We start from the raw sequence: 115,343 nt of genomic DNA on the forward strand, positions 1-115,343 counted from the left end.
GCCGCCCACCTTGGGAAGGTGGGCGGCCGCCGTCGTTATTCTGTAGGAGCCGGTGGCGTCAGCGGACCGGGTAATCGCGCTCGGGCTCGCCGATGTACAGCTGGCGAGGGCGGCCGATCTTGGTGTTGGGGTCGCTGATCATTTCACGCCACTGCGCGATCCAGCCCGGCAGGCGGCCGATCGCGAAGAGCACCGTGAACATCTTCTCGGGGAAGCCCATGGCCTTGTAGATGAGGCCGGTGTAGAAGTCCACGTTCGGGTAGAGCTTGCGCTGGATGAAGTAATCATCATTGAGCGCCTTCTCTTCCAGGCGCATGGCGATGTCCAGCAGTTCGTCGTTGCCGCCAAGCTTGCTGAGGATCTCGTGGGCTGTTGCCTTGACGATCTTGGCTCGCGGATCGTAGTTCTTGTAGACGCGGTGTCCGAAGCCCATCAGGCGGACGCCGTCTTCCTTGTTCTTGACCTTCTCCATGTAGTCCTCGGGCTTGGTGCCGTCGGCCTGGATCTGGCGGAGCATCTTCAGCACTGCTTCGTTCGCGCCACCGTGGGCCGGGCCGAAGAGGGCATTGATGCCTGCCGATACCGATGCAAAGAGGTTGGCGTTGGAGGAACCAACCAAGCGCACCGTGGAGGTGGAACAGTTCTGTTCGTGGTCAGCGTGCAGGATCAGGAGGAGATCCAGCGCCTTGGCGATGACCGGGTCCACTTCATACTGCTCGGCGGGGAGGCCGAAGCTCAGGCGCATGAAGTTCTCGACGAGGTTGTGGGAGTTGTCCGGGTACAGCATGGGCTGGCCGATGGACTTCTTGTGCGCGTAGGCAGCGATGACCGGCATCTTGGCCATGAGGCGGATGGTGGAGACTTCCACCTGCTCGGCGTTGAACGGGTCCAGGGAGTCCTGGTAAAACGTGGACAGCGCTGACACGGCCGACGACAGTACAGGCATCGGGTGGGCATCCCGCGGGAACCCGCTGAAGAAGCCCTTCAGCTCTTCGTGCAGCAGGGTGTGGCGGCGGATCTTCTGGTCGAACTCTTCCAGCTCCGTGGCGCTGGGCAGGTTTCCGTAGATCAGCAGGTAGGAGACCTCGAGGAAGCTGGAGTGCTGCGCCAACTGCTCGATGGGGTATCCGCGGTAACGCAGGATGCCCGCATCGCCATCGATGTAGGTGATCGCCGAGGTGGTAGCCGCGGTGTTCATGAAGCCGGGGTCAAAGGTGACTGCGCCCGTCTGCTTCAGCAGTTTGGAAACGTCGTAACCTTCGTTTCCTTCAATAACCTGGATGCGCGGGAGCTTTAGCTCGCCTCCTGCGTGGAGCAGGGTTGCGCTGTTGGTCTCAGTCATGGAGTCCCCTTCATGAGGCGTCTGGGCCTCTGTCGAAAGCTTGATCCAACATCCGGTGAGCCGCGCACTGTCCCTGTACATCCAGGATTCCAACACCCGGGCTGCCTTCTTGTAGAAAGCCACCATTGATAGTCACTTAAAAAGTACAGCCCCTTGGCGGGTGTCACTAATCGGCGTCGTTCGAAAATGCCCTAAAATGCCTATCTTGTGGCGCGAGTCACATCATTGTTACGGAGCTGCCGCAAGCCTCGACACGGCCGCGTCGATGCGTTCATCGCTTCCCGTCAAGGCAACGCGTACAAACCCGTTGCCCGCATCGCCATAGAAGACGCCAGGCCCCACTACGATGCCGCGGTCCGCAAGACGGCCCACAGTCTCCCACGTGCTCTCGCCGGCGGTGGACCATAGGTACAGCCCCGCCTCGGATTCTTTGATCTCCAGGCCAAACTGCAGCAGCGCAGGCACCAGCCGTTCCCGGCGTCCGCGGTAAAGGTCCTTCTGGGCCAGGACGTGGGCGTCGTCACCCAATGCCACGCGCATGGCTTCCTGCACGGGGTAGGGCACGATCATGCCCGCGTGCTTTCGGCTGTTAACCAGGTTGGCCATGATGTCCGTATCGCCTGCTACGAAAGCAGCACGGTAGCCAGCAATATTGGACTGCTTACTCAGGGAGTACACGGCCAGCAGGCCTTCATGGGACCCACCTGCGACGCGTGGATCCAGGACGCTGGGTACCGGCTCACCCCCGCGCTGGACATCCCAGGCACCCCAGCCAAGTTCCGCATAGCATTCATCAGACGCGACAACGGCACCGAGGGCCCTGGCCTGCGCGACGAGAGCCTTGAGCGAATCAACATTCCTGACGCTTCCGGTGGGGTTGCCCGGGGAATTCACCCAGATCAGCCGCACGCGTGAGCGCGTCACTTCATCAAGTTCGTCCAGGTTGTCCGTGGCCACCGACGTGACGCCAGCGAGCGTGGCCCCGATGTCATAAGTAGGGTAGGCCACCTTGGGACGGACGACGACGTCGCCCGGCTGGAGCCCCAGCAGGAGCGGCAGCCACGCCACCAGTTCCTTGGACCCGACGGTGGGCATGACATTCCGCGGGTCCAGGCCCGGAACGCCGCGGCGGCGTTCGAACCACCCGGCAATGGCTTCCCGCAGCGGGATGGTGCCATGGACGGTCGGGTAGCCCGGTGCGTCAGCGGCGGCCTTGAGTGCCTCCTGGATCAACGCCGGAGTAGGGTCAACCGGAGTTCCAATGGAGAGGTTTACGGCCCCGCCATGATGCTCCGAAGCCCTGGCCAGATAGGGCGCCATGGCCTCCCACGGGTAATCGGGCAGGCTCAGGCCAAAATTGTTCACCGCTGCGGTCACCGGGGTACCCGGCTCAGTGGTCTTGGTTCTGCGGGGGCAGCGCGGCAATCATCGGGTGGTCCTTGCCCGTGTTGCCAATCTTGGCGGCACCGCCGGGCGACCCAAGGTCATCGAAGAACTCCACGTTGGCCTTGTAGTAGTCAGCCCACTCATCGGGGGTGTCATCCTCGTAATAGATGGCCTCCACCGGGCACACCGGCTCGCAGGCACCACAGTCGACGCACTCATCCGGATGGATGTACAGCGAACGCTCACCCTCATAGATGCAGTCGACCGGGCATTCCTCAATACATGCCTTGTCCTTGACATCTACACACGGCTGCGCGATTACGTACGTCACGTCCCTTGCCTCTCCACGTTGTTTCCGGCGACGGCCGGCAGTTGCATCCGGCGCTCGGTCCGGACTGTTGACTTCAGAGCCTATTATCTCCCAGCCCGTTCCTGCGAACCTAGCCGGCCGCCTAGTATGAACTGGTGAGTCCCACCCAGCCTACGCCCCGAGAGTTTCTGGCCCGTGCAGCACCCGGGACCAGGGTGGTGGTCCGCTACCGGATCGCAGGCGGCGGCCTCACTGACGCGCTGGGCCATCTGGTAGACACCGACGACGACGGCTGCACCGTGCGCACGCGGCAGACCGACGTCGTGATCCCCTTGGAACTCGTTGTGGCTGCCAAGGAAGTGCCACCCGCTCCCCCACGCCGCCCGGCGCGCGACCGGGACTGAATCCCGGCCAAACATTTGGCGAAGTCCAAGCACAAAAACAAACTGCCGGTACGACGGCGGGAATTCCGCCTGCCGTACCGGCAGTTTCAGTTATGTGCTCTAGGTGATTAGACCTTCGCGCGGGCGCGGTTAGCCTTGGCGCGCTCGTTGGTGTCCAGGATGACCTTGCGGATGCGGATGGACTCCGGAGTTACCTCAACGCACTCGTCCTCGCGGGCGAATTCGAGCGACTCTTCGAGGGTCAGGTCGCGCGGCGGCGTCAGGTTCTCGAAGGTGTCCGAGGAGGCCGCACGCATGTTGGTGAGCTTCTTTTCCTTGGTGATGTTGACGTCCATGTCGTCTGCGCGGGAGTTCTCGCCGACGATCATGCCCTCGTAAACCTCGGAGGTGGGCTTCACGAAGAAGGAGCCGCGTTCCTGCAGGTTGATCATGGCGAACGGCGTTACAACGCCGGCGCGGTCCGCGATCATGGAACCGTTGGTGCGGTACTCAATCGGGCCGGCCCAGGGCTCGTAGCCCTCGGAGATGGAGGCCGCGATGCCGGCGCCACGGGTGTCCGTGAGGAACTTCGTGCGGAAGCCGATCAGGCCACGGGCGGGAACGATGAACTCCATGCGGCACCAGCCGGTGCCGTGGTTGGCCATGTTGGTCATGCGGCCCTTGCGGGCGGCCATCAGCTGCGTAACAGCACCGAGGTACTCTTCCGGCACGTCGATGGTCATGTGTTCCATCGGCTCGTGGATCTTGCCATCGATGGTCCTGGTGACAACCTGCGGCTTGCCCACGGTCAGCTCGAAGCCTTCACGGCGCATCTGCTCAACGAGGATGGCCAGCGCGAGCTCGCCACGGCCCTGGACTTCCCAGGCGTCGGGACGCTCAGTGGGCAGAACCTTGATGGAGACGTTACCGATCAGTTCCTTGTCCAGGCGGTCCTTCACCTGGCGTGCCGTGACCTTGGCGCCCTTGACCTTGCCGGCCAGCGGCGAGGTGTTGATACCGATGGTCATGGAGATCGCGGGATCGTCCACGGTGATCAGCGGCAGCGGCTGCGGGTTTTCGGCGTCGGTCAGGGTCTCACCGATGGTGATTTCCTCGATGCCTGCCACAGCGACAATCTCACCCGGTCCGGCAGACTCCGTGGGAACGCGGTCCAGGGCCTTCGTGGCCAGGAGTTCGGTGATCTTGACGTTCTTGAGTTCGCCGTTGGCCCGCGCCCAGGCAACGGTCTGGCCCTTGCGCAGGGTGCCGTTGTAAATACGCAGCAGTGCGAGGCGGCCCAGGAACGGGGAGGCATCCAGGTTAGTGACGTGGGCCTGGAGTACACCATTCGGGTTGTACGTGGGAGCAGGAATGTGCTCGATGATGGTCTGGAACAGCGGCTCCAGGTCTTCGTTTTCCGGAGCGGTGCCGTCGGCCGGCTGCTCGAGGGAGGCACGGCCTACCTTGGCTGCGGCGTAGACAACGGGAACATTGAGGATCTTGTCCAGATCAAGGTCCGGAACTTCGTCGGCGAGGTCAGAGGCGAGGCCCAGGAGCAGGTCCATGGACTCGTGGACGACTTCCTCGATGCGCGCATCGGGACGGTCGGTCTTGTTGACCAGCAGGATGACGGGCAGGTGCGCGGCCAGGGCCTTGCGCAGCACGAACCGGGTCTGGGGCAGCGGGCCCTCGGACGCGTCAACAAGCAGGACAACGCCGTCAACCATGGACAGGCCGCGCTCCACCTCGCCACCGAAGTCGGCGTGGCCGGGCGTGTCGATCACGTTAATGGTGATCGTCTCGCCCTTGGAGGACGGCCCGTTGTAGGCCACTGTGGTGTTCTTGGCCAGGATGGTGATGCCTTTTTCGCGCTCCAGGTCACCGGAGTCCATCACGCGGTCTTCGAGGTGGTTGTGCTCGGCAAAGGAGTTGGTCTGCTTGAGCATGGCATCGACCAGCGTGGTCTTGCCGTGGTCAACGTGGGCCACAATCGCGACGTTGCGCAGGTCACTGCGCGATGCAGTGGCTACCGCGGTGTTGGTGGTGGTTTCAGACATGCGTAATGGCTCGATTCAGTGGGTCAGCTGTAAGTATCGCCGCATTTCCAACTGGAACGCACGACGGATTGGCCCATTAGCACAGGGCACCTTCCCCCATTCTAGCCGCTGAGCCATTTATTGGCCTAAAAACTTGAGATTGGCTGTGGCTGAGGACCCAGCAGTAGCGCCAGTGACACGGATGTTCTGTGAGAAAAGTCACTGGCTTTATTTGACTTGATGGCCCATCATGGCTGTGATACTTCAAGCTCGTCCGGAGAACCACTGATGCGAAAAGCCTCGGCTCTGTCCCGCTTCGTCGCATCCGGAATCGCTGTAGGCGTACTCCTGTGCGGCTGCGGACAGCCACCTGCACCTCCCGTTGCGTCCACAGTGCACGCTCCCGGGTCCGGACGGCATGTGGCCCGCGGCGTTGACCCGGCAAATCTTCCCGCCGGCACCATCTACCGGAACCCGGCCAGCGGCAGGGACGAAATGGTGATCCCCGACGTCAGCCGTACAGCCCTCCTGATTGGGGACTCCCAGTCTGAACCCGCAGACGGCTGGCCGCGATTGGGCCTGGCCGCCATTGGTTACAAGGTCCACTTCTGCGGGCTGGGGGGCACGGGCTTCGTGGCCACCAACGGTAAGACCGGGAACTACATCGATGCCCTGCAGCGCGGAGATTGGCTGCTTCCTTATGGAACTCCCCCGCTCATCGTCATCCAGGGCGGCGGCAACGACGCCGGCCAGGGTGCCACTGACGCGCAGATCGTGGCCAACGCGGACCGCCTGGTCGCAGCCCTCAATGAGCGGTACCCGGGTGTCCGGAAGGTCCTGATCGGCACGCTCGGGCGCGGCGCCAACTATGGCGGGGGCCGCCGCAGCCAAGTCGACGCCCTCCTGGGTAGCGTTGCGGCAAGGCACGGCATGCCGTTTGTGGGCGTTGGCGACTGGCTGACCAAGTACAACCTCACCAAGGACCTGGCCGACGCCGTCCACATGAATGCCTCGGGCCGCCGATCGCTGGGTGCCCTTCTGGAAAACAGGCTTCGTGACCTGGGCATCACAGCCCCTCCCGTCGATGGGACCGGCTCGCTGGCAGTCGCCGAACATGACCTGCTTGCTCCCCAATAGCCTTAACCGGATGAAACCGGCACCGAGGCAGGTACCGGTTCCATCTGCAGCCTGGGTGGGGCTGCCTTTGTGAGGGCTGCGCTCAGGCCACCTCGGGCGGGAGCATCAGCTTCGCTCCGGGGATGGCGTTAAGCAGGGCCTTCGTGTAGTCCTCCTGCGGGGATTCGAAGACGTCGTCCGTGGAACCGGTCTCCACCAGCTTGCCCTTTTCCATGACGCAGACGTGGTCGGCGATCTGTCGCACCACAGCCAGGTCATGGGTAATGAAGAGGTAGGTAAGGCCCAGGTTCGACTGCAGGTCCGCCAAGAGATTGAGTACTTGCGCCTGCACCAGCACATCCAGCGCTGACACAGCCTCGTCGCAAATAATCACTTCGGGGTCCAGGGCGAGTGCCCTGGCGATGGCCACACGCTGGCGCTGGCCGCCGGAAAGTTCGTTCGGGAACCGTTGCATGCTTGATTGCGGCAGCGACACCTGATCGAGCAACTGGCGGACCTTCTTCTCCCTGCTCGCCTTGTCGCCGATCTTGTGGACGCGCAGCGGCTCCTCGATGGTCCGGTAGATGTTGTACATCGGATCCAGCGAACCGTAGGGATCCTGGAAGATCGGCTGTACCCGCCGCCGAAATTTGAACAGCTCCGCCGGCTTCAGCAAAGAGGTATCGACGCCGTCAAAAAGGATGCGCCCATCCGTGGGCTTCTCAAGTTGCAGGACCATCTTGGCAACAGTGGACTTGCCCGAGCCGGACTCGCCCACGATCGCTGTTGTGGTGCCCCTGGTGACATCGAAGCTGACTCCATCCACAGCTGCAAAATCCGTCGATTTACCCAGTCCTTGCCGCAGCTTGTAGACCTTCCGCAGATCCTGGATCTGCAGGACATGGTCAGCGGCGGCGGACTCTACAGGTGCAAGCAAATCGGATGCTTCCACGCCGAGTTCCTTCGCCACTTGAATCCTTCGGCTCGCCAAGGAAGGGGCAGACTCGACCAGCCGTTGGGTGTACGGGTGCTGCGGATTCCGAAGGAGCTCCAGCGACGGTCCGGATTCCACGACGTTGCCCTGGTACATGACCACTACCTTGTCCGCCCGCTCGGCAGCCAGCCCCAGATCATGGGTAATGAGCAGGACGGCCGTCCCCAGTTCACTGGTCATGGTGTCCAGATGATCCAGGATTTGGCGCTGGACAGTGACGTCCAGGGCCGACGTCGGCTCGTCAGCGATCAGGAGGCGCGGCTGGCACGACAGCCCGATAGCGATAAGTGCCCGTTGGCGCATGCCGCCTGAAAACTCGTGCGGGTACTGTTTAGCCCTCCGATGGGCGTCGGGGAGCCCGGCCTCTGCCAGTACCTTGGCGATATCATCCGGACCACTCGGCCGGCCATTGGCACGTAGGGTTTCTTTGACCTGGTAGCCGATCTTCCACACCGGGTTCAGGTTGGACATCGGGTCCTGCGGGACCATACCGATCGTGTTGCCGCGGAGTTCAATCATCCGTTTCTCGGAGGCGTGGGCTATATCCTCGCCGTCAAGAAGGATCTGCCCACCGGACACCGCGCCGTTGTTAGGCAGCAGTCCGATCGCGGCCAAAGCCGTGGTGGATTTGCCCGAACCGGACTCCCCCACGATGGCCACTGTTTCGCCGGGCATGATGGTCAGGTGGGCGTTACGGACCGCCTGTACATCGCCGCTGCCGGTCTTGAATGTGATGGCGAGGTCGCGGATTTCCAGGAGCGGCTTGTTTCCTGGCTCCTCTGCCTCGTCGATGTGAACGTCGGGAATTGTCATCTTGTCGTCTCTCATCGCTGACGGCTCTTTGGATCAAGGGCATCACGGACTGCATCGCCGAGCATGATAAAACTCAGGACCGTGATGGAAAGCGCGGCGGCGGGGTAGAGCATGATTTCCGGCTTCGTTCGAATGGACGACTGTGCGCCGGCGATGTCATTACCCCAGGACATGATGCTGGGTGGCAACCCAATGCCAATGAACGACAGCGTGGCCTCGGCCACGATGAAGATGCCCAGGTTCAAGGTTGCGAGCACGATGATGGGGGCTAAGGCATTAGGCAGGACGTGCCGCACCAAGGCACCCACTTTCGATACACCCAAGGCACGGGCTGCCGTAACGAAGTCGGCATTGCGGACTTCGAGCACGGCGCCACGGGTAATACGGGCCATTTGCGGCCATGCCAACACTGCAATGACCGCAACCACTGTCCACACACTCTTGTTTTCCCGGAACACCGGCAGCTGAGTGATCACCAGCGCGCCAAGGACCAGGGGCAAAGCGAAGAAAATGTCACCAAGCCGTGCAAGGACAGCATCCACCCAGCCGCCGTAGTAGCCTGCAACTGCACCGAGGGTCACTCCGATGACGAGGACACAAAGCACTGACAGCACGCCCACCGAGAGCGAGGCCTGCGTCCCGTGGACAACCCTCGAATAAATGTCGCAGCCCTGGAAGGTAAAACCGAAAGGATGCCCGGCGGTAGGGCCGGCTTCCGAATTGGCCAGTTGGCAGTCGTCGTTAGGCGGCACTGTCGAAAGCAGGCCTGGGAAGATCGCGATGACAATCAACGCCAGAATCAGCAGCGTGGAGATAATGAACAGTGGACGGCGGCGAAGCTTTCGCCAGGCGTCTGCCCAGAGGCTCAACGGTGCCTGATCAGACTTCAGGGCATCTGTTGCAAGCAACGGGGTCTCTTCGATGGGTGCTACAAAATGGTTGTTTCTACTGGTCATAACGAATCCTCGGGTCCAGCCAGGCATACAGGAGATCAACAAGCAGGTTGGCCACCACAAAGACCAGCACCAGGATGCTGACAATGGAAACGATGGTTGGGCCTTCGCTCCGCAACGTTGCCTGAAACAGCTTGTTGCCGACTCCCGGAATATTGAAGATGAATTCGGTGACAATCGCGCCGCCCATGAGGCCGCCAAGGTCAGCACCCAGGAACGTCACCACCGGGATCAGCGAGTTACGCAGAATATGGGTCATGACGACGCGGGGCCTGGAAAGGCCCTTGGCGGTGGCAGTCCGCACATAATCGGCATTCATGCTTTCACTCACGGATGCACGCGTCAGGCGCAGCACGTAGGCAAAAGACACCAAGCCCAAGACGGTGGCAGGCAGCAGCAGGTTGCCCCAGTCAGCCGTGGCGCCGACCGTTGGTTTCGCCCATCCCAGCCTGACTCCGAAGATGAGCTGAAAGACGAAGCCGAGAACGAACGTGGGGACGGCGATGACCACCAGGGAGGCGACAAGAACAGTGGAGTCAAACCACTTGCCACGGCGAAGGCCGGCGAAAACGCCGAAAGCGATCCCGAAAACCGCCTCGATGATGAGCGCCTCGACGGCGAGCATAGCTGTCACGGGAAAGATGCGGGCCAGGGACGCCGCAATGGGCTGACCGGTGAAGTCGTTCCCAAGGTTGAACGTAAAGAGGTTTTGCAGGAAAAGACCGTACTGGACCCAGAAGGGTTCATCCAGGTGGTACTGGCTGCGCAGGGTGTCGATGACAGCCTGCGGGGGCTGGCGGTCACCAAAGAGCGCCGCAATGGGGTCCCCGGGAAGGGCGAACACCATGTAATAGACCAAAAGAGTGGTGCCAAGGAAGACGGGGATCACTTGAAGGAGCCGACGAAGAATAAAACGGGCCACAGGATCACCGGCCTTCCGGGAGGGAAGAAAAATGGTTCATGCTTGCCTTCCTGCCGTGCAGGCAAAATGGGGGCCCGGCCATGAAACCGGACCCCCATGCGCCTGTCGGCAAGTTAGATCCTGGGGACTACTTTGCCGTGATGTCGAAGTAGCGGATGCCGCCGTTCCAGCCGGTTTCGGCCTTCACAACGTTGTTGCTCCACACAATCGGCTTAGCCTGATCCCAGAGAGCCAGGCCGGGAAGGTCCTCGAAAAGGATCTCCTGTGCCGAGTTGAACTTTGCGTTCGCCTCTTCGGTGGTCTTGGCTGCCAGGCCCTCCTTGAGGAGCTTGTCGAACTCAGGGTTCGAGTACTTCTCGTAGTTGGAGGACGCTCCCGTTGCCCAGACAGGCCCAAGGAAGTTGTACAGCGACGGGTAGTCGCCCTGCCAGCCGGCTCGGGTCAGGCCCGGAAGTGACTGGGACTTACGCAGGTCCAGCACTTCGGCGAACTTGGCGAAGGGCTGGATTTCAGCCTGGATGCCGAGGTTGTTCTTGAAGCCGTTGGCCACAGCGTCGATCCATTCCTTGTTGCCGCCATCAGTGTTGGAGGCAATCAGGAGCGGCTTGGAAGCGTCGTACGGCTGGATCTTTTCGGCCTGGGCCCACAGATCCTTCGCCTTGGCGGGGTCGAACTTCAAGGTTTCGCTGCCCTTGAGTCCTTCCTTGTAGCCGTCAATCACCGGCGGGGCGTAAGCCTTAGCCGGGGTGCGGGTTCCGCTGAAGATCACCTTGCAGATTTCCTCGCGGTTGATCGCGTAGGAAAGAGCCTGGCGACGCAGCTTGCCGGCCTCACCCTGGAAGTTCGGGTTGTAACCCGGGATGTTCAGGGTGGAGTTGGTGGCGACGGGCTTCGTGGCGTTACGGTCCGGGAAATCCGTGACATAGGTCTTCAGGGCGTTCGACGGCAGGACATCCGTGATGTCGAGGTTGTCCGACTGCAGGTCAGTGTACGCGGGGCCCGGATCAGTGTAGAACTTGAAGGTCACGCCACCGTTCTTCGCCTCACGGGGTCCGCTGTAGTCTGCGTTCTTCACCAGTGAGATGGACTGGTCGTGTACCCACGCGCCGTCCTTTTCGAACTTGTACGGGCCGTTCCCGACAGGGTTTTCGCCGAAGGTCTTCGGATCCGTCAGGGCTGCGGAGGGCAGAGGGAAGAATGCCGAATATCCAAGTCGCAGCGACCAGTCAGCCTCGGGCTGAGCGAGCTTGACCGTGATGGTGGAGTCATCCTTGGCTTCAAGACCTGACATGGTTTCGGCTGTGGGTGCGGGCGTCGTGGTGGTCTTGCCGTCGGCAGACTTCTCAGTGGTGACGGCCGAGACTTCCTCGTAGCCGGCAATGGATTCGAAGAAGAATCCGTTGTTCTGGAGGTTCTTGGAGTTCGCGGCGAAGTTCCACGAATCCACGAACGTCTTAGCCGTGATTTCTTCGCCATTCGTGAACTTCTGGCCCTGCTTGACCTTGATGGTCCAGTTTTGGGCGTCAGGCGATTCAATGGACTCGGCAAGGGCGTTGACGGGTTTGCCGTCGGCGTCGTACGTGCGTAGGCCTTCGAACAGCAGTTCAACAACACGGCCGCCATAAACTTCATTGGTGTTGGCGGGCAGCAACGGATGCTGTGGTTCGTTGCTATACGCGGTAATAACCTTGTTGGGGTCGCCGGCAGACTGGGTGCCGCCGTCGTCAGTACCGCCTCCGGCACCGCAGCCGGTCAGGGCAAGCGCGGCGATTGCCACCATGCCCAGTGCTTTGGAAGTGCGCGTGAAACGCATTCCGCCTCCTATGAGTTGTGGGAGATATTCAAGGGAATCTTTTGCTTCCCCGCAGCCTGGACCACAGTCTTCCACTGTGACGCAGGCTACATATACGAGTAGCCTAACCGCACAGAGTCCAAATACTGGTACTCCGTTGCCAAACCGTAACCGGTTAATCGCCATTAGCTCGCCGGGGCACGGAAGTTGTGCAAGTCACATGTTACTCGCAGGTAGGACCAACGCCGAATTGACCCTGCCAACTCCGCCACAGCAGCCTGGACAGGCGGCAACGCGCCTTAGTTCAGGCGCCACTCCCACACGTTCCACCACACGCCCAAGGGGCCACCACTGGCCTTCACGCCCGTGATCCGTCCCGCAACGGCAGTGGTACCCGTGGTCTGGTAGAGGGGCAGGCCGTAGTCGCTTTCCCAAACCCGTTTGTCTATCTCAGCCATCAGTTCGTCCTGCTTGGCCAGATCAGTGGTGGTGGACAGTTGTTCCATCACCTTGTCCGCGTCGGCGTCGGAATAGCCATTGAAATTACTGCCCGCTCCGGTCCGGAAAATCTGCGGTACCCGGCCGACGCCTACCCCTGTACTGATCCAGCCGAGGATGGCGGCATCGTAGGAGCCGCCGCCGAGGGCCTTGGCCCAATCGGCGTTGCCCTGCCCGGCATCGATCACACGGAAGCCGGCCAGGGCTGCCGAGTCACGGATCAACTCAAAGGCCCGCACGCGGTTGGGGTTGTCGCGGTTGTAAAGGATCCGGACCGTGGGAGTCGCACCGTCCAGGAGCGACGCAGCCCCGCCGATGTCTACTTCCGCGTAGTCCGTCGAGCCGTTGTCCTTCACCGTTTCGGTGTACTTGGGGTGGGACGGCAGGAAGACGTGGGAGTCGAGCGGTTTGGCGTCCGGCATCTGGTCTCCGACGATTTCTTCGACGATGTCCTGCCGCGGGACGGTCTTGAGGAATGCCTCACGGATCTTGTCTTCGGCGAACACGCCGGAAAAGTTCAGGTCGAGGTGGTCGTACCCCGACTGGCTGTAGCGTTGAACAGCTATTCCCTGGCCCTCCAGCCCGTTGAACAGGTCCTCGGATCCTGCGGAGGGCTGGGGAGAAATGATGTCAGCCCGGCCGCTTTTGAGCGCGTCCACAGCCGCCGTCACTGCACCTGTGAATTGGATAGTGACCTCATCCAGGTAGGGCTCCGGACCCCAGACGTAGTCCTTGTTCCGAACAAGTGTCACTGAAGCCTCAGGAATGATGTCCCGGACAATGTAGGGCCCATTCGAGAGGTAAATTGCCGGATCACCGGGCAGCGTTTTCGCATCAAAGCCGGAGTTCCAGAAGCTGCTGACCACCTGGAGGTCCGCATTCAGCACCGGCTGCTCCGCGTCACCGCGGGGCGAATCCCGCAAGAGTTCAATCAGGTCATCTTCATCATTGAGTCCGCCTTTGGCGGCCACAACATGGGCCGGAAGACCGACGTCGAACGCCACTTCCCAGTCAGCGTAGGGCGATCCGTATTCCAAAGTGATGGAGCGTCCGTCTCCCCCTATTTCGGGAAAAACCGTAGTGGCCAGGCCGCTGGTGTCCGACGCTGCGGAAAAGTACTTTCTTCCGGTGCCGGCCGCGGGGTCAGCGTCGTCAAAGTAGCCGGACCCCGCCGCCCACGCCAGCACCAGGTCGCCCGCATCGACGGCTTCGCCATCGGACCATTTCACGCCTTCGTTGACCGTGTACCGCACTTTCAGCGGCTGGTCAGAGATCTTTTCGTACCGGCCGAACTTCTCGTTCCGGACCACTTTTGCGGAGTCGTCAACGTAGTAAAAGCCGGAGTGGGTGGCGTACCAGACTTTGGAATTGATGTCGGTGTTGCCGTCCGTGCTGAACGGATTAAAGGAGGAGAGGGCATTGACTTCAGCCACTGTGGCACTGCCGCCGCGTTTTGCCTCGCCGACCACGACGGGCAGCGCTCCCCCGCCGCCGCCGGAACAACCGGCAAGAACCAGGGCCGCCGCCGCTGCACTGCTGATGAGCTTTACCAGACGCCTGAGAGGCATGCCGTCTCTCCTTATGTGTACCCTCTGCCTGAGGGGCCCCTGGACACGCCAGGATCACGTCCAATGTCCTTCAGCAAGAATACTTCGTATGGTCCGGGGCCGGCACCAAAAAGCCCGGTTCCCTGAACCGGGCAGCTTTCGATCCACCCGGCACGTGAAATGAAGGTGCCCTATATGCGCCTTTTCAGCCCGACGTGGGCAGTCCGATATCCGAGTCGGGTGTAGAAGGCTCGGGCCCGTTCCCGTGCTTCGTCCGTGGTCACCTGTGCCAGTTGCGCCCCACGCGCCCGCCCGAAATTGTGTGCCCATTCAAGCATCGCGGTGCCCAAGCCGAGTGAACGCTCCGCGGCCGCAACTCGCAGTCCCTCGATCTGAAGTCGGGAAGAACCACCCCGGGAAAGACCTGGAATAACGGTCAACTGCATCGTGCCAACGATGCGATCGGCACCATTGCGGACAACCCCCAGATAGTTTGAACTGTCACGTTCAACCACGTTGAAGGCCGCCTCGTATCGTTCGAGTTCGGCGCACTCACGATCGGGTCCGAACTGATCATCAGACAGCAGCGCGGCGATGGCCTGAACATCTTCGCGACTTGCCCGTTCCAGCCTGAAGGTCCGGCCCGCCACCCGCAACAGTCCTCGAACCGAGGATCGCGCGTCTGCCTGCAAACGGGCGACCAGCAGATCAAGCCATCCACCGACGTTGGCTCGAGCCTCGATGGTGTCGGGGTAGCGGCATCGCAAGTGCAGCCCGGACTCGTCCAGAATGAACCAGAGCATGACGCTGTCGGTGTCGATTGTCGCGCTGACATAATGGGCTTCGAGTCCGACCGAGTCGATTCGCACCGGCAGTCTGCGCAGGTCCAGCCAGGAGATCGCAAACATACCAGGAGCTACGGGCATGCCGCCCCATGGAGCCAGAACGTCTGCGAGCGGCCACGAGCCAAGCTGTACGGCCTCTTTTACCGCGGCCGCCGCAGCGTGCGGCTCGGCGACCGCCGACTCAAGTACCGAATTGGTAATGAACCAGCCGACTGAGTCATGCCAGTTCTCATCGAAGCGGCTGTGAACGGGAAAAACAGCTCGCAGCGGCGTTCCGGCCAACTCGCGGGTTACCGCAGTCATCGCAACAACAGCGAGTGCGAGCGTCGACACACCGTCACTGCGGGCCTGCGCGGCAAAGGCGGCACCGTCGTCGAGATCGAACACATCGCGCACTTCCACACGCTCGTGCTGCGGATCGGCCGCGCCCAGGGGCAGTGGGAATTGCGGCATAACGCCGCCGCTGTCCCGGATGATGTTTTCCCATCGGTGACGCACGGAGCCCGGCGCTGCATTCCGCTCCAGCAGTGCTTGCGTGTGTTCAACAAATGCGGGCGCTGGCCCGCGGAACGGTTCGCGGTCCGCCCTCCCAGCATCGAGCGCCGACAGCAGGTCGCGCGCGATCACCAGCATCGACCACATATCGACGTGGGCGTGGTCTGCCGCAATCACGACGGTCAGTCCAGCAGCAGTCTCCAATACGCAGAGCCGGTGCGAGGGCTGCTGATATGGCGAACATGCGGCATCGAGAATGTCCCGCACCGTGTCGTTGACGGCCTGGCCAGGAGATATCTGATGCTCGACCCAGGTTCCCGGACCAACGTCAATTTCGTGAAGCTCCGGATCACCATCCGCACCGGGCACGAATGCCGTTCGCAGTGTGCCATGACGGGCTACGACAGCCAGCCACGCATCGGCAATTGACTCACGACGGGTTGGAGTCGGCAGCCGAAAAGACAATGCCATCCAGGAGCCGGGGCGGTCGCCTGCCCCCACATGGAGTTGCTGGTCAAAGGACACTGGAAGGCGTCGGTCCAGCACATTCACACTGACGTCGTAGCCCCAAAGTCGTCCAAACGGTAGGCGCAGGTGCTTGACGTTGGTCAGCCGCATGGCAGAAGCCTATCGCCCCGGATAACCTGAATGCTCAACGCGGCCGCCCGAGGTCACGCGGTCAGTCACGAAACGAGGAGCCAGATGCCCACTTTCGAGGTTCCCGGAGCGGAGCTTGCGGTTGCTTTGAGCGACGAAGGTGGACACCCGGTTGTCCAACTGCATGGCCTTACCTCAAGCCGCGCGCGCGATCGCGTGCTCAACCTCGACCTCGGTCGAGGCCTTAGTGGCACTCGGCTGCTGCGGTACGACGCACGCGGCCATGGCCGGTCGACGGGGCGGAAGGTCCCCGAGGACTATCAGTGGCAAAGCCTCGCCGACGACCTCCTGCGACTGCTCGATAAATGGTTCCCGGGCGAACGTGTCCACGGAGTTGGTCCCTCCATGGGTACCGGCACACTCTTGCACGCCGCTTCCCGCGAGCCGGACCGCTTTACCGGGCTCACGCTTATGGTGCCACCCACGGCGTGGGAAACCCGACCTGCACAGGCTGCAAACTACCGGGTTGCCGCAGCGCTAATACAATCTGACGGTGTCAAGGCATTCCTCGCCACCACGCGCGGAGCGCCACCTCCGCCGGCCACAATTGGTGCGCCGGAGACGGTTCCCGACGTCGCCGACACCCTATTGCCGTCGTTGTTTCGAGGCGCGGCACTCAGCGATCTGCCTGCTCCCGAGGCCATCGCGCGAATCGATGTACGGACGACAATCCTGGCGTGGATCGATGATCCGGGCCACCCGCTGTCAACCGCCGAATCCCTTGCCGCGCTGCTCTCCCAAGCAACGCTGACGGTCGCCCGCACCCCGGGAGATGTCGAAACCTGGCCTAATATTCTGAGCCAGGATGTCGCCCATTGGGGCTAAACGACAATTGGCTCGACTACTTGGTCAGACGGAAGCGGCACTCGACTAAACGTTGAAGCGGAACTCCACCACGTCGCCGTCGGCCATTACATATTCCTTGCCTTCAATCCGGACCTTGCCGCGCGACTTGGCCTCGGCCATGGATCCGGCCTCGATCAGGTCGTTGAAGGAAACCACTTCGGCCTTGATGAAGCCACGCTGGAAGTCCGTGTGAATGACGCCGGCCGCCTGCGGAGCGGTGTCACCCTGATGGATGGTCCACGCCCGCGTTTCCTTGGGTCCGGCTGTGAGGTAGGTCTGCAGCCCCAGCGTGTGGAAGCCCACGCGGGCCAACTGGTCGAGGCCGGACTCGTCCTGGCCGTTCATTTCCAGCATTTCCCGGGCTTCTTCCTCGTCCAGCTCCACGAGGTCGGACTCCAGCTTGGCATCGAGGAAGACGGCGTCCGCGGGGGCCACCATGGCCCGCAGCTCTTCCTGCTTCTCCGGGTTCCCCAAAATGCCTTCGTCGGCGTTGAAGACATAAATGAACGGCTTGGCCGTCAGCAGGCTGAGCTCCTTGAGGTGCTCCATCTCCAGCTTGTCGCTTTTGATGGAGGCGAAGATCGTGTCGCCGCGCTCAAGGACTGCCTGCGCAGCCTTGATGGCTGCCAGTTCGGCGGCTTCCCGCTTCTTGATCTTGACTTCTTTTTCGATCCGCGGAATGGCATTCTCAATGGTCTGCAGATCGGCCAGGATCAGCTCGGTGTTGATGGTTTCCATGTCCGAGCGTGGGTCCACCTTGCCGTCCACGTGGATGACGTCGGGATCATCGAACACCCGGACCACCTGGGCGATGGCCTCAGCTTCACGGATGTTGGCAAGGAACTTGTTGCCCAGGCCTTCGCCCTCCGACGCGCCCTTGACGATTCCGGCGATGTCCACGAAGGACACCGGGGCCGGCAGCAGGCGCTGCGAGCCAAAGATCTCCGCGAGCTGCTTCAGCCGCGGATCCGGCAGGTTCACGACGCCGACATTCGGCTCGATCGTGGCGAACGGATAGTTCGCTGCGAGCACCTGGTTGCGGGTCAGTGCGTTGAAGAGAGTTGATTTGCCGACGTTGGGCAGTCCGACGATGCCAATAGTAAGAGCCACGAGCATTGATTCTACCCGCAGCAGGCCCAGAACCTTTCAGCGGCGGTCTTTGGAAGTCCGCGCAACCCTGCGGACATCCCGCGCGCAGGACTGCCGCTGCCCTGAAATGTCACAGGGGCGTGCCACAGTGAGGATATGGATGCTTTCGCCCTGATTCTTGCCCTGTTGATGCTGCTGATCGGCGCCTTTGCCGGTGCCGCCGCCACCTATTTTTCGTTCCGCCGCCGCGCCCACGCGCTGGAGGAGGATTTCGACGCCGTCTCATCCCGCCTTTCCGAGGTCAGCGCCCAGTTCGCCGCAGCCGACGCCGAACGCCGCCTCCTCAGCATCCAGAACCGGGAGCTCGGCGAGTCCCGCAGCCAGGACGGGAACGTGCTGCGGGCGCTCGCACCGGTGGCCGAAAAACTGACGGCCGTGCAGCAGCAGGTGGCGCTGCTCGAGCGTGACCGACTCGAACAGTATGGCCAGCTTGCGCAGCAGCTACAGGAGGCCCGTCTCTCGGACGCCCAGCTGATCCGCTCCACCCACGCCCTCGAATCTGCCCTTCGCTCAAATAGCGCGCGCGGCCAATGGGGCGAGGTACAGCTGCGCCGGGTGGTTGAAGCGTCCGGGATGCTCAAGCACGTGGACTTCCTGGAGCAGGTCCACAGCTCCGGCACGGACTCAACCGTCCGCCCCGACCTCGTGGTCCAGCTGCCCGGGGAAAAGCAGCTCGTGGTGGACGCCAAGGTGCCGCTGTCCTCATACCTCGCCGCGCAGGAACTGGGTTCCGTGCCCGCGGGTGAGCAGGGAAATCGCCCCCTGGACGGCGGCGGCTCGCAGCAGGCCTTGCTGGCCGCCCACGCAAAGGCCCTGCGAGCCCACGTTGACGCCCTCAGCAACAAGAAATATTGGGACATTCCCGGAAACACTCCCGAGCTGGTGATCTGTTTCCTGCCCGCCGAATCGATCCTGGCAGCGGCCCTCATGGCGGATGCCACTCTGCTGGACCATGCCTTGTCCAAGAATGTGGTCCTGGCTTCACCCAGTACCCTGCTGGCCGTGCTGAAGTCCGTGGCCTTCACGTGGCGCCAGGATGTGCTGACGGACAGCGCACGCGAACTTTTCGAGCTCGCTCATCAGCTGTACGAACGCATGGGAACCCTGGGCGAGAACGTGGGCAAGCTGGGCTTGTCGCTTAAATCCTCAGTGGACCGCTACAACTCCATGGTCGGCACCCTTGAGGCCCGGATCCTGCCCACTGCCCGGAAACTCAACGCCATGGACGAATCCGGATTGCTCACTCCGCCTGCGCTGGAAGTAACGCCGCGTTCGCTGGCAGCCCCGGAGCTGCAGCAGGACGACGCCGCGGCCTGACGTTGCCGGGGAACTGTCAGCTGCGGGACCGGCGTCCGCCGAGCGCGCGGCTGACATCCCCGGCTTCCTTGAGAGTTGCGCGAAGTTCTTTGGGCAGCGAGAAGAGCAGGTCTTCCTCGGCCGTGACAACTTCCTCCACGGAAGAGTAGCCGTAGTCTGCGAGCAGCCGCAGGACATCCTTGACCAGGACTTCGGGCACGGAAGCGCCGGAGGTGACCCCTACAGTCGCCACGCCTTCAAACCATGCCTCGTCCACTTCGTTGGCAAAGTCCACGCGGTAGGACGCTTTGGCACCGTATTCCAGGGCAACTTCCACAAGCCGTACCGAGTTCGAAGAGTTGGCCGAACCCACCACAATTACCAGGTCCGCCTGCGGAGAGATCTTCTTGATGGCCACCTGCCGGTTGGTCGTCGCGTAGCAGATGTCGTCGCTCGGCGGATCCTGGAGGGTGGGGAACCGCTCTTTGAGGAGCCGGACGGTCTCCATGGTCTCATCGACACTCAGGGTGGTCTGGGACAACCAGATGACTTTTTCCGGATCCCGGACCGTGACCTGGTCCACTTCATGCGGGCCGTTGATGATCTGGATGTGCTCCGGTGCCTCGCCCGCGGTTCCTTCAACTTCCTCATGGCCGTCGTGGCCGATGAGGAGGATGTCGAAATCGTCCTTGGCGAACCGGACGGCCTCCTTGTGGACCTTTGTCACCAGCGGGCAGGTGGCATCAATGGTACGGAGTCCGCGGTCCTCCGCGGACTGGACAACGGCGGGCGATACGCCGTGGGCAGAGAAGATGACCAGGGCACCTTCGGGCACCTCGTCGGTTTCGTCCACAAAGATGGCGCCCTGTTCCTCCAGCGAGCTCACCACGTGGACGTTGTGCACGATCTGTTTCCGCACATACACCGGAGGGCCGTAGTGCTCCAAGGCCTTTTCCACCGCGATGACGGCCCGGTCAACACCGGCGCAATAGCCGCGGGGAGCCGCCAGCAGAACCTTCTTCGGGCCCGCTACCGGGGCCGCCGCAGCAACGTCCTCAGGCGAGCGCCGCCTTCGCGGGACAGTTGGCATCGAGAGGGAAACGGCGGTTGAAGTCATTCCTCCATGCTACCGGGTGAGGGCCCGCCGCCCCCGCGAAGCGATGCCAATCACAAGGCCGGACGCCAGGAGCACTCCGCCTGCAACCGCGGTTCCCGATATCCAGGACTGGAAGCTGCTGGACGCCGCCGCCACGAACGCATCCTTGAACCTGTCGGCCACCTCATTTCCGCTGGCCGTCCCCACGACGGCGCCGCGGGCCCATTGTGAGCCGAAAGTCCACAAGGCCGCCAGGACCAGTGCCCCCACGCCAGCACTGAAAAATACGGTCCAGCGCCGCCGTGCCAACACCAAGGCGAGTGCCAGGGCGATTCCCGCGCCGATCGCCAGCGAATAAGCCAGCGGGGCGTAGGCAGACAGGCGCTCGATCCACTGGCGCTGATCCGGCTGTCCAACGTTGATCAGGGTCTGTTCGGGGGCTTCCAGCTTCAGTCCCGTCGTGCGGGAAAGCTCCTCAACCGCCAGCGCAACCAAGGGTGCCACATCCAGCGTGAGCGACGTGGCGGTGTCCGCTTCGGCCGGCAGGGAGGCGGGGTCGGCAAAGTTCAAACGATGGCTCTTCCGGAGGGACTCTTCCCAGGCTGCCGGGTAACCGGGCAGCCCGGTCAGGGAGCCGGCCGCCGCTTCTGCCACCGGCTGGACGAGGCCTGCCAACGCGTCCGGGATGGAGCTTGTGTCGATGGTTCCCACTGCGGCGGCAGCGAGCCGCTGCTGGAAGTCTGCGTCCTGCCCCAGCGGAGCCGACATTGCCACAAAGCCGTCCTCATCCACCACGTTGCGGTCCACCCAGATGGCAGGGACTGCCACGGCGGACAGCAGGACGCCGAGGATGACGGCTACGGCTGAAACGAAGGTGCGCAAAAGCTGGTCCTAACTGGTTGGCGGCTGAGGGGCCATCCTATGCATGAAGCCTGGATAAAGAATGTCCGCCTTCGGTGGTAGAGCTTATGGATAAGGTTGAATGACAGCCGCCATTCAAACATGAACTGCCCACTGCCGAACAAAGGACCGCCATGCCGCCAGCCACAGCTTCCCGGGGCAGCGCGCATGTCTGAACAGGCTGCCCTTCCGGGCACCGCTGCCAGCACGTTGCCCGCCACTGCCGCTGAAACCAGCCCGGACAATCCTTGGCCTTTGCAGTTGTTGTCCCAGAAACTCAAGGCGCACATCGACCGCACGCCTTCGGCATGGGTCGAGGGCCAGGTCATCGAAATGAACCGCCGCGGCGGCAATGCCTATTTGACGCTGCGCGACGTCGACGCGGAGGTTTCGCTGCCGGCGTCGGTCTGGACCAAGGTGTTGGACCGCCAGAACATGCCGTTGGAGCGGGGATCCCGGGTGGTGGCCCTCCTGAAGCCTGAGTTCTGGCTAAAGACCGGCCGCCTCAACATGCTCGTCAGGGATATCCGGCCGGTAGGACTGGGCGATCTGCTGGCGCGGATCGAACGCCTGCGCCAGGCACTTTCGGCCGAGGGCCTTTTTGCGGACTCCCGGAAAAAGACCCTGCCGCTGTTGCCCCACCGCATCGGCCTCATCACGGGTCGGGATTCCGACGCCAAGAAGGACGTCCTGCAGAACGCAGCGCTTCGTTGGCCGGCCGTTGAGTTTGAAATCCGTGAGGTGGCTGTCCAGGGCAACACCGCGGTGTCGCAGATCGTCCGGGCACTGCGCGAGCTTGACTCCCGTCCCGACGTCGACGTCATCGTCATCGCCAGGGGCGGCGGAGCCTTGGAGGACCTCCTTCCGTTCAACAGCGAAGAACTGATCCGCGCCGTCGCCGCCGCGGTCACCCCGGTGGTCAGCGCCATCGGCCACGAGGCGGACAGGCCATTGCTCGACGACGTCGCCGACTTGAGGGCTTCAACGCCCACCGATGCCGCCAAACGGATCGTCCCGGATGTCGCGGAGGAACTGGCCGGCGTCGGCCAGGCCAGGGAACAGCTCCGCCGCTGCATCAGCCGGCTGGTGGACCGGGAGACAGACCGCCTCCGTGCTCTGCAGTCCCGCCCGGTGCTGGCCGCGCCGGAGACCATGGTGACGGGCCGCTCGGAAGAGATTGAGCGCCTCCTGCGGCGGTCCTCCGCGGCCGTCAGCTCGCTGGTGGTGCGGGCGGCTGACCAACTCGCCCACCTGCAGGCCCAGGTGCGGTCCCTTTCCCCACAAAAAACCCTCGACCGCGGCTACGCCGTAGTGGAACTGGCCAACGGCCGGCCCGCGCGGGCAACGGAAGCTTCCGGCCACGCCGTGGTCCGAGATCCGTCGGAGGCACCGTCCGGAACAGCATTATCGGTGCGGGTCGCCCACGGCCTGTTCGGAGCCACCTCCACCGGGAAACTTCAACAAGGAGAAGCACATGCCTGACACAAAACCCGATCCGGAAATCGAAGCGCTGAGCTACGAAGAGGCGCGCGAGCAGCTCATCGGCGTCGTGGGAAAGCTGGAGGCCGGAGGTGCAAGCCTTGAGGAATCACTGGCCCTCTGGGAACGGGGCGAAGCCTTGGCGAAACGCTGCGAGGAATGGCTCGAAGGCGCCAGGAAGCGTCTGGCTGCTTCCCGGGACCAGCCGCTCTGACCGGATCCGGGAAGAGTCAGGACCTTTCGACCAGTTCGCGTTCAATCGGGACGTCAAGCTCGGCCTTTGGCCACTCCAGCCTGAGGTCAGAGAGTGCTCCCAGCACCAGCTGCTGCACAGCGATCCTGGCATACCATTTCTTGTTGGCCGGCACCACGTGCCAAGGGGCAACCTCAGTGCTGGTGGCGTCGAAGGCAGCCTGGTAGGCGTCCATGTAGTCGTCCCAGAAGGCCCGCTCCTTGAGGTCTCCGCTGCTGTATTTCCAGTGTTTGGCGGGGTTGTCCAGTCTGGCCAGGAGCCGTGACTTCTGCTCATCCCTGCTGATGTTCAGCATCACCTTGACGATTTTCGTGCCCGCATCCGTCTGCCGCGCCTCAAATTCGTTGATAGCACGGTACCTGCGCTTGATTTCCTCAGGCGTTGCCCAGTTGTGGACCCGGTGGATCAGGACGTCCTCATAATGTGACCGGTCAAAGATGCCCACCATGCCTGCTGCCGGCACGGCCTTCTCGATCCTCCACAGGAAATCGTAGGACTTCTCCTCCTCGGTGGGAGCCTTGAACGCCTTGAACTGGACGCCTTGCGGGTCCATCGCGGCCATGACGTGGTTGACGATGCCGCCCTTCCCCGCCGTGTCCATGGCCTGCAGGATCAGGAGCATCCGCTTCTTCCCGCCAAAGCGCGACTCCGCGAACAGCTTCTCCTGCAGTTCGGCCAGCGCGCTGTCCAGCTCGGCCAGGATGGTCTGACCGTCAGCCTTGTTCCCTGGGTATCCGGGCGTGGCGTCCGCGTCTGCGTCGGCAAGGGAAAAGCCCTCACCAATCCTCAGCGTTTCAGAAGGGTGCTCCTCGAACTCAACGACGCCGTCCATGACGGTCCTTTCCCACGGTTCCGCGTGCCAAGGATGCACGTCACCACAGGCTAGTTCCCCTGATACCTGCTTAGGAAGTCCCCCATGCGCCCCACAGCCTCCTCGATGTCCTTGACGTTGGGCAGCGTGACCATCCGGAAGTGGTCCGGACGCACCCAGTTGAAGGCACGGCCGTGCGAAACCAGGATCTTCTGCTCTTTCAGGAGGTCCAGGACAAATTTTTCGTCGTCCCGGATGTGGTAGACCTCCGGGTCCAGGCGCGGGAACAGATAAAGCGCACCCCTGGCCTGTTGTGTGCTGACTCCTGGAATGGCGTTCAGCATGTCGTACGCCTTGTTGCGTTGCTCCAGGAGCCTCCCGCCGGGAAGGATGAGGTCATTGATGCTCTGGTAGCCGCCGAGCGCCGTCTGGATGGCATGTTGGGCGGGCACGTTGGCGCACAGGCGCATGTTGGCGAGCAGGTTGATGCCCTCCAAGTAATCCGAGGCATCCTTCTTGGGCCCGGATATGGCCATCCAGCCAGCCCGGTAACCACAGACCCGGTAGGCCTTCGAGAGTCCGCTGAAGGTGAGGCAAAGGACGTCGTCTCCGGTCAGCCCGGCGAGGTTTATGTGGACCGCGTCCTCATACAGGATTTTTTCGTAAATTTCATCTGCGAAAAGGACCAGCCCGTGCTTCTCGGCCAGGGCCACAATCTTCTTCAGCGTCTCTTCGGGATAGACGGCCCCGGTGGGATTGTTCGGGTTGATCACCACGATGCCCTTGGTGCGCGGTGTGATCTTGGCTTCCATGTCTTCGAGGTCCGGCTGCCAGCCGGACTCCTCGTCGCACAGGTAATGCACCGGCTTGCCGCTGGCCAGGGCCACCGAAGCGGTCCACAGCGGGTAGTCCGGGGTGGGAATCAGGACTTCGTCGCCATCGTCCAGCAACGCCATCAGGGACATCGTGATGAGTTCGCTGACACCGTTGCCCAGGTAGATGTCATCCACATGGATGTTCTGGATGCCACGGGTCTGGTAATACTGCGAGACGGCGGTCCGGGCCGAAAAAATGCCGCGGGAGTCGCTATACCCCTGGGCATGCGGCAGGTGGCGGATCATGTCCACCAAAATCGCGTCCGGGGCTTCAAATCCAAACGGCGCGGGGTTTCCGATGTTCAGTTTGAGGATCCGGTGACCCTCCGCCTCCATCTGCTGGGCGGCCTGAAGAATCGGTCCACGGATGTCGTAAAGGACGTTGTGAAGCTTGGTGGACTGCCTGAATTCTGCCATCCATCAAATATGCCACAGGAAGGATGTACTTCCGTTGAGACCTCGGACACGTTCGACGGCGGCTGCCGGACACTGAAAGTCCGGCAGCCGCCGTCGTGGTTGAACAGAAAGCAAGGGCTACTTGACGATGCCCTTGTCCTTGAGCCAGGCGGCGGCAGCGTCCTTAGCGTTCTGCTTCTGGCTGCCGCTGACTGCACGGTTGAGGTTGACCAGGTCATCGGTTGTCAGGATCCGCGAAACGGCGTTGAGGGCTTCCTTGGCCTTGTCGGTCATTTTTGCCTCGTTGTACAGGGGCAGGACCTGCTGGGCCTTGAAGTTGTTCTTGGGATCTTCGAGCACCACGAGGTCGTTGTCCGCGATGGACGGCGTGGTGGTGTAGATATCAGCCACCTGGACCTCATCGGTCAGCAGTGCCTGCAGCGTCAGGTTGCCGCCGCCGTCACTGAACGGCTTCAGCGCCTTGAGCTCACAGCCGTAGTTCGCCTTGAGCCCCGGGAAGCCGTAGGCCCGGGTTTCGAAGGTCGCCGGCGCGGCCATGGTCAGGTCCTTGCAGACCTTGGCGAGGTCCTCGATGGACTTCAACTGGTACTTCTCCGCCGTTGCCTTGGTGACTACCATGGCGTCCTTCGACTCAGCCTTTGATGCCTCCAGGACTGCCAGGCCCTCGGGGAGTTTCTCCGGCAGGGCCTTGTAGATATCGTCAGCAGAGACCTCGGCGGCCTCGGGGTCCACGTGCGAGAGCAGGTTGCCGGAGTAGTCCGGGACGAGGTCGACCGAGCCGTCCTGCACAGCCTTGAAGTAGATCTCGCGTGATCCGATGTTGGGCTTGGTGCTGGCCGTGACACCGGCAGCCGTCAGGGCGCCGGCGTAGATTTCGGCCACGATCTGGCTCTCCGGGAAGTCTGCCGATCCAACCACGAGCGGTCCGCCGGTTGACCCGCCGGTTCCACCAGTGGTGGGGGTGGACAGGGGATCGCCGCCGCCACAGGCGGAGAGCGCGACGGCGAGGCCAACGCCCGCCGCGAGGCCGGCAAGGCTCCGGCGGGTGATGGTTGTCCGTACTGGGTTCTTCATGGGGTGCCTCCTTGAACAGCAGCTGCCGCAGGCGCGGCAACCGTAAGATCGGCGGGAGCCTTGTGGCCGCCGTCGGGATCGGTGGACAGGCCGGGCGAGAGCACCATTCTCTGCACCGCGGCAAGAATAAGGTCGACGGCGATGGCCAGCCCCGCGATGAGCAGCGAACCGCCGAGCATCCGGGGAAAGTCTTGCAGGACCAGGCCGTCGAAGAGATACCGGCCGAGGCCGCCGAGCGGCAGGTAGGCAACAACCGATACGGTGGCAATGACCTGGAGCACGGCTGTGCGGATGCCGCCGAACATGACCTGCAGGCCGTTGGGTACTTCCACGCGGAAGAGGATCTGCAACTCGGTCATTCCCATGGCCCGGGCGGCATCAACCACTGTCCGTTCAACGCTGGAGATGCCCGCATACGTTCCGGCTAGCAGCGGCGGAACGGTGAGAATCACCAGTGCCCAAACCGGCGGCATAAGGCTGCTGCCTGCGAGCAGTGCGAAAAGGACGAGCAGCCCCAAGGTGGGGAGGGCACGCAGCGCGCCGGCCACGGCGACGGCAACCACGCGCCCCCGGCCGGTATGCCCGATGTACAACCCCACCGGGACCGCGATGCCGGCTGCTATCACCAGCACCAGGCCGCTGTACTGCAGATGCTCCAGCAGGCGGACGGCGATGCCCGAGCTTCCGGACCAGTGCGCGGGGTCGGTCAGCCAGGCGATGGTCTCCAGGAAGATGCTCATCGTGCCGTCTCCACAGCCAAGGGCAGGCCTGCGGCGTCTTTCATGCCTGAATCGGCAGGGGCTTTCGCAGCCCGCGTCCATGGCGTCAGCAACCGTTCCAGCAGCACCAGCACCATGTCCATCAGCAGGGCCAGCACCAGGATGGCCACGATGCCCACCACCACTTCAGTGACGAAGCTCCGCTGCAGGCCGTCAGTGAACAGCATGCCCAGGTTACCCACCCCCAGGAGGGCGGCAACACTGACGAGGGAGATGTTGCTGACGGATACCACCCTGAGCCCCGCGAACATCACCGGGAGGGACAGCGGCAGGTCAATCTGGAGGAACCGCAGCCAGGGCTTGTAGCCCATGGCCACCGCGGCTTGGCGCAGGTCTTCGTCCACGGAGTCGAAGGCATCCAAGGCGGCTCGCACCAGGAGCGCGACCGCGTACAAGGTGAGGGCAACAATAACGTTCAGAGGATCGAGGATCCGGGTTCCCAGGAGGGGCGGCAAGATGATGAACAGGGCCAGCGACGGGATAGTGTACAGCAGTGAACTTGCCGTCAGCACAACAGACCGGAGCGTGGCGTTCATCCGTGCGAGCTGGGCCAGCGGAATCGAGAGAACCAGTCCGAGCACCATAGGGATCAGGGCAAGGATCAAGTGCTGGCCCGCCCTTTCCATGACCATGCCGCTGTTCGACAGGAACCAGTCCATCAGAGCGCAGCCTGCCGGACCTGGCGGGCTTCTTCAATGACGGCCAGGACCTCCTGTGCCCTGATGGTGCCCAGGACGCGGCCCTCCCGGTCCACGGCCACACCCAGGCCCGAGGGCGAGGAGAGCGCAGCGTCCAGAGCCCGGCGAAGGGTCTCGCCAGGCCGGAACAGGGAGCCGCCGGGAATGAGTTCGCTGTCCGTTCCCGGACCCGCCCAGCCGAGCGGGCGCATGTCGCTGTCCACTACCAATTGCCAGCCTGACACAGCTCCGGCGTCCCCGGCGAAGCCCGAATCTCCCCGGACGAGCGTGGGCACCGGGTGGATCCCCACGCCGTCGGACGCCGTAAAGCCCAGATGGCGGAACCCCCGGTCCCGGCCGACGAAAGCTGCGACAAAGTCGTTGGCGGGGGCGCGCAGGATTTCCTCGGGGGTGGCGTACTGGGCCAGCTTGCCGCCCACGGCAAAGACTGCCACCTTGTCTCCCAGGACAGTGGCCTCGTCAATATCGTGGGTCACAAAGACGATGGTTTTGGCCAGGTCTTTTTGCAGCCGCAGGAGTTCCTGCTGCAGCTCGTCCCGCACCACGGGATCCACCGCGCTGAACGGCTCATCCATCAGGAGCACGGGCGGGTCGGCGGCGAGCGCACGGGCTACGCCAACGCGCTGCTGCTGCCCTCCGGACAGCTGGGAGGGGTACCGCTTTCCCAGGACGGACGCCAGTCCGACGACGTCGAGCAGCTCTTCGGCGCGTTTGCGCGCTTCAGCCTTGGGGACTCCGTTGAGCCGGGGAACGGTGGCGATGTTATCCAGCACCGTTCGGTGCGGCATCAGCCCTGAAGACTGCATGACGTAACCCATGGAACGCCGGAGTTCGGCTGCGGGAACGGAGGTGACGTCCTTGCCATCCACAGTGATGACGCCTGACGTTGGCTCGACCATGCGGTTGATCATCCGCAGCGACGTGGTTTTGCCGCAGCCGGACGGGCCCACGAAAACGGTGATCGCACCCCTGTCGATTGACATGGTCAGCTGGTCCACGGCAGGGTGCCCGCCCTGATACTGCTTGGTGACGCTTTGGAACTCAATCATGGCCTGGTCCATTGCGGGACTTACCTGTTCTGTTGGACGGCATCGGACTGCGGATCGACTCGGTAAACAAGCACACTGATAATCACGGTAACCCTCATCCCGACCTCAGCTTAACCAGTGGCGCACGGAAAGTGGGCGAAGGAATCCCTACTGTAATCATTCGGAGACCTCGCATGTGCGGATGGGAGGAGGTTGCGGAGGGACGCCAACGGCCCCGGCGGCCGCAGGGCTTTGGGCACTGACCGGGGCGCGCGGGGGGCCTAGAGTTGGACTGTGACCAATCTCGAAGTGACTCCCGAGCAGGAAGTTTGTCCACCGGCGGCCCCCGAAGACAGTTCGGGCCCTTGCCTGCAGCTCTGGCCGGAACGGGAAGTTCCGCTGGGTGGGGTGCGGGCCATGAATGTTCGTCGCACGCTACCCCAGCGGGGCCTGCCCACTATCGGTGCGTGGTGCTTCCTGGATAGCTTCGGACCGGACAGGACCGCAATGTCCGTGCTCCCCCACCCGCATATCGGGCTGCAGACCGTGACATGGCCGCTGGCAGGGCATATCCGCCACCGGGACAGCGTGGGCAGCGACGTCGTGGTCCGACCGGGCGAACTGAACATCATGACGGCCGGGCGCGGCGTCTCCCACTCGGAATTTGCTGTTTTGCCGTCGTCGCTCCCCACCTCCGACGGCGGCGGGCAGCTGCCGCTGCAGCGCGGGCTCCAGCTCTGGGTTGCGCTCCCGGACAGCCACCGGCACACGGAGCCTGCCTTCGAGCAGCACCGCGAACTTCCGTCCGTGACCGGTGAAGGATTCACCGCGACGGTGATGGTAGGGGAATTCGCCGGTGCGGCGTCACCGGCCACCATGTACTCCCCGATCGTCGGCGTCGACATCTCGTGCGCGGGCCCGGCCGTGCTCCCCCTCAACAAACACTTCGAACATGCCGTCCTGGTGCTCGACGGCGGGCTGGTGGTGGACGGGCAGGAGATTCCGCCGGGGCCGCTGGGCTACCTGGGCGTGGGACGGACGCAGCTGGCCGTTGAGGCGCTCCCGGACACCAGGTTCGTGCTCCTCGGCGGCGAACCGTTCCAGGAGGAACTCCTGATGTGGTGGAACTTCGTGGCACGCACCCATGAGGAAGTGGAGGAGGCTCGTGAGGCTTGGGAGGCTCAGGCCGGTATGCCTGGTTCCGAGGCCCGGGAAGCGCGCTACGGACTGGTGGAAGGGCACGGGCCCGACGCCGGTGCTGAAGCAGGCCGGATCCCCGCGCCCGTCCTGCCAACCGTGCGGCTGACGCCACGGAAGCGCGGTACCCTCCCGTGACGGGCCGTTGCCGGTAGGTCAGTCAGAACTGGCCGTCCGGCAGGCCCCCTTGGGCTACTCCTGCTCGGAGACCAGCTGCAGGACACCGAACACAGGTTCCTGGTCCAGTACGCGCACGTCGGTGATGCCCGCAGCGGCCAGATGCTTGCGGAAAGCGTCCTGGAGCGGGACAACATTCATTCCCAGGCCGCCGCCCAGAATGACGGGCCCGTCAATTCCCAGCTTCCCGAGCGCCTGCGCGGCCAGGGCTGCGAGGTCGCTGCCGGCCTGGTCGAGGAGCTCCTGGCTTGCGGCGTGGCCTGCCGCAGCCGCCTCCACCACCAGGCGCGCCTGCTGCGCCCAGAACCGGCGGCCGGTGTCCGGGGAATGGAACAGCGAGATCAGCCGGTTGGGATCATCCACCCCGCAGGAGGCCAGGAGCGCCGCCGTCAGCTGGTCGACCGGAAGGCCCTGGTTCATCCTGCGCAAGCTGTAGCGGACAGCTTCGCGCCCCAGCCAGTAGCCGCTGCCTTCATCGCCGAGGAGATAGCCCCAGCCACCGGCCCGGGCCTCTTCGCCTTTGGCATTCCGGCCCCAGGCCGCTGAGCCCGTTCCCGCGATCACTGCAACGCCTGTGCTGGCCCGGCCGGCCGCCAGCAGCAGGCGGGAGTCATGGACCACCGTAATCCTGGCTCCGGGAACGTGGGGTTCAATCAGTGCCGCGAGCGCTGCGGCGTCGTCATCCGTGTCGATCCCGCCTGCGCCGGCGTACACCTGGGAGACGCTGCCGCCGCCGATCCGGGCGAACAGGTCAGCGAGGTTGAAGGCCGCTTCCTCGCGGCTGACGTTTTGGACGTTGGAACTGCCGGCGGACTCGTCTGCGACCACCCTTCCGTCAACAAAACGGACCCCGCGGGTCTTGGTTCCCCCAATGTCCAACCCGATGACGGCTCCTGATAAGGGGCTGCGTCCGGCGGGGCTGTGTTCTGCGGAGGACGGGGTCAGGGGATTTTCGATGTCAGTCACATCACCAGCCTACTGATGCCCGTTCGGGAAGCCTGCGCCGCCGTCACCATTTCATACGCTGCGGGATTGGACGAGGCCTGCCAGCAGCTGTGGTCCCTCCTTAAGGACCATCTCCCGGAAAAGACGGACAGCGTCAGGTTCGGCATCGGGGCCGGGTTTACGCAATCGCCACGCCAGTCCGATTTCCCGGAAGGCCAGGCCTGACTCAATTGCCACTTCGACCCAGCCCAGGTTGCCGGTCTCCGGGCTGACCTCACGGCCCGGGCCGCTGCCGCCGGGCGGGAGGATGCTCACGCCAAGCCCGGCCGATACCAGCCCCCGCACCGTGTGGGAGTCCTGGCTTTCAAAGGCGATGCGCGGCCGGAAGCCTGCTTCGCGAAAGAGTGCGTCCGTCAGGGAACGCAGGCCATAGCCGGACCCCAGTGCCACAAACGGATCGGTCCGGATGTCCTGGATCCGGGCGCTGCGGCGGGACGCCAGCGGGTGGGAGTGATGGACTACCAGCCGCAGCGGTTCGCGGTAGAGCGCTGCCGACGAAACGGAGCGGCCTGCCTGCGCAACGGGAGCAGTGAGGGCCAGGTCCGCCTGTCCGGATGCCAACTCCGCGAGGCAGCTGTCCCTTGCACCCTGGCTGAAAGTGAAACCTGCTTCGGGGTGGCGGCTGCGGAAGGCGCTGACCAGCAGCGGCAGGGTGGCCTCGCCGAAGGTGTGCTGGAACGAGATGGATATCCTTCCCCGTACGACGTCCGATTCGTGCCGGACCAGGTCCAGCCCGGTCTGGAATTCGTCCAGCGCAGCTTCGATGAATGGAAGCAGTGTCCGGGCGGCGGCCGTCAGGCGCACTCCCCTGCCGTCGCGGATCAGGAGTTCGGTTCCGACGGCGGCGCTGGCGCGGCTCAGTGCGCGGCTCACCGTGGACTGCGGCACGCCCAGGAGCTCGGCCGTTTCGGTGATGTGCTGCGTCCGTCCCAGTTCGGCAAGGAGAGGCAACAGCGGCAGCAGTTGGGCCATTTGTTTCTGGTCAGCGTCCATGGAGCCACCTTTCCAGCCGGTCATTCCGTTCCATCTTTGATATGAAATTCAAGGCAAACATGCATTGGAAGCATATATTGCCCGGCGTCTATCGTGGAGAAATGGGCACAGATCAGCGTTCGGCCGGCAACGGGAGACCAGTTCCGACGTCGTGGGAAGGCCACCCGAAAGGCTCCGCTGCGTACGGGAAGGTCCTGGCTGGCCTGGCCTTTGCCGGCGTCGCCACATTTGCCCAGCTCTACTCCACGCAGGCCGTGCTGCCGATGATGGCAACCGACCTGCGGATTACAGCTGCCGAGGCGGGGCTCACCATTTCACTGGCCACTGTTGGGCTGGCGGTCACAGTCATCCCCTGGTCCTTCCTCGCGGACAGGATCGGACGTGTAAAAGCTATGGCCCTGGGTATCAGTGCCGCCACGGTCCTCGGCCTGCTCGTGCCACTCGCCGAAAACTTCGGGATACTTCTGGGGCTGCGGTTGCTGGAGGGAATGGCCTTGGGAGGGATACCTGCCATCGCCATCGCCTACCTCAACGAGGAAGTCAACAAGGCACATGCTGCCTTGGCGGCCGGAAGCTATGTCGCGGGAACCACCCTCGGCGGCCTCGCCGGAAGGCTCGTTGCCGGGCCCGTCGGTGAACTCTGGGGATGGCGGGCAGCCGCGTTAGCGGTGTCACTGCTGGCCACCGTGGCAGCGGTACTGTTCCTGCTGCTGGTCCCCAAAGCCCGGGGGTTCACGCCGGCGAAGGCGGCAGGCCTGCGGGGCGCGTTCAGGACGCTTGCCGGCCATGTCCGTAACCGGAGGCTGCTGGCCCTGTATGTCCAGGCGTTCCTGCTGATGGGCGGCTTTGTTGCCGTCTACAACTACCTCGGCTTCCGGCTGGCCGCCGCTCCCTTTGGCTTGCCGGCCACGTTGATCAGCCTGATCTTCCTGGCATACCTGTCCGGAACGGTCTCCTCACGCTGGGCAGCGGGATTGACTCTTCGCTTCGGGCGCCGGAATGTCCTGTTGGGAGGCGTATTCCTGATGGTGGCTGGGCTTGCCCTGACCCTCACACAAGTGCTGGCAATCATTTTGCTTGGCCTGGTGATATTTACTGGCGGCTTCTTTGCAGCCCACAGCATCGGCGCCGGCTGGACGGGCACCATCGCCTCGACGGGCCGGGCGCAGGCCGCGTCGCTGTACAACCTCTCCTATTACCTCGGATCCAGTGTCATCGGCTGGGCTGGCGGGCTGGTCTTCCAGTCCTGGGGCTGGCCAGCCCTGGCAGCAACCGTGATGGCGCTGGCTTGCCTCACCGCGGTAACTGTCGCCGTCGCCCATCCCTGGCGTGAGACCCGAACGGCCCCGGAACCGTCCGCCGGCTCACAGGAAGCTGCTGCTGCTTAGTTGCGAACTATCGGCTGGCCGAGCCTAAAAGTGCTGGCGATTATTCGGACACCCGGACTGCCCGCGGGGTGAATGGGCGGAATGGGACGTCTAGGATGAACTCAGCACACTTTGAGGAGATCCCATGAGCAGCAACGCCAAGAACGTCCGGACCGGGGCCCATTCCGAACCCCTGGATGCCATCGACGAGCGGCTGCTCGCGGCCTTGGTTGATGATGCCCGGATCTCCAACAAGCAGCTTGCCGAACTCGTGGGCATCGCGCCCTCGACCGCGCTCATGCGCACTCGGGCGCTCTCCGAACGCGGCATCGTGCAAGGCTTCGAAGCCAAGCTCAGCCTGTCCGCCATCGGACGGTCCGTGCAGGCACTCGTGGCCGTCAGGCTCAGGGCCCACGACCGGGACCAGATCGACCGCTTTACTGCCCGCGTCCCGCATCTTCCGGCGGTCCTGTCCACCTTCCACACCTCAGGATCCGTTGATTACCTGCTGCACATCGCCGTGGCCAGCACCGAGGACCTGCGGGACTGGGTGCTGGACAACCTGGCGACAGACCCTGTGGTTGGCCACACGGAGACAACCCTTGTATTCGACCACATCCAGGGAAACCACGGGCCGCTGCCCGAGTAGCCACTGCCCACGCTCCCGCACTGAGCGTGTGCTAGCGGCGGGCGCCCCGAACGGCCGTCCGCAATGCGAGTGCAGCGATCGCAAAGGACGCGGCGCCGCACAGCACCACAAAGCCGGTGACAGACGCTGCCAGCCCGAACACCGCCGTCGCCCATCCCAGTCCCAGTACCGGGACGGCGCTTCCCAGGTACGTGATGACATATACCGTGCTGATGACCTGCGCATGATGCGCCGATTCCACTTTGGCGGCGACGTCGTTGAAGACCACGCAGAAGGCCACCCCCTGCCCCAACCCGGCACAGATGCTGGCGGCAACCAGCAACAACGGACTGTCCCAAGCCGCGGAGGCAGCCAGCAGCAGCACCGAAACGCCCAGGACTGCCAAGCCCGCCGGGACCACATACCGGCCGCGGGCACGGAGGAGCTGGCTCAGGGCGGAGGCGCCCAGCGTCAGCCCCGCCAGGGCACCGATGACCGGGCGGGACTCGGCATCCACGATCTGGGCAAAATAGCCCGGCGCCAAGGACAGGCAGAATCCAAAGACTGAGAAGCTGAGGAACCCGACGGCGGCCGCGAGCCAGAAAGCCCCCCTCGCCTCCGTGGACACGGACGGCCGTCGCGGCGCCAGCGCCTTGAACGGGCTGGCGCCGTCCCCGGGCATGATTGCCGGCCGGGCCTGGAGCAGGTACAGAGGTACGAGCAGGGCGGCAAGCAGGGCGGAATGCACGTAGTAAGGTGCCGTCGTGTGCCCGGGCAGCGTGGACAGGAGTCCACCAATGGCCGGACCTGCCGCCACACCTCCCGCGGAGGCCAGGAGGGTAAAACGCGAGGCCCATTCCGGGCGGGTGGGCAGCAGCTCCCGCAGCGCGGCGGCACTTGCCCCAGTGGCCAGCGCCACCCCCACCCCCTGCAGGGCGCGCCCGGCGGAGAGAGCTGCCAGGTCATCCGCATGCGCGAAAATCCAGCCACCGGCAAGCCCCACAACAACAGCAAGGATCAATGCCGCCCGCCGGCCGATGTGATCCGACCAGTGCCCCGCCAGCATCAGGGTGGATACGAGGGCGAGCACGTAACTGGCGAAGGCAACGGTGATCCCGAAAGACGAAAGCCCCAATCTGGCCTGCAGCAGCGGATACAGGGGTGTAGCCAGGTTCGCGCCTACCAGCAGGGTAAAAATGACGGTACCGGCGATAACCAGCCGTGCAGTTGTGGAGGCATCCCAGCCCGCGCGGCCAGCGGTGGCTGGACGCATGCGGAGTTCACTGAAAACTGTCAATCTTGTGCCTTTGCTTCGACCGGCGCCGGGTGTCCTTGTGGGATCCGGCGGCAGGGTAAGAACGGATATCCTCAGATTGCGGCACAACTGCCCGATTGATCCTTTGTTCATGCAAGAATTGGTCAAAATCATCAATTCCTAGCCACATTCATGCCGGAAAGTGAGAGTTTTGAACAACACCCTTGACCCCACCGACCTGAAGATCCTGCTGGAGCTGATCCGCGATCCCCGCGTGCAGATCGGCGAACTCAGCGACTCTCTGGGTATCGCGCGCAACACTGCGCAGTCGCGTGTACGGCGGCTGCTTCGTGCCGGCGTCCTCCACGACGGCGGCCGCGAGATCGACCTCGAGGCGGTGGGGTACGACGTCGTCGCCTTCGTAACGATTGAAGTCACGCACCGGGAGCTCGACGGCGTCGTGTCGGCATTGCGGCTCCTCCCCCAAGTCCTGGAAGTCCACGAAATTTCAGGGCGGGGCGATGTCTGGTGCCGTGTGGTGGCCACGGACACCCACAACCTGCAGGCCGCGCTCCGCCAAATCCTCAGAATCAAGGGCGTTATCCGGACTGAAACCGTCCTGGCGCTCCATACGCACATCCCGTACCGGACCGAACCGCTGATCAGCAGGCTGGCACAGGGCGGGCAAACCCAGGCAACACGGCCGGCCCGGCCCCCCAGGGCCGCCCACGGGCAGCCAAGCGACTAGGCTTTCGAGCATGGATTGGCTCTCATATATCTCGCAGATCAATTGGCTGGCCGTGCTGGTCGCCTTCATTGCAAGCATGGTCATCGGCTTCGTCTGGTACCTGCCGGCCGTGCTGGGCAACAGATGGATGGCCGCGATCGGCAAGACGGAGGAGGACCTCAAGAACATCAGCGGCGGCGCCCGGATCTGGATCCCGATGATCGTCGCAGCAGCCCTGACAGCCATTCTGCTTGCGGTCCTGATCAGCAAACTTGACCTGGACAACGCCATGGCCGGAGGGTTCTTCGCCCTGGTCCTGGCCTTGGTTTTCCGAGCGGGTGGACATGTCATCCATAACGGCTTCGCCGGCCGGCCAGCCGCGGTCACCCTCATCGACTCCGGCCACGACCTCCTGGCGATGACCGTTGCTGGTGCGATCATCGGAGCCATGTCCTGAACCGCCGTCGCGCCGCCTCACCGAAAGGACCCTTCCACCGTTGACGATTATCGACAACGCCGTCTATGTGGACGGTGTCCGCAGCGCTGAACCAGAGTCCATGGAACAGACATTCGAAACGCTCGCCCACCACGGGGGCATGGCCTGGATCGGGCTGTACCGGCCGACCCAAGCGGAGATGGCCGCCGTGGCCAGCGAGTTCGGCCTCCATGCCCTGGCGGTCGAGGATGCGATTTCCGCGCACCAGCGCCCCAAGCTTGAGCGGTACGAGGACAACCTCTTCACCGTGCTCCGGCCGGCCCGCTACCTCGATGCCACCGAAACCGTGGAATTCGGCGAGCTCCACATCTTTACCGGCCGTAACTTTGTAGTCACGGTCCGCCATGCCGAGATGGCAGGGGTGGCCACGGTGAGGCGCCGGCTGGAGTCGCGGCCCGACCTCCTCCGGCACGGCCCGGAAGCTGTCCTGTACGCCCTGCTGGACAAGGTAGTGGATGACTATGCCCCCGTGGTGGCCGGGCTCGAGAACGACATCGACGAAATCGAAGACCAGCTGTTCAGCGGTGACAGCACGGTCTCACGCCGGATTTACGAACTCGCCCGGGAGGTCATCCAGTTCCAGCGCGCGATCCACCCACTCCCAGACATGATGCAGCAGCTCAAGCGCGGGTTCGAGAAGTATGGGGTGGAAACGGAACTGCAGCACAGCCTCCGTGACGTGGAGGACCACGTAGAGCGGGTCATTTCCCGTGCCGACTCTTTCCGCGACCTCCTCCAGAACGCGCTGACGCTGGACGGGACACTGACCGCCAACCGCCAGAACGAGGCCAGCGCCGAGCAGAACGAACAGGTCAAGAAGATCTCGTCATGGGCGGCGATCTTCTTTGCGCCTTCGTTCGTGGCCGGCATCTACGGCATGAACTTTGACCACATGCCCGAACTCCACTGGGCTCTGGGCTACCCCATGGCCATTGCCTTGATGGCCGGGACGGCAGGCCTGATGTACGGCATCTTCAAGAAGAAGGGCTGGCTCTGATGCCGGGCCCAGGGAACGACGGCGCCGCTGCGGCGGCGCTGGTCCATGGCCGGATCATCACTCCCGGCACAGATCACCAACTGGGCACCTATGGGCTCTTCCCGCCGTCGGCCGCCCAGCAGTGTATCCTGACGCCAGCCACCGTGCCGCTCACGGCCAAAAACGCTGAGCCGGACCTGCTGTGGGTGGGATTTGCCGAGCTCTGCGGGGGCGCTGCGGCCCTGGCCGACTACCGGGCGTTGGCGGACCAGCACAGCACGTGGGTCATCGACGGCGTTCCGGACCCCGAGGCGGTCTCGGCAGAAATGGCCCTGGGCTGGATCCGCTTCGCCGAAGCCGTGGAGGCCCTCCGGGAGCGGGGCCGGACGCTGTTCCTGATCGGGCGCAGCCCCCTCGACTGGGACCGCGCGACCGTCGCTTGGCGCGGCGCCCACGTTCCTGGCACTTCAGACGTGCCGGAAGCGATGGCCAGGATTGCCCGACACCTGGCGGTCCTAATGCGGGTGGAATCGGCCGCCGAGCCGGTTCCGGAAGGTATCTCCGGAAGCTAGGCGGCGTGAACGCCGATTTCCGCACCGTCGCCGAATACAAGACGGCGATTGGCTACCTTTTCAGTGAAGAACCGGTCGTGGCTGACTACCACCACGGCGCCGGGGAAATGCAGCAGGGCGCGTTCCATGACTTGGGTGCTGGAGAGATCCAGGTGGTTGGTAGGCTCATCCAGAAGCAGGACTGAGGCCCCGGAGAGCAGGCACTGGGCCATTGCCACGCGGGCACGCTGGCCACCAGAGAGGTTGCCGATCCGTTGCTTGAGGTCGGCATCGGAAAACTGGAACATCGCCAGAAACCGGTGGACGGATTTTTTCGTCGCAGTCAGCGCCAGGCTGTCGGGCATCGCGTTGACCGCGTGGGTGACCGTGTCGTCGTCGTTAAGCTCCTCAAGCACCTGGTTGTACGAGACCATGCCCGCTCCCTTGGCCCACGAGACCGAACCGGAATCGGCAGGCTCCTCGCCCGTGAGTGCCCGCAGGAGGGTGGACTTTCCGCTGCCGTTGGCGCCGATGACCGCGATCCGGTGCCCGCGGCCAATCTCGAAGCTCAGGTCTTGGAAAAGTGTCCGGCCGTCATAGGATTTGCCGAGCGAATCCACCCTGCACAGCACGTCCTTGACGTAGAGGCCGCCGTAGATCTCCGTGATGATCTGATCCACGGGCCGGGGCGTCCGCGACTTCTTGATCTTGGCCAGCTGGTTGGCCAGCCCCTTACTGGCCGCTTTGGCAGCCTCCCTGCGGTCCGAGATGCCCTCGGCTTCGAACGCCAGCAATTCGGACTCGTGCAGGAACTGGCTTTCCAGGCTCTTGAGCCGGAACTGCTTGGCTACGACGTACTCAGCGAAGTTGCCCGGGTACTCATGCAGGTGGAAGTTTTCCACCTCGACGATGCGGGTGACAACGGAGTCCAGGAATGTCCGGTCGTGGGAGACGATGATCGCCGCACCCTTGAAGGTCCGGAACCAGCCCTCCAGCCATTCGACGCCGGCCACATCCAGGTAGTTGGTGGGCTCGTCCAGCAGAAGCACATCAGGGGCCTCAAGCAGGATCTTGGCCAACGCGGCGCGGTTCCGCCAGCCACCGGACAGTTCATCGATGGAGCAGACACGATGGGCGTCGTTGAATCCCAGGGTGGTGAGCACTTTGTCGATGCTCCGCTGGTAGTCCCAGCCGTCCAGCCGGTCCATGTCCTCGAAGAGCTCCGATTGGCGGTGGATAAGGATGTCCAGTTGAGCATCCCCCGGCCCTGCGGCGATCTCGGCGTCGATGGCCGCCAGTTCAGTTTCAATGTCCTTGATGTGGTTGAACAGGCCGTCCAGGACCTCAAGGATGCTCGCCTCGCCGTCCAGTTCGGAGAACTGTGAAAAATAGGCGGTGCTGACACCCGGATCCAGGCTGATGGTGCCGGCATCCGGTGCCACTTGCCCGAGGATGAGCCTGAGGATGGTGGACTTGCCTGACCCGTTCCGGCCGATGAGGCCCACCCGGTCTCCCGGTTCAAGCCGGAAGAATGCTTCACGGAGCACCGGTGTTTTTTCGAAGCCGACGCTGACGTCGTTCAGCCGGATCAAACTCATTGACTCTGTCCAATCCAGGGAAGGTTCGTGCGCAGGAAACCGTCCGTATCAGACAGCCAAGTTTGTGGAGCTAAGGGGATTCGAACCCCTGACCTCTTCGATGCGAACGAAGCGCTCTACCAACTGAGCTATAGCCCCGGAACCGCCCGCTCTCCGGTGGGAGCCGCGGGGCCGGTGACCCTAGGCTACAAATTTTCCGGTCACTTTACCAACCGGGAGCCGAAAAGACTCCTTGGCCTGTGAGTCCGGCGGGCAGCAGGATGTCAGGCGCGCCGGCGCTGCAGGACGTCGTCGAGGTTGCTCAGTGCGCTCTGTGCTTTTGTCAGCGGCTTCGCGGCAGGCGCGACCGCCGGCGCGGCCGGAGTGCCCTGCTTCAGGGAGGGCTTGCCTACGGCCTTGGGCGACTCGGGCAGGTCCAGGGGCTCGGGTGCGGGCCGTTCGGCTTTTGCCGCGTCGACGTAAACCGGTTTGGGGACATCAACCGGTTCCCACGTTTCTCCGGCAGGTACTGAATCCTTGGCCGTGCTGGCGCTGGTGTCGCCTGCTTCGAGGGCAACGGCGAGGGCAGCCTGGCGCAGTTCAGCGGCCGTCAGGGGCTTGGGTTTTGGCCGGTGGGCTTCGGCGTCGAACAGCTGGCTTTCCGGCTGGGGCCCGGGCTGAGGTGCCGGGGTCTGCTCCGGTTGACCTTCACGGCGGGCCGGTGCACTCATCGCGGACCTGAACGCGGCACTGACCTTTTTCCTGCGGTCACGGACAGCAAGTCCACGCAGCAAAGCCAACGATCCAAAGACGGCCAGGAAGGCAAGAACCGGCAACAGGGGCGTGCCCAGCCCGAACGGCAGAAGCACACCGGCAATGACTGCGGTCAGGAGGGCAATGAGTGCCAGCAGCGCAATGGCCGTACGGCCGTAGCGGATGCGGAATCCACCGGTCCCTGCCCTGGCCCCGGGCTCCGCGGCGGCGTCCAATGCGGCTACGGGGCTCTTCCTGATGTCCATGGCTTTCTCCTGCTGGGCGGTGATGTTCATGACCGTCCCGGCTCTCGGGTCCGATGATTCAGTAGCTGGTGCGTCCGCCGTCATCTCGCCTGCGGCTTGAAACTGGTGCCGGCGGTTCCGGAGAACATACGGGGCAACCCAGACAATCCAGAGCACAACGGCAACCACAAGGATCACTGAGCTGCTAAGGGGGAAGTCCACAATCAAAACCGTATGAGCATTACGCCAAGCCCTGCGGCATTAGCCACGGTGTGTCGCCGGCAACGTGGCAAATCAATGGATTTATGACGGCGCGGGACCTAGGAGGGGCGGGACGCCAGCCAGCGGGGAAGCAGCCCATCCGGGACTTCTTCCGAGGTCAGGGCGAAGGTCCGGTGGTCTGCCCACTCCCCATTAATATGCAGGAAGCGCGGCCGGTAGCCTTCGTCGCGGAAGCCGAGCTTTTCAACGACGCGCAGGCTGGGGCCGTTTTCCGGACGGATGTTGATCTCCATGCGGTGCAGCCCCAGAACCTGGAAGCAATGATCCGTAGCCATAGCTACGGCCGTTGGAGCAATGCCGTGTCCGGCCCGCGCCTGGTCCACCCAATACCCCAGCGTTGCCATCATGGCCGAACCCCACACAATGGATGACACTGTCAACTGGCCAACGATGGCGGGAGCAGCTTGCTGGGGACGCCGCTCTGTGATGAGGAACGGCAGCGCGGTGGACTGCGCTGCCTGGATCTTGAGGGACCGCACCATCTGCCGGTAGTCGGGCAGGCCGCCGCCAGGAGCCGGGTTGGACGCCTCCCAGGGAGCAAGCCATTCGCTGTTCCGCCCCCGGACCTCCGTCCACTCCTTTTTGTCCCGGTACCGGATAGGGCGCAGTACCAGGTCCCCGCACTCCAGTGTGACGGGCCAGATGGGGCCGGCGCGCACGGTGCGTTACTTGGAAAGACCGGCGGTGAAGCCGGGCAGCCATTCGCGTAGACCGGGCCCGAGGTCGTCGCTGTCGATTGCCAGCTGGACGCAGGCCTTGAGGTAACTAAGTTTGTCGCCGGTGTCGTAACGGCGGCCACGGAAGATCACGCCGTAGACCCCATGGCCTTCATTGTCGCCGGCGGCCAGTTCCTGCAGGGCGTCCGTGAGCTGAATCTCGCCGCCACGCCCCGGTCCGGTGCGTTCCAGTACGTCAAAAACAGCGGGGTGCAGGACGTAGCGCCCGATGACGGCGAGGTTGGACGGCGCTTCCTCCATGCTCGGCTTCTCCACGAGCTCGTTAATCCGCACGTAGCTCTCACCGTCGATGTCCTGGATGTCAGCGCAGCCATAGGCGCTGATCTGTGACGGTTCCACCTCGATCAGGGCGACGACTGACCCGCCGGTTTTCGCCTGGACTTCGATCATGGTGCTCAGCAGTTCGTCCCGGGCGTCGATCAGGTCATCGCCCAGCAGGACGGCGAACGGTTCGTTGCCCACGTGCTGCTTTGCACGTAGCACCGCGTGGCCAAGCCCATTGGGGTCGCCCTGGCGGACGTAATGGATGTCGCCGAGGTTGCTGGCGGCCTGGATCGAGGAGAGTTTGGCGGTGTCGCCCTTGTCCGCCAAAGTAGCTTCCAGCGCCGGAACCCGGTCAAAGTGGTCTTCGAGGGCCCGTTTGTTGCGTCCGGTGATCATGAGGATGTCGTGAAGCCCCACTTTGACGGCTTCCTCGACGACATATTGGATGGCAGGTTTGTCGACTACCGGGAGCATTTCCTTCGGCATGGCCTTCGTGGCAGGCAAGAACCTGGTGCCGAGTCCCGCTGCAGGAATTACGGCCTTACGTACTGTCTGGTTGGTGGTAGTCACTGGACTAATCTAGCGGAGGGAACATTCAGACAGTAATCATTGGCCCGGTGAAGCCCGGCCCCGGACAACGGGAAGTTGAGCCATTCATGACCGCCGGCAACAGCTCGTACAAGGAACAGATCCGCGCGCGGCACAGGGCTGCACGTGCCGCCATGGACCTCGCCACCCGCGAGGCAGCTGGTGCCGGAATTGCGCACCACGGCCTCCACTGGGCTGAACAGTGCTCAGACGGAATGCCATCCACGTTTTGTGTCTACCTGGGGGTCCACTTCGAGCCGCCCACCGTCCCGCTCATCGACGCACTTCACGGCCGAGGGCATAAGGTTCTGTTGCCAATCTGCGAACCGGGGCGCAGGCTCAGCTGGGTTTTCTGGGCACCGGGCGGTGAACTGGTCCGAAGCAGGTATGCCCCCATACTCGAGCCGGCAGGGACACGCCACGGACTCGAGGTGATTGCAGGGGTGTCGGCGCTGTTCATGCCCGCCACCGCCGTGGACCGCGACGGCAACCGGATCGGACAAGGCGGCGGCTACTACGACGTTTTCCTCAACTCCCTGGACAGCCTGCGGCCTGGCCTGCCTTCAGCGGCAATCGTCTATGACCAGGAAGTACTGCCACAGGGCAGCATCCCCGCGGAGGACTTTGACAGGAAGGTCCCGGCGGCCCTCACTCCCTCCGGTGTCGTTCCGCTCCGCGCGGCTTGAGCAACACCGGCTCCGCGGCTGGATTTCGCAGTTGGCATTCGCGGTTGGCCTTCGCGGTTGGCCTTCGCGGCAGGGATGATAGAATTGGCACTCAGGCCCTGCGACTGCTAATGGACGGCAAAGATCGTCCTGGCAGCACGGGACCTCTCGTTTGCCCAAGAGGAGGAGCACCAGTGCCAACGTATGCGTACGCCTGCAAGGATTGCAGCCATGCCTTCGACATTGTCCAGTCGTTCACGGACAGCACACTGACGTCCTGCCCCGAATGCCAGGGGACCTTGCGCAAGAAGTTCAACAGCGTAGGCGTGGTCTTCAAAGGCTCCGGTTTCTACCGCACGGACTCACGGGACAGCAAGGGAAGCGCTGTATCGCCCGCCCCTGCTACGCCAGCTGCTCCGGCACCTGCCCCGGCCACCGCTGCTGCTGCAAGCTAACGACCAACCCCGCTCATTAGCCCCTGCAGTAATGGTTCCGTGCTGGGCGGGTTTCCAGGCTAATTTAGCCTCCCCTGTTTCCAACGCCTTTCCTGGGCCCCTCAGCAATCCCGGCTTCAGGTTGTCCACATAGCCCTCAACCGGCCTGCCCTGGACCAGTCGCCCGGAACTAGCGTGGGCCTATGCCTGTCCCACTGTTACACCCCTATCAAAGAACCCGCCGCAGCAGGGAATCCAATGCGCCCGGGCGCCAACCCCGCAGGACCCGTCCCCGGCCGGCCGGCCGTCCGCCCGGCCGACGGCTTGGCCCTTTGCTGGCCAGGAACCGTCGCCTGGCCATAGCGTTCCTGCTGTGCTTTGCGGCCGCCGTTGCCGTCCATCAGCTGACTCCGGCCCCTGCCGATTCGACGACAGCACTCGCAGCAGCCAGGGATCTTCCGGCCGGTTCCTCGCTGGCGCCCTCGGACGTGGCCGAGGTAAAAGTGCCGCCGGGGATGTTGGCTGCGGGATTCATCCGGGGCAGTGCCGAGGCAGAGGGAAAGCAGTTGGCTGCCCCGCTCCGCAAAGGGCAGCTCCTCACTGACGCCCAACTGCTGGGACCCGGCCTGCTCACGGGAACTCCCCCAGGGTCCGCTGCCGTTCCGCTGCGGATGGCGGACCCGTCATCCATCCAGCTCGTGTCACCGGGCCAGCTGGTCAACGTGGTGCTCACGGGCACCAACGGCTACGACCAGCAGGCTCCTCCGGAGGTTCTGGCGACGGCAGTCCCGGTGCTCTGGACCTCGGGCCAGGGCGGCAAGACCGGGGAATGGCTCGGTACCGCCGAGACAGACGGCCTGATCGTGGTGGCGGCCCGCCCTGAGCAGGCAGCCCGCCTGGCGGGTGCCTCCACGCAGGGCAAGCTGTTTTTCGTCCTGGTGACGCAACCACCAGGTTGAGCCAGCCCGCCTGTTCTCCCGGGGCCTGTTGTCCCGCGGCTGCCAAGCTGTCTCGGTCGGGCGGCGCCCGTCAGGCAAAGGTCCCGCGGTGACCTAATGGACGCGTGGCCGTCAGCCCCAGTGCGGCGGCTTCTGCTCCTTCAGCCAGGCGTCGTGGTCGTCCTCCGAACCGTCGCCCCAGCGGCGGGGATCGTCTTCAGCGGCTTTGTTGGGAAGGATGCCCTCGGTGCCTGCGGCAGCCTGCGCCGAGGCCGGAGTGGATGCTTTGCCCTCGTGCGCCGTGTTGTCCTGGCCTGCGTTTTCCTGCGCGGTGCCCTCGCCGGCCCGTTTGCCGCCAGCGGCATCTTCGCCGGCCGGACCGGCGGTGCCGTGTGTTGGGGTCATAATGACCGCCTCCTCCTTATCCGAGCGTGCGGCCCGGTGCTGTTGGTTCTCCGGCGCGCCAGGCTGCACCTGCTGCCGGTGGTCGGCCCGGACGGGACGGGCAGGCTCGAGGCCAACATTCCCGTAGGCCTCAAGTGAAAGCGGGTCGACGTCGTCATCGAAGAAATTGGCTGAGGCAGTGACCCGGCCAGGCAGGACCACTTTCTCCAGGCCCAAATATCCGGCAATGCGGTCAGCACAGGCCGACGGGTCTGTGAAGACCTCAATGGTCCACAGCGGCATGTACCGCCACCCGAGGCGCTCCAGCAGTTGGGGCCGGAGCCTGCTCCGCTCGCGGACGCTCATGGTCCGGTACTGCTCGGTGCCGTCAGATTCGATGGCCACCGGCCAGGGGGTCTCGGGGTCGTCCTGGCCCATAGTGCTAAGCGGGTCCGCCGCGGCTACGACGTCAATGACGCCGTCGTACTGGTGCCAGACACGGGCGCCGCGGGCACGCAGGCGGTCTCCGAGGTCCGCTACCAGCGGGTCAGCGCCGAGCGCCTGCTCGCTGGCCGCTGCCCGGGACGCAGGCGTGCCAAGGTTGGTGTTGCCGGCGATCTCGCGGTCCAGCAGCTCGTAGAGGTCGACCGCGCCGTGGGTCAGCCTGGTGTGGTCCAGGTCCTCGGGCCGGAAGCAGGTCAGTACGTGCAGGGACCTGCGGGCGCGCGTCATGGCGAGGGCGAACTTTTCGCGGCCGCCCTCTGCGGACAAAGGACCGAAGTTGTGCAGGGCCCGGCCGTGTGGCGTGCGTCCGAAGCCAGGCGAAAAGATCACGTGGTCCCGGACCAGGCCCTGCGCGCGCTCAAGATCAACAACGCGGAAGGACTCGGGGCCTGCTCCGAAGAACCCGGCGAGGCCGGGATGGTTGGGCAACTGCAGCCTGATGGACTCGCCAATCCTGGCCGCATGCCGGAGGCTGGCCGTCACCACGGCCAGTGACGTGCGCGGGCGGAGCCGTGCGTGTTCAAACACCAGGTGTACAACGCGGTTGACCTCTGCCACGACGGATTCAACACCCTCGTGGTCGGCGCTGGGCAGCCCGGTGCCGTCCGGCAGGTACTCGACCAGCAGCGCCCTGTCCAGACCCGTGGCGGACTGGCCTTCGGGGAGTCGGCGGAGGCCGCCGTCGTAGAAGTTCTTGCTGAGCTGGAGGACCAGGTCTTCGTCGACGGCCCGGTACACAAAGTTCAGCCGCCAGACGGGCAGGACGGCCGATAGCGCGGAGAAGGCGCTCTCCACCCGTTGGTGTGCCGTTTCGCCGGCTGCGAGTCTTTCCACTCCCACAGTGAATGTACGCGGGCTGGCAATCCGGGAATCACCGAAGGCAATGACCTGCTTGGCCCGTGCGATGGAAGGCAGAACTGCCTGGAGGGATGTGGCTTCAGCGTCCAGGACAACCACGGCGTCAAAGCGTTGCTCGGCCGGTAGGAGCCCGGTCATCAGGTACGGGCTCACGGACCAGACAGGCACCAGCATGGGCACCAGCGCGGGCGCTTGGGCGGTCAGCGCGGACAGTGTGACCCGGCCGTCTTTCAGCAGGCTCCGAAGCAGGGCAGCCTGGCGCGGATGTTCGGCGATGGCGGCACGCCACCGCTCGGACAGGTCCCAGCGAAGGCGGGCGGCACCGCTGGCGACATGCGCGTTGTCGGCGAGCCTGTATTCGGCCTCCAGCTGCCGGAGGGCGTCGCCGTCGGACATGGCGAGGTAGTCGTCGCCGCTGATCATGGCTTCCAGGGCGGACTGCCACCAAGCGAGTTCAAGCTCCGCTGCCACGGACCCGGCCGGGACCTCCCGCTCGGCGAGGTCGTTAAGGAGTTCCCCCAAGCCGTGTTCGCGCATGTTCTCTACCAGCAGCGTGCGCTCGGGCAGGGTTTTCAGCGTCTCGGTGTCGGCGACCAGACGCTCAAGGCGTTCCATGAGTTCCGGATATGGCGTGGTTGCCAGGGAGCCGCCCGCCTCCGTATGGCGCAGGGCCTCCCCCAGCTCAGTGAGCTCACGGTCCAGCGACCGGTACATCATGTTCATTTCGGCAAGGCCGGACGGCACGGCGGGGTGGCGCTGGGTTGTGGCATAACCGGACCACAGTGCCCGCTGTTCCTGCACCAGGATCAGGGAGCTGTGAAGGTCCGCGATGTGCACGCCGGGACGGACGTACTCCTTCGCCACGCGGCGCAAGCGGGAACGCTGCATGGACGCCATGTCGATGTTCCGCTCACGCCGCCACGCCGAGGACGCGGTCGCCGAAATCAGGTCATGGACAGGGCGGTCGAAAATGTCCGGCGTGAACTTGTCCAGGCTTTCGCGCACCGCCATGAGGAGCTCAAGCTGCTCACCCCATTCGGCAAATGAAAGGCCAAGGCGGATTTCGGCGTGCTCTGCAACAGCGTTCATCCTCTCGCGCAGGACCGGCAGGTTTTCCTCCACGGAGCGGGCCAACTGCTGGGCCTCTTCCGTTTCCTTGCGGGTGAGCAGCCTTGCCCCGTGCCAGGGGCTGGTGGTGGACGCGCGGCTGAAACTGCCCAGCTCAGCGGCACGGCGGAGCCGGCCGGCGAGTTCGTCACGGTCCCGGATGTTGTCCAGGACGCTCCGCTTGAGCCGGACCGTGGTGGCCGGGGCCGGCTGGATGGAGGTTAACTCAGCCAGTGACTGCATGGCCTGGTAGGGCGAGCACCCCCAGCGCTGCCGCACGTTGTGCAGGGACGCCACATGGTCCGTCAGGGCGTGGCGGTGTTCGGTGAGGGTTTTATGCAGGTTGCCAAGCTGGGGCTCGAGGGACTTCTCATTCCGGACAATGGCCCGGACGAGCTGCGCCTTGAGCTGCTGCGGAGTAGCGGTCCCTGAAAGCTGGAACATGATGGACTCAAGCCCGAGGGTCTCCAACTGGGCGGACACTTCGTTGAGGCTGGCACGGCGGTCCCCGACCACCAGCACGGTCTTGCCAGCATCCACCAGAGTGCCGATGGTGTTAATGGCGGTCTGCGTCTGGCCCGTCCCGGGCGGGCTGCTGACCACCAAGGAGTCCCCCGCACGGGCGGCGTCCAGCACGTACTGCTGCTGCGCGTCAGCGTCCAGCAGAAGCAGTTCATCGGCTGGGTGGCGCTGGTCGACGCCGGGGAAACGGGAGACGTCCGGCTCGTCCACGTCCACCACGGCACCGCTGGCAGCCGTAGCCAGGGCGGCAACCAGTGGGTTCCCTTCGTTGATCCATGGGTCGTCGAGGTTTCCGGACAAATCGGCGAAAGTCGAGACCAGCAGGTTGTGCTGCGCCTCCGCACCATGAATCGGCCTGATGAGCGTCGCCAGCCGGTCCAGCACCGGTTGTGGATCGAAGCGGGCAGTACTGTACGCAAGGCGGGTGACGGCGTTGACGTCGAACACAATCCCGTGGATGTTCTTCAAGTGACGGACCAGCGCCGGATTGATGTGCGCCTGTTCGGTGAGCTGCAGTTCGTAGTCATCTTCCCCGGGGCGCACCGTCAGGGAGATCGCTGTGAGCATCACCGGCGCGGAAATGCGCTGCGGTTTACCCCCGACGGCGGAGGTCCACACCACCGTACCGGCGGACAGGTAGCCGGCGTCGATACCGCGGTCATTGCCGAGTTCGAAGATTTTGGAGCGGATGTTCCGGGATGCCCGAGCCGCGACCACGTACTGCTGGTGATCCCGGATCAGGGTTGAGAGCCGCGTGCGGCGGCCCGCCATCAGCTGGGCAAGACCGGATGGGTGGGCGTGGGTGAGGTCGATGGAACCCTCAGGTGTCTTGGTGAAACGCAGCATGGTGTCTGCCCCGGTGACGGGCTTGAGACCGGACAGCCATTTCCTGAACTCCTCGGAGCCCTCCGGGTGGCCTTGACCAACTGACACTACTGCCTTCTTTTCTGCGTTTTCACGTGACGCCCTGGACCATACCGGCATACTTTCGAGCGTAGCCGCAAAGATGCCGTAGTGAGAGACCGCAACACTGATCATGCCAAATTGCGGAGTAATTCCCCGCATAGCGACCAGTGGCCGGCCTCCGCTTCGGAGACCGGCCACTGTCAGGACGCTATTCCCATTCGATGGTTCCCGGCGGCTTGCTGGTCACATCCAGCACCACGCGGTTAACGCCTTCCACCTCGTTGGTGATCCGGTTGGAAATCCGGGCCAGGAGGTCATACGGAAGCCGTGACCAGTCCGCGGTCATGGCGTCTTCTGAGGAAACCGGGCGAAGGACGATCGGGTGGCCGTAGGTTCGGCCGTCACCCATGACGCCAACGCTGCGGACATCTGCCAGCAGGACAACCGGCATCTGCCAAACGTCGTTGTCCAACCCTGCGGCTGTGAGCTCTGCCCGGGCGATGGCGTCCGCCTTGCGCAGCAGGTCCAGGCGCTCCTTGGTGACTTCGCCGACGATGCGGATGCCGAGGCCAGGCCCCGGGAAAGGCTGGCGGCCAACGATTTCCTGCGGCAGCCCCAGCTGGGCGCCGACGGCTCGGACTTCGTCCTTGAAGAGGGCCCGCAGCGGCTCGACGAGTTCAAACTGCAGGTCCTCGGGCAGGCCGCCCACGTTGTGGTGACTCTTGATATTGGCCGCACCTTCACCGCCGCCGGATTCGACGACATCGGGGTACAGCGTTCCCTGGACCAGGAACTTGATCTTTTCGCCGTGCGCCGCAGCCTCGGCGATGATGGCCAGTTCAGCCTCTTCAAAGGCGCGGATGAACTCACGCCCGATGATTTTGCGCTTCGTTTCGGGATCGCTGACGCCGGCCAGTGCGGCCTGGAAGCGCTCCTGCTCGTTGGCGACGTAGAGCTTGACGCCGGTAGCCGCCACAAAGTCCCGTTCCACCTGTTCGGCTTCGCCTTCGCGGAGCAGGCCGTGGTCCACGAACACACAGGTCAGCTGGTCGCCGACGGCTCGCTGGACAAGTGCTGCCGCGACCGCAGAGTCGACGCCGCCGGAGAGGCCGCAGATGACGCGGGCATCGCCGATCTGCTTGCGGATGCGCTCCACCTGCTCGTCCAGGATGTTGCCGGTGGTCCAGTTGGGTTCCAGTTTGGCGCCCTTGAACAGGAAGTTTTCCAGCACCTGCTGGCCGTAGGCCGAGTGCTTCACTTCCGGGTGCCACTGCACGCCGTACAGGCACTTCTCTTCATTGGCGAACGCTGCGACTTCGGCGCCGGCGGTCGTGGCCAGCACTTCGAAGCCTTCTGGCGCCTCGTGAACGGAGTCGCCGTGGCTCATCCAGGTGTTCTGGTGCTGCGGCATTCCTTCCAGCACGGAGCGGCCCTCGCCGAGGATGGTGGTTTGGGTGGAGCCGTACTCGCGCAGGCCGGTCTTGTCGACTTTTCCGCCCAGGGCATTGGCCATGGCCTGGAAGCCATAGCAGATGCCGAAGACGGGAATCCCGGCTTCAAAGAGGTCAGCGCCGACGGACGGTGCGCCGTCCGCGTAGACACTGGACGGGCCACCCGAGAGGATGATGGCGGCCGGGTTTTTGGCCAGGAGCTGCTCGGTGCTGTAGGTATGCGGAACCACTTCCGAATACACATTTGCTTCCCGGACGCGGCGGGCAATCAGCTGCGCGTACTGGGCACCGTAGTCAACAACCAGCACCGGCTTCTGGGAAGTCTGGGATGCAGTGGGAGTAGTCACCGTACTAGCCTACTTTGCGCGGTTGCCCGGCCGCACATCCAGGGCCGCCGGTGTGACGGACAAAACGTCCGACGGCGGTACGGCCGCAGTGCCGCCGCCCTAGTAGCGCTGGGGTGCCTGCGGGTTGGCAGCCAGCTCCGCCTCGACCTCCGCGTGGAATCGCTTCTCCACAATGAACGACAGGAACGGGACAACGCCGCCCAGGGCCAGCACGATCAGTTTGGCGAACGGCCAGCGCATCAGCGACCAGAGGCGGAAGTTGGACATCAGGTACACGACGTACATCCAGCCGTGGACGATCAGCACGGTGACAGAGATGTTGACGCCGCCCACCACGCCCTTGGGCTCGGCGTCGGCGAACCCCAGGCCGAACGGCGCTCCGGTGACAGCGTTGGTGCCGCCGGCGAACAAGTACTGGCCGAACGCATAACGGGCGATGAGTTCGGCGCAAAGCAGCAGCAGCATGGCGCCGGTGAGGTACGCCAGTACCTTGTAGAACTTCAGGGCCGAGCGGATCTGCTGCTCGGTGCCGCCGAAGCGGCGCTTCTTGCCCTTGCCGGCGGTTCCGCCACCCTGGCTGCTGTCACCGGTGGGCTGTGCCTGCATGGCGGGTTTGGGTTCGATCATGGCTGTACCTTTTGTTGGGTCTGTGCAGGAGGTGTCTGGGCTGGAACGTGATGGTGGTCGCTGTCGGCGCCCTCGCCGCCGTCGAACTGGTCTTCAAGGTCCCGGCGGTAATCGTCCTTGACGAGGCGCCACCAGATAAACAGGGCAAAGCCGGCGAAGACCACCCACTCCAGGGAGTAGAAGAGGTTGAGCCAGTTGATCTGCTGGGCAGGTGGCTGGGGTCCGATGCGCAGCGGCTTGAGGTCACCGTCCATGGAGGCAGCGCTGACGTCCTTGCCGGCGGACACTTCGGACGTGGCCGCGATGAAACCGGGATAGCTGCTGACGTCCCAGTAGTTGATGAGTTCGGCCACGGAGACCGCCGTGGCGCGTCCGGGTCCGGGCGCCGTTTCGGGCACGGGCGCCTCAGACGGCAGGAGCCGTCCCGTCAGTTCAAGAAGGCCCGACGGCGGTTCAGCGGCATCGGCGGGGTCGGCCACCCAGCCGCGGGCCACAGGGATCCAGGTTTCGGGTGAGGCTCCGACGCCGCTGAGGACGGGCGCTCCCTTGACGGCAAACGCGGTCACGACCCAGTAGCCTGTCTTACCGTTATGCAGCCTGCCTGGTATCAGGACCTGTTTCGTGGGGTCGTACGTCCCCTCGGCGGTGACCATCTGGTCAGCCACGGAGCCGTGGAAGAAGTCTCCGGGCTGCAGCGTGCTGGTCAGCGCCTGTGCGGTCTCGGTCGCCGGGTTGGCCGGAATTTCGGCTTGCGTGGACCTGCCGAACTGCCATTGGCTGAGCAGGACGAAGACCCCGGATACTGCAATCGCAAACACCAGGCCTGCGATCCATCGGGGTTTGACGGCTGTTTTCCACACCCCTTAACCGTACTTCGTTCCGCCGTAGAACAACTAAACGGAGAGTGGGGCAGCCGGGTCCCTGCGTGGCGACGGAGTCGACACGAAAGGGCCTGCCCCCAGAGTGGGGCAGCCGGGTCCCTGCGTGGCGACGGAGTCGACACGAAAGGGCCTGCCCCAATCCTTAGTGGTCGAAAAAGACCAGGCTTGAGTTGATGAGTTCTGCTATCACTTCGGGGTCGTAGGCACGGCGAAGTGACTCCCGGAACGATTCCTTGGACAGGGAGCGGGCCAGGGTTGCGAGGACTTCCAGGTGGTCCGAAAAGGAACTCGCAGGGGTGGCGATCAGCAGGACGACCGTGGCCGGCCCGTCGGTGGCGCCAAAGTCCAGCGCATGGCCGTACTTGGTGATACCGACGGCGATGGAGGTTCGGGAAACGAATTCGCTGCGGGCGTGCGGCAGGCCGATGCCGCCCGGCAGGCCAGTGGCGAGCTGGTGCTCGCGGGCATGGACGTGCTCGAGGAAGCCCGGCAGGTCGGTGACCCTGCCGGCGGCGTAAAGACGCTCCGCGAGCTGTGAGGCCGCGTCCACCTTGTCCGATGCCTCAAGCTCCAGGATCACCATTTCGGGAGTGGTGAGTTCGGCATCGTACCGGTCAAGTGGTTCCGCCAAGGCGTGTCCCTTCAGTGAGGCGAGAATGCTGGTGCGTGGAGCCCCTCAGCGCAAGGGAACGATGTCGTCGACGCCCATTCGTGCGGCATCGGCGGACTCATCATCAGGTTGCTGCTGGCTCAGCCGCTCGGCTTCTACGCGTGCAATGTAGTGCTTGATTTCGCTTTCACGCTGCACATCGCTCCAGCCAAGGACTTCACCCATAAGTTTAGCGACTACCGGAACCGCGGAGACACCACGATCCCACGCCTCGATCGAAATCCGGGTCCGGCGAGTCAGGACATCGTGGACGTGCCGGGCGCCTTCGTGGGTCGCGGCATATACGGCCTCGGCCTGGAGGTAGTCGTCGGCGCCGGGCAGGGGCTCGGCCAGCTCAGGCCTCTCGGCGATGAGGGCCAGCACTTCCGGTATCAGCGATCCATAGCGGTTCAGCAGGTGTTCCACCCGCGCCACATGGACCCCTGATTCCTCCGCCGTCCGGTTCCTCCGGTTCCAGGCAGCTTTGAAGCCGCTGGCGCCGAGCAGCGGAATGGTCTCCGTGCAGCTGGGCGGCACGCGCTCGTCCATGGTGCGGGTGGCCTCGTCAACGGCGTCCTTGGCCATGATCCGGTAGGTGGTCCACTTGCCGCCCGCCACCACCACGAGGCCGGGCACGGGGTGCGCTACAACATGTTCGCGCGACAGTTTGGCGGTGGAGTCGTTTTCACCGGCCAGAAGGGGGCGCAAACCGGCGTAAACGCCCTCCACGTCCTCACGCGTGAGCGGCCGTTTCAGGACTGTGTTGACGTGTTCGAGGATATAGTCGATGTCTTTGCTGGACGCCGCCGGATGGGCCTTGTCGAGGTTCCAGTCAGTGTCGGTGGTTCCGATGATCCAGTGCCGCCCCCACGGAATGACAAACAGCACTGACTTCTCGGTGCGCAGGATCAGGCCCACAGTGGATTGGAACCTGTCCCTCGGCACTACGAGGTGGATGCCCTTGGAGGCGCGGACCTTCAGCTGGCCTCGCTCTGTCACCATGGCCTGGGTCTCGTCCGTCCACACACCGGTGGCGTTGATGACCTGCTTGGCCCGGACTTTGAATTCCGTGCCGTCCTCATGGTTGACCACCTTGGCCCCCACCACGCGTTCGCCCTCGCGCAGGAAGTCCACTACCGCCATCTGGTTGACTGCGTGGGCGCCGTAGTAGGCGGCTGTCCGGATCAGGTTGGCGGCATATTTGGCGTCATCAACCTGGCCGTCGTAATAGCGGATGGAACCGACGAAGGCGTCATCCTTCAGGCTGGGCGCGGCGCGGAGGGTCCCGCGGCGGGTCAGGTGCTTGTGGAACGGCACCCCGCGGCTATGCCCGCCGGTGATGGACATGGCATCGTAAAGGGCAATCCCTGCGCCCACGTACGGCCGCTCCAGGAACGGCTTGGTCAATGGGTAGAGGAACGGCACGGGGCGGGCGAGGTGCGGCGCGAGCACGGACAGGATCAGGCCACGCTCGTGCAGGGCTTCCTTGACCAGGCCGAAATCGAGCATTTCGAGATAGCGCAGGCCGCCGTGGATAAGTTTGGAGGACCGGGAAGATGTTCCCGCCGCCCAGTCACTGGCCTCCACGATCCCCACGCTGAGGCCACGCGTCACGGCGTCCAGGGCCGCTCCCGTACCCACGATGCCGCCGCCGACAATCAGGATGTCCAGTTCCTTGCCGGGCTCGGTCGTGGCCCGCAGCCGCGCGATTGATTCTTCGCGGGCTGCCGGACCCAGGGTGCCGCTGGTGTTGGGAACACTCGTCATGGAAGCCTCCGTTGCCGCTGGTGCAGGTAGTAAACCACACTACTTGCTAGCTGCATGCTTGGGCAGGCGGGGCCCGGAGGGCCTCCCACCCGCCCCCGGCGCAAGTCAGTTTCCGGCGTAAGGCGAGACGACGACGTCGACCCGCTGGAATTCCTTGAGGTCCGAGTAGCCTGTGGTGGCCATCGAACGGCGTAGCGCGCCGACCAGGTTGGACGTGCCGTTGGTGTGGTGGCCGGGCCCGAAGAGGACCTCCTGCAGGGATCCTACGGTGCCAACGTTGACGCGGTCGCCACGCGGCAATTCGAGGTGGTGGGCCTCCTGGCCCCAGTGCCAGCCCTTGCCTGGCGCCTCTTCGGCGCGGGCGAGTGCGCTGCCCAGCATCACGGCGTCCGCACCCATGGCTATCGCCTTGACGATGTCGCCCGAGGATCCCATCCCGCCGTCGGCAATCACGTGCACGTAGCGCCCGCCCGACTCATCCATGTAGTCACGGCGGGCAGCCGCGACGTCGGAGATGGCGGAGGCCATGGGCGAGTGGATGCCCAGGGCACGGCGCGTGGTGGTGGTGGCGCCGCCACCAAAGCCCACCAGGACCCCGGCAGCGCCGGTGCGCATCAGGTGCAGCGCCGGGGTGTAGCCGGCAGCGCCGCCGACAATCACGGGCACGTCCAGTTCGTAGATGAACTGCTTAAGGTTCAGCGGCTCGTGGTCCTTGGAGACGTGTTCGGCAGACACGGTGGTGCCGCGGATGACAAAGATGTCGACGCCGGCGGCCACCACGGTTTTGTAGTGTTCCTGGGTGCGCTGCGGGGTCAGTGAACCGGCCACAGTGACGCCGGCGGCGCGGATCTCCGCGAGGCGCGTCGTGATCAGCTCGGGCTGGATGGGGGCGCGGTAGAGCTCCTGCATGCGTCCGGTGACGGCGGGGCTGTTGATCTCATCCTCAAGGGCACCGATTTCGTCCAGGACCGCCTGCGGGTCCTCGTACCGGGTCCACAGGCCTTCGAGGTCCAGGACACCCAGCCCGCCGAGGCGGCCCAGCTCGATGGCTGTCTGCGGGGACATGGCCGAGTCCATGGGTGCAGCAATGACCGGCATATCGAACTTATAGGCATCGATCTGCCACGACACGGAGACGTCCTTGGGGTCGCGTGTACGACGGTTAGGGACAATCGCAATGTCATCCAGGGAGTAGGCACGACGCCCACGCTTGCCACGGCCGATCTCGATCTCGTAAGTCACTGCTCTAGGTTATCCCAGCCGGCCCCCCTGCCACGGCCGGTGGAGCGTGGCCCGGTGGACGAAGGGAGGATCTTTGACGGCCGCGAGGCTGGTTCGTTACGGCAACGTGGCCTATGGCTCGCTCTGAGCGTCGAAAGTGAGCTGGGATTCGAACATCCTGAAGTAGCGGCCCCGCAATGCCACCAACTCCTTGTGGGTCCCCTGTTCCACGATCCGGCCGTCTTCGAGCATGTAGACAATATCCGCCTTTTCGATCGTGGCCAGGCGATGGCTGATGGCGATGATCGTGCTGCTGCGGTCTGCGAACAGCCTGGTGAAGATGCGGTGTTCGGCCAGCGCATCGATGGCCGAGGTTGGCTCGTCCATCACCATGAAAGACGCGTCGCGGTAGAAGTTCCTGGCCATGGCGAGCCGCTGCCATTGGCCGCCGGAGAGTCCGCTGCCCTTGCGTCCGCGCGGATCTTCCATCCAGTTGCTGACGTGGTTATCCAGGCCGTTGGGCAGTTTGTTGATGAATTCCAGGGCTTCGGCGTCTTCCGCCGACCGTCGGATCCGGCCGTCGTCCTTCGCGGAATCGACGTCGCCGAAGTAGATGTTTTCCGCAGCGGTGGCGAATTCGTACTTCAGGAACTCCTGGCTCAGCACTGCCAGGTGGCGGTGCCAGGAGGTGACATCGACGGCGGCGAGGTCCACGCCGTCGAGCATCACCTGCCCTGAATCCGGAGCATAAAGCCCCGCCAGGATCCTGATCAGGGTGGATTTTCCGGCCCCGTTCTCCCCCACGATGGCGATGTGCTGGCCTTGCCGGATGGTCATGCTGATACCGCGGATCACCTCGATGTCGCTGCCGGTGTAGGTGAAGTGGATGTCCCTGAGTTCCACCGTCCGAGGGGCCTGTAACAGCGGCGGCGCGTGCCGGGAGTGGACAGGCAGCGCCATAAACAGTTCGTAGTCCTTGAGGTTCGCGAGGTCCTCGTCGATGGAGCTCAGCGACGACACCAGGTTGTTGGCGGTGGACAGTGCCCGGCTGACGATCTGCTGGACGTACAGGAACTGACCCACAGGCTGGGCACGGGCAATGATCTGACCCACCACCCAGATCAGCGACACCACCTCCGCGCCGTACTGCAGGGCGTCGGCGGCCAACTGCTTCGGGATGTACCGCTTCTGGAAATCCAGCCGACGGCGCTCGTCCGCGTCCCGCAACCGGGACCGGAAGTCCATCAGGTAGCCCACGATCCCGTACAACCGCATCTCGGCGATGTGCTGCGGGCGCAGGAGATTGGTCTCGATCATGCGGCGCTGGCGGCGCGAGTCCACTTGGGTGTTCCAGTGGGCGATCTGCTCCCGCGAAAGTTTGAACTGCAGGTAGACGCTTGGGACGATCGCGACCAGCACGATGACGGCGATCCACCAGCTCACCAGCAGCAGGGCGCCGACGGCGAGGATCACCGACACGAGCTGGGTGAAGATCGCCGCGATGCGGTCCAGGACCCGGGCGTAGGAGTCAGAGAACCGCTTGGCGCGGTCATAGAGGTCAACGGTCTCTTTGTCGTCGTAGCGCCAGAATTCGAGGGCCAGGAACCGCTCGTACATGAGGTCGCCCACGATGGCGCCCACCTTGAAGCTCATGAGCTGCTGGATGTACCGGTCCACGCTGCTGAAGGCCCCCCAGAACAGTCCCAGCGCCGCGGTGATGATGACGTAGATAATTGCCTGCTGGCCCGCGGCTGCGTCGCCGGAATACGCCGCTGCCAAGGCAGTGGTAGTCAACGCAGCGAAGTAGGTGGTGACAAGTGGAAGCAGCGCCGAGATCAGCGAACCGACAATCTTCATCACGACGGCGGCAGGCGAGGCCCGGAAACTGACCCGCAGGACCTGCGCCACGGCCCGGGCGTACGGCCGGACGGAGAGCTTCCGCTGGGGATCCCGTTTGGGACTCAGCTCAGCGGGATGGTGTGGTTCGGGCATGAATACAGCCTAGTTCGGCGCCCTGAAACAGTGGTGCGGCTAATACTTTTCGCCGTACTCGTAATCGGGAAGATCAAAACAGGCGCTGAAGCCATCAATTTGGACGCTCTCGGGTCCGTCCCAGATGCCAACAATCAGGTGCGTGCCGTCATCGTGCAGGATGTCCACAGTACGGGCGCCATCGCTGTCGGAGTCGTCCTTCACCGTCCAACCCTGCATGCCCTTGGTCCTGTCACGCACCTGGTCTAGGAACTTGTCCCTGTCCAGGCCAGGCTGAAGTTCCACCTGACCGGTGCCTGTCCATTTCTTCTTGTCTCCCTGGCAGCTCAACAGGCTTGAGGAGTCGTTTTCGAAGACGGATACCACCAGCTCCTCGGGAACCATGTCAATTATTTGATGCTGGAGGGCCAACAGTTTCGTTTTTGCCTCTTCCAAAGTCATATTGGACATCCCTTTATTCGCTTCCTCTACTCCGCACGATGCCAGGCTGAGAGCCAAGCTGATGGCAGCGGCCGCCCACGCTCCCCGGACTGCCTTGGATGGGTCGATCACTGGCGAATCTCCTTGCGCATATCCCTCAAAGCCTGGTCATTTTCCTCGTAGGTGGTGGCGATGAGGCTGTGGTTGTCGATGCTGTAGAACTCTGTCCATCCGTTGCCCCCTGGTGGCTCATAAACGTGCTTTTCAAAGGCCGGCTCCTTCATTGGGTAGTTCTCCCCCACAACCCCGTTCGCTTCAGCGGTCAGCAGGATATCGGGGTAGGTGAAACTGGAATACTCGGTGCCGGGATCGGGCACCCAGCCAGGCGGCATAGCGGCACCGGACAGCGCGAGCAGCTTGTCGTAGTGCGCTCCTTCATTTTCCGCCCCGGTGAGGTTCCGGACTCCCCAACTATGGCCTACACCCACCGATTGGGCACCGGGTGGCAGCTCGAGGTCCACGGCGCCCTGGAAGGCCCGCAGGACCGGCGCAGAGCGGGCTACGAACTCATCGCTCTTGGCCTCCACCAGGAAGGCCTCTACAAAGTCGCCGTCGGGAAATTCCGACCCCTTGTAGACGAACGCCGCAGTTCCCCCGGATTGGTCGTCCTCGACCAGGCGGGCTGGCAACCGTTGGGGTCCACCGTCATGGAACGATGCCTCATTGGTAGTGGTGCCGGGGACGTAGGTGATAACGGTCGTCGTGTTCTCGTCATAGGTGCCTTTCAGCTCCACGATCGACTGAGCGGCGGGATCGTAGGCGGCCAGCCTGATTTTTCCGTCCACCACTCTTTGCAGGTAGGACTGGCGCTTTTCCCATGCTTTGTGTTCATCGGTGAACCGTTGCGGATAGCCGGCATCCATAAGGAACGGGTTGAACCTCGGCTCGGGATCGTTCTCGTTGAGCCAATCAATCCTGTTTTGTGCATTGATGCGGTTCGCCTCTACGCGGGCATCGAACGGGATGCCGTTCGTATTGCCTGCCTCCACGGGGTAGTCACGGATGAACGCCTGCTTCTGCCCCGCGGTCAGGCCTGACCACCAGTCCTTGATCTGCGCCGCAGACTTTCCCATGAGGACATCCGGCCGGACCGGACCGGAAGTGTACTCGCTGGTGCCGTTAGAGGAGCCGGCGGGGCCTGTCGAGGGCCCGGATCCGCCCGGCAGGCTGGCTGCCTCCTGCTCGTCGGCGTTACGTGTTAGTTCATCAGCCGACTGGTGGAGGAAAAGGACGGCCTCCCGAAGGACCAAGGTGTGGCTGGTTTTCCAGTCATGGCGAAACTGCTCTGCATCGGGGCCGGGCCAGAGGGTGCCATTAACGCGGGTGTTGAAAGTGCCCAGTTGTAGCTGCAGCCTGTTGCCCGCGCCATGCATGGCTGCCGCCAGTTGCCGAAGTTGGGCGACGTCAGCGCCAGTGAAGCCATTGGACAACCTGTTCCCCCCAGATCGATCGAGCTTTACTCCATCGAATATACAAGGGTGGGACGCCAAAGGAGGTGGGGAGAACTCCCCACCTCCTTTGCAGTCGGACTAAACCTGGCCGCAGTGAAGCAAGGCCAGGGAGGCGCCGGGACTAGCGCGAACCGTAGTTCGGTGCCTCAACCGTCATCTGGATGTCGTGCGGGTGCGATTCCTTGAGCCCGGCCGGAGTGATGCGCACAAACTTACCGCGTGCCTTCAGCTCCGCGATCGTGGGTGAGCCGACGTAGAACATGGTCTGGCGCAGGCCGCCCACAAGCTGGTACGCCACGGATGCCAGCGGCCCGCGGTAGGCTACGCGGCCCTCGATGCCCTCAGGGATCAGCTTGTCGTCGCCGGAGACGTCAGCCTGGAAGTAGCGGTCCTTCGAGTAGGAGGTGTTCTTGCCGCGTGATTGCATGGCACCCAGGGAGCCCATACCGCGGTAGCTCTTAAACTGTTTGCCGTTGACGAAGATGAGCTCGCCGGGGGACTCGTCGCAACCGGCAAGCAGGGAGCCGAGCATCACGGTGTCGGCGCCGGCAACCAGCGCCTTGCCGATGTCGCCCGAGTACTGCAGGCCGCCGTCGGCAATCAGCGGAACGCCTGCCGGGATGGCTGCTTTCGAGGATTCGTAGATGGCTGTGATCTGCGGGACGCCTACCCCGGCCACCACACGGGTGGTGCAAATGGAGCCGGGGCCCACGCCCACCTTGATGCCGTCGGCACCGGCGTCGATCAGTGCCTGTGCGCCTTCACGAGTGGCGGCCTGGCCGCCGATGATGTCCACGTGCGCCGCTACAGGATCGGACTTCAGGCGGCGGATCATGTCCAGCACGCCCTGCGAGTGGCCGTTGGCGGTGTCCACGAAGAGGGCATCGACGCCGGCGTCAACGAGTGCCATGGCCCGTTCCCAGCCGTCGCCGAAGAAGCCGATGGCCGCACCGACCCGGAGGCGGCCTTCCTCGTCCTTGGTGGCGAGCGGGTACTGCTCGGCCTTGGTGAAGTCCTTGGTGGTGATCAGTCCCTTGAGGCGGCCCTGCTCGTCGACGAGGGGGAGCTTTTCGATCTTGTTGGTGGCCAGCTTGTGGGAGGCTTCTTCGCGGCTGATGCCCACGTGGCCGGTGACCAGCGGCATTTTGGTCATGACGTCGCTGACCAGCCGCAGCGGGAAGTCTGCCTCTGGCACAAAGCGGGTGTCGCGGTTGGTGACGATGCCCAGGAGCCGCATGCCCTCATCCACTACAGGCAGGCCGGAAACGCGGTACTGGGAGCAGATCTCGTCAAGCTCCGCCAGTGTGGCCTCAGGGCCGATGGTCAGCGGGTTGGTGATCATTCCCGACTCGCTGCGCTTGACCCTGTCCACCTGGTCGGCCTGGTCCTGGATGGACAGGTTGCGGTGCACTACCCCAAGGCCACCCTGGCGTGCCATCGCGATGGCCATCCGGGATTCGGTCACCGTGTCCATTGCTGCGGACAGCAGCGGGGTTTGCACCGTGATCCGCTTGGAGATCCGGGAAGAAGTGTCGGCGTCGGAGGGGATGACGTCGGTGTGGCCGGGGAGCAGCAGGACGTCGTCGTACGTCAGGCCGACAAAGCCGAAAGGATCGTGTGCGGGCTGGGTCATGAGTGCGCCTCTTACCTTGGTTGCGGGGGTCACGGGTAGGGGTTGCAGCTGATGACCAGCCCGTCATTACGGGACTGGTCCGTGCATGGGTTGCGGTGCGGGGGTACTTCGGACACGGGGTTCAGTGCAGAAAGTATTGAGTAAATATTAGAACCTCCGCGCCGATCCCCCTATTCCGGGAGGGCAATGTGAGCAACGGCACCGTCCCCACCGGCTCCGTGGCCCGCACGTCTACACCGGCTCCGCGGAAAGGAATCCCTAAGTCCAGCCGGTAGCGGCCAGGAGCCGTTCCTCAAACATGGGGATCATGCTCTGCACGTAGGTCTTGGTGAGGTGGTTATCGTCCTTGTACACGTAAACGTTTCCCACCACGGCCGGGCAGGTGCCGCCGGCGCAGATGAAGTCGCTCAGGTCCATCAGGTGCAGCCCGTCCACCTGGCCGCGATACCTGTCCAGCGGCGACGACTCGGCCAAGGACTCATTCAGTGGCGCATTGCAGTCCGGCGCGTCCGGTCCGTGTTTCTGGACGCACTCGGGCATGTTGATGTGGAATCGGGGGTTGTCCCGGACTCCCACTACGTCCATCCCGGCCTGCGTGAAGGGCCGGATGCCGTCAAGGTAGCCGGGAACTTCGGTTTCGAACGGTGCCTCCGCGTGCGTCAGCGAGGCAACCGTAAACACCGCGTCCGGCCGGTGTTCCATGACGTAGGCTGCGCTGGCCCTGTTGAAGGCGTTGCACTCCTCATCCCGTTCGGGCGATTCGGCGCCGAAGCGGCAGTTCCCCTTGAGCAGCGTCACCACTTCCCAGCCGCGCTCCTTGGCGATCGGGCCCAGTGCAGCCATGTACTGCTGGGCATGGGAGTCACCCAGCACCACGATCTTTTTCGTGACGGTTTCCGGCTTGGTGTTTTGCAGGCATCCGGACAACAGCGGGTCCGAGGGAACGTTGGCATCGGTACAGAGCCCGTCGATATCCGCCCATTCGTCCTTCATGGCCGCTGGGGCAGGAATGATTCGGGCTTCCGGCGTGGGTTTGCCGGCATTCTCGGGCGCCAGGGAGGCGGCCCCCGGGGTCAACTCACGGGGCTGCGCCGCCGCGGCAGCCTCCTCCGCCGTGAGCGTGGTTTGCCACACGGCAACCGGACCGGCGAGCATCCCGCAGCAGGCGGCAACCACGACGGCGGTACGCCAGGACCGCTTCTGCGGCCAGTGCCATTCACGGAGCGGCTTTTCTACAAAGCGGGTAGTGAGCACCGCGAGGACGATGGACGCGGCCACAACGGCCAGGCCCTGGCCCAGCCCTGGCTTCTCGATCCCGGTAGCGGCCAGCGCAAGGACAAGCACCGGCCAGTGCCACAGGTACAAGGCGTAGGAATTGTCGCCCAGGGCAACGAGCGGCTTCCAGCTCAGCAGCCTGTCCACGCCGAACCGGCTTCCGCTCTGGCCTGCAACGATGATCGCCGCCGCCGCCAGGGTTGGCCACAGGGCAATGAAGCCCGGGAAGGAACGGTCCACGGTCAACACCAGGCCACAGGACACCATGGCTGCCAGGCCGGTCCAACCGAGCACTACGCGCAGCGCTTTACCGGGTTTCGCGTAGGGCAGTACCAGGGCCAGCAGCGAGCCCAGGGCAAATTCCCACAGCCTCGTCCGGGTGTCGAAGTAGGCGTAGGCCTGGTTGGTGGCTGTCTGTTCGACAGAATAGGCCAACGACGCCAGGAAAATCGCGGAGAAGGCCGCCACCAGGACCAGCCGGTAACTGGCGTTGGTCCGGCGCCGGAGCCACCGCCACACGAGCGCCGAGCCGGCGAATACGAGCGGCCAGAGGATGAAGACCTGGCCTTGGATGGACAGCGACCAGAAGTGCTGCAGCGGGCTGGCTCCGGAGTGGTCCTGGGCGTAGTAGTCGACGGCGGTATCGGCCAGCAGCCAGTTCTGCCGGTAGAGCAGCGAGGCCCAGGCCTGGTCAAGGACGCCGGGCCAGCGGCTTTGCGGCAGAATCAGCCACGTGCCTGCCAGGATGCCAAGCAAAACTACGACGGCGGCAGGCAGCAGCCGCTTGAAGAGGTGCAGCCAGTGCCGGATGAGGTTCAGGGGTTTGCCGGCCTCGACCTTCCGGACGAAGGATAGCGTCAGCAGGAACGCTGAGATGAGCAGGAAGATGTCCACGCCCCCGGAGACCCGTCCCAGCCACACGTGGTAAGTCACCACCATCAGGACTGCGAGCGCCCTGAGGCCCTGGACTTCCGGCCGGAAGGTCGCTTTGCGTCCCTTGGGGGTCGCTTCATTCGCACGACCGGGAGCGGGCGTGGTTCTCGCAATCGACACAAAAGACCTCTCGCAGCGGGCAACCAAAGCTTCCATGTTACCGATCCGTAATTTCGATGACCAATCAGGGCCGGCCAGTCTACGTAGTCGACATGGCCGGGAAACTATGCTGTCACCAAGCCAGGAAAGGGATCTGACGTGATAGTCCAGATGCGCATTTGTGTTCCCGGAGAGCTCTCCGGTGTCGTGCAGGAATGCTGTGCCGGGCAGACCGGAACCGCCGAAGTCGCGCGTCTTGTGGGGGCGTCCATCCTTCCTCCAGGGGATGTCCTTGAGGTCCAGGTCGCCCGTGAAGCTGTGGAGGAGTTACTGGAGAAACTGCACGTCCTCAAAGTGCACGAAGCGGGGTCCATATCCGTCTCCATGCCGGAACTGGTCCTGTCCCGCCGCGCGGACGCGGCCGAGAAAGCGGCGCCCGGTGACGGGGCTGACGCCATGATCTGGGACGAGGTGACGCGGCAGACCGGTGAGGACTCCCGGCTGACGTGGAGCTACCTCGCCTTCCTCGTGCTGGCAACGCAGCTTGCCGCCATCGGCATTGTGACCGATTCAACGATCGCCATTGTGGGTGCCATGGCGGTGGGGCCGGAATTCGGCCCCCTGGCCGCCTTGGCCGTCGCGGTGGCCCGGGGCCGCTGGCGGCTGGGGCGACGTGCCGCCGTCGCGCTTGGCGTCGGTTTCCCGGTGGCCATGCTTCTGGCGGCCCTGAGCGCCTGGCTGTCCGTCCCGCTTGGGCTCTTTCCGGCCGATGTCCTCAAATCCGGTTCCGCGGTGGAGTTTATTTACCATCCGGGGCCGTACTCGCTGATCGTGGCCGTGCTGGCGGGGGCGGCCGGGATGTTGTCGGTCATCAGCCGGCGTTCGGCTGCCCTCATCGGTGTTTTCATTTCGGTGACCACGGTGCCGGCGGCCGGATTCGTCGCGGTGGCACTGGTCCTCGGCGAATACCAGAAAGCTGCAGGTTCTGCGCTGCAGCTTTTGGTCAACTTGGTGGGGATCGTGGCCGCGGCCGTGGCAGTGCTGGTTTTCTATCGGCTGGTCTCCAGTCGGCTGCCTGCGGACACGGCGCGCCAGCTCAGATGGAAGATGCGGCGGACTCGCGGGTGACGGATACCGGGATCCTCCTGGCCAGGTAGCGGGCGTCGCGGCTGACTCCGGGAAGCGTGGCCGATACCGCCGCGAACAAGAATTCCTGTCCCAGGAAGAACAGGCCAGGTGAATCAAGGGCCACACCGCGTTCCTGCCGGGGCAGCCCGCCGTCGTCCAGGAGGGCGGGATCGATCCAGCTGAAATCATCTTTGAACCCCGTGCACCAGACGACGTTCGATACTTCCAGCCGTGTACCGTCCGCCAGGACGGGCATTCCGTTGTCCACCCCGGCCGCCCGTGGCACGAGGCTGACGCCTGCTGCGGCCAGGTCCTTGGACTTGGTGCGGATCAGCGGAGCGGCGTGTGCTTTGAAGGACGGGGCCGCCTTGCGTCCGATCGGTGTGTTGAGGGTGAGGATGTGCAGACCCAGGAACCGCACGACGGGCAGGAAGTACCTTGCCGCCGTCGGGCCGTGCTTTACCGGGATCTCCCCGCCGGGCTTGCCCGCCACGATCGTCTGATGTGTCCTGGACACTTCGATGCCGATCTCCGCCCCGGAGTTCCCCAGACCTACTACCAATACCGGGCCGTCCTGCAGTTGCCGGGCGTTACGGTATTCGCTTGAGTGGATCTGGACGATGGACGGCGACAGCTCCGCGGCGAAGCCAGGCACCTTGGGGGCCTGGCTGCATCCCGTCGCCACGACGGCATTGTGCGCTTCCCAGCGGCGGCCGTTGGCGACGGCAATGTAGCGGTCTCCTTCCCGCCATAGGCGTTCGATGCGGACTCCGTTGATAACTGGGAGGTCATACTGCGCGGCGTAGCCCTCAAGGTATTCGGCCACTTCATCTTTGGTGGGAAAGGTCAGCGGGTCAGCCGGGAACGGCGCGCCCGGGAGCCCGTCGTACTTGGCCGGAGTAAAGACCCTGAGCGAATCCCACCGCTGGCGCCAGGCGTCTCCGCCCCTCGGGTTAGCGTCGAGGATCAGGAACTTCCGTTGTTGTTCTTTCAAGTAATAGCCCATGGCAAGACCGGCCTGGCCGCCTCCGATGATCATCGTGTCCAGCATTCCGGTCACGTCTTCGTTGTTCATCACTACGCTCCTTTTTCACTGAAGTTGATTCCTGCGGCTGAACCTTCCCGTGTTCCAGCGGCCGGGCTCCCTGCCGCTCCATGTCCTGTCTCCCTGTAGCGCCACCACCACGCCAGCATCAGCGCGGACGCGAGGACATAGGCAAGGTGGAGTGCCCAGATCGGGCCGGCGGGCAGGTTGAAGACGTAGATGGAATGAACAGCATTGGCCACATTGCTCAGTACCAGGTTCCCCAGACTGTAGGAGGCGAGGTCCCGTGTCCGGGCCGCTTTGACCAGCATCGGCAGCATTCCCAAAGCAAACAGCACTGTCGAAAGTGTGCCGGCAAGGACTGGAAGGTTCATGCTTTGAGGCTACGATCGGGGCCAGCCCGCCCGCGTCGGCCAAATCATGTAAATCTGCCGACGGGCCCTATGGGTATTTTTGTGCAGCCCCTTAGCCCGCTAGCCCATGCTCGAACGCATACCTTGTGGCCGCCGCCCGGGAGGAAAGGCCAAGCTTCAGGAAGATGTTGCTGATATGCCGGGCTACCGTCTTTTCGCTCAGATAAAGTTCAGCGGCTATCGCCCGGTTGCCCTCGCCGGAAGCAACGAGCCGAAGGACTTCCGTCTCCCTCGGGGACAGCGGATCCTTTGGTCCGGCGTCGGCGCCATCCCGCATGAGCGAGGCGGCCCAGGCGGCGGCAGGTGCAGCGCCCAACTCCAGGAGCTCAGCATGCGCGGCCTCGAAGTCCATCAGCGCCGAGGGCTCGTCACCAAGCGCCCGGCACGCACGCCCAATGAGTACGCGGCAGCGCGCGGCCTCGTAGGGCACGCCGAGATCCAGCCACAGCTTCCAGGCATTCCGCAGTGCTGGTGACGCACCCGCCGGATCGCCGTTAGCGAGCCGGACCGCGCCGTCGGCCTGGTCGGCAACCGCCCGGACCATGGGCATCGGGCATTCGCGGGCAAAGACTTCCAGCTCGTCGGCGCCCCGCCTCGCCGCTTCCAGGTCGGGTGCGGCCAACTCGATCTCCACCAGGGCGGGCAACAGGTTCCGGCGGGTTGCGACGTCGGCCACGCCGACCGCCCGGCGGATCATCGACTGCGCCTGCTTCGCGTCTCCGCGGGCCAACCACAGGAGCGCCATGCCGGGCTGCGGCTCATAGCCGCTTCTGGCGGCCTGCCGGTAGGAAGCGTCGGCGTCCTCCAGCTTGCCAGTGAGCCGCTGCACTTCGCCCTGCTGGTAGTAGCCGCCATAAAGCGCCTGGGGGTCACCCCGGGTGGAACGTCCCTGGGCTGCTGCCGCCGCCTCCATCGCCTCGGCCCAGGCCCCGTGCAGCCGGAAGATTTCCGCGCGGTGTGACTGGCACTGCCCGCTGAAGGCCACCATGTCAGGGCGGGCGTTGCACCAGCGGTCCAGTGCCGTTGTCCATTGCAATGCCCGCTCCAGGTCAAAGGCCAGGTGGCAGTTGCCAATAACGGCGCAGTAAATGATTCCAGAAGGAATTGGAGACAGTTCCCCGGCCGTCACTGCCACCATGACTTCGTCGAACATCCGGAGGCCTTCGTCGGGGTGCCCGAGCATGAGGGTCGCCTGGCCGGTCCCGAGGAGTGCCAAGGCTGACAGGTCTTTGTCCTGGAATTTCTGGCCGAAGTCCGCCACCTGGGAGAAAACCTGAAGAGCGCCCGCCGGATCACCGCCGTAGAGCTTGCCGAGGCCCATCGGGAGGAGCAGGAGGCCCTGGACGGCATCGGGCTCAGCCAGTTCGTCCACCAACCTCTGGCCGCGGGCAAACCAGCCCCCGGCCCGGGCTGCCTCCCCGAGGTTCATCAGCTGCATCCCCATCCAGCCGGCACACCGGGCGGCGCCGATAACGTCGCCAACGACCAGGTACTCTTCATGTGCCCGGGTGAGGGTGTCCAGACCGGCTGTTGTGTTGCCGGTCAGGATTTCCGCGACGGCAAGCCGGTCAAGGTCCGGTGCAGGCAGTCCGCCCTGCTGGTCGGCATCACGGAAGCTCTCGAAGGCATCGGTCCAGCGGTTCTCGCGGAACGCCGCCCGGCCCTCGTCAATGCCCGCCTCAGCTGTCATCTGGCTGCCTTTCGGATACCGTCCACCCAGCGGTTCAGCCCCTCCACGTGTTGGACGCGACGGTAGTTAAGCGCCACGGTACGCCCGCTGGCGAGCGGGCACAACCTACGAGCGCAGCAGCGCGCGCAGCGTCTGGATCGTGTCGGCGTCCGCTGCCGTCTTGTCGTCCCGGTAGCGCTTGACGCGTGCGAACCGAAGGGCGATTCCGCCGGGATAACGCGAAGACTGCTGGACGCCGTCGATCGCGATCTCAACAACTATGACGGGTTCCATCCAGACAGTGCCCGCCGTGCGCCGCACCTCGATCTCCTGGAACCTTTCGGTCTGCCAGCGCAGCAGCGCGTCGGTAAGGCCCTTGAAGGTCTTGCCCACCATGACGTAGCCACCGGGTTCGCCGAACTCACCGGTCGGATCGAGGGCGCCGAGGTGCAAGTTCGACAGCAGCCCGGAGCGCCGTCCAGACCCCCACTCGCAGGCGAGCACCACAAGATCGTAGGTGAGCACCGGTTTTACCTTGATCCAGTTGGAACCGCGCCGGCCGGCAGCGTAGGCCGACCCGACCGCTTTTACCACCACGCCCTCATGGCCCGCGGCGAGCGCATCGCGGGACACCCGCTCAGCAACGTCCGCATCCGCCGTGATCACCCCCGGAATCCGGTGCGCCGGGGCGATGCGCTCAAGGACGCCGATCCGCGTGGCGAGCGGCTCATCGAGGAGGTCGCGCCCGTCGATATGCAGCACGTCGAAAAACCACGGGTGCAACACCGCGGCGCGCGCCGCATCCGCCCCGAACCTCGCCATGGTCTCCTGGAACGGCCGCGGGCCGCCGTCCTCGTCGAGGGTGAGGGTCTCGCCGTCGAGGATCACCTCACGGACCGGCAGTGCGCGCACTACCTCCACTACTTCAGGCAGCCGGTGGGTCACTTCAGCCAGGGTGCGTGTGTAGATGCGCACGTCGTCGCCGAGCCGATGCACCTGGATGCGGGCGCCGTCGAGCTTGTATTCCACGGACGCCTCCCCTGTTGCCTCCAGGGCTTCGCTTGCGCTGGCCGCAGTGGAGGCGAGCATGGGCTGCACCGGACGCCCGACGACGAGGCCGACGGCGTCAAGCTGGGCTGCCGTGCCCGTCATGGCCAGCAGGGCGGTCTGGCCGAGATCGCCGGAGAGCATCGCCGCGCGGCGTACGGCCTCCACGGGCCGGTCCGCGGCGCGGGCAACGGCGTCCGTCAGCACGCCCTCAAGTGCCCCAGTACGCAACTCACCGAGCAGCACGCCCGCAATGAAGGACTGCTCACGCTCGGTGGCTGCCGCCGTAAGTGTCCGGAGGATCGCGGCGCGTTCCGCCGCGGATCCGGCGCCTGCGATGAGGAGCAACCGGTCCAGTGCCGTATCGACGTCGGCAACGGTCAGGCTCGGCTCGGCGGCCGGCTCCCCCATGGCCGCCGACATGCCGCGCCAGCCGATCCCCACGCGGCCCTGCCGTGGCTTGGCGATCAGCAACCCAACGGCCGGCGCGATGTCCACGGGCCCAAGGCGGCGCAGCAGGCCAGCCAGTGCGTCGATCTTTGCGAGCCGGGAGCGGGTAGACGCGACGGCATCCGAGGTCCTCACGAGCTCGTCGAGCAGCATGGCACCAGTCTGCCACGCCGTCCGATAACGGGCACACGAGTAACTGTCGATGCTGGACAGGGCCGGGACCGCAGTTCCAGACTGGACGCATGGGAATCATCGTCGCGAACCTGTTCATCACCCTCGACGGCGTCTACCAGGGCCCCGGCGGCCGGGAGGAGGACACCGAGGGCGACTTCGCCTTCGGCGGCTGGCAGGCACCAGTGTCCGACGACGAGGCAGGCGCGGCCATCGGCGCCGAGATCGAACGCATCGACGCCCTGCTCCTGGGCCGGAAGACCTACGATATCTTCGCCGCCTACTGGCCCCACCAGTCCGACGACATTGGTGGCACCCTCAACAGGGTGCCCAAGTTCGTCGTTTCCAACAGCCTGACTGATCCGGCCTGGTCTGGCACCACGGTGCTGCCGAATGCCACCACTGCGGGCCGCCTCCGCGAGGAGTACGACCAAGTCCATATGTTCGGCAGCGGTGTCCTCATCCGTTCACTCCTCGCCGCGGACGTCCTGGACCGCCTCCACCTGTGGCTGTATCCGGTCACTTTTGGGGCAAGGCAAGCGCCTCTTTGACGCCGGAACCATTCCCGCGACCTTCCGCCTCGCCGAGCCGGCGCGCAGCTTCCCGAAGGGGGCGGTGTCGCTGGTGTACGAGCGCGCGGGCGACGTCGAGACCCAGGAGATGGGCGCATAGTGCCGTAAACGGCCCAACCATGCACAACGGCACAAAAAACCGGCCCAGCAGATGCTGGACCGGTTTTTGTGCAATGACGTACTGCGGTGGCCCTGGGCCCACGTCGTCCGTGGGCCCACACCGGCGAGGGACCCAAGTCGAGCGAAGCCAGACTTGGGAGCCGGTGGGGACTAGTGGCTGTGGCCTGCGTGCTCGTCTTCTTCAGCGGGCTTCTCCACCACGAGGGTTTCGGTGGTGAGGACCAGCGCGGCGATGGACGCCGCGTTGCGCAGTGCTGCACGGGTGACCTTGACGGGGTCGATGACACCGGCGCCGATCAGGTCCTCGTACACGCCGGACTTGGCGTTGAAACCGTTGTTGGTCTCAAGCTCTGCAACCTTGGCCGTGACAACGTAGCCGTCGAACCCGGCGTTCTGGGCGATCCAGCGCAGCGGCTGGACCAGGGCGCGGCGGACGATGCCCACAGCAGCAGCGGCGTCGCCCTCGAGGGCCTTGACTGCAGGGTCCTCGTCGAGTGCCTTGAGCGCGTGGATCAGCGCGGAACCGCCGCCGGCGACGATGCCTTCTTCGAGGGCAGCGCGCGTGGAGGACACTGCATCTTCGATGCGGTGCTTCTTTTCCTTCAGCTCAACCTCGGTGGCTGCGCCAACCTTGATCACGCCGATGCCGCCGGCCAGCTTGGCCAGGCGTTCCTGGAGCTTTTCCTTGTCCCAGTCGGAGTCGGTGCGGGTCAGTTCGGCGCGCAGCTGGGAAACCCGGGCTGCGACGTCTTCTGCGGAACCGGCTCCGTCAACGATGGTGGTGTTGTCCTTGGTCACCGTGATGCGGCGGGCGGTACCCAGCACCTCGAGGCCAACGGTATCCAGGCTGAGGCCCAGTTCCGGGGAGACAACCTGCGCACCGGTGAGGGTGGCGATGTCCTGCAGCATGGCCTTGCGGCGGTCGCCGAAGCCCGGAGCCTTGACGGCAACCACGTTCAGGGTGCCGCGGATACGGTTGACGATCAGCGTGGAGAGTGCTTCGCCTTCAACGTCTTCGGCAATGATGAACAGCGGCTTGGAGCTCTGCAGTGCCTTCTCCAGCAGCGGCAGGAAGTCCTGGACCGAGGAGATCTTGCCCTGGTTGATCAGGATAAGGGCGTCTTCGAGGACGGCTTCCTGACGTTCTGCGTCGGTGACGAAGTACGGGGACAGGTAGCCCTTGTCGAACTGCATGCCCTCGGTGAGGACCAGTTCGGTCTGCGTGGTGGAGGACTCTTCGATGGTGATGACACCATCCTTGCCAACCTTGCCGAAGGCTTCGGCGAGGAGCTCGCCGATTTCGTCGCTCTGGGCCGAGATGGCTGCAACGTTGGCAACCTGGGTGCCTTCAACCGGGCGGGCGTTCTCAAGCAAGCGGGCTGCAACGGCTTCGACGGAAACCTCGATACCGCGCTTGATCTGGCCAGGAGCAGCGCCGGCAGCAACGTTGCGCAGGCCCTCCTTGACGAGGGCCTGGGCCAGCACCGTTGCGGTGGTGGTGCCGTCGCCGGCAACATCGTTGGTCTTGGTGGCTACTTCCTTGGCCAGCTGGGCGCCAAGGTTCTCGTACGGGTCATCCAGCTCAACTTCGCGGGCAATGGTGACGCCGTCGTTGGTGATGGTGGGTGCTCCCCACTTTTTGTCGAGGACAACGTTGCGGCCACGGGGGCCGAGCGTCACCTTGACAGTGTTGGCGAGCTTGTCGATGCCGGCTTCAAGAGACCGGCGCGCAGCGTCGTTAAACGCAAGCTGCTTTGCCATGGTTGTGTCCTTTCAAGACAGAACCCCGCGCAGCTGACCAGCGGAATGCATGGTCAGCGGCACGGGGATCCAAAGAGTTACTTTACGACGATCGCCAGGACGTCGCGGGCGGACAGCACGAGGTACTCGGTGCCGCTGTGCTTGACTTCGGTTCCGCCGTACTTCGAGTAGATAACGACGTCGCCTTCAGCAACGTCCAGGGGAACGCGGTTGCCGTTGTCGTCAAAGCGGCCGGGGCCTACTGCAACAACTTCGCCTTCCTGCGGCTTCTCCTGTGCGGAGTCCGGGATGACCAGGCCGGAAGCCGTGGTCTGCTCGGCTTCGAGCGGGCGGACAACAATACGATCCTCAAGAGGCTTAATAGAGACCGACACTCGGACCTCTCCTTTTCGTCAGCAAATTTATGGACTGGAGAGCTGGGGCGCCGTGGCTGGCAAACCGTCGTCGCGGTGCCGGCAGCAGCCTGGCTGGCAGCTCTTCATGTGTTAGCACCCTCCTAGGGAGAGTGCTAATGACGACTCTATGTAAGGGGTTAGCACTCGGTCAAGGCGAGTGCCAGAATTTTGCCTCGGGTGAACAAGATCAGCGGCCTGCGAGGTCGTCGAAATCAACGTCCTCATCGCCTTCGTTGCCCTCATCACGGCCGTTGCCCCGCCGAAGATACAGGACGACGGCGCCGGCTACGGCGGCCAGCAGGGATATCACCAGGAGGATAACGCCGCCGAGCCGGGCCGCGGAGTACAGGTCCCTGATCTCGCGTGCCTCGTCCGTCGCGTCCTGGATATCCTTGCCGCCAACGGAGTACACGGTGGCGTTGAAGGTGTCCAGGAAGAAGATGATCACCAGCAGGGCGGTGCAGACAACCGCCACGGCAACCCCGGCAATCAGTGCGGGACGGGCGAACTTCACCAGGCCTGGGGTGTTCGGATGTGGCTGTTCGGACGGCTGTAGGCCTGCGCTGTCTTCCATGCCTTCAACCCTATCGGCATCTCACCGTGGCGCTCCTCCACTACTCTTGAACGCATGGCTCAAGCACCGCAGGACCAGATCGCACCACTGCTCACGAGCGAAGGCTGGGACCTGCTGGCGTCCCTTGGCCCCTACCGCGAAGACACCTCATTCGAGCTGAATTCAACGCTTCGCAAGGCTGGCCACTCGCCCGCCCTGGTATCCGCGGTCCTCACGCAGTCCCGGCTGCGCACGAAGGCGGAACTGAAGTTCGGCGAGTTCGCCCGGAGCATGCTCTTCACTCAGGCGGGGCTGGAGCAGGCCACCCGGCTGAACGTCGCTGCCCGGCACGCCGAGCGTTTCGCCCACGCCGGCATCAGCCATGTGGCTGACCTCGGCTGCGGGCTCGCAGCCGACTCCTTGGCGCTGGCCTCGATGGACATCACCGTCACCGCCGTCGAAATGGACGAGACCACGGCCGCCTGCGCCACGGTGAACCTCATCCCGTTCCCCAACGCCACCGTGGTGCACTCCGATGCGACGTCCGTGCCGCTGGACGGGATCGACGGCGTCTGGCTGGATCCGGCCCGCCGGGTCACCTCCACGTCCGGAACCACACGGATCTGGGATCCGGAAGCTTTCTCACCGCCGCTGTCCTTTGTGGAGTCGCTTGCCGCGTCAGGCCGTGCGGTCGGGGTCAAAATGGGCCCCGGGATGCCGCACGAATCCGTGCCGGCGGACTGCGAGGCCCAGTGGGTCTCGGTGGGCGGCGACGTCACTGAGGTGACGCTGTGGTTCAACGCGGTGCGCAGGCCAGGCATCCGACGGGCTGCACTGCTCCTGGGTCCCCAGGGTGCCGCCGAAATCACCAGCGCCGAAGATTTCGGCGCTGGTCCCACGGCACCGGTGGGCCCGGTGGAGGGCTACCTGTACGAGCCCGACGGCGCGGTGATCCGCGCAGGGCTGGTGGCCGATGTCGCCCTTGAACTGGGCGGGCACCTGGTGGACGAGCACATCGCCTACATTTGCGCTCCTGACCTGGTGGACACGCCGTTCGCGCGGGCCTACAAGGTTATGGAGGTCATGCCCTACAACGTCAAGGCACTCAAGGCCTGGGTCAAGGACAACGGCATCGGCGTGCTCGACATCAAAAAGCGCGGCACGTCAGTCACCCCGGAGGAACTGCGGAAGCAGCTACTTGCCGCAGGTAAGGGCGGCAAGAACAGCAAGAAGGCCGGAAACAAAACAGCCACCCTGGTCCTGACCCGCATAGGGGAGGACCGGGTGGCCATCGTGGTGGAACCGGCCTGAGAGCTACTGGGCGCGCGTGAATTCCTCCGCGGCCCTGACCTGCTCGTCGGCGGGCCGGACGCCGGTGTAAAGCACAAACTGCTCCAGTGCCTGGATGGTGGCCACTTCGGCCCCGGTGATCACTGGCTTTCCTGCGGCGCGCGCCGCCTTGATCAGCGGCGTCTCAGCGGGGAGTGCCACGACGTCGAACACTACTTTGGCTGCCGCGATCGTGCCTTCGGGGAAGGACAGGGAGTCCGCATCCGGACCGCCTTGCATACCGATAGGCGTGACATTGATGATCAGGTCCGCCGTGCCGCCGTCGAGCGCTGCGCGCCAACGGAACCCGTAGAGGTCGGCGAGGGGCCGCCCGGCGTCCTCGTTGCGCGCAATCACGGTGACGTCGGTGAAGCCGGCGTCGCGGAGGGCCGCCACGGTGGCCTTCGCCATGCCGCCGGCACCCTGGACCAGGACTGAGTAGCCCACTGGAACCGCGTGCGACCTAAGCAACTTTTCAATGGCCGTGTAGTCCGTGTTGTAGGCCTTGAGGTGCCCGTCCGTGTTCACGATGGTGTTCACCGAATCGATGGCCTTGGCCGAGGGGTCCATCTCGTCCACGAGCGCGATCACGTCCTCCTTGTACGGCATGGAAACCGCACAGCCGCGGATCCCCAGTCCCCGGACGCCCGCAATGGCCTGGGCGAGGTCCGTCGGAGCGAAGGCCTTGTAGATCCAGTTCAGGCCCAGCTGGTCGTAGAGGTAGTTGTGGAAGCGGGTCCCGTTGTTGCTGGGCCGCGCCGACAGCGAGATGCAGAGGGTCATGTCTTTATTAAGAATGGGCACCGGTCCATTAAACGTGATTCAACCCAACTAAGTAGCAGCAGATGTCGTTATGAGGGTCCAAAACGACATCTGCTGCTACCCAGTGGGGTTAGGGGCAGCCGGTGCCGGCCGGGAAGCTTCCGACGGCGGCGGGCAGCTTCCCGCGGGCCGTCGCCTTGCCTGCCAGCACGGCCGCCAGTGCGTCGAAGGCACCAGCGCTGCGTCCGTACAAGGCAACCTTGACCGGAGCCGCGGAGTCCTGCAGCGGCCAGGGCGCGTCGAGCGCCACTGCGATGTCACCACCGGCAGGAGCACCGCCATAGCCGATGAGGCTGACTACAGGCCCCCCGCCAATAGCCAGCCCGGCCCTCGCAGCAGCGGCCTCGAACCGGGCCCTGTCCTGGGGCGAGCCACCGGACACCTGGACAGCGCCGGGCACCAGCGGCCCGCTGCAGGGTCCGGCCACCACTGTCACAGCGGCAGCGGAAACCCTGGCCGAGAGGTCCTGGCCGCTTCCGGGAGGCGACCCAGGGAAGGACGCAGGGGTCCTGCCACGCCAGACCATCATGGTCACGACCCGTTGCGCGGCTTCGTCCAAGCGTGCCGGCGACAGACGCCCGCCGGCCACGGCGCCCACGATGGACGCGTGGGCCTGTCCAACGTCCGTGGGCATCAGCAGCAGGTCGGCCCCGGCGGCGAGCGCAGCCACGGCAGCGGAGCCTTCCGGATACTGCTTCTGGACAGCACCCATATTGAGGGCGTCCGTTACTGCTACGCCCTTGAAGCCCATGCCCCGGAGCGCGGCGTAGGTGTGCGCGGACAACGACGCCGGCACGCCGGGTTCCAGCGCAGGTACGGCGATGTGCCCCGTCATAACCATGGGCACACCGGCGGCGACGGCGGCCCGGAAGGGCTTCCAGTCGCGGGCTTCGAGGTCGGCAACAGTGGCTGGCTGCACCGGCAGGTCCTGGTGCGAGTCCACGGTCACCGAGCCGTGACCGGGGAAATGCTTCACTGCTGGGAGGACACCTGCCTCCTGCATCCCTTGGGAGAAAGCCACGCCCAGTGCCCCGGCGGTATCCGGGTTCCCTGACATGGACCGTGCACCGATCGTGGGATCCGCGGGGCCGATCGTGACGTCCGTGTCCGGTGCGAAGTCCACGTTGAAGCCCAGCGGCGCGAGTTCGGACGCCACCGCACGGCCGGCGTCCTTCGTGAGCGCCGCGTCCCCGCCCGCACCATAGCTCATGGGCGCCGGCCATTCAGTCAGAGGCGCACCGAGCCGGGACACCACGCCGCCCTCCTGGTCCACGCCAATGAGGCCGGGCCACGTCCGGCCGTCCGCGCGGGCTGCGGCAGCCAGGCGTGCGGTGGTGGCTGCCATGGCCGCCGGATCTACCTGCTTCCGCGCATCCACGGGAACGTTGTCCCCCATGATGATCGAGCCCGCCAGGTGCAGGCGCTCGATGGTGGCGGCGTGGGCTGTAGCGTCCGCGCCGGTGAAGAAGGGCATCAGGACCTGGCCGGCTTTCTGTTCCACCGTCATGGCGGCCACCGCCGCCGCGGCCGCATCCTTGTCGCGCTGCAGCGGACCCCAGCCGAGAGGCCTGGCCCCGGGATCAGGTGAGGCAGAGGGCGACGGCGGTGCCGGCGTCGTCGTTGGTTTGGCTGCAGACGGCGGCGGGCTGGGAGTGGAGGACTGGGAGGAAGGGGTGGGCGCCGGAGTGGGGACGCCCGTACAGGCGGCCAGGGTGGCCACTGCTGCCAAAATGAGGGTGGTTTTGTGAAAACTGTCACGGGTCCGCGGGAACAAGGCCATCAATACGATGCTACCCCTGCACTAGACTTGAACCACCCGTTCGCCCGTCCGGCCGCCGCCTGCCAGGGCAGTCCGCCGGGGCGGCGTGCGCCAGGGACAACCGAACAGTTAGGGGAACGCATGAAGATTGATTTCGCTTCATCGAGGCAATCAACTCTTGGTGTGGAATGGGAGCTGGCGCTCGTGGACGGCCAGACCGGAGAGCTCGCCTCCGTGGCCAACGAAGTACTCCGTGGCGTCGCCGCCAAACACCCGGAACTGAACGAGGACGACGAACACCCCCACATCAAGCAGGAACTGCTGCTGAACACAGTGGAGCTTGTCACCGGCGTCTGCGAGACGGCCGGCGAAGCCAAGGAAGATCTCAGCAGGTCCCTGGCCGCGGTCCGCGAAATCACCGACCCCATGGGCGTGGAAGTCTTCTGTGCCGGGAGCCACCCCTTCAGCCCGCCCCAGCTGCAGCCCGTGACCGACAAAGCCCGGTACGCCAAGCTGATCGACCGTACCCAATGGTGGGGCCGGCAGATGGTCATTTATGGTGTGCACGTCCATGTGGGCCTTGACCGGCGCGAGAAGGCCCTTCCGGTGCTGGACGGCCTGGTCAACTATTTCCCGCACTTCCAGGCACTGTCGGCGTCGAGCCCGTTCTGGGGCGGCGAGGACACCGGCTATGCCTCCCAGCGGGCGCTGATGTTCCAGCAGCTGCCCACCGCGGGGCTGCCGTTCCAGTTCGCCACCTGGGATGAATACGAGTCCTACGTCCAGGACATGTTCACCACGGGCGTGATCGACACCCTGTCCGAAATCCGCTGGGACATCCGTCCGGTTCCCAATCTGGGCACCATCGAAATGCGCATCTGCGACGGCCTTGCCACGCTGGAGGAAGTGGGCGCGATTGCCGCCCTCACACAGTGCTTGGTGGACGAGTTCTCCACCACCCTGGACAACGGCGGAACCATCCCCACCATGCCGCCGTGGCACGTCCAGGAAAACAAATGGCGTGCCGCCCGCTACGGCATGGAAGCCATCATCATCCTCGACGCCAAAGGCAGGGAGCAGTTGGTCACGGACCATCTGCTGGAGACCCTGAACCGGCTGGAGCCCGTGGCAGCCAAGCTCGGCTGCCCGGACGAGCTCGCCGACGTCGAGAAAATCATCAGCCGCGGCGCCGGTTACCAGCGCCAGCGCCGTGTGGCCGCCGAGAACGGCGGGAACCTGCAGGCCGTGGTGCTGGACCTGGTCAAACAGATGCGTAACGGCCCCACGGCCTGACCGCTGCGCCAGCTCTCTTAGCGTTGCTCTATCACTTGTGGTCCCTAAACCCTCGGTTTAGGGACCACAAGTGATAGAGCAACCGGGGAAATTCAGGCGGGAAGCGAAACCGCGGTGACCGGCATCGAGGAGTCCGGCGCGAAGCGGATCCCGCTGGGCGCCACTCCGGCCATGACCAGCTGTGCACCCAGGGCTGCGACCATGGCACCGTTGTCCGTGCAGAGGTCCAACGGCGGGACGTGCAGCTTGATCCCGGCGGACGCGCAGCGCTGGCCGGTCAGCTCGCGCAGCCTGGAATTGGCGGCGACGCCGCCGCCGAGCAGGACGTCCTTGATTCCGTTCTCCCGGCAGGCCAGCACGGCCTTTGAAGTGATCACGTCCACCACGGCTTCCTGGAAGGCAGCTGCGATGTCTGCCACCGGAACGTCTTCGCCGCGGGCTTCGAACTGCTCCACGCACCGGGCCACCGCGGTTTTGAGGCCGCTGAAGGACCAGTCATAGCGGTGCGGACCCGGTTCGTCGGCAGAGCCCATGTACTTGGGCTGGGTGAGGCCGCGCGGGAAGCGGATGGCCTTGGCGTTGCCGGTCCTGGCCAGCTTGTCGATGGCGGGACCGCCCGGATAGCCGAGGCCCAGGATGCGGGCCACTTTGTCGTAGGCTTCGCCGGCGGCGTCGTCGATCGTGGAGCCCAGTAGCTGAACGTCGTCGGTGATGCTGTTGATTTTGAGGATCTCAGTGTGGCCGCCGGACACCAGGAGGGCGCCGAGGTTCTCCGGCAGCCGTGGGGCGCTGCCTGACTGGCCGTCGAGCAGGCCCACGCCCACGTGGGCCACCAGATGGTTGATCGCGTATAGCGGCTTACCGGTGGCCACGGCCAGGGCCTTGGCCGCGCAGACGCCCACCATGAGGGCGCCTGCCAGTCCGGGTCCCGACGTGACCGCGATGGCATCCACGTCCTCCAGTTCCACACCGGCGTCGCCCAGGGCCTGCCGCAGCGTGGGCACGAAGGCATCCAGGTGTGCCCGGGAGGCAATCTCGGGGATCACTCCGCCGAAGCGCACGTGTTCGTCCATTGAGGAGGAAACCGTATTCGTCAGCAGCGTCGTCCCGCGGACAATTCCCACTCCGGTCTCGTCGCAGGAGGATTCGATGCCCAGCACCAGGGGCTGCGAGCGGTTCATGGCTGGTCTGCTTCCGTTGTGGTGGGTTCGTCCGGTGTCAGCTGGAGCCGCATGATCAGGGCGTCCACGCCGTCGCGGTAGTACCCGCGGCGCACATGGATCTGCTCAAACCCGAAGCGCAGGTACAGCTGCTGGGCCCGGGGGTTGTCCGCGCGGACCTCAAGCAGGACGTCCTGGGCGCCGCGCCCTGCTGCTTCCTCGATCAGCCGGGTCAGCAGGGCCGAGCCGATCCCCCGCCCCTCGAATTCAGGGACGACGGCGATGGTCTGGACGTCCGCGATGGGCTCGATGCACATCAGGCCGGCGTAGCCCACGATCCCGGAAGCCGCTTCGGCCACCAGATACCGGCGCGTGTCCGTCTGCGACAGCTCGTCGAAGAACATGTGGAGGGGCCACGCATCTGCGGGGAACAGCCGCTGTTCCAGGGCGTTGACCGTGGGCACGTCCTCCAGCGTCATGTCGCGCAGGACCACCCCGTCAACTCCGGGCACGGCCGGGGTGCTCACAGCGCCCGCTTCCGCGGCCCGGGCACCTGCGCATCGGATTCGCGGAGGTACAGGGGCGTTGAGTCAGGCAGCTCACCGCCAGCGGCCAGCCGCGCCAGCGCGAACTGGCCAAGGTACAGGGCATCGGGCTGTTCGGCGCTGAAGGCAGCGTTGGCCTTCAGTACGTCGGAGTACAGCCCTGCCCCGGCGCCGTAGGCGGGCAGGTCGGGGAGGTCCGCGGCGAAGCCCACGTGCGGGCCGTCCTCCAGCTGAGGCAGCTGGCCGTCCTGCAGGCTGTAGCGCGCCCAGTAGACCTCTTTCCGGCGTGCGTCCGTTACCACCAGGAATTCGCGCACCGCGTCAGTGGATTCGGCGACTTCCAAGGCGACAGCGTCCAGGCTCATCATGCCGTGCAGGGGCTTGTTCCAGACAAACGCCAATGTCCGCGCGGTGGCGATGCCGGACCGCAGGCCGGTGAACGGACCAGGACCCACGCCGGTGACGATGGCATCGACGTCGCTGCCTGAGACCCCTGCCGAGGCGAGCAGTTCATTAATGCCCGGCGCGAGCACCTCGGCGTGGCTCCTGGTGTCCTCGGTGGCGAAGCTGGCCACGACGCCCTCCAGGGCGTCATCGGACACCAGTGCGGCGCTGGCAACGGCGGATGTGTCGATGGCAAGAATAAGCATCAGGATGTCCCTTCGATGATTTCGCCGAGGGCAGGCCTTGACGCCCAGCGCGGACCGAAGCCACGCATCACGATAGTGCGGGGCTCGTCATCGTCGTCGGTGTCAAAGTCCAGGACGTCGGGTTCACCCTCATGGGCTCCAGCCGCAGCATGCGGTTGCGTTGGCGGCACACCGATAGCGCGGTGCAGGTCAATTTCGAGGCGGCTCTCGCTCAGGTGTTCCACCTGGCCGCGGCCCCATTCCACCACCGTCACGGCCGAATCCATGGTGTTTTCCAGGTCGATGTCGTCAATCTCCGACGCCGAGCCCAACCGGTATGCGTCCACGTGCACCAGGTCGGGGCCGCCGGGACGGGGACCGTCGGGCAGGTTGGGGTGGATCCGCACCAGTACAAAAGTGGGCGAGATGACGCCTGACCGTACGCCCAGCCCCTCCCCCAGGCCTTGGGTGAAGGTGGTCTTCCCGGCCCCCAGTTCGCCGGTCAGCACCAGCAGGTCCCCGGCGTCCAGCACCGACGCCAAAGCCGCGCCGAGCTCATGCGTCTGGTCCGCCGTCGACACGCTGACGGTCCACTCCCAGTTGGCGCCGGGATCCGGGCTGGCGCCGGGATCCGGGCTGGCACCGGCGGCTGGAAGGCTCATGGCGTGGGCTGCTTCGCGGAGACAGGCACGGCGGACTCGTTGATGAACTGGCGCGGAACCCGCGGGCTGATCCGGGTCACGATCTCATAGTTGTTGGTTCCGGCGGCGCGCGCCCAGTCCTCTGCGGTTGGCCCGCCGTCGGCGCCGCTGCCGAAGATTTCTGCCTCCGCACCCAGCAGCCCGGCACCGGCCGGTCCCGCGTCGCCGAGGTCGAGCACCATCTGGTCCATGGCGATCCGTCCCACCACCGGATAGGTATGCCCAGCCACCCGGACTGGACCGCCCGTGGCTACGCGAGGTATGCCGTCCGCGTAGCCGACGGGGATCAGGGCCAGGGTGCTGGGGCTGGTGGTGTGGTAGCGCAGTCCGTAGGAAACCCCCTGTCCCTCCGGCACGTGTTTGCACTGCGACACGAGGGTCCGCAGTGTCATGGCCGGGCGGAGGCCCAGTTCGTCGGACGTCTGGCCTTCGAACGGGGAGAGGCCGTAGATGCCCAGGCCCACGCGGACGAGATCGAAGTGGGTGTCCGGCCGGGACAGCGTGGCCGGGGTGTTCGCAAGGTGGCGGACTTCCGGGTCCACGCCCGCATCCTCGGCCACGGCCAGCACCTCACGGAAGGCAGCGAGCTGGTGGTCCGTCTCGGGCCGTTCAGGCTCATCGGCGACGGAGAGGTGCGAGAAAATGCCCACTACCCGAAGGAGTCCTTGGTCCTGGTATTCGAGGGCCTCGCCCACCAGGTGGTCCCAGCCGTCCAGCGTGACGCCGTTCCGGCCCAAGCCCGTGTCCACCTTGAGGTGGATCCGGGCTGGGCGTTCCTGTTCGCGCGCGGCGGCAACAATCCTGTCCAGCTCCCAGCCGGAGCATCCGATGTCGATCCCGGCCGCCACTGCCGCGCCGAAGTTGCTTTCGGTGGTGTGGAGCCAGGCCAGCATCGGCGCATCGATGCCCGCGGTCCGGAGTGCGAGGGCTTCGGAGATGTGGGCGACGCCCAGCCACGAGGCCCCTGCTTCAAGGGCGGCACGGGCCACGGGAACCGCGCCGTGCCCGTACGCGTCGGCCTTCACCACCGCCATGACCTTCGCGGGCGACGCCGCGTCGGCCAGCCTGCGGACATTGTGGCGGATGGCGTCCAGGTCGATGATGGCGGAGCGTTCGTAGAGCGGATCCGCTCCTGGGGCTGCGCTGAAGTCACCGGTTGCTACGGGGTAAGTCACCTTAGTGATTCTAGTGCGGGCGGCCCAGCCGCATTTCACGGCCGGCTAAACGCTTGTCCCGGGAACCGGTAACTCAGTGCCCAGGGACCCAGCGTCTCGGTGCCTCAGGCGCCTCAGGCGTCGGAAAGGTGGGCGATCGTGGCGGTGGCCCGGCGCTGGGCGGCCAGTGGAACGTCCCGGACAATCTCTTCGAGGAAGCCGTAGCGGCGGAGCCACTGGCTGCTCTGGCGTTCCCGCCGCGCGTTGGCCCGCTGCCACCAGTCGGCAATGTCCCCCCAGCCCGGAGCAGCCAGGGAGCCGCCCACCTCCTGCACGGCCAGTGACGCGCACAGGTTGGCGAAGCGCAGCCTGTTGCCCAGCGGCCAGCCCGCGAGGCTGCCCACGATGAACGCGGCGTCAAAGCAGTCACCGGCGCCAGTGGGATCGAAGGCCGAGACCGGCAAAGACGGAACCCATTCCTCCTCGCCCGTCTCCGAGTCCACCGCCATGGCCCCCTGCGCGCCCAGCGTCACCACTGCCACCGGCACGCGGTCCGCGAGGGCATAGAGCGCTGCCCAGGGGTCGTCCTTGCCGGTGAACGCCATGGCTTCGCGCTGGTTGGGCAGGAACGCGTGGAAGTACTGCAGGTTCTCCAGCCGGACCGGCGACCACTTGCCACTGGGGTCCCATCCGACGTCGCCGAAAAGCTTCACTCCGGACTCGTGGGCCGCAACGGCCCAGGGCTCGATTTCGAGGTCAAGTTCGGCGATCCCTGCGAGCGCCGGGGGCGGCGGCCCAATCAGCTCGGACGACGTCACGGGAGCCGGGTGTCCGTGGGTCACGAGCGAGCGGTCCTTTTGGACGCTCAGCGACACCGTGACCGGCGAGTGCCACCCCGGGATGCGCCGGGACAGGCTGAGGTCCACATGTTCCTGCCCGGCCAGGATTTTCCAGTTGTAGTCGCCATAGCCGTCGTCGCCGAACGCTGCCGCCAGGCCCGTTTTCAGGCCCAGCCTCGCCGCTGCGATCGCCTGGTTCGCCACGCCGCCGGGACAACTGCCCATGCCCTCGCTCCAGATCTCCGTTCCCGGTTCCGGCGCGTGGGGCAGTCCGGTAAAAATGATGTCCTGGAATACCGTGCCTGCGAGGATCAGGTCGAACTCACCGTCCGACGGCGAGCGGACGGCGGAGAGCGGGTCGAAGCGGCGGGCGGGGATCGCGTCCATGTCCGGCACGATACGCCCTGCCGCCCGCCAGCGATAGGGGCGGCCCGTCGTCGGGCCTAGACTGCTGGTTATGCGGCTCATGATCGCCGGCGGCGGCGGATTCCGGGTTCCCCTCGTGTACCGGGCGCTGCGCTCTGGCGCCTTCGCGGGGATGGCCGGCGAACTGGTGCTGTACGACGTCGACCCCTCCCGCCTCAGCGCCATCAAAGCAGTGCTCGAATCCATGCCCGCCCCGCCCCCAGGCGTTGAGGACCAGCAGCTTACGGTCCGCACCACCACGTCGCTGCCAGACGCGCTTCGCGGCACGGACATGGTGTTCGCCGCAATCCGGCCCGGCGGGACGGCCGGACGCATCGCAGATGAGCGTGTAGCGAAGGACCTGGGCCTGCTGGGCCAGGAAACCACCGGGGCCGGGGGGATCTCCTACGCCCTGCGCACCATTCCCCGGATGCTGGAACTCGCCCGCCAGATGCGCGAACACTGCCCGGACGCGTGGCTGATCAACTTCACCAATCCAGCCGGGATGGTCACCGAAGCCCTGTTGCCCGTCCTCGGGCCGAAGGCGATCGGCATCTGCGACTCGGCCGCCGCGCTGGTGCAGCGTGCCGCGCGCGCCGTCGGAATTCCGCTGCAGGACGGAAGGCTCGACGGCGTGGGCTACTACGGGCTCAACCACCTCGGCTGGCTTTACCGGCTGGAGTCCGGCGGGCGGGACCTGCTCCCCGGCCTGTTGTCAGACCCGGCGGCCCTTAGCACCTTCGAAGAGGGCCGGCTGTTCCCGCAGCCGTTCCTTGAGGGACTCGGTGCGCTTCCCAACGAGTACCTCTACTACTACTACCGGCGCGACAGCGCCGTGGCTGCCATGGGGGCCATGCCGCAGACCCGCGGCGAGTCCATCCACACGCAGCAGGCTGAGCTCTATCCACAGCTCGCCGCGGCCGGCGCCCGCGCCTACCGGCTCTGGGACGCCGCCCGCCTGTCGCGGGAGGAGGGTTACCTGGCCGAGGCCCGGATGCAGGGTGAGCAGCGTGCGGAAGAAGATCTCGCCGGCGGCGGCTATGAACGCGTGGCCCTGGCGGTGATGCGCGCTTTGGCGGGCGGCACCGGCGACGCCCAACTGATCCTCAACACCCGCAACACTGTTCCGCCCAAGGGGGCAGCCCCTGCCCAACCGGCCATTCCGGGACTGCCGGCGGACGCCGTCGTCGAGGTCCCCTGCACCGTGACGGCCGACGGCGCGGTGCCGCTCCCGCAGTCGGCGCCCCGCCGGGAGCAACTGGGCCTGTTGCGCCGGGTCAAGGCGGTGGAACAGCTCACCGTTGGGGCTGCCACGCACGGCGACCGGGCCGCCGCCCTCGACGCCTTCGCCCGGCACCCACTGGTGGACTCAACCCACCTGGCGGGTGAGTTGCTCGCCGGCTATGAGCGGGCGTTCCCGTCGCTGCAAGAACTCTGGCGCTGAGCACCTGTGGCTGCATTCACACACGCCACGTGGCCGCCGGGCTCCTGGCGGGAGGCCGGGCGTTAACGTCAGGAGTAGTGTTTTATCGGATGCATAACTGAGGGCGCGCATGCTGCGCCGGTGCTGGAAGGAGTTGCCGTGGCGCTGATTCGCAGGGTCGCCTTGCTCTCCCTCCACACCTCGCCGATGGAGCAGCCTGGCTCCGGCGATGCGGGCGGGATGAACGTCTACATCCGCGAACTTGCCTCCGCCCTGGCCGAAACCGGCGTGGAGGTGGAAATCTTCACCCGTTCCACCTCGGCCAACCAGCCCGCCGTCGAACATCCCGGTCCCGGGGTCTGCGTCCACAACGTCCTGGCCGGCCCTCCTCATAAGGTGCCCAAGGAGGAGCTTCCAGGCCTCCTGCACAGTATGGTGGCCGAGATCGAGCAGATCCGCCAGCGCCAGCCGCACGGCCGCTACGACGTCCTCCACTCCCACTACTGGGTCTCCGGCATCGCCGGCCTGGAGCTGTCCCAGCTTTGGGGAGTGCCGCTGGTCCACACGATGCACACCATGGCCAAGGTCAAGAACCTGCTCCTCGAATCCGGGGAGCAGCCGGAGCCGCGGCGGCGCGAGGTGGGCGAACACCGGATTGTCGACGGCGCCGCACGCCTGATTGCCAACACCAGCGCGGAGGCCGAGGAACTGGTTTCCCACTACGGTGCCGACTACGACAACATCGATATCGCCCCGCCGGGCGTTGACCTGGGCACGTTCACACCGGCCTTCCGTGCACGGTCGCGCTCTGAGCGGGGCATCCCGGCTGACACCTTCCACCTACTGTTCGCCGGGCGCATCCAGCGGCTCAAAGGTCCGCAGATCCTGGTCAAGGCGGCGGCGAAGCTTCGCTCACGGCGCCCCGACATCAAGCTGCGGCTCACCATCCTCGGTGCGCTCAGCGGCAACAAGGACTTCAATCTGCGCCACTTGGTCTCGGATGCCGGAATGGACGACGTCGTCACGCACCTTCCCCCGGTGGGTGCACCGGAGTTGGCGGCCTGGTTCCGGGCCGCCGACGTCGTGGTGATGCCCTCGTTCAGCGAATCATTTGGGCTCGTCGCGCTTGAAGCCCAGGCCTGCGGGACGCCGGTGGTGGCCACCCGCGTGGGTGGGCTGTCCCGGGCGATCTTTAATGGGCGGACAGGACTGCTCGTCGATGGCCACCACGCCGAAGACTGGGCCGATGCGCTGGAGGCCCTGTACGACGATCCAGTGACTCGCGAGGACATGGGGCGGGCGGCCGCCATCCGGGCGCAGAACTCGGGATGGCAGCGCACCGCCGCCATCACGCTGGAAAGCTACCATGCCGCCGTCGATAACCATCTGGTAGGCCGCCTGATCCCGGCAGCCCCAGCACCCTGAGGCAGACGCCACCGCGCCCGCCCGAACCGCCTAACGAAGGACAAAGATGTCTGAACGGATTCCCCTCACCGACCTTGAAATCGCGCGCCAGGCGAAGATCAGGCCCATCGGCGAGGTGGCGGCGGCAGCAGGAATCAATGCGGACGCGCTGGAACTGTACGGACGGTACAAGGCCAAGATCGACCCCGCCCGGCTGGACGCTCCTGCCCCGGCCGGCAAAGTGGTGCTTGTCTCCGCGATGTCTCCCACGCCTGCGGGCGAAGGGAAATCGACTACCACGGTGGGCCTAGCCGATTCACTGGCCCGGGCCGGGCACAAGGTTATGATCGCCCTCCGGGAACCCTCGCTCGGACCTATCCTGGGCATGAAAGGCGGCGCGACCGGCGGAGGCTATTCCCAGGTCCTGCCGATGGACGAGATCAACCTGCACTTCACCGGCGACTTCCACGCCGTCACTTCAGCCAACAACGCCCTCATGGCACTCGTGGACAACCACATTTACCAGGGGAACGAGCTGGGCATCGATCCCCGGCGCATGACGTTCAAACGGGTCCTGGACATGAACGACCGGTCGCTGCGGGAAGTGGTGATCGGGCTCGGCGGGCCCACCCAGGGTGTCCCCAGGCAAGACGGCTTCGACATCACCGTGGCATCGGAGATCATGGCGGTTTTCTGCCTCGCTACGGACCTGGCTGACCTGCGCCGGCGCCTGGGCCAAATCACCTTCGGTTACACCTACGGACGCGAACCCGTTACCGTGGCGGACCTCGGCGTGCAGGGCGCGCTCGCCCTGCTCCTCAAGGAAGCGATCAAACCCAACCTGGTTCAGACCATCGCCGGTACGCCGGCTCTGGTCCACGGCGGCCCGTTCGCGAACATCGCACACGGCTGCAACTCGCTGATCGCAACCCAGACGGCCAGGCGGCTGGCGGACATCGTGGTCACCGAGGCGGGCTTCGGCGCCGACTTGGGTGCCGAGAAGTTTATGGACATCAAGGCCCGGAACGCGGGGGTAGCGCCGTCCGCCGTCGTTGTTGTTGCCACCGTCCGGGCACTGAAGATGCACGGCGGCGTAGCCAAGGACCGGCTGACGGAACCCGACATCGAAGCGCTGCAGGCCGGCGTCGCCAACCTCCGCAGGCACGTGCGCAATGTGGAGAAATTCGGAGTGACGCCGGTGGTGGCCATCAACAAGTTCTCTTCCGACACGGCCGAGGAACTCGACTGGCTCCTGGAGTGGTGCGCGGCGGAAGGAGTCCAGGCCGCGGTGGCGGACGTCTGGGGACGCGGCGGCGGTGGGGACGGCGGCGACGAACTGGCGGCCAAAGTGGCGGCCGCAGTTGCTGCGCCGAACAGCTTCCACCACTTGTATCCCCTGGACCTGCCGGTGGAGGAGAAAATCAGGACCATCGTCCAGGAAATCTACGGAGCGGACGGCGTGGACTTCTCCGTTCCTGCCCTGAAACGGCTGGCAGATATCGAGAAGAACGGCTGGTCCGGGCTGCCTGTCTGTATGGCCAAGACGCAGTACTCGTTCACCGACGAGGCCTCCCGGCTGGGAGCGCCGAAGGGCTTCACCATCCACGTGCGCGACCTGATTCCCAAGACCGGTGCCGGGTTTATCGTGGCCCTCACCGGTGCGGTGATGACGATGCCCGGCCTGCCCGCCGCGCCGGCCGCTATGCGCATGGACGTGGACGACGCCGGCAATCCGGTAGGCCTGTCCTGACCATCAGCTTCCATACCGGTTTGCTCTATCACTCTGAGCCCTTATTTGACCCCTTTGCGTGCCAGAACTGATAGAGCAAGTCGGGCTGTGGATATCTTCTGCGGGCGTTCGTGTATTCGGGCAACAATTGTGCTCATGCGCCCGTCCTCACCGCTGCCAGCTTCCCTTTCCTCGGTTCCGTTTACCGTGCATGAAGCACGGGCCGCAAGCCTGAGCCGGGGAAGGCTTCGTTCCTCCGACCTTGCCTCCGCCGGGCGACTGCTCTATCTGCCGGCTGGGTGGGACTTTGAAATCAGAGGGCTCGCGAGGGCCTTGTCCGCAGCTACGCCGGGGGCCTGGATCTCGCATGTGACAGCGGCCTGCATCCTGGGACTGTGGCTGCCCACCTGGTTCCGCGACTACCGGGAACTCCATTTGAGCAAACCAAGACAGCTGCCGCCAGTACGGCGAAAGGGCGTGGTTGGCCACACCGTCCTGGCGTTTGATGAAGAGGTCATGGAGCTGGACGGGATTCGAATCTCCACACCGGCCCGGACCTGGCTTGACCTTGCTGGCATCCTGCCGTTGGAGGACCTGGTGGCCGTGGGCGACCAGCTGGTTCGGCAGCCGTTGCTTGGCCTTGAAGACCGTCGCGATCCGTGGTCGACGCTTACGCAACTGCAGGAAATGTTGAAACGGCACCCGAAACTGAAGGGAATCGTTAAGGCGAGGGAAGCTGCAGAACTCATCCGTTCCGGCTCGGACTCTGCGCCCGAAACCTTCCTTCGGCTGGCCTTGACGGCGGCCGGCCTGCCGGAGCCGGAACTGCAACTGCGTGTTGAGCGTGAGAACCGCTGGTCGCCGGCCGCAGACATGGGGTACCGCGCGCAGCGTATTGCCATCCAGTACGACGGCGGCCATCACCTTACGCGCGAACAGCAGTCCATCGACAATCGCCGGGACGAATCATTCAATGCCGCAGGCTGGCGGTACTTCAAGTTCAACGCCGACGATTTGGCCAACGACTTCCGGGCGGCGGTACGCAAGGTTCGAGCGGCTCTGCACACGCGTTAAACGCCCGTTGCCCTATCAGTTGTGGTTGTTAAACCCCTGGTTTGGGGACCACAAGTGATAGGGCAACGCGAGAGCGTCCGGGGTGGGTTAGCGGTCCAGGTCGCCGCGGATGAAGGCCTCGACCTTTTCACGGGCGAGGTCGTCGTTGAACTGCTCGGGCGGGGACTTCATGAAGTAGCTCGACGCCGACAGCAGAGGGCCGCCGATGCCGCGGTCCAGCCCGATCTTGGCGGCGCGGATGGCGTCGATGATCACGCCGGCTGAGTTAGGTGAGTCCCAGACCTCCAGCTTGTACTCAAGGGACACCGGGGCGTCGCCGAAGTTGCGGCCCTCGAGGCGGACGAAGGCCCACTTGCGGTCATCGAGCCACTGGACGTAGTCGGACGGGCCGATGTGGACGTCCTTGGCAGCCAGCTCGGCTTCGACGTTCGAGGTAACAGCCTGGGTCTTGGAGATCTTCTTGGACTCGAGGCGGTCGCGCTCCAGCATGTTCTTGAAGTCCATGTTGCCGCCCACGTTGAGCTGGTAGGTGCGGTCCAGCGTCACGCCGCGATCTTCGAAGAGCTTGGCCATGACGCGGTGCGTGATGGTGGCACCGATCTGGCTCTTGATGTCATCGCCCACGATCGGCACACCAGCGGCAGTGAACTTGTCAGCCCAGGCCTTGGTGCCGGCGATGAACACGGGAAGCGCGTTGACGAAAGCAACCCCGGCATCGATCGCTGCCTGGGCGTAGAACTCAGCAGCTTCCTGCGACCCAACGGGCAGGTAGCAGACCATGACGTCGGCCTGGGCATCCTTGAGTGCCTGGACAACGTCAACGGGCTCTGCCGGGGACTGTTCAATGGTCTCAAGGTAGTACTTGCCGAGGCCGTCCAGGGTGTGGCCGCGCTGCACGGTCACGCCGGTGGGCGGGACGTCGGCGATCTTGATGGTGTTGTTTTCGCTGGCGAGGATTGCATCCGCGAGGTCAACGCCGACCTTCTTGCCATCCACATCGAAAGCGGCCACGAACTGGACGTCGTTGACGTGGTACTTGCCGAACTCCACGTGCATCAGGCCGGGGATCGTGGCCTCGGGATCGGCGTCACGGTAGTAGTGCACACCCTGGACGAGCGATGCGGCGCAGTTACCCACACCGACGATTGCAACACGAATCGGATTTGAAGACACGGAACTCCTTTGAGGACAAAACTTCAGCCGCCGGACGGTCATTGCCGGACCACGTACGACGGCGGACAGCAGGCAGCGCCATTCGGCGCCTTTTCATAGTACCCAACCGGGCGGGGGCCGGGTTTGTTCCCCGGCCCCCGCCTGTGGTTTCCATCGTGTGCAGAGAGTAAGTGTTACGTCGTCTGCCAGAGGTTGATGTCAGATTCCACAGCGAACTCGTCGATGGCGGCGAGTTCGTCAGTGGTGAACTTCAGGTTGTTGATCGCGGACAGGGTGTCCTCCAGCTGCCTGACGCTGGAGGCGCCAACCAGGGCAGAGGTGACCGGGGTGCCCTTCGGCTGGTCGCGCAGGATCCAGGCGATGGCCATCTGCGCCAGGGACTGGCCACGGCCTTCAGCAATGCCGTGCAGCCCGCGGATCCGGTCCAGCTTCTCGTCAGTGATGGCGTCCTCAGACAGGAAGCGTGCCTTGGCTGCACGGGAATCCGCGGGAATCCCGTTGAGGTACCGGTCCGTGAGCATGCCCTGGGCCAGCGGGGAGAACGCGATGGAACCGGCGCCCACCTCTTCGAGCGCCTCGTACAGGTTCGGCGTGCCGTTCTCCGTCCACCGGTTCAGCATGGAATAGCTGGGCTGGTGGATGAGCAGCGGGGTGCCGAGCTCTTTGAGGATGCGTGCGGCCTCGATGGTCTGCTCGGGCGTGTAGGACGAGATGCCGGCGTAAAGCGCCTTACCCGAGCGGACGGCGTAATCCAGGGCACCCATGGTCTCTTCCATCGGCGTCTCGGGGTCCGGACGGTGGCTGTAGAAGATGTCCACGTAGTCCAGCCCCATCCGCTGCAGCGACTGGTCAAGGCTTGAGATGAGATATTTGCGGGAGCCCCACTCGCCGTACGGGCCCGGCCACATGTAGTAGCCGGCCTTCGTGGAGATGACCAGTTCGTCGCGGTAGGGCTTGAAGTCGTCCGCGAGGTGGCGGCCGAAGTTGGTTTCGGCGGAGCCGTCCGGCGGACCGTAGTTATTGGCGAGGTCGAAGTGGTTCACGCCGAGGTCGAACGCGCGGCGGAGGATGGCCCGCTGTTCATCGAACCGCTTGTCGTCGCCGAAGTTGTGCCAAAGGCCCAGCGAGATTGCGGGGAGCTTCAGTCCGCTGCGGCCGACGCGGCGGTAGGGCATGGATTCATAGCGGTTTTCCGCGGCTGAATAAGTCATACGCTCCATCCTGCCAGCTGTGACGCACGCTACAGTCAGGAACGGCCTTGTTACGCCGCGGGCTGACACAAATCAGCCCGCGGCGCAGCCGGAACTATTGAGCCTTCACGACGGCGGCACTCCACGGCCCGAGGGCCAACGCACCGTTATCAGCGGCAGGCACCTCCTCGGTGGACAGCAGCACCGTTCCGTCCACGCGGTCAAGCGAAACCTTTTGCTCCGAGAGGTTCAGCAGCACCTCAACGGAGCCGCGGCGGAAACGCAGCCAGCCGGCGTCGTCGTCGAACTCCACCGTGGTTTCGGCAAACCCGAGGCCGGCCAATTCCTGATGCTCGCGGCGCAGTGCCGCGAGCGAACGGTACAGCTCCAGGAGCCTGGCGTGGTCGCCCTGCGCGGCCTCGGCCCAGTTGAGTTTGGAACGGCGGAAGGTTTCCGGGTCCTGCGGGTCAGGTACGACGGCGGGATCCCACCCCATCCGTTCGAACTCGCGGATCCTGCCTTCCGCGGTCGCCTTGCCCAGCTCAGGCTCGGGGTGCGAGGTGAAGAACTGCCAAGGTGTGGAGGCACCGAATTCCTCTCCCATGAACAGCATGGGCGTGAACGGCGACGTCATGGTCAGGACCGCAGCGACGGCCAACTGCCCGTAGGACAGGGATTGGGAGAGCCTGTCCCCCGTGGCGCGGTTGCCGATCTGGTCGTGGTTCTGGTTGCAGACCACCAGGGCCGCAGGCTGCACGAGCGAGGCATTGATCGGCCTTCCGTGGTGCCGGCCGCGGAAGCTTGAGTAGCTGCCGTCGTGCAGGAAGCCGTCCTTGAGCACCTTTGCGAGAACCGAGAGTGACTGGAAGTCCTCGTAGTAGCCGGTGGTCTCCCCGCTGACGTTGACGTGGACGGCGTGGTGGAAGTCGTCGCTCCACTGTCCGGCAAGGCCATAGCCGTTGGCGTCGCGCGGGTAGATCAGCCGCGGGTTGTTGAGGTCCGATTCGGCGATCAGGGTCTTGGGCAGGCCCGTTTCAGCCGAGACAGCATCGCCAAGCGCGCCGAGGTCTTCCAGGATGTGCACGGCCCGCTCGTCGCGGAGGGCGTGAACGGCGTCGAGTCGCAGGCCGTCCACGTGGTAGTCCCTCAGCCACAGCGCGGCGTTGTCCAGGATGTACTCGCGGACCACGTCCGAGCCATGGCCGTCCAGGTTGACTGAATCGCCCCAGGTGTTGGCGTCGCCCTGCTTGAGGTATGGCCCAAACCGCGACAGGTAGTTGCCGCTGGGTCCCAGGTGGTTGTAGACGACGTCCTGGATGACTCCGAGGCCGGCTGCATGGGCCGCGTCCACAAAGCGCTGGTAGGCCGCGGGCCCACCGTAGCCCTCGTGGACGGCGTACCACTGGACGCCGTCGTAGCCCCAGTTATGGGTCCCGTTGAAGCCGTTGACCGGCAGCAACTCCACGAAGTCGATGCCCAGGCCGGCAAGGTAGCCAAGCCTGCCGGCCGCTGCCTCGAGGGTCCCTTCCGGTGTGAAGGTCCCCACGTGGAGTTCGTAGATGACCGAGCCGCGGAGATCCTTGCCCTGCCAGCCGGCATCCTGCCAGTCGTGGTCGCCGGGGCTGAACGTCCGGGACAGGGCGTGGACCCCGTCCGGCAGGCGCCGGGACCGGGGATCCGGCAACGGATGGGAGTCCCCGTCCAGCAGATAGCCGTAGTCCACTTCGCCTTCCGTGGGGGCGTCCGGCGCGGACCACCAACCGTCGGCGCCGGGCGCGGTGTCCAGCTTCGCCATGGGGTAGTGCTGCCCGTTTGCCAGCAGGGTCACTGCTGAAACGTTTGGCGCCCAGACGTCAAAGCGGCCGGATCCGGTGTGGGTCAGGCTCATGAGTCGTCTCCGTCCGTAGTGACCAGCAAGGCCACCGGGTAGGTACCCAGGACGTCCGCGACTGAAACGGTGCCGGGCCCATGGCTCTTGCCGGTGAGTTCGTCCCGCATGGCGCTGGAAAGGTCGACGGCGGTGTCCCGCCATCCGCCGTCGGCTTCCAGCCCGGCGGGAAGCCGGGTGGCCAGGGTCAATGCCCCACCCCGGTCAAAGGCAAGAAGGTGGCCCGCTGCCGCCCCTGAGGCTTCGACAGGGACGTAGCTGTCGAAGAGCCCGGGGTTGTCGCGGCGCAGGCGGAGGGCACGGGAGGTGACCAGCAGTTTGCTGGCCTCCGTTCCCGCAGCGGGCAGGAGTCCGTCGTCCAGGCGGGCCAGTTCCTCTTCCCGTTGAGCGAAATCCACCGGGCGGCGGTTGTCGGGGTCGGTCAGTGACCGCTCCCAGAACTCGCTGCCCTGGTACACATCCGGAACTCCGGGCATGGTCAGCTGGATCAGCTTGGCCGCCAGCGAGTTGGAAGCAGCGAATGCATCGGTCCTCGCTACGAAGTCCTCGATCACTGCAGTGACACGGGCGTCGTCGAAGGCTGCGTCCACGGCGGCCCTGACTGTCGCTTCGAATTCCTCATTGGGCTCGGTCCACGTGGTGGAGTTTCCTGCCTCCCTGGCGGCCTTTTGCGCATAGCCCTGCAGCCGCTCGCGGGAGGCAGGCCACGCGCCGAAGACAGCCTGCCACAACAGGTTGGCGAAGGGGCCGTCGGGCACCGGCGCCAACTCCTGGAGCGTGGCGAGCGTGGCCGTCCAGTCGCCAGGAAGCTCAGCGATGACCGAAATCCTTGCGCGGGCATCCTCGCTGCGTTTGGTGTCGTGAGTCGAGAGCGTGGTCATGGACTCCGGGAGTTCCTCGTGCCTCCGCCGCATCCGGTGGTGGAACTCCTCGGGGGTCAGCGAAAATTCCGTGGGCTCAGCCCCCACTTCGGTGAGCGTGCCCAGCCGGGTGTAGCGGTAGAACGCAGTGTCCTCCACACCCTTGGCCATCACCATGCCCGAAGTCTGTTGGAAGCGGACCGCGATTGCGGTGGTGGGATCCAGGAGGAGTGGCAGGAGCGTCCCGATGGCCACTTCGAGGTCCGGCCGGTGCGCTGCTGCCTGCTCGCAGGCCTCCTTGAGCACTTCCGCCCCCACCGGCAGGTAGGACCGGTAGACCGGGAAGGAGGCGATGATTTCGGCGATGGCATCCGCTGCCTGGTCCTCCGCCAGCCCGTGGGAGTCTGGAACGAGCCGGGCAAGCCGCAGGACTTCGGACCGCAGGATGCCGTCAGCAATCATCCGCTTCGTGCCGCGGATCATGGCGGCATAATCCGCCGGTTCACCGGTCCCACGCAGCTGCGCATCCAACGCATCCAGGGCAGCCTCGCCGGCCGGGTCCACCAGGATCCGGTCAACCTCAGCCAGGGCGTCGTAACCGGTGGTCCCTTCGCAGGCGAACTCCCCCGGGAGGACCTCGCCGGGTTCCAGGATCTTTTCCACCAGCACGTACGCCCCACCAGTGAGGTCCTTGAGCCAGCGCAGGTAGCCGGCTGGATCCGCCAGTCCGTCCGGGTGATCCACGCGCAGGCCGTCCACCAGGCCCTCCCGGAACCAGCGGGCCACTTCGGCGTGGGCTTCCTCGAAGACCCTGGGGTCTTCGACGCGGATGCCGGCCAGCGTGCTGACCGCGAAGAACCTGCGATAGTTCAGTTCGCTGTCCGCCCGCCGCCAGGAAACCAGCTCATAGTGCTGGCGGTCGTGGACAGCCCTCGGCGAATCACCCTCGGTATAGGAGCCCGCCGCCAAGGGGAAACGGTGGTCATAGTAGCGGAGTTCGCCATCCGTGACCTTGAGCTGGTCCACATCGTCATCGGAGCCCAGCACGGGTATCCGGATCCGGCCGCGGCCAAAGTCCCAGTCGACGTCGAACGCGTCCGCGTAACGCGAGTCCCGCCCCTCTGCCAGCAGCGACCACCACCAGGGGTTCTGCGGTGGTGACGCCACGCCTACGTGGTTGGGGACGATGTCCACCAGGACGCCCATGCCGTGTTCGCGGGCAGCCCTGGACAGGGCAAGCAGCCCGTCCGGGCCGCCGCGCTCAGGATCAACCGCGGAGGGGTCGGTGACGTCATAGCCGTGGTCCGACCCCTGCTCAGCCGTCAGGATGGGTGAGAGGTAGACCCAGTCAACACCGAGGGACTTCAGGTATGGAACCTTGGCCGCTGCGTCAAAGAGCGTGAAGCTGCGGCGGATCTGCAGCCGGTATGTCGACGCCGGAATCCTCATTCTGCAGGGCCTTTCGGCTTGCTGACCTTCTTCGTTTTCTTTGGCTCCGGTACGGTCGGCGTGCTCAGCGCTTCGGTCTCGCTGGTGCTTGTCTGGGTCAGGGCAGCCAGGGACGCAGCCACGGAGTGGTCCGGTTCCGCCTCCTCCACCATGTGGGCCCTCAGGACTACCAAGGACTTGGCATCAACAGGAATGGACTGGCCGGCCTTCACAGGTGCCGTGTCCGCGTTGTGGCCGGCGGTGTCGATGATGATGTCCCATGCAGGTGCGTATTCGTCATTGGGAAGAACGAACTTCACCATGTCGTCATGTGCGTTGAAGTACAGCAGGAAGTTCACATCGGTAATCCGACGTCCTCGGACGTCCTTGCCTTGGATCCCGTCACCGTTGAGGAACATGCCTACCGAACGGCCGAAACCGCTGTCCCAGTCCTCAGGTTTCATGGTGTCGCCGTCGACGTCCAGCCATACGATGTCAGGCAGCCGTTCGCCTTCCCCCCTCAGCACGGGGCGTCCATCGAAGAACCGGCTCCGACGGAACGTGGGGTGCTTGGCGCGCAATGCGTTGACGGCGGACGTGAACTCCACGAGGGGCTGGTCGATGTTCTCCCAGTTGATCCACGTCAGTTCGGAGTCCTGGCAATACCCGTTGTTGTTGCCCTGCTGAGTGCGTCCAAGCTCGTCGCCGTGCAACAGCATGGGGACACCCTGGGACAGGAGCAGGGATGCTATGAAGTTCCGCTGCTGGCGGGCGCGCAAGCCCAGGACAGCCGGATCGTCGGTGGGACCCTCGGCCCCGCAGTTCCAGGAACGGTTGTGGGATTCGCCGTCGTTATTGCCTTCGCCGTTCGCCTCGTTGTGCTTCTCGTTGTAAGACACCAGATCGGAGAGGGTAAAGCCATCGTGGGCCGTCACAAAGTTGATCGAAGCCACGGGGCGGCGGCCCGAGTGCTCGTAGAGGTCTGCGGAGCCGGTGATGCGTGAGGCGAATTCGCCCAGGGTGGCCGGCTCGCCGCGCCAGAAATCGCGGACGGTGTCGCGGTATTTTCCGTTCCATTCCGTCCACTGTGGCGGGAAGTTGCCCACCTGGTAACCGCCGGGCCCAACATCCCACGGCTCAGCGATGAGCTTGACCTGGGACACTACCGGGTCCTGCTGGATGAGTTCGAAGAAGGTGGAGAGTTTGTCGACGTCGTAGAACTCCCGGGCAAGGGTGGAGGCGAGGTCGAAGCGGAAGCCATCCACGTGCATTTCCGTGACCCAGTACCGCAGTGAGTCCATCAGCAGTTGCAGGGAGTGCGGCTGGCGGACGTTCAGCGAGTTGCCGGTACCGGTGTAGTCCATGTAGTGCTTTTCGTCGCCCTCCATCAGCCGGTAGTAGGAGGCGTTGTCGATGCCCTTGAAGGACAGCGTGGGGCCAAGGTGGTTGCCTTCGGCGGTGTGGTTGTAAACCACGTCCAGGATCACCTCGATGCCGGCCCGGTGCAGGGAGCGCACCATGGCCTTGAAGTCCTGGACCTGCTGGCCGGTGTCGCCGGTGGAACTGTAAGTGTTCTGCGGGGCGAAGAAGCCGATGGTGTTGTAGCCCCAGTAGTTGTTCAGGCCCTGGTCCTGGAGTGTGCCGTCATTGACGAACTGGTGCACCGGCATCAGTTCGATGGCGGTGACGCCGAGCTTCTGCAGGTGCGAGATGACGGAAGGGTGCGCCACCCCGGCGTAGGTGCCGCGCTGCTCCTCGGGGATCTCGGGGTGCAGCTGGGTCAGGCCCTTGACATGGGCCTCGTAGATCACCGATTTGTGGTACGGAACCCGGAGGTTGTGGTCGCCGTCCCAGTCGAAGAACGGGTTGATGACCACACCCATCATCATGTGCGGCGCGGAGTCCTCGTTGTTGATGGAATCCGGCTCGCCGAGGTTGTAGGAGAAGAGCGACGGGTCCCAGTCCACCTGCCCGTGCACTGCCTTCGCGTACGGGTCCAGGAGGAGCTTGTTCGGGTTGAACCGGTTTCCGGAAGCGGGGTCGTACGGACCGTGGACACGGTAGCCGTACTTCTGCCCTGGCTGCACCTGGGGGATGTAGCCGTGCCACACGTAGCCGTCCACTTCGTCCAGACCGAAGCGCGTCTCCACGCCGTCGTCGTCGAAGAGGCACAGCTCTACTTTTTCAGCACGTTCGCTGAACAGCGCGAAGTTCGTGCCGGTTCCATCAAAAGTGGCTCCCAGCGGATAAGCCGATCCGGGCCAGATTTCCATGCATGCTCCTCATCGTTGTTCGACCGCGCAGTCCGGACTTCCCGGTCCACGCCGCCGTGCAAAACCTATGCCTACCGTAACGGGTGGCTGTGACTGTTACGTTTCCGGCCACCTATTAACTAAGCATGCTGACTTTACCCCAAGCTGCAGGTAAGGCATCCGCGATCCGGCCGGACGTCAGTGGCCCGCCCCCGGACGCAGCGGCTCCAGCGCGGCCGTGCAGGCTCGCAGCCAGGGCGGCAATGGCAGCCCAGCGTTCGTCCGGATCGATGCCCGCATCACGGAAATGGCCGACGTCGGGCCCCAGCTGTGCGAGCAGCGCACCAATGATTCCGGCCAGGACATCGCCGCTGCCTGCGGAGGCAAGCCAGGGCGTGCCGTCCGCCTGGCTGTAGAAGTCCTGGAAGGGGGACGCCACCAGGGTGGTGGCGCCTTTGAGGAGGACAGTGGCCTCCGTAAGCCCCGCGGCCAGCCGGACGGCCCCAAGAGTGTTCGCCTCCACCGCGGCGCGCCCCGAGTATGGATGGTCAGCATCCAGCCGCTGCAGCAGGGACGCCAGTTCGCCGGCATGGGGCGTGAGGACCACCTGAGGGGCAAGGATCAGTGGCAGGCCGGGGAGGGCGCCGGCATCGGCGATAGTGGGCAGCCCCGAGTCCACGGCGTCACGCGCGCGCTGGAGCTGTTCGTGGTCATCCGGGCCCATTCCGGAGCCCACCAGCCAGGCCTGGACATGGGTGCTGGCCACCGATCCGGTGCCGCACACCACCTCGGGACAGGACTGCCGGACCAAGTGGGCCACCTCGGGCGGGCCGAGGTACCGCACCATGCCCACGCCCGCGGCCAGGGCACCCCGGCAGGCCAGTACGGCCGCTCCGGGATAGGTGGCGGATCCGGCCACCACGCCCAGGACGCCGCGCGAATATTTGTGGGATCGCCGGGCGGGCTGCGGGAGGAGCCGCGCCAGGTCGGCGGTTTCGAGCCGATGCAGGGCCGGCCATGGGAGCTGCTCTTCGATTCCGATCGGGATCACCTCAAGGCGGCCGGCGTGGTCCGCCCCGGGATCGGCCAGCAGCCCTGCTTTCGCGGCCCCGAAGGTGACGGTCAGGCCGGCGGACAGTACCGGGCCGTGGACCTCGCCGGTGTCGGCGTCAACCCCACTGGGCACGTCGCAGGCCACCACAAGGGGGGCGTGTTGGCCGGACAGCGCGGCCACCAGTGCCGCCGGCGTTCCGCGGAGCCCTCCTTGGGCGCCCGTCCCCAGGACAGCATCGATCACGACGTCGGCGCGCCCCGTTTCGGCGGTCAGCTGGCTAAGCGTCGCGTCGGTGAGCCAGTGGACGCGGCCGCCGGCACGCTCAAAAGCAGCCAGCGCCTCCGGGTGCGCCGAATCAGCGGTGAGTACCGCCGTCGTACGCATTCCCCGGGCTGCGAGGAAGGAAGCGGCGAAGAGACCGTCGCCGCCATTGTTTCCCTTGCCCGCCAGGACAGCCACGCTGGCTCCGTAGAGCCGCTGGCCCCGGGCCTGCAGCTCGCGGACCACCGCGTTGGCGAGGCCGTGCGAGGCGCGCTGCATGAGGGCAGCCCCCAGGCCTGAGGCCAGCAGTGGCTGTTCGGCTTCCCTGATCTGGGTTCCGGTGTAGGCGCTGATCATGGCGTCAGGTCCGCAGGCCCGTTGAGCCTTGAGGCTCTCAGCCTTCAGCCAGGACAGTGGCCGTGGCTATCCCGCCGTCGTGACTCATCGAGAGGTGCCAGCGCTTGACACCCTTGGACTCAGCCACCGCAAGCACAGTGCCCTTGACCTGGATGGTGGGCCCGTTCTGGTCCAGGCCGATCCAGCAGTCCTGCCAGTTCATGCCGGCCGGGGCGCCGAGGACCTTGGCCACAGCCTCCTTGGCTGCGAACCTCGCTGCCAGGGACCGGGTGTTCAGCTCCCGCTCCGCGGGGACAAACAACCGGTCCCGCAGCCCGGGGGTGCGTTCAAGCTGACGGCCGAACCGCTCGATGTCTACAACGTCTACGCCTATGCCAACAATCATGCGGCTTATTCTACGGTGACGCTCTTGGCCTCCCGGTGCGCCGTGCCCGGCATGCCGGGTCCTGAGCGGCACCGGGACCTGCGCAAATGCGTCACTTTTGGACCTCCCGCGCAGAGGGTACCCCGTGATTCCGGGCGGCCCCTGTTTGAGTACCGGTAATAGTTACGCAAACCCGTTAGGAACAGGCACGAACGCAGAACGCCCCGGGCAACTGGCCCGGGGCGTTCTGTGGGAATCAACCGACTTGCTGACGTTCAGCCTGCGGTTACTCTACGGTGACGCTCTTGGCCAGGTTGCGTGGCTGGTCTACGTCGTACCCCTTGGCCGAGGCGAGTTCCAGGGCGAAGATCTGCAGCGGAACCGTGGTGAGGAGGGGCATCAACAGCGTGGGCGTCTCCGGAACGTAGAAGACGTGCTCGGCGTAAGCCTTCACGGCCTCGTCGCCTTCTTCAGCCACAACCAGCGTGCGGGCACCCCGGGCGCGGACTTCCTGGATGTTGCTGACAACCTTGGCGTGCAGGGAATCACGGCCGCGCGGCGAGGGGACCACTACGAAGACCGGTTGGCCTTTGTCGATGAGGGCGATGGGGCCGTGCTTCAGCTCACCGGCGGCAAAACCCTCGGCGTGGATGTACGCGATTTCCTTGAGCTTGAGCGCGCCTTCCAAGGCAACCGGGTAACCCACGTGGCGTCCCAGGAACAGGACGGATTTCTCGTCCTTCATGCTGCGGGCCAGTTCGCGGAGCGGTCCTGAGTTGTCCAGGATGGTCTGGATCTTCGCGGGGATCTTGGACAGGTCTGCCAGGACGTCCTTGATCTGCCCGGAGAAGATGTTGCCACGCAGCTGCGCGAGGTACAGGCCGAGCAGGTAAGCGGCGGTGATCTGGGCCAGGAAAGCCTTCGTGGAGGCCACTGCAATTTCCGGACCCGCGTGGGTGTACAGCACAGCATCTGATTCGCGCGGGATAGTGGACCCGTTGGTGTTGCAGATCGAGATGGTCTTGGCGCCCTGCTCCCGGGCGTAGCGGACGGCCATCAGGGTGTCCATGGTTTCCCCGGACTGGCTGATCGAAACCACCAGCGTGTTGGCGTCCAGGATCGGATCGCGGTAGCGGAACTCGTGGGCAAGCTCCACTTCCGTGGGGATCCGGCACCAGTTCTCGATGGCGTACTTGGCCACGGTGCCGGCGTAGGCAGCGGTGCCGCAGGCCAGGACGATGATCTTGTTGACCTGTTTCAGCAGCTCGACGTCGATGCGGATTTCGTCCAGGGTCAACTTGCCGTTGATGTCCGAGCGGCCCAGCAGGGTCTGCGCCACGGCGTCGGGCTGGTCGTTGATCTCCTTCTCCATGAAGGAGCTGTAACCGCCCTTTTCAGCCGAGGCGGGGTCCCAGTCAACGTGGTATTCCTTGCCGGCGGCGAAGTTGCCGAAGAAATCGGTGATCTCCACGGTATCGGCGGTGATGGTGACGATCTGGTCCTGGCCCAGCTCCACCGCGCGGCGGGTGTAATCGATGAAGCCGGAGACGTCGGAACCAAGGAAGTTCTCGCCGTCGCCCAGGCCAACCACCAGCGGCGAGTTGCGGCGGGCGGCAACCACGACGTCCGGCTGGTCGGCGTGGACGGCAAGGAGCGTGAAGGCACCCTCGAGGCGCTGGCAGGCGAGCTGCATGGCCTTGGTCAGGCCGCCGTTGCTGGTATCGCCGTGAAGCTTGGTGCGGAAGATGTCACCAAGGAGTGCGGCGGCCACTTCGGTGTCCGTCTCGGAAGCGAAGGTGACGCCCTTAGCCAGCAGCTCCAGCTTGAGCTCGGCGAAGTTTTCGATGATGCCGTTGTGGATCAGGGCCAGCTTGCCGCCGTCCGACAGGTGCGGGTGGGCATTCTGGTCCGTCGGGCCGCCGTGAGTGGCCCAGCGCGTGTGGCCGATGCCGGTCAGCGTTTCCGGCAGCGGATGGGCCTGAAGCTCATCAAGGAGGTTGCTCAGCTTTCCGGACTTCTTGCGGGACGAGATGACGCCGTCTGCTACAACAGCCACTCCCGCGGAGTCGTAACCCCGGTACTCAAGGCGGCGCAATCCTTCGAGGACTACATCCAGCGCACTGTGACCGGCAATTCCCTGGCCAGTCGAACGGCCTACATATCCTACGATTCCACACATAAGCTCCAGCTTATCGGCAGCCGCAAGGAGATCCGTAACTGATAGGGCCCGGCAAGCCAGCTACGGGCGCCGACTGCATGGCCGTGGAAGCGGACGGCCGTGTCTTGCATTTCGCTCTCAGCCGCGTGAAGGGCAGAATCTCTAAAGTGACAGTGCAACGCAATGAAGCGAACGGCGAAGGTGTCTCCCCGTTCGTTGAGCTGGACCGGCAAACCTGGTCCCGGCTCGCAGCCCAGATGGAACAGCCTCTGAATGAGGAGGATATTGTCCGTCTGCGTGGCCTCGGCGATCCCCTGGATATGAAGGAGGTCCGCGAGGTCTATCTGCCGTTGTCCCGCCTCCTCCACCTGTATGTCGAAGCGGCCGGCCAGCTTCACGCCGCCACCACCACTTTCCTGGGCGAACAGACCCAGCGCACTCCTTTTGTCATCGGCGTCGCCGGCTCAGTCGCGGTAGGCAAGTCGACCATCGCCCGTGTACTCCGCGAGATGCTCCGGCGCTGGCCGGGGACGCCCAATGTGGAACTGATTACCACTGACGGGTTCCTCTACCCCCTGGCCGAGCTCAAGCGGCGCCAGCTGCTGGAGCGAAAGGGCTTCCCGGAGTCGTATGACCGGCGGGCGCTGTTGCGGTTCGTCAGCGAGATCAAGGGCGGCGCGGAGGAAGTCCGGGCTCCTTGGTACTCCCACGTCACGTACGACATCGTTCCGGACAAGGAAGTGGTGGTCCGCCGCCCGGACGTGCTCATCGTGGAGGGCCTGAACGTCCTCGCCCCGGCCCGCCCGCGCCACGACGGCCGCCAAGGGCTTGCCCTGAGCGACTTCTTCGACTTTTCGATCTATGTGGACGCCCCGACGTCCTACATCGAGGAGTGGTATGTGGAGCGGTTCCGCAAGCTCCAGAGCACGGCGTTCGCGCAGCCGGAATCCTACTTCCACCGGTATGCGACGCTCTCCGAAGCCGAGGCCGAGCGTACAGCCCGGGATATCTGGAAGCGCATCAACGAGCCCAACCTGGAGGAAAATGTCCTCCCGACGCGCGGCCGCGCGCAGCTGGTGCTGTCCAAGGACGCTGACCATTCCATCCGCCGTATGCTCCTGCGCAAGGTCTAGCACGCATGTGCCACGACTGTTCGGCTCTCGACGGCACGCCTGCGGCTGGCACGAGCCGGCGCAGCTTTGCCCGGTTCCTTGCAGCCGGTGCAGGGCTGACCGTACTGGCAGCCTGCACACCCGACGCACCCGCCCAGGTGCCGCCGTCGTCGTCCACCACCCTCCCTCCTGCAGCTTCCCCTTCGCCCGTCGCGGTTGCCACTTCTGAAAGTCCGACGGCGGCAGTTGAGCCAGTGCCGGAGGCGCCGGTTGCGCCCTCTCCGGCTGCCACACTCCCGCGGCAGTTCTCGCTGACCGATCCCGCCAGTCCCTGGCTGGTGGTCAACAAACACCGCCCTTTGGTTCCGGCCGAGTACATTCCCGCGGACCTGGTGCAGCCCAACGTCCGGGTCAGTGTGTCCGGGGAAGCCGCCCTTCTGAACAGCACGACGGCGGCAGCCGCGGAAGCAATGTTCGCTGCGGCTGCGCAGGACGGGGTCAGCATCACCCTGGCGAGCGGCTACCGTTCCTACAGCACGCAGGTGGCCACGTACAACGGGTACGTGGCGGCACGGGGGCAGGCCGACGCGGACACCGCCAGCGCGAGGCCTGGGTATTCAGAGCACCAAACGGGCTGGTCCTTCGACATCGGCGACGGCGGCGGGGCGTGCGGCTTCCAGCCCTGCTTCGCGGACCAACCGGCCGCGGTCTGGGTCAGGGCCAACGGCCACCGGTTCGGCTTCATCGTCAGGTATCCGTGGATGTTCCACCCGATCACCGGGTACTACTACGAGCCGTGGCACCTGCGGTACATCGGCGTCGAGGCCGCCACGGACATGGCCAACCGTGGCATCAGCACGCTGGAGGAGTACTTCGGTGTGGAGGCTGCGCCGGGGTATCCCTGAACCAGGTCGTTTGGTTCCCGACACGCGGCCACAAATTAACACTCCTGTCACCGGGGGCTAACCCGCCTGCGCTAGCTTGGATCCTATGCTCACCGGATTCAAGAATTTCATTATGAAGGGCAATGTCGTTGACCTTGCCGTCGCAGTAGTGATGGGCGCCGCCTTCGGCGCCGTCGTCACCTCGATTGTCGAAGGCCTGCTCACGCCACTGATCGGACGTCTGTTCAGTGCCAAGGGCATTGAGGAAATGCAGTGGGAGGGATTCATGTATGGATCCGTCATCTCCTCCATCATTTCCTTCCTCCTGATCGCCTCCGCCATCTACTTTGTGGTGGTCCTTCCGATGAACCACATGATTGAACGCCGCAACCGCCGGCTGGGAATCGATAAGGACGTTAAGGAAGAAGCGGCCGAAGACCCGCAGATCGCCCTGCTGACAGAGATCCGGGATTCGCTGCAGAGCCGGTCCAACTAGGTTTCTCCTACAACAAAGCGGCCCTTCCGGACGGAAGGGCCGCTTTGTTGTCTCTGGGATCAGTCTGTGACGAGTTCCAGTGCGAGCTCCGTGCGGACCACCTGTGCGAGGCGCTCGGCGATGGACTGTGCCGTCGCCTCGTCACCTGCCTCCACCATGACCCGGACCACGGGCTCAGTGCCTGAGGGGCGAAGCAGGACGCGTCCGGTATCGCCGAGTTCAGCCTCTGCGACGGCCACTGACGCCGCAAGGGTTTCAGAGCTGTGGACACGGGTCCGGTCCACGCCGCGGACGTTGATAAGGACCTGCGGGAGCTTGGTCATAACCGTGGCAAGCTGCTTGAGTGGACGGCCAGTCATGGCGATTTGGGCGGCTAGCTGCAAACCAGTAAGCACGCCGTCACCGGTGGTGGCGTGGTCGGCGAAGATCACGTGCCCGGACTGTTCGCCACCGAGGTTGTAACCGCCTTCGCGCATGCTTTCGAGGACGTACCGGTCCCCCACTGCTGTCTCGCGGATGCTGATGCCTGCTTCGCGGAGGGCAATCTTCAGGCCGAGGTTGCTCATGACCGTGGCCACCAAGACATCGTCCTTGAGCTTCCCAGCCGCCTTCAGTGCCACGGCGAGGATGGCCATGATCTGGTCGCCGTCTACTTCGTTGCCTTCATGGTCCACGGCAAGGCAGCGGTCGGCGTCGCCGTCGTGCGCGATACCCAGGTGCGCACCATGCTTCACCACGGCTTCCTTGAGCGGGCCAAGGTGCGTGGAGCCGACGCCGTCGTTGATGTTGTGGCCGTCGGGATCCGCGCCGATGACCACAACGTCCGCGCCGGCGTCCTTAAAGACCTGGGGCGAGCAGCCGCTGGCGGCGCCGTGCGCGCAGTCCAAGACCACCTTGATACCGTCCAAGCGGTGCGGCAGCGTGCGCAGCAGGTGCACGATGTAACGGTCCTCCGCATCGGAGAACCGCTGAATCCGGCCCACCTCGGCGCCTACGGGGCGAACCGGCTCGCTGTTCATCTGCGCCTCGATGGCATCCTCGACGTCGTCCGGGAGCTTCTGGCCGCCTCGGGCAAAGAACTTGATGCCATTGTCGGGCGCCGGGTTATGGGACGCGGAAATCATCACGCCGAAGTCGGCGTCCAGGTCAGCCACAAGGTAGGCCGCAGCCGGCGTCGGGAGCACGCCGGCATCGTAGACATCGATGCCGGAGCTGGAGAGCCCCGCCTCGACGGCTGCGGCGATGAACTCGCCGCTCGCACGCGGGTCCCGGGCTACGACGGCACGGGGCCGGCTGCCGTTTGTATTGCGGTCATGGCCCAGTACGACGGCGGCCGCCTGGGCCAGCTGCATCGCCAGCTCCGCTGTGAGCAGACCATTAGCCAGGCCCCGGACACCATCTGTTCCAAATAATCTAGACACCGGTCAAGTCTAGAGGATGGGGGCTCCGGGCCTGCCTACCTGCTGTCCAGCCCCCACTACCTGTCCGCCGGCCGGGCACGCCACGAGGACTACTTGGTTCTTCTGGGCTGTACCTGTCTTTGCCAAAAAGCCTCGCCCAGGGCCTTTCCGGCACCCTACGATTCCTTGCATGACACCTAGCTATGGGGGCTTGGCGCTCGAAATTGTAGTACCGGTTTTCAACGAGGAAGCCGTACTCGAAAACAGCATCTCAAGGCTCGCCGAATATCTGACGCTTGAAATGCCTTCGACATGGAAAATTACCATCGCCGACAATGCCAGCACGGATCGAACTCCGGCGATTGCAGCCCGACTCAGCGACAAATTCCCGAATGTGGGATACCGACGTCTTGAGGCTAAGGGGCGGGGGTTCGCCTTACGGGATGCTTGGAGCGCCTCGGAAGCGAAAGTCCTCGCCTACATGGACGTGGACCTTTCGACAGACCTCGCAGCGCTGCCTCCTCTGGTGGCTCCCCTGCTGTCGGGGCATTCCGATATTTCAATCGGAACGCGTCTCGGCCAAAGCTCGCGGGTAAGCCGCGGGCCGAAACGGGAATTCATTTCGCGGTCTTACAATCTTCTGCTTAGGCGCACAATGCAGGTACGGTTTTCCGATGCCCAGTGCGGATTCAAGGCGCTTCGCGCCGATGTCGCCCATCGCTTGCTCCCGCACGTGGAAGACAACGGCTGGTTCTTTGACACGGAATTGTTGATCATCGCCGAACGCTCAGGACTTCGCATTCACGAAATCCCCGTGGACTGGGTTGATGACCCGGACAGCCGCGTGGATGTTAAACAGACAGCCATGGACGACATCCGCGGGCTGGTCCGTGTCGCAGGGTCATTGGTGAAAGGATCTATACCTGTTCAAGCAATCTACGCGGAACTTGGGCGGCGACCGCTCGTGCCTCCTGTCAGGCCAAGCTATTTCGGCCAAGTGATCCGATTTGGCCTTGTTGGAGTGGTTTCGACTCTGGCCTTCGCGTTCCTCTTTTTGATTCTTCAGGGCCCTTTCGGTGCTCAAGAGGCCAACTTCCTGGCCCTGCTCCTGACGGCGGTGGGAAACACTTCGGCCAACCGGAAATTTACTTTCGGAATCAGCGGACCGGTGAAACTGTTTACCCAGCAATTCCAAGGGCTCGTTGTGTTCCTTCTGGCGTGGAGCATTACATCTTCGTCGCTACTCCTGCTTCATTCGGTAAGCGCCCACACCGACGCGAGCACTGAACTCCTGACGCTTACGGCGGCTAATGTCTTCGCAACTCTGATTCGATTTGCACTTCTCCGAGTCTGGGTGTTCCGCGTTCGCCGCCAGCACGGGCATGGCACCATTTTGTCGGCACAGGTATCCATTTGAGTGCCGAATCCATAGTGGTCGGCTCAACCCAAAGGAACATTGCGGCCAGACTGAAGCAGCAACGCCTTGGCTCATTCGCTGCGATCCTGAGGGATCCCCGGAACGCCCCAAGGATCGAACGAACTTTCCTGTTTGCCATCCTGGGGATCACGGCCATTCTCTATGCCTGGAATTTGGATAAGAATGGCTGGGCTAATCCTTACTATTCTGCTGCGGCGCAGGCCGGAGCCGCCGACTGGAAGGCTTGGTTCTTCGGTTCAGCAGATGCCGGAAACCTCGTCACTATCGACAAAACGCCCCTGAGCGTTTGGGTGATGGGTCTGTCTGTCAGAATCTTCGGACTTAGTTCATGGAGTATCCTGCTGCCGCAGGTGTGTATGGGCATCGCTACTACGTGGCTCATCTACAAGATCATCCGCACGAATCATAGCGCTGCTCCAGCGCTCTTCGGGGCAGCTGTTTATGCGTCTACTCCCGTAGTTGTGCTTATGTCCCGGTTCAACAACCCAGAGCCGCTCATGGGGCTGCTGGTGGTTGCCAGCGTCTATTGCACGGTCAAGGCCATAGGAAATGGCCGTTGGCGATGGTTCTTATTTGCCGGAGCGCTGTTGGGGTTCGCCGTTATGGCCAAGCAGGTTCAAGCCCTATTGGTCGTTCCGAGCTTGATCATAGGTGTTGCCGTCACAGGTTCAGGCTCGCTGAAGCGACGGGCGGCCCGCCTCGCCGGAGCGCTGGGGATGCTCCTGGTCACCGGCGGCTGGTGGATGGTTGCGGTCGAACTGACGCCCGCATCGCAACGTCCGTACGTTGGCGGATCAGCAGGGAACAGCGCCCTGCAACTTACTACGGGCTATAACGGACTCGCGCGGTTCGCGCAGTTTACGAACCAGGACGGAGTGGCCGTGCCCTCCGAATCCGCGTCTCTTTTCGGCACCTTCAAGGCCGGTCTCGCACGACTATTCAGTGCGGATTTCGCGCCAGAGGCCGCGTGGCTGCTATTTCCTTCTCTCGCGTGTGCCGTGGTCATACTGGTTCTGAAAGGCGCATCTGGGCCGCAGAGATACTCACCAACAGCCCTCATTGCTTCGACCTGGCTCCTGACAGTAGTCGCAGTCTTGACTATGGCCGGAACGATGGTTCATTCCTACTACACGTTCTCATTTGCAGCCCCAATGGCGGTGGTGCTTCCGCTCGGGCTTCTGCAGCTGTGGAACGCACGCGGCCGGCCCGTTTCCCGGCTCATGGGATCAGTTGTCATAGGGGCAACCGGCTATCTGGCAAGTCGGATCCTGGAGTACAGTCACAGCTGGCCCCCTGGATGGCAGCTGGCGGTACCCGCTACTGCTGTAGTCGCCGGCGTGCTGTGGTGGCTGCCAATAAACCGCAAGATCGCAATTCTTCTGCCCGTTGCAGCCTCGCTGCTCATTGGCCCAGCCATGACCAACCTGTACACGATCAACACACCGCAGGGCGGGACCAACCCGCTATCAGGGCCGTCCTCGGCGGTTGAGGGATCCTTGTCAAAACGCTTCGAAGCTGCACTGCGCGGCGAGGACCTTCGGAGTCTGCACTTGGCCTTCGGTGCCCCACCAAGTCCCGAGCTCGTACAACGACTGGGCGGCATCGACGGCCCTACAGTGACCTGGGCCGCTATGACCGTGACCGCGCAAAACGCGGCGCTATACCAGCTTGAATCCCGAAGACCGGTCGCGGCCCTGGGAGGATGGCTTGGGCTCGACCCCGCACCGACCTTGGACCAGTTCAAGAAACTTGCCGCCGAAGGCCGCATTGGGCTCTTCATCGACCAACCTGAGCTTCTACGGGAGCAGGCTATGGGAAGCGAGACCGAAAAGATCGTGGAGTGGATTCGCGCCCACTTCGTTGCCGTCGAAGTCGGAGAGCAAGTCGTTTATGACATGCGGTCCATCCCTTTGCCTTGACGATCCACTCGCTTTAAAAAGAGGAAGCCCGCCCCGCCGATGGCGGGACGGGCTTCCAAAAGCGGATTTAGCGCTTGGAGTACTGCTGAGCCTTACGGGCCTTCTTGAGACCGGCCTTCTTACGCTCGATGACGCGGGCGTCACGTGAGAGGTAACCGGCCTTCTTCAGCGTGGCGCGGTTGTTCTCGACGTCGATCTCGTTCAGTGAACGGGCGATGCCGAGACGCAGTGCGCCGGCCTGGCCGGAAATGCCACCGCCGTGGATGCGTGCAATGACGTCGTAGGCGCCTTCGAGATCCAGGATCTTGAAGGGCTCGTTGACGTCCTGCTGGTGCAGCTTGTTCGGGAAGTAGTTGTCCAGCGCGCGGCCATTGATGGTCCACTTGCCGGAACCCGGTACAACGCGGACACGGGCAACGGCTTCCTTGCGGCGGCCAACTGCTGCGCCGGCGACGGTCAGGGCCGGACGTTCCTTCTTCGGCGCAGCGGCGTCTGCAGCTGAGCTTTCAGAGGTGTAGCTGGTCAGGGTTTCCTCAGCCTCAACGGCTTCGGTGGTCTCTTCGTTCTGAGCCACGGTTCTCCTTGTATAGATAAGTTGTTTGGTGGCCAGGACTACTGGGCGACCTGGGTGATTTCGAAAGTCTTGGGCTGCTGGGCGGCGTGCGGGTGCTCTGCACCGCGGTAAACCTTCAGCTTGCCCAGCTGCTGGGCAGCGAGGGAGTTCTTGGGGAGCATGCCCTTGATGGCCTTCTCAACGGCGCGGACCGGGTTTGATTCCAGGAGTTCCGCGTAGTTGACGGAGGTCAGGCCGCCCGGGTAGCCGGAGTGGCGGTATGCGCGCTTCTGCTCCAGCTTGGCGCCGGTCAGGGCTACCTTCTCAGCGTTGATGATGATGACGAAGTCGCCCATGTCCATGTGGGATGCAAAGGTGGCCTTGTGCTTGCCGCGCAGCAGGATTGCGGTCTGGCTGGCAAGACGACCAAGGACAACGTCTGTGGCGTCAATGACGTGCCACTGGCGGTTGATATCGCCGGGCTTCGGGGTGTACGTACGCACGGTTTTTGCCTCGTTCTTGTTCTGGCGTTCTTGTTTAGGTGTCACTCAAGCGTGTGCACCTACTATCTATGCGCTACCGGAACAGAGGTGAGGGCTCCATGTAACCAGTCATCCTGAAGTCCCGAATGTGCTCGTTGAGTAGTTATCCTGCAACCGGATTCTCAAGCGGGCACGCATCATCGAGATAGGACACGCACAACGACTACCAATATTAGCTTGAAGCATGCTCCAGGGTCAAAATGGGATAGCCGGACGCTCATTCGCAGCCAGCCGGCCTGACACATGCAGGGGGACACTGTGATTTCTTTGGGCGAAACCGGTTCGACAGGTCCGCTGTTGGTGGCCGGCGCTGGGCTCCTGGGACTCATTCTCTCCCCCGTGGCGGACCGGCTCATTTTCCAGCTTCTTCCCCGACTCGGATCTCTTCCAGCCATCCGCACCAGGATCACAACGGCGATTGTCACGGGCCTCCTCTGCGCGGCCTTCGCTTTCCGGTTCGGGCTCGAACCCGGACTACCGGCTTTCATATTGCTAGCGGTTCTGGGTGCGCAGCTGGCCAGAATTGATATTTCGCTGCATTTGCTTCCGAACCCCTTGGTTTTAGCACTCTTATTAGGCGGGTTCCTTGGCCTTATTGCGGCCGCAGTGGGCAGAGAAGAGTGGAGTGACTTGGTTCGCGCTGCGGCCGGCGCGGCAGTCCTGTTCGTCACCTACATGTTTTTGGCCCTAATTTCGCCAAACGGCATGGGAATGGGCGACGTCAAGTTCGCAGCGCCGGTGGGCCTCTACTTGGGATACCTAGGCTGGGGTCAACTGCTGTACGGCGGCCTAGCCGGCTTCATCCTGAACGGGATGGTCACATTTCTGCTGGTACACAGGAACCGCTCGAAACGTCCGTCTGAAGTGCCACACGGCCCTTCGATGCTTGCCGCCACGGCAGGCGTAGCGCTGTTCATGTTCTAGTTGCGAATCCTGGACACCCTACGCCGTAGTGGCAGCTGCGCCGGCGCATCTAAGTAGTCAGCCGGCACGGGCCTCTTTCTGTGCGAGTACTCGCGGTCACTTTCCGAGTACGCAATGAAAACGCCTCCAATAAAGTCGAGTACCGCTACGCATTGTTGCGGTAAAACGTCAGTGCCAATCTTTTCTTAGCGAAGTCCAGCCGCTAAGGAATTATGGGGGCAGCTGGAAATTCGTTGAAAGTATCCAAATCCATTTCATCGAATTAAGGAAATTAAAATGACTTCTCTCATGGTCTCTATGACTGCTTTCATCGCCGGCATCAAGGATCGTCTCTCCTCCGAAAAGGGTGCGACAGCCACAGAATACTCGCTGCTTATCGCGTTTGTGGCCTTTGCCATCATCGTCGGTGCAGCGCTCTTTGGCCAGGCGCTCAGTGACTGGTTCTCCGACCTCGGTGTTGAGGTTGGCACCTGGGTCACCGCAGCACCTTAGTCGCCACAATCGTCAGAGCAGATCATGTGCCGCGTCCGCACAACGCGGGCGCGGCACAGTTCTCTCTTCTTTCTTCACCCTTACCGGCTGCAAGATCACAGGGGGACCCATTGAAACGCAGCGTATCCCGTGCCGAAGAGCGTAACCGCGGCGCCGTTGCTGTCGAGTTTGCACTCGTAGCACCAATTCTCCTGGCTCTCATTGCCGGCATCGTCGAATTTTCGCATGCCTTCAATCTTCAAATTTCCGTCACGCAGGCGGCTCGGGAAGCGGCCCGGACAATGGCCATCACCAACGATCAGGATGAAGCCGAGCTTGCAGCGGCACATGGGGCTCCCGGTCTGGAGACCGACACCTTCGCCTACACGTTCACTCCCACGGCTTGTGTAGCCGACGGAACTGTCACCGTGGAAATTTCATATACCGCAGACACCCTGACCGGCATATTTGGCAGCGGTGTCACCTTAGTTGGAGTAGGAGCAATGCGATGCGGTGGCTGACTAAAACGAAGCCTGAATCTGAACGTGGCGCCGCCGGCGTCCTGGTGGGGGTCCTCATGCTGGTGCTCATAGGTGCCGGCGCCATAGCAGTTGATACCGGCCAGATCTACGCCGAAAGGGCCCAGTTGCAAAACGGCGCGGACTCAGGGGCCATAGCTGTCATGCAGGCCTGTCACGAGACAGGTTGTACTCAGGATGAAGCCGAAGACATCGCTGGGGATCTTGCGGACAGCAACTCCAACGATGGATCATCCACGGTATTTGAAGTCGACATGTCCGTCGACGACGAGGTCACCGTCAGGACAACTACGCGGGACGGGACAAGCGGCGCCGGATTCCTCCGGCAGATGTTCTCGGCAGCTCTGGGGGCACCGCCTGCAACTGTGGGAGCGCACGCCACAGCAGGCCTCGAATTTCCCTCAGGTGGCTCGGCATTTCCATTGGCGATTTCTGATTGTCAGTACGACTTGTCTGGTTCAGAGCCGAGTGGTGACGTTCAGCTAATCAAGTACAAGCCAGGCATGAGCGACTGCACGTCCACGGCGGGCCACACCATCCCAGGTGGGTTTGGCTGGCTCGAGCAGACAGACTCAGCCTGCCATGCCGCCACGGACATCGACGACAACGCAGACTCTGACACTGGCGCAGATTACCCGAGTACGGCCGCGTGCGACGCAATCATTCAATCCTGGAAGGACACGATCAATGGCGGGGGGACGGTAATGGGGACCTTCCCGGTCTACGACAACGCGGGGGGCACCGGGGCCGGCGGTTGGTTCCACATCCGCGGTTACGCGACCTTCAACATTCAAGGGTGGAAATTCGGTGGCGGTAACACCGAGCCGAGGACCTTCCACAACAAAGCACCGCATGTGACGGACCCCGCGGACTCATGCACGGATCCGTGTCGCGGCATCATCGGACAATTCGTCAAATTTGTATCCATCGATTCCGGCGGTGGCCTTCCCGGAGTCGGGGTCGACCTGGGAACCTCCAAAATCCGGCTCATCAACTAGTAAAGGCAACATCCATTTTCTAAGGGGAATAAATTGAAAACACGCCTACTGGGAGGCATTGCCGCACTGCTTGTGGCAATCATAGGAACGGTCATGCTGGTTATGTACGTTCAGAACGCGGACAAACGGGCCTTGGCAGATACCGAGACTGAGACGGTCTACATCGTCGAAGAACCTGTGGATGCCGGCACCAGCGCCGACAAGTTGGCCGCGTCGGTAGCTCAGAAAGAAGTGCCGAAATTGGCGCTGGCTTCGGACACCGTAACTAATCTGGAAGATCTTGGGGACAAAGTAACAGCAGTCCCCCTTGTGCCAGGGGAGCAGTTGCTGTCCTCCCGCATGGTAGATGCCAATTCTCTGCTCGGCCCCTCAAGGGTCCGGGTTCCCGAAGGAATGCAGGAGATCACCCTCAAGCTGCCCATTGAGCGAGTGGTCGGCGGCATACTTAAAGCAGGCGACACCGCCGGAGTATTTATCTCCCTTGAAGATGCCACAACCAATGCTGCCACCGGCGAGGTAGTCAGCGAGTCCAGCGGCACGCAGCTAACCTTCCACAAGGTACTCGTTACGGCCGCGCAGTACAGCAACGGCACTGCAGCGAAGTCGGAATCCACCTCAACCACTGCAGCTGACGGGGCTGCGCCGGCCAAGAAGGAAGCAACAGGCGACGGAACCTACCTGATAACGATCGCCCGCAACTCTGCAGACGCCGAACGGATCATTTTTGCGACAGAGTTCGGCAGCATCTACCTTTCTAAAGAACCTGGCAACGCCGACGAAGGCACCGTTGGTGTCGTAGACAAGACCAGGTTGTTCCGATGAGCCGCTTCGTACTCATTACACCGAATGGTGACTTCGACCAAAGAGTCCGTCTCGCCACGTCGGGGATGCACGGCTCACTTCAGACATTCCAGGCAGACTATCTTCCGGAAGGTCCGCAGGACTTCTTGCGTCAGCTTGTCGGGGAGCCACCCGAGGTACTGATACTCGGACCCGGGCTGCCCGTAGACGACTCCCTGAAGCTTGCTTCGGTCATGGACCTGCAGTTCCCGGAAATCAGCGTGGTATTGGTCGTACCCGAAACGTCCGAAGTGGTCATCAAGGCCATGCGCTCCGGGGTCCGCGACCTGCTCGATCCCGCTGCCGATCCGGATGCCATCCGCGTCATGCTGGAACGGGCAAGCCTTGCTGCGGCAGGCCGCCGCCGTGGCCTCGCACCTGGCACCTCTGAACACGCCGACCACGGAGAGGGTGGCCGCATTATCGCCGTGATGTCCCCAAAGGGCGGCGTTGGCAAGACTACGGTCGCTACCAACCTTGCGGTTGGCCTTGCTAAGGCAGCGCCGATGAGTGTTGTTATCGTCGACCTCGATCTCCAGTTTGGCGATGTTGCCAGCGGGCTGATGCTTGAGCCCGAACACACCATCACGGATGCGGTGGTGGGAGCGGCCAGCCAGGACTCCATGGTCCTGAAGACCTATCTCACCGTTCATCCTGCCGGCGTCTACGCGTTGTGTGCCCCGCGCAATCCAGTGGAGATGGACAAGATCACCGCGGAACACGTCTCGCGCCTGCTCACTCAACTCCGGGAGGAGTTCCACTACATCATCGTGGACACGGCACCCGGCCTGGGCGAACACGTACTGGCAACGCTTGAGCACGCCACCGACGCGGTGTGGATATGCGGAATGGATATTCCAAGCATCCGGGGACTCCGCACGGGGTTTCAGATCCTCAACGAACTGAACCTTATGCCGGCA

The 115,343-nt window shown here is 64.3% G+C and carries 98 protein-coding genes, 1 tRNA gene and 1 pseudogene (1 of these 100 running past the window's edge); 35 read left to right on the forward strand and 65 right to left on the reverse strand.

What is annotated here, in order from left to right; translation table 11 throughout:
* Positions 1 to 58: 58 nt before the first annotated feature.
* The 3 genes from ACFC25_RS00005 to fdxA all read right to left on the reverse strand — a co-directional run bounded on the left by ACFC25_RS00005 (position 59) and on the right by fdxA (position 3,059).
* Entirely contained in the window at positions 59 to 1,342 is a 1,284-nt protein-coding gene (locus ACFC25_RS00005) for a citrate synthase (protein ID WP_337345681.1), read from the reverse strand.
* A 228-nt stretch (positions 1,343 to 1,570) separates the two neighbouring features.
* Entirely contained in the window at positions 1,571 to 2,719 is a 1,149-nt protein-coding gene (dapC, locus tag ACFC25_RS00010) for a succinyldiaminopimelate transaminase (RefSeq protein ID WP_376042963.1), read from the reverse strand.
* Between the two features lie 13 nt (positions 2,720 to 2,732).
* On the reverse strand, positions 2,733 to 3,059 hold the full coding sequence (gene fdxA, locus ACFC25_RS00015) for a ferredoxin (protein WP_009356972.1): 327 nt from the start codon (positions 3,057 to 3,059) through the stop codon (positions 2,733 to 2,735).
* A gap of 134 nt (positions 3,060 to 3,193) precedes the next feature.
* Here fdxA and ACFC25_RS00020 point away from each other — a divergent pair, with 134 nt between their 5' ends.
* Complete coding sequence (locus ACFC25_RS00020; protein WP_376042967.1) at positions 3,194 to 3,442, forward strand: hypothetical protein; 249 nt, start codon at positions 3,194 to 3,196, stop codon at positions 3,440 to 3,442.
* Positions 3,443 to 3,549: 107 nt separating this feature from the next.
* On the opposite strand, the gene typA is transcribed toward ACFC25_RS00020, so the two are convergent.
* Positions 3,550 to 5,478: a translational GTPase TypA gene (typA, locus tag ACFC25_RS00025; protein ID WP_337345678.1), complete on the reverse strand. Its 1,929-nt coding sequence runs from the start codon at positions 5,476 to 5,478 to the stop codon at positions 3,550 to 3,552.
* Between the two features lie 267 nt (positions 5,479 to 5,745).
* Between typA and ACFC25_RS00030 the strand changes: the two genes are divergently transcribed.
* Complete coding sequence (locus ACFC25_RS00030; protein WP_376042970.1) at positions 5,746 to 6,594, forward strand: SGNH/GDSL hydrolase family protein; 849 nt, start codon at positions 5,746 to 5,748, stop codon at positions 6,592 to 6,594.
* Between the two features lie 82 nt (positions 6,595 to 6,676).
* Here ACFC25_RS00030 and ACFC25_RS00035 read toward each other — a convergent pair whose 3' ends face one another.
* The 6 genes from ACFC25_RS00035 to ACFC25_RS00060 form a co-directional block, all read right to left on the reverse strand.
* Complete coding sequence (locus ACFC25_RS00035; RefSeq protein WP_337345927.1) at positions 6,677 to 8,380, reverse strand: ABC transporter ATP-binding protein; 1,704 nt, start codon at positions 8,378 to 8,380, stop codon at positions 6,677 to 6,679.
* An 11-nt stretch (positions 8,381 to 8,391) separates the two neighbouring features.
* Complete coding sequence (locus ACFC25_RS00040) at positions 8,392 to 9,336, reverse strand: ABC transporter permease (protein WP_337345676.1); 945 nt, start codon at positions 9,334 to 9,336, stop codon at positions 8,392 to 8,394.
* Entirely contained in the window at positions 9,326 to 10,255 is a 930-nt protein-coding gene (locus tag ACFC25_RS00045) for an ABC transporter permease (RefSeq protein ID WP_337345675.1), read from the reverse strand. Before ACFC25_RS00045 ends, ACFC25_RS00040 begins: the two co-directional genes overlap by 11 nt.
* A gap of 127 nt (positions 10,256 to 10,382) precedes the next feature.
* A complete protein-coding gene (locus tag ACFC25_RS00050) occupies positions 10,383 to 12,068 on the reverse strand; it encodes an ABC transporter substrate-binding protein (RefSeq protein ID WP_337350912.1) in 1,686 nt (561 codons plus the stop codon).
* A 278-nt stretch (positions 12,069 to 12,346) separates the two neighbouring features.
* Positions 12,347 to 14,113, reverse strand: coding sequence for an ABC transporter family substrate-binding protein (locus ACFC25_RS00055; RefSeq protein WP_376042975.1), 1,767 nt, complete (start codon positions 14,111 to 14,113; stop codon positions 12,347 to 12,349).
* Positions 14,114 to 14,283: 170 nt separating this feature from the next.
* Positions 14,284 to 16,050 carry a GNAT family N-acetyltransferase gene (locus ACFC25_RS00060; RefSeq protein WP_376042977.1) on the reverse strand — a complete coding sequence of 589 codons (1,767 nt, stop codon included), beginning with the start codon at positions 16,048 to 16,050 and terminating at the stop codon, positions 14,284 to 14,286.
* Between the two features lie 84 nt (positions 16,051 to 16,134).
* Here ACFC25_RS00060 and ACFC25_RS00065 point away from each other — a divergent pair, with 84 nt between their 5' ends.
* The gene (locus ACFC25_RS00065; protein ID WP_376042980.1) at positions 16,135 to 16,914 is read left to right on the forward strand and encodes an alpha/beta fold hydrolase; all 780 of its coding nucleotides are present in this window, start codon (positions 16,135 to 16,137) and stop codon (positions 16,912 to 16,914) included.
* A gap of 45 nt (positions 16,915 to 16,959) precedes the next feature.
* On the opposite strand, the gene ychF is transcribed toward ACFC25_RS00065, so the two are convergent.
* On the reverse strand, positions 16,960 to 18,045 hold the full coding sequence (ychF, locus tag ACFC25_RS00070; RefSeq protein WP_337345670.1) for a redox-regulated ATPase YchF: 1,086 nt from the start codon (positions 18,043 to 18,045) through the stop codon (positions 16,960 to 16,962).
* Positions 18,046 to 18,180: 135 nt separating this feature from the next.
* Here ychF and ACFC25_RS00075 point away from each other — a divergent pair, with 135 nt between their 5' ends.
* Complete coding sequence (locus ACFC25_RS00075) at positions 18,181 to 19,401, forward strand: DNA recombination protein RmuC (RefSeq protein ID WP_376042984.1); 1,221 nt, start codon at positions 18,181 to 18,183, stop codon at positions 19,399 to 19,401.
* A gap of 16 nt (positions 19,402 to 19,417) precedes the next feature.
* Here the strand turns inward: ACFC25_RS00075 and ACFC25_RS00080 are convergent, their stop codons facing one another.
* Both ACFC25_RS00080 and ACFC25_RS00085 read right to left on the reverse strand, forming a co-directional pair.
* Positions 19,418 to 20,497: a 4-hydroxy-3-methylbut-2-enyl diphosphate reductase gene (locus ACFC25_RS00080; RefSeq protein ID WP_337345668.1), complete on the reverse strand. Its 1,080-nt coding sequence runs from the start codon at positions 20,495 to 20,497 to the stop codon at positions 19,418 to 19,420.
* Positions 20,498 to 20,506: 9 nt separating this feature from the next.
* Positions 20,507 to 21,358: a hypothetical protein gene (locus ACFC25_RS00085; RefSeq protein WP_376042987.1), complete on the reverse strand. Its 852-nt coding sequence runs from the start codon at positions 21,356 to 21,358 to the stop codon at positions 20,507 to 20,509.
* 186 nt (positions 21,359 to 21,544) lie between these two features.
* On the opposite strand from ACFC25_RS00085, the gene xseA reads away from it, so the two are divergent.
* Entirely contained in the window at positions 21,545 to 22,858 is a 1,314-nt protein-coding gene (xseA, locus tag ACFC25_RS00090) for an exodeoxyribonuclease VII large subunit (protein ID WP_376042989.1), read from the forward strand.
* Complete coding sequence (locus tag ACFC25_RS00095) at positions 22,851 to 23,069, forward strand: exodeoxyribonuclease VII small subunit (RefSeq protein WP_337345665.1); 219 nt, start codon at positions 22,851 to 22,853, stop codon at positions 23,067 to 23,069. The genes xseA and ACFC25_RS00095 overlap by 8 nt, the downstream gene beginning before the upstream one ends.
* A 16-nt stretch (positions 23,070 to 23,085) precedes the next feature.
* Here the strand turns inward: ACFC25_RS00095 and ACFC25_RS00100 are convergent, their stop codons facing one another.
* The 6 genes from ACFC25_RS00100 to ACFC25_RS00125 all read right to left on the reverse strand — a co-directional run bounded on the left by ACFC25_RS00100 (position 23,086) and on the right by ACFC25_RS00125 (position 28,823).
* Complete coding sequence (locus tag ACFC25_RS00100; protein ID WP_337350905.1) at positions 23,086 to 23,940, reverse strand: polyphosphate kinase 2 family protein; 855 nt, start codon at positions 23,938 to 23,940, stop codon at positions 23,086 to 23,088.
* A gap of 50 nt (positions 23,941 to 23,990) precedes the next feature.
* Positions 23,991 to 25,211: a pyridoxal phosphate-dependent aminotransferase gene (locus ACFC25_RS00105; RefSeq protein WP_376042994.1), complete on the reverse strand. Its 1,221-nt coding sequence runs from the start codon at positions 25,209 to 25,211 to the stop codon at positions 23,991 to 23,993.
* Positions 25,212 to 25,328: 117 nt separating this feature from the next.
* Positions 25,329 to 26,285, reverse strand: coding sequence for an ABC transporter substrate-binding protein (locus ACFC25_RS00110; RefSeq protein WP_337345662.1), 957 nt, complete (start codon positions 26,283 to 26,285; stop codon positions 25,329 to 25,331).
* Positions 26,282 to 27,025, reverse strand: a complete 744-nt coding sequence (locus ACFC25_RS00115; protein ID WP_376042997.1) for an ABC transporter permease — start codon at positions 27,023 to 27,025, stop codon at positions 26,282 to 26,284. The genes ACFC25_RS00110 and ACFC25_RS00115 overlap by 4 nt, the downstream gene beginning before the upstream one ends.
* Positions 27,022 to 27,723, reverse strand: coding sequence for an ABC transporter permease (locus ACFC25_RS00120; protein ID WP_376043000.1), 702 nt, complete (start codon positions 27,721 to 27,723; stop codon positions 27,022 to 27,024). Before ACFC25_RS00120 ends, ACFC25_RS00115 begins: the two co-directional genes overlap by 4 nt.
* Entirely contained in the window at positions 27,723 to 28,823 is a 1,101-nt protein-coding gene (locus ACFC25_RS00125) for an ATP-binding cassette domain-containing protein (protein WP_337345659.1), read from the reverse strand. The genes ACFC25_RS00120 and ACFC25_RS00125 overlap by 1 nt, the downstream gene beginning before the upstream one ends.
* Before the next feature lie 261 nt (positions 28,824 to 29,084).
* On the opposite strand from ACFC25_RS00125, the gene ACFC25_RS00130 reads away from it, so the two are divergent.
* Positions 29,085 to 30,125: a pirin family protein gene (locus ACFC25_RS00130; RefSeq protein WP_376043003.1), complete on the forward strand. Its 1,041-nt coding sequence runs from the start codon at positions 29,085 to 29,087 to the stop codon at positions 30,123 to 30,125.
* Between the two features lie 54 nt (positions 30,126 to 30,179).
* On the opposite strand, the gene ACFC25_RS00135 is transcribed toward ACFC25_RS00130, so the two are convergent.
* Positions 30,180 to 31,130 carry an N-acetylglucosamine kinase gene (locus ACFC25_RS00135; RefSeq protein WP_376043006.1) on the reverse strand — a complete coding sequence of 317 codons (951 nt, stop codon included), beginning with the start codon at positions 31,128 to 31,130 and terminating at the stop codon, positions 30,180 to 30,182.
* Between the two features lie 51 nt (positions 31,131 to 31,181).
* Entirely contained in the window at positions 31,182 to 32,162 is a 981-nt protein-coding gene (locus ACFC25_RS00140; protein WP_376043009.1) for a LysR substrate-binding domain-containing protein, read from the reverse strand.
* A gap of 101 nt (positions 32,163 to 32,263) precedes the next feature.
* Here ACFC25_RS00140 and ACFC25_RS00145 point away from each other — a divergent pair, with 101 nt between their 5' ends.
* Positions 32,264 to 33,550, forward strand: a complete 1,287-nt coding sequence (locus ACFC25_RS00145; protein ID WP_376043012.1) for an MFS transporter — start codon at positions 32,264 to 32,266, stop codon at positions 33,548 to 33,550.
* A gap of 124 nt (positions 33,551 to 33,674) precedes the next feature.
* Positions 33,675 to 34,178 carry an Lrp/AsnC family transcriptional regulator gene (locus tag ACFC25_RS00150; protein ID WP_337345655.1) on the forward strand — a complete coding sequence of 168 codons (504 nt, stop codon included), beginning with the start codon at positions 33,675 to 33,677 and terminating at the stop codon, positions 34,176 to 34,178.
* Positions 34,179 to 34,209: 31 nt separating this feature from the next.
* On the opposite strand, the gene ACFC25_RS00155 is transcribed toward ACFC25_RS00150, so the two are convergent.
* Positions 34,210 to 35,454, reverse strand: a complete 1,245-nt coding sequence (locus ACFC25_RS00155; RefSeq protein WP_376043016.1) for an MFS transporter — start codon at positions 35,452 to 35,454, stop codon at positions 34,210 to 34,212.
* Positions 35,455 to 35,623: 169 nt separating this feature from the next.
* Here ACFC25_RS00155 and ACFC25_RS00160 point away from each other — a divergent pair, with 169 nt between their 5' ends.
* The 4 genes from ACFC25_RS00160 to zapE are packed head-to-tail and all read left to right on the forward strand — an operon-like array spanning position 35,624 to position 38,183.
* Positions 35,624 to 36,160: an Lrp/AsnC family transcriptional regulator gene (locus ACFC25_RS00160; RefSeq protein WP_337345653.1), complete on the forward strand. Its 537-nt coding sequence runs from the start codon at positions 35,624 to 35,626 to the stop codon at positions 36,158 to 36,160.
* 10 nt (positions 36,161 to 36,170) lie between these two features.
* Complete coding sequence (locus ACFC25_RS00165; RefSeq protein ID WP_337345652.1) at positions 36,171 to 36,596, forward strand: DUF1761 domain-containing protein; 426 nt, start codon at positions 36,171 to 36,173, stop codon at positions 36,594 to 36,596.
* Between the two features lie 40 nt (positions 36,597 to 36,636).
* Complete coding sequence (corA, locus tag ACFC25_RS00170; RefSeq protein ID WP_376043019.1) at positions 36,637 to 37,632, forward strand: magnesium/cobalt transporter CorA; 996 nt, start codon at positions 36,637 to 36,639, stop codon at positions 37,630 to 37,632.
* Complete coding sequence (zapE, locus tag ACFC25_RS00175) at positions 37,632 to 38,183, forward strand: AFG1/ZapE family ATPase (RefSeq protein ID WP_376043022.1); 552 nt, start codon at positions 37,632 to 37,634, stop codon at positions 38,181 to 38,183. Before corA ends, zapE begins: the two co-directional genes overlap by 1 nt.
* On the opposite strand, the gene ACFC25_RS00180 is transcribed toward zapE, so the two are convergent.
* From ACFC25_RS00180 to galU, 5 genes are all read right to left on the reverse strand, one after another.
* On the reverse strand, positions 38,180 to 39,760 hold the full coding sequence (locus ACFC25_RS00180; protein WP_376043024.1) for an ABC-F family ATP-binding cassette domain-containing protein: 1,581 nt from the start codon (positions 39,758 to 39,760) through the stop codon (positions 38,180 to 38,182). The genes zapE and ACFC25_RS00180 overlap by 4 nt on opposite strands.
* Positions 39,761 to 39,825: 65 nt before the next feature.
* Positions 39,826 to 39,898: transfer RNA gene (locus tag ACFC25_RS00185), tRNA-Ala, on the reverse strand.
* A 125-nt stretch (positions 39,899 to 40,023) separates the two neighbouring features.
* Entirely contained in the window at positions 40,024 to 40,959 is a 936-nt protein-coding gene (locus ACFC25_RS00190) for a hypothetical protein (protein WP_376043026.1), read from the reverse strand.
* 98 nt (positions 40,960 to 41,057) lie between these two features.
* The gene (locus ACFC25_RS00195) at positions 41,058 to 41,678 is read right to left on the reverse strand and encodes a GNAT family protein (RefSeq protein WP_337350902.1); all 621 of its coding nucleotides are present in this window, start codon (positions 41,676 to 41,678) and stop codon (positions 41,058 to 41,060) included.
* Positions 41,679 to 41,684: 6 nt separating this feature from the next.
* The gene (galU, locus tag ACFC25_RS00200) at positions 41,685 to 42,590 is read right to left on the reverse strand and encodes a UTP--glucose-1-phosphate uridylyltransferase GalU (RefSeq protein WP_337350901.1); all 906 of its coding nucleotides are present in this window, start codon (positions 42,588 to 42,590) and stop codon (positions 41,685 to 41,687) included.
* An 86-nt stretch (positions 42,591 to 42,676) separates the two neighbouring features.
* On the opposite strand from galU, the gene ACFC25_RS00205 reads away from it, so the two are divergent.
* The 3 genes from ACFC25_RS00205 (at position 42,677) to ACFC25_RS00215 (ending at position 44,666) form a co-directional block, all read left to right on the forward strand.
* Entirely contained in the window at positions 42,677 to 43,294 is a 618-nt protein-coding gene (locus ACFC25_RS00205; RefSeq protein ID WP_376043030.1) for a 5-formyltetrahydrofolate cyclo-ligase, read from the forward strand.
* 173 nt (positions 43,295 to 43,467) lie between these two features.
* Positions 43,468 to 43,728, forward strand: coding sequence for an FmdB family zinc ribbon protein (locus ACFC25_RS00210; RefSeq protein ID WP_376043033.1), 261 nt, complete (start codon positions 43,468 to 43,470; stop codon positions 43,726 to 43,728).
* Positions 43,729 to 44,039: 311 nt separating this feature from the next.
* Positions 44,040 to 44,666: an RcpC/CpaB family pilus assembly protein gene (locus ACFC25_RS00215; protein ID WP_376043036.1), complete on the forward strand. Its 627-nt coding sequence runs from the start codon at positions 44,040 to 44,042 to the stop codon at positions 44,664 to 44,666.
* Between the two features lie 111 nt (positions 44,667 to 44,777).
* Here the strand turns inward: ACFC25_RS00215 and ACFC25_RS00220 are convergent, their stop codons facing one another.
* From ACFC25_RS00220 to ACFC25_RS00275, 12 genes are all read right to left on the reverse strand, one after another.
* A complete protein-coding gene (locus ACFC25_RS00220) occupies positions 44,778 to 49,004 on the reverse strand; it encodes an AAA family ATPase (protein WP_376043039.1) in 4,227 nt (1,408 codons plus the stop codon).
* Between the two features lie 130 nt (positions 49,005 to 49,134).
* Positions 49,135 to 50,724 carry a glutamine-hydrolyzing GMP synthase gene (guaA, locus tag ACFC25_RS00225; RefSeq protein ID WP_337350897.1) on the reverse strand — a complete coding sequence of 530 codons (1,590 nt, stop codon included), beginning with the start codon at positions 50,722 to 50,724 and terminating at the stop codon, positions 49,135 to 49,137.
* 99 nt (positions 50,725 to 50,823) lie between these two features.
* Positions 50,824 to 51,351: a DUF3817 domain-containing protein gene (locus ACFC25_RS00230; protein ID WP_337350896.1), complete on the reverse strand. Its 528-nt coding sequence runs from the start codon at positions 51,349 to 51,351 to the stop codon at positions 50,824 to 50,826.
* Positions 51,348 to 52,211 (reverse strand): SURF1 family protein, encoded by an 864-nt coding sequence (locus ACFC25_RS00235; protein ID WP_376043043.1) that lies wholly within the window; start codon positions 52,209 to 52,211, stop codon positions 51,348 to 51,350. Before ACFC25_RS00235 ends, ACFC25_RS00230 begins: the two co-directional genes overlap by 4 nt.
* A gap of 163 nt (positions 52,212 to 52,374) precedes the next feature.
* Positions 52,375 to 52,863: a PTS sugar transporter subunit IIA gene (locus ACFC25_RS00240; RefSeq protein ID WP_337345638.1), complete on the reverse strand. Its 489-nt coding sequence runs from the start codon at positions 52,861 to 52,863 to the stop codon at positions 52,375 to 52,377.
* 45 nt (positions 52,864 to 52,908) lie between these two features.
* On the reverse strand, positions 52,909 to 54,648 hold the full coding sequence (locus tag ACFC25_RS00245) for a glycerol-3-phosphate dehydrogenase/oxidase (RefSeq protein ID WP_337345637.1): 1,740 nt from the start codon (positions 54,646 to 54,648) through the stop codon (positions 52,909 to 52,911).
* A 105-nt stretch (positions 54,649 to 54,753) separates the two neighbouring features.
* Entirely contained in the window at positions 54,754 to 55,890 is a 1,137-nt protein-coding gene (locus ACFC25_RS00250) for a GuaB3 family IMP dehydrogenase-related protein (RefSeq protein ID WP_337345636.1), read from the reverse strand.
* Between the two features lie 111 nt (positions 55,891 to 56,001).
* Positions 56,002 to 57,861 (reverse strand): ABC transporter ATP-binding protein, encoded by a 1,860-nt coding sequence (locus ACFC25_RS00255; RefSeq protein ID WP_376043047.1) that lies wholly within the window; start codon positions 57,859 to 57,861, stop codon positions 56,002 to 56,004.
* A 39-nt stretch (positions 57,862 to 57,900) separates the two neighbouring features.
* Positions 57,901 to 58,413 carry a hypothetical protein gene (locus tag ACFC25_RS00260; RefSeq protein WP_376043050.1) on the reverse strand — a complete coding sequence of 171 codons (513 nt, stop codon included), beginning with the start codon at positions 58,411 to 58,413 and terminating at the stop codon, positions 57,901 to 57,903.
* Positions 58,410 to 59,771: a WXG100 family type VII secretion target gene (locus ACFC25_RS00265; protein WP_376043053.1), complete on the reverse strand. Its 1,362-nt coding sequence runs from the start codon at positions 59,769 to 59,771 to the stop codon at positions 58,410 to 58,412. The genes ACFC25_RS00260 and ACFC25_RS00265 overlap by 4 nt, the downstream gene beginning before the upstream one ends.
* A gap of 142 nt (positions 59,772 to 59,913) precedes the next feature.
* On the reverse strand, positions 59,914 to 61,425 hold the full coding sequence (gene guaB / locus ACFC25_RS00270) for an IMP dehydrogenase (RefSeq protein WP_337345632.1): 1,512 nt from the start codon (positions 61,423 to 61,425) through the stop codon (positions 59,914 to 59,916).
* A gap of 258 nt (positions 61,426 to 61,683) precedes the next feature.
* Positions 61,684 to 63,789 (reverse strand): acyltransferase family protein, encoded by a 2,106-nt coding sequence (locus tag ACFC25_RS00275; protein ID WP_376043056.1) that lies wholly within the window; start codon positions 63,787 to 63,789, stop codon positions 61,684 to 61,686.
* A gap of 102 nt (positions 63,790 to 63,891) precedes the next feature.
* Here ACFC25_RS00275 and ACFC25_RS00280 point away from each other — a divergent pair, with 102 nt between their 5' ends.
* Positions 63,892 to 64,860, forward strand: coding sequence for a DUF389 domain-containing protein (locus tag ACFC25_RS00280; protein ID WP_376043058.1), 969 nt, complete (start codon positions 63,892 to 63,894; stop codon positions 64,858 to 64,860).
* Here ACFC25_RS00280 and ACFC25_RS00285 read toward each other — a convergent pair.
* The 4 genes from ACFC25_RS00285 to ACFC25_RS00300 all read right to left on the reverse strand — a co-directional run bounded on the left by ACFC25_RS00285 (position 64,829) and on the right by ACFC25_RS00300 (position 69,637).
* Positions 64,829 to 65,935: a flavin-containing monooxygenase gene (locus tag ACFC25_RS00285; RefSeq protein ID WP_376043060.1), complete on the reverse strand. Its 1,107-nt coding sequence runs from the start codon at positions 65,933 to 65,935 to the stop codon at positions 64,829 to 64,831. The two genes, ACFC25_RS00280 and ACFC25_RS00285, sit on opposite strands and share 32 nt — an antisense overlap.
* Positions 65,936 to 65,937: 2 nt before the next feature.
* Positions 65,938 to 66,279: a hypothetical protein gene (locus tag ACFC25_RS00290; RefSeq protein WP_376043062.1), complete on the reverse strand. Its 342-nt coding sequence runs from the start codon at positions 66,277 to 66,279 to the stop codon at positions 65,938 to 65,940.
* A gap of 91 nt (positions 66,280 to 66,370) precedes the next feature.
* Complete coding sequence (locus ACFC25_RS00295) at positions 66,371 to 68,008, reverse strand: LuxR C-terminal-related transcriptional regulator (protein WP_376043064.1); 1,638 nt, start codon at positions 68,006 to 68,008, stop codon at positions 66,371 to 66,373.
* 105 nt (positions 68,009 to 68,113) lie between these two features.
* On the reverse strand, positions 68,114 to 69,637 hold the full coding sequence (locus ACFC25_RS00300; protein ID WP_376043067.1) for an ATP-dependent DNA ligase: 1,524 nt from the start codon (positions 69,635 to 69,637) through the stop codon (positions 68,114 to 68,116).
* 89 nt (positions 69,638 to 69,726) lie between these two features.
* On the opposite strand from ACFC25_RS00300, the pseudogene ACFC25_RS00305 reads away from it, so the two are divergent.
* Positions 69,727 to 70,327, forward strand: a pseudogene (locus ACFC25_RS00305) (dihydrofolate reductase family protein).
* 170 nt (positions 70,328 to 70,497) lie between these two features.
* Here ACFC25_RS00305 and groL read toward each other — a convergent pair.
* From groL to ACFC25_RS00320, 3 genes are all read right to left on the reverse strand, one after another.
* Positions 70,498 to 72,108, reverse strand: coding sequence for a chaperonin GroEL (groL, locus tag ACFC25_RS00310; RefSeq protein WP_337346930.1), 1,611 nt, complete (start codon positions 72,106 to 72,108; stop codon positions 70,498 to 70,500).
* 77 nt (positions 72,109 to 72,185) lie between these two features.
* Complete coding sequence (gene groES, locus ACFC25_RS00315; RefSeq protein WP_050054380.1) at positions 72,186 to 72,482, reverse strand: co-chaperone GroES; 297 nt, start codon at positions 72,480 to 72,482, stop codon at positions 72,186 to 72,188.
* Between the two features lie 208 nt (positions 72,483 to 72,690).
* On the reverse strand, positions 72,691 to 73,077 hold the full coding sequence (locus tag ACFC25_RS00320) for a hypothetical protein (protein WP_376043071.1): 387 nt from the start codon (positions 73,075 to 73,077) through the stop codon (positions 72,691 to 72,693).
* Between the two features lie 54 nt (positions 73,078 to 73,131).
* Here ACFC25_RS00320 and ACFC25_RS00325 point away from each other — a divergent pair, with 54 nt between their 5' ends.
* Positions 73,132 to 74,367, forward strand: coding sequence for an SAM-dependent methyltransferase (locus ACFC25_RS00325; RefSeq protein WP_376043073.1), 1,236 nt, complete (start codon positions 73,132 to 73,134; stop codon positions 74,365 to 74,367).
* 3 nt (positions 74,368 to 74,370) lie between these two features.
* Here the strand turns inward: ACFC25_RS00325 and ACFC25_RS00330 are convergent, their stop codons facing one another.
* Positions 74,371 to 75,189 carry a shikimate 5-dehydrogenase gene (locus tag ACFC25_RS00330; protein WP_376043075.1) on the reverse strand — a complete coding sequence of 273 codons (819 nt, stop codon included), beginning with the start codon at positions 75,187 to 75,189 and terminating at the stop codon, positions 74,371 to 74,373.
* Between the two features lie 88 nt (positions 75,190 to 75,277).
* Positions 75,278 to 76,714, reverse strand: coding sequence for a glycoside hydrolase family 3 N-terminal domain-containing protein (locus ACFC25_RS00335; protein ID WP_376043962.1), 1,437 nt, complete (start codon positions 76,712 to 76,714; stop codon positions 75,278 to 75,280).
* A gap of 393 nt (positions 76,715 to 77,107) precedes the next feature.
* Here ACFC25_RS00335 and ACFC25_RS00340 point away from each other — a divergent pair, with 393 nt between their 5' ends.
* On the forward strand, positions 77,108 to 78,259 hold the full coding sequence (locus ACFC25_RS00340; protein WP_376043078.1) for a glutamate--cysteine ligase: 1,152 nt from the start codon (positions 77,108 to 77,110) through the stop codon (positions 78,257 to 78,259).
* A 92-nt stretch (positions 78,260 to 78,351) separates the two neighbouring features.
* On the opposite strand, the gene tsaD is transcribed toward ACFC25_RS00340, so the two are convergent.
* From tsaD to ACFC25_RS00370, 6 genes are all read right to left on the reverse strand, one after another.
* On the reverse strand, positions 78,352 to 79,440 hold the full coding sequence (gene tsaD / locus ACFC25_RS00345; protein ID WP_337350880.1) for a tRNA (adenosine(37)-N6)-threonylcarbamoyltransferase complex transferase subunit TsaD: 1,089 nt from the start codon (positions 79,438 to 79,440) through the stop codon (positions 78,352 to 78,354).
* On the reverse strand, positions 79,437 to 79,898 hold the full coding sequence (rimI, locus tag ACFC25_RS00350) for a ribosomal protein S18-alanine N-acetyltransferase (RefSeq protein ID WP_337346935.1): 462 nt from the start codon (positions 79,896 to 79,898) through the stop codon (positions 79,437 to 79,439). Before rimI ends, tsaD begins: the two co-directional genes overlap by 4 nt.
* A 44-nt stretch (positions 79,899 to 79,942) precedes the next feature.
* Positions 79,943 to 80,614 (reverse strand): tRNA (adenosine(37)-N6)-threonylcarbamoyltransferase complex dimerization subunit type 1 TsaB, encoded by a 672-nt coding sequence (gene tsaB, locus ACFC25_RS00355; protein ID WP_337346924.1) that lies wholly within the window; start codon positions 80,612 to 80,614, stop codon positions 79,943 to 79,945.
* Positions 80,614 to 81,255, reverse strand: a complete 642-nt coding sequence (tsaE, locus tag ACFC25_RS00360; RefSeq protein WP_376043083.1) for a tRNA (adenosine(37)-N6)-threonylcarbamoyltransferase complex ATPase subunit type 1 TsaE — start codon at positions 81,253 to 81,255, stop codon at positions 80,614 to 80,616. The genes tsaB and tsaE overlap by 1 nt, the downstream gene beginning before the upstream one ends.
* Complete coding sequence (gene alr / locus ACFC25_RS00365) at positions 81,252 to 82,469, reverse strand: alanine racemase (protein ID WP_376043086.1); 1,218 nt, start codon at positions 82,467 to 82,469, stop codon at positions 81,252 to 81,254. The genes tsaE and alr overlap by 4 nt, the downstream gene beginning before the upstream one ends.
* 113 nt (positions 82,470 to 82,582) lie before the next feature.
* Entirely contained in the window at positions 82,583 to 83,674 is a 1,092-nt protein-coding gene (locus tag ACFC25_RS00370; protein WP_337346921.1) for a PfkB family carbohydrate kinase, read from the reverse strand.
* A gap of 70 nt (positions 83,675 to 83,744) precedes the next feature.
* On the opposite strand from ACFC25_RS00370, the gene ACFC25_RS00375 reads away from it, so the two are divergent.
* From ACFC25_RS00375 to ACFC25_RS00390, 4 genes are all read left to right on the forward strand, one after another.
* On the forward strand, positions 83,745 to 85,136 hold the full coding sequence (locus ACFC25_RS00375) for a 6-phospho-beta-glucosidase (RefSeq protein WP_376043091.1): 1,392 nt from the start codon (positions 83,745 to 83,747) through the stop codon (positions 85,134 to 85,136).
* Between the two features lie 138 nt (positions 85,137 to 85,274).
* Entirely contained in the window at positions 85,275 to 86,540 is a 1,266-nt protein-coding gene (gene mshA / locus ACFC25_RS00380; protein WP_337346919.1) for a D-inositol-3-phosphate glycosyltransferase, read from the forward strand.
* A gap of 46 nt (positions 86,541 to 86,586) precedes the next feature.
* A complete protein-coding gene (locus ACFC25_RS00385; protein ID WP_376043094.1) occupies positions 86,587 to 88,269 on the forward strand; it encodes a formate--tetrahydrofolate ligase in 1,683 nt (560 codons plus the stop codon).
* Between the two features lie 135 nt (positions 88,270 to 88,404).
* Complete coding sequence (locus tag ACFC25_RS00390; protein ID WP_376043096.1) at positions 88,405 to 89,322, forward strand: DUF559 domain-containing protein; 918 nt, start codon at positions 88,405 to 88,407, stop codon at positions 89,320 to 89,322.
* 87 nt (positions 89,323 to 89,409) lie between these two features.
* Here ACFC25_RS00390 and ACFC25_RS00395 read toward each other — a convergent pair whose 3' ends face one another.
* The 8 genes from ACFC25_RS00395 to glmS all read right to left on the reverse strand — a co-directional run bounded on the left by ACFC25_RS00395 (position 89,410) and on the right by glmS (position 102,328).
* Positions 89,410 to 90,495, reverse strand: coding sequence for an inositol-3-phosphate synthase (locus ACFC25_RS00395; RefSeq protein ID WP_337346916.1), 1,086 nt, complete (start codon positions 90,493 to 90,495; stop codon positions 89,410 to 89,412).
* A gap of 173 nt (positions 90,496 to 90,668) precedes the next feature.
* Positions 90,669 to 91,706, reverse strand: coding sequence for an L-glyceraldehyde 3-phosphate reductase (gene mgrA, locus ACFC25_RS00400; RefSeq protein WP_337346915.1), 1,038 nt, complete (start codon positions 91,704 to 91,706; stop codon positions 90,669 to 90,671).
* 94 nt (positions 91,707 to 91,800) lie between these two features.
* Complete coding sequence (treZ, locus tag ACFC25_RS00405; RefSeq protein WP_376043099.1) at positions 91,801 to 93,573, reverse strand: malto-oligosyltrehalose trehalohydrolase; 1,773 nt, start codon at positions 93,571 to 93,573, stop codon at positions 91,801 to 91,803.
* The gene (gene treY, locus ACFC25_RS00410) at positions 93,570 to 95,882 is read right to left on the reverse strand and encodes a malto-oligosyltrehalose synthase (protein ID WP_376043102.1); all 2,313 of its coding nucleotides are present in this window, start codon (positions 95,880 to 95,882) and stop codon (positions 93,570 to 93,572) included. The genes treZ and treY overlap by 4 nt, the downstream gene beginning before the upstream one ends.
* The gene (glgX, locus tag ACFC25_RS00415) at positions 95,879 to 98,134 is read right to left on the reverse strand and encodes a glycogen debranching protein GlgX (protein WP_337350871.1); all 2,256 of its coding nucleotides are present in this window, start codon (positions 98,132 to 98,134) and stop codon (positions 95,879 to 95,881) included. Before glgX ends, treY begins: the two co-directional genes overlap by 4 nt.
* 115 nt (positions 98,135 to 98,249) lie before the next feature.
* Positions 98,250 to 99,785, reverse strand: a complete 1,536-nt coding sequence (locus ACFC25_RS00420; RefSeq protein ID WP_376043106.1) for an NAD(P)H-hydrate epimerase — start codon at positions 99,783 to 99,785, stop codon at positions 98,250 to 98,252.
* 37 nt (positions 99,786 to 99,822) lie between these two features.
* On the reverse strand, positions 99,823 to 100,170 hold the full coding sequence (locus ACFC25_RS00425) for a holo-ACP synthase (protein ID WP_011692749.1): 348 nt from the start codon (positions 100,168 to 100,170) through the stop codon (positions 99,823 to 99,825).
* A gap of 265 nt (positions 100,171 to 100,435) precedes the next feature.
* On the reverse strand, positions 100,436 to 102,328 hold the full coding sequence (gene glmS, locus ACFC25_RS00430; RefSeq protein WP_337346910.1) for a glutamine--fructose-6-phosphate transaminase (isomerizing): 1,893 nt from the start codon (positions 102,326 to 102,328) through the stop codon (positions 100,436 to 100,438).
* 146 nt (positions 102,329 to 102,474) lie between these two features.
* On the opposite strand from glmS, the gene coaA reads away from it, so the two are divergent.
* From coaA to mscL, 3 genes are all read left to right on the forward strand, one after another.
* The gene (coaA, locus tag ACFC25_RS00435) at positions 102,475 to 103,440 is read left to right on the forward strand and encodes a type I pantothenate kinase (RefSeq protein WP_337346909.1); all 966 of its coding nucleotides are present in this window, start codon (positions 102,475 to 102,477) and stop codon (positions 103,438 to 103,440) included.
* A 5-nt stretch (positions 103,441 to 103,445) separates the two neighbouring features.
* Positions 103,446 to 104,324 (forward strand): D-alanyl-D-alanine carboxypeptidase family protein, encoded by an 879-nt coding sequence (locus tag ACFC25_RS00440; RefSeq protein ID WP_376043110.1) that lies wholly within the window; start codon positions 103,446 to 103,448, stop codon positions 104,322 to 104,324.
* Between the two features lie 85 nt (positions 104,325 to 104,409).
* Positions 104,410 to 104,799 (forward strand): large conductance mechanosensitive channel protein MscL, encoded by a 390-nt coding sequence (gene mscL / locus ACFC25_RS00445; RefSeq protein ID WP_337346907.1) that lies wholly within the window; start codon positions 104,410 to 104,412, stop codon positions 104,797 to 104,799.
* 59 nt (positions 104,800 to 104,858) lie between these two features.
* Here mscL and glmM read toward each other — a convergent pair whose 3' ends face one another.
* Positions 104,859 to 106,220, reverse strand: a complete 1,362-nt coding sequence (glmM, locus tag ACFC25_RS00450) for a phosphoglucosamine mutase (protein ID WP_376043112.1) — start codon at positions 106,218 to 106,220, stop codon at positions 104,859 to 104,861.
* A 169-nt stretch (positions 106,221 to 106,389) separates the two neighbouring features.
* Between glmM and ACFC25_RS00455 the strand changes: the two genes are divergently transcribed.
* Together ACFC25_RS00455 and ACFC25_RS00460 are read left to right on the forward strand one after the other, a co-directional pair.
* Positions 106,390 to 107,616 (forward strand): glycosyltransferase, encoded by a 1,227-nt coding sequence (locus ACFC25_RS00455; RefSeq protein ID WP_376043115.1) that lies wholly within the window; start codon positions 106,390 to 106,392, stop codon positions 107,614 to 107,616.
* On the forward strand, positions 107,613 to 109,556 hold the full coding sequence (locus ACFC25_RS00460) for a glycosyltransferase family 39 protein (RefSeq protein WP_376043118.1): 1,944 nt from the start codon (positions 107,613 to 107,615) through the stop codon (positions 109,554 to 109,556). The genes ACFC25_RS00455 and ACFC25_RS00460 overlap by 4 nt, the downstream gene beginning before the upstream one ends.
* A gap of 67 nt (positions 109,557 to 109,623) precedes the next feature.
* Here ACFC25_RS00460 and rpsI read toward each other — a convergent pair whose 3' ends face one another.
* Positions 109,624 to 110,130, reverse strand: a complete 507-nt coding sequence (gene rpsI, locus ACFC25_RS00465) for a 30S ribosomal protein S9 (protein ID WP_050684362.1) — start codon at positions 110,128 to 110,130, stop codon at positions 109,624 to 109,626.
* A gap of 38 nt (positions 110,131 to 110,168) precedes the next feature.
* Entirely contained in the window at positions 110,169 to 110,612 is a 444-nt protein-coding gene (rplM, locus tag ACFC25_RS00470; protein WP_015937805.1) for a 50S ribosomal protein L13, read from the reverse strand.
* 297 nt (positions 110,613 to 110,909) lie between these two features.
* Between rplM and ACFC25_RS00475 the strand changes: the two genes are divergently transcribed.
* The 6 genes from ACFC25_RS00475 to ACFC25_RS00500 form a co-directional block, all read left to right on the forward strand.
* Positions 110,910 to 111,575 (forward strand): prepilin peptidase, encoded by a 666-nt coding sequence (locus tag ACFC25_RS00475; RefSeq protein ID WP_376043121.1) that lies wholly within the window; start codon positions 110,910 to 110,912, stop codon positions 111,573 to 111,575.
* Positions 111,576 to 111,851: 276 nt separating this feature from the next.
* Positions 111,852 to 112,067, forward strand: coding sequence for a Flp family type IVb pilin (locus ACFC25_RS00480; RefSeq protein ID WP_376043123.1), 216 nt, complete (start codon positions 111,852 to 111,854; stop codon positions 112,065 to 112,067).
* 110 nt (positions 112,068 to 112,177) lie between these two features.
* A complete protein-coding gene (locus tag ACFC25_RS00485) occupies positions 112,178 to 112,567 on the forward strand; it encodes a TadE/TadG family type IV pilus assembly protein (protein ID WP_376043125.1) in 390 nt (129 codons plus the stop codon).
* Entirely contained in the window at positions 112,555 to 113,583 is a 1,029-nt protein-coding gene (locus ACFC25_RS00490) for a pilus assembly protein TadG-related protein (RefSeq protein ID WP_376043128.1), read from the forward strand. The genes ACFC25_RS00485 and ACFC25_RS00490 overlap by 13 nt, the downstream gene beginning before the upstream one ends.
* 93 nt (positions 113,584 to 113,676) lie before the next feature.
* Complete coding sequence (locus tag ACFC25_RS00495) at positions 113,677 to 114,405, forward strand: Flp pilus assembly protein CpaB (protein WP_376043130.1); 729 nt, start codon at positions 113,677 to 113,679, stop codon at positions 114,403 to 114,405.
* Positions 114,402 to 115,343: the 5' portion of a CpaE family protein gene (locus ACFC25_RS00500; RefSeq protein ID WP_376043133.1), read on the forward strand. Its footprint extends 264 nt past the window's final position; 942 of the gene's 1,206 nt are visible here — the first part of the coding sequence; the start codon lies at positions 114,402 to 114,404; its stop codon lies beyond the right edge, outside the window. The genes ACFC25_RS00495 and ACFC25_RS00500 overlap by 4 nt, the downstream gene beginning before the upstream one ends.

Origin of the sequence: Pseudarthrobacter sp. NPDC055928 (assembly GCF_042270935.1) — a bacterium.
Taxonomy (GTDB): Bacteria; Actinomycetota; Actinomycetes; order Actinomycetales; family Micrococcaceae; genus Arthrobacter.

Bases quoted from the DNA above. Each gene is read 5' to 3' on its own strand.
- ACFC25_RS00005 (WP_337345681.1), bottom strand. From the start codon at position 1,342: ATGACTGAGACCAACAGCGCAACCCTGCTCCACGCAGGAGGCGAGCTA.
- typA (WP_337345678.1), bottom strand. From the start codon at position 5,478: ATGTCTGAAACCACCACCAACACCGCGGTAGCCACTGCATCGCGCAGT.
- ACFC25_RS00030 (WP_376042970.1), top strand. From the start codon at position 5,746: ATGCGAAAAGCCTCGGCTCTGTCCCGCTTCGTCGCATCCGGAATCGCT.
- ACFC25_RS00035 (WP_337345927.1), bottom strand. From the start codon at position 8,380: ATGACAATTCCCGACGTTCACATCGACGAGGCAGAGGAGCCAGGAAAC.
- ACFC25_RS00040 (WP_337345676.1), bottom strand. From the start codon at position 9,336: ATGACCAGTAGAAACAACCATTTTGTAGCACCCATCGAAGAGACCCCG.
- ACFC25_RS00050 (WP_337350912.1), bottom strand. From the start codon at position 12,068: ATGCGTTTCACGCGCACTTCCAAAGCACTGGGCATGGTGGCAATCGCC.
- ACFC25_RS00055 (WP_376042975.1), bottom strand. From the start codon at position 14,113: ATGCCTCTCAGGCGTCTGGTAAAGCTCATCAGCAGTGCAGCGGCGGCG.
- ACFC25_RS00060 (WP_376042977.1), bottom strand. From the start codon at position 16,050: ATGCGGCTGACCAACGTCAAGCACCTGCGCCTACCGTTTGGACGACTT.
- ACFC25_RS00065 (WP_376042980.1), top strand. From the start codon at position 16,135: ATGCCCACTTTCGAGGTTCCCGGAGCGGAGCTTGCGGTTGCTTTGAGC.
- ACFC25_RS00075 (WP_376042984.1), top strand. From the start codon at position 18,181: ATGGATGCTTTCGCCCTGATTCTTGCCCTGTTGATGCTGCTGATCGGC.
- ACFC25_RS00080 (WP_337345668.1), bottom strand. From the start codon at position 20,497: ATGACTTCAACCGCCGTTTCCCTCTCGATGCCAACTGTCCCGCGAAGG.
- xseA (WP_376042989.1), top strand. From the start codon at position 21,545: ATGTCTGAACAGGCTGCCCTTCCGGGCACCGCTGCCAGCACGTTGCCC.
- ACFC25_RS00095 (WP_337345665.1), top strand. From the start codon at position 22,851: ATGCCTGACACAAAACCCGATCCGGAAATCGAAGCGCTGAGCTACGAA.
- ACFC25_RS00100 (WP_337350905.1), bottom strand. From the start codon at position 23,940: ATGGACGGCGTCGTTGAGTTCGAGGAGCACCCTTCTGAAACGCTGAGG.
- ACFC25_RS00105 (WP_376042994.1), bottom strand. From the start codon at position 25,211: ATGGCAGAATTCAGGCAGTCCACCAAGCTTCACAACGTCCTTTACGAC.
- ACFC25_RS00110 (WP_337345662.1), bottom strand. From the start codon at position 26,285: ATGAAGAACCCAGTACGGACAACCATCACCCGCCGGAGCCTTGCCGGC.
- ACFC25_RS00115 (WP_376042997.1), bottom strand. From the start codon at position 27,025: ATGAGCATCTTCCTGGAGACCATCGCCTGGCTGACCGACCCCGCGCAC.
- ACFC25_RS00120 (WP_376043000.1), bottom strand. From the start codon at position 27,723: ATGGACTGGTTCCTGTCGAACAGCGGCATGGTCATGGAAAGGGCGGGC.
- ACFC25_RS00125 (WP_337345659.1), bottom strand. From the start codon at position 28,823: ATGGACCAGGCCATGATTGAGTTCCAAAGCGTCACCAAGCAGTATCAG.
- ACFC25_RS00140 (WP_376043009.1), bottom strand. From the start codon at position 32,162: ATGGACGCTGACCAGAAACAAATGGCCCAACTGCTGCCGCTGTTGCCT.
- ACFC25_RS00145 (WP_376043012.1), top strand. From the start codon at position 32,264: ATGGGCACAGATCAGCGTTCGGCCGGCAACGGGAGACCAGTTCCGACG.
- ACFC25_RS00150 (WP_337345655.1), top strand. From the start codon at position 33,675: ATGAGCAGCAACGCCAAGAACGTCCGGACCGGGGCCCATTCCGAACCC.
- ACFC25_RS00165 (WP_337345652.1), top strand. From the start codon at position 36,171: ATGGATTGGCTCTCATATATCTCGCAGATCAATTGGCTGGCCGTGCTG.
- zapE (WP_376043022.1), top strand. From the start codon at position 37,632: ATGCCGGGCCCAGGGAACGACGGCGCCGCTGCGGCGGCGCTGGTCCAT.
- ACFC25_RS00180 (WP_376043024.1), bottom strand. From the start codon at position 39,760: ATGAGTTTGATCCGGCTGAACGACGTCAGCGTCGGCTTCGAAAAAACA.
- ACFC25_RS00205 (WP_376043030.1), top strand. From the start codon at position 42,677: ATGACCGCCGGCAACAGCTCGTACAAGGAACAGATCCGCGCGCGGCAC.
- ACFC25_RS00220 (WP_376043039.1), bottom strand. From the start codon at position 49,004: ATGCCGGTATGGTCCAGGGCGTCACGTGAAAACGCAGAAAAGAAGGCA.
- ACFC25_RS00230 (WP_337350896.1), bottom strand. From the start codon at position 51,351: ATGATCGAACCCAAACCCGCCATGCAGGCACAGCCCACCGGTGACAGC.
- ACFC25_RS00245 (WP_337345637.1), bottom strand. From the start codon at position 54,648: ATGACGAGTGTTCCCAACACCAGCGGCACCCTGGGTCCGGCAGCCCGC.
- ACFC25_RS00255 (WP_376043047.1), bottom strand. From the start codon at position 57,861: ATGCCCGAACCACACCATCCCGCTGAGCTGAGTCCCAAACGGGATCCC.
- guaB (WP_337345632.1), bottom strand. From the start codon at position 61,425: ATGACCCAGCCCGCACACGATCCTTTCGGCTTTGTCGGCCTGACGTAC.
- ACFC25_RS00275 (WP_376043056.1), bottom strand. From the start codon at position 63,789: ATGGAAGCTTTGGTTGCCCGCTGCGAGAGGTCTTTTGTGTCGATTGCG.
- ACFC25_RS00285 (WP_376043060.1), bottom strand. From the start codon at position 65,935: ATGAACAACGAAGACGTGACCGGAATGCTGGACACGATGATCATCGGA.
- ACFC25_RS00290 (WP_376043062.1), bottom strand. From the start codon at position 66,279: ATGAACCTTCCAGTCCTTGCCGGCACACTTTCGACAGTGCTGTTTGCT.
- ACFC25_RS00295 (WP_376043064.1), bottom strand. From the start codon at position 68,008: ATGACAGCTGAGGCGGGCATTGACGAGGGCCGGGCGGCGTTCCGCGAG.
- ACFC25_RS00300 (WP_376043067.1), bottom strand. From the start codon at position 69,637: ATGCTGCTCGACGAGCTCGTGAGGACCTCGGATGCCGTCGCGTCTACC.
- groL (WP_337346930.1), bottom strand. From the start codon at position 72,108: ATGGCAAAGCAGCTTGCGTTTAACGACGCTGCGCGCCGGTCTCTTGAA.
- ACFC25_RS00320 (WP_376043071.1), bottom strand. From the start codon at position 73,077: ATGGAAGACAGCGCAGGCCTACAGCCGTCCGAACAGCCACATCCGAAC.
- ACFC25_RS00325 (WP_376043073.1), top strand. From the start codon at position 73,132: ATGGCTCAAGCACCGCAGGACCAGATCGCACCACTGCTCACGAGCGAA.
- ACFC25_RS00335 (WP_376043962.1), bottom strand. From the start codon at position 76,714: ATGACGGTGGAACAGAAAGCCGGCCAGGTCCTGATGCCCTTCTTCACC.
- ACFC25_RS00340 (WP_376043078.1), top strand. From the start codon at position 77,108: ATGAAGATTGATTTCGCTTCATCGAGGCAATCAACTCTTGGTGTGGAA.
- tsaD (WP_337350880.1), bottom strand. From the start codon at position 79,440: ATGAACCGCTCGCAGCCCCTGGTGCTGGGCATCGAATCCTCCTGCGAC.
- rimI (WP_337346935.1), bottom strand. From the start codon at position 79,898: ATGACGCTGGAGGACGTGCCCACGGTCAACGCCCTGGAACAGCGGCTG.
- tsaB (WP_337346924.1), bottom strand. From the start codon at position 80,614: ATGCTTATTCTTGCCATCGACACATCCGCCGTTGCCAGCGCCGCACTG.
- tsaE (WP_376043083.1), bottom strand. From the start codon at position 81,255: ATGAGCCTTCCAGCCGCCGGTGCCAGCCCGGATCCCGGCGCCAGCCCG.
- ACFC25_RS00370 (WP_337346921.1), bottom strand. From the start codon at position 83,674: ATGGACGCGATCCCCGCCCGCCGCTTCGACCCGCTCTCCGCCGTCCGC.
- ACFC25_RS00375 (WP_376043091.1), top strand. From the start codon at position 83,745: ATGCGGCTCATGATCGCCGGCGGCGGCGGATTCCGGGTTCCCCTCGTG.
- ACFC25_RS00385 (WP_376043094.1), top strand. From the start codon at position 86,587: ATGTCTGAACGGATTCCCCTCACCGACCTTGAAATCGCGCGCCAGGCG.
- ACFC25_RS00390 (WP_376043096.1), top strand. From the start codon at position 88,405: ATGCGCCCGTCCTCACCGCTGCCAGCTTCCCTTTCCTCGGTTCCGTTT.
- mgrA (WP_337346915.1), bottom strand. From the start codon at position 91,706: ATGACTTATTCAGCCGCGGAAAACCGCTATGAATCCATGCCCTACCGC.
- treZ (WP_376043099.1), bottom strand. From the start codon at position 93,573: ATGAGCCTGACCCACACCGGATCCGGCCGCTTTGACGTCTGGGCGCCA.
- treY (WP_376043102.1), bottom strand. From the start codon at position 95,882: ATGAGGATTCCGGCGTCGACATACCGGCTGCAGATCCGCCGCAGCTTC.
- glgX (WP_337350871.1), bottom strand. From the start codon at position 98,134: ATGGAAATCTGGCCCGGATCGGCTTATCCGCTGGGAGCCACTTTTGAT.
- ACFC25_RS00420 (WP_376043106.1), bottom strand. From the start codon at position 99,785: ATGATCAGCGCCTACACCGGAACCCAGATCAGGGAAGCCGAACAGCCA.
- ACFC25_RS00425 (WP_011692749.1), bottom strand. From the start codon at position 100,170: ATGATTGTTGGCATAGGCGTAGACGTTGTAGACATCGAGCGGTTCGGC.
- glmS (WP_337346910.1), bottom strand. From the start codon at position 102,328: ATGTGTGGAATCGTAGGATATGTAGGCCGTTCGACTGGCCAGGGAATT.
- ACFC25_RS00440 (WP_376043110.1), top strand. From the start codon at position 103,446: ATGTGCCACGACTGTTCGGCTCTCGACGGCACGCCTGCGGCTGGCACG.
- mscL (WP_337346907.1), top strand. From the start codon at position 104,410: ATGCTCACCGGATTCAAGAATTTCATTATGAAGGGCAATGTCGTTGAC.
- ACFC25_RS00455 (WP_376043115.1), top strand. From the start codon at position 106,390: ATGACACCTAGCTATGGGGGCTTGGCGCTCGAAATTGTAGTACCGGTT.
- ACFC25_RS00480 (WP_376043123.1), top strand. From the start codon at position 111,852: ATGACTTCTCTCATGGTCTCTATGACTGCTTTCATCGCCGGCATCAAG.
- ACFC25_RS00490 (WP_376043128.1), top strand. From the start codon at position 112,555: ATGCGGTGGCTGACTAAAACGAAGCCTGAATCTGAACGTGGCGCCGCC.
- ACFC25_RS00495 (WP_376043130.1), top strand. From the start codon at position 113,677: ATGCTGGTTATGTACGTTCAGAACGCGGACAAACGGGCCTTGGCAGAT.